The sequence below is a fragment of the Piscinibacter gummiphilus genome (assembly GCF_002116905.1).
Classification (GTDB): domain Bacteria; phylum Pseudomonadota; class Gammaproteobacteria; order Burkholderiales; family Burkholderiaceae_C; genus Rhizobacter; species Rhizobacter gummiphilus.
In genome coordinates, this window is record NZ_CP015118.1 from 1,683,902 (window position 1) to 1,795,034 (window position 111,133).

The 111,133-nt window shown below is 70.3% G+C and carries 109 protein-coding genes (2 of these 109 cut by a window edge); 65 read left to right on the top strand and 44 right to left on the bottom strand.

Going from position 1 to position 111,133, the window contains the following annotated elements; translation table 11 throughout:
- Window positions 1-164, bottom strand: partial view of a LysR family transcriptional regulator gene (locus A4W93_RS07585; protein WP_085750041.1) — the 5' end (the start) only. 697 nt of this gene lie to the left of the window's left edge; only the first 164 of its 861 coding nucleotides appear in the window; its start codon is at window positions 162-164; its stop codon lies beyond the left edge, outside the window.
- A 124-nt stretch (window positions 165-288) separates the two neighbouring features.
- On the opposite strand from A4W93_RS07585, the gene bla reads away from it, so the two are divergent.
- The 4 genes from bla (at window position 289) to A4W93_RS07605 (ending at window position 4,471) form a co-directional block, all read left to right on the top strand.
- Window positions 289-1,140: a class A beta-lactamase gene (gene bla, locus A4W93_RS07590; protein ID WP_085750042.1), complete on the top strand. Its 852-nt coding sequence runs from the start codon at window positions 289-291 to the stop codon at window positions 1,138-1,140.
- A 103-nt stretch (window positions 1,141-1,243) separates the two neighbouring features.
- Window positions 1,244-3,367 carry an ATP-binding protein gene (locus A4W93_RS07595; RefSeq protein ID WP_237357722.1) on the top strand — a complete coding sequence of 708 codons (2,124 nt, stop codon included), beginning with the start codon at window positions 1,244-1,246 and terminating at the stop codon, window positions 3,365-3,367.
- A 44-nt stretch (window positions 3,368-3,411) separates the two neighbouring features.
- Complete coding sequence (locus A4W93_RS07600; protein WP_085750043.1) at window positions 3,412-4,191, top strand: hypothetical protein; 780 nt, start codon at window positions 3,412-3,414, stop codon at window positions 4,189-4,191.
- Between the two features lie 70 nt (window positions 4,192-4,261).
- Entirely contained in the window at window positions 4,262-4,471 is a 210-nt protein-coding gene (locus tag A4W93_RS07605; protein WP_085750044.1) for a hypothetical protein, read from the top strand.
- Window positions 4,472-4,477: 6 nt separating this feature from the next.
- On the opposite strand, the gene A4W93_RS07610 is transcribed toward A4W93_RS07605, so the two are convergent.
- Both A4W93_RS07610 and A4W93_RS07615 read right to left on the bottom strand, forming a co-directional pair.
- Complete coding sequence (locus tag A4W93_RS07610; RefSeq protein ID WP_085750045.1) at window positions 4,478-4,933, bottom strand: YbaY family lipoprotein; 456 nt, start codon at window positions 4,931-4,933, stop codon at window positions 4,478-4,480.
- A 47-nt stretch (window positions 4,934-4,980) separates the two neighbouring features.
- Window positions 4,981-6,963, bottom strand: a complete 1,983-nt coding sequence (locus A4W93_RS07615; protein ID WP_085750046.1) for an amidohydrolase — start codon at window positions 6,961-6,963, stop codon at window positions 4,981-4,983.
- Window positions 6,964-7,132: 169 nt separating this feature from the next.
- Here A4W93_RS07615 and A4W93_RS07620 point away from each other — a divergent pair, with 169 nt between their 5' ends.
- The 12 genes from A4W93_RS07620 (at window position 7,133) to A4W93_RS07675 (ending at window position 12,974) form a co-directional block, all read left to right on the top strand.
- Window positions 7,133-8,014 (top strand): amino acid ABC transporter substrate-binding protein, encoded by an 882-nt coding sequence (locus A4W93_RS07620; protein WP_085750047.1) that lies wholly within the window; start codon window positions 7,133-7,135, stop codon window positions 8,012-8,014.
- Between the two features lie 2 nt (window positions 8,015-8,016).
- Window positions 8,017-8,391, top strand: coding sequence for an ASCH domain-containing protein (locus A4W93_RS07625; RefSeq protein WP_085750048.1), 375 nt, complete (start codon window positions 8,017-8,019; stop codon window positions 8,389-8,391).
- A 28-nt stretch (window positions 8,392-8,419) separates the two neighbouring features.
- The gene (locus tag A4W93_RS07630) at window positions 8,420-8,809 is read left to right on the top strand and encodes a zinc-ribbon domain containing protein (RefSeq protein WP_157782132.1); all 390 of its coding nucleotides are present in this window, start codon (window positions 8,420-8,422) and stop codon (window positions 8,807-8,809) included.
- Window positions 8,810-8,814: 5 nt separating this feature from the next.
- The gene (locus tag A4W93_RS07635; protein ID WP_085750050.1) at window positions 8,815-9,285 is read left to right on the top strand and encodes a DUF2127 domain-containing protein; all 471 of its coding nucleotides are present in this window, start codon (window positions 8,815-8,817) and stop codon (window positions 9,283-9,285) included.
- Complete coding sequence (locus A4W93_RS07640) at window positions 9,285-9,848, top strand: alpha/beta fold hydrolase (protein ID WP_085750051.1); 564 nt, start codon at window positions 9,285-9,287, stop codon at window positions 9,846-9,848. The genes A4W93_RS07635 and A4W93_RS07640 overlap by 1 nt, the downstream gene beginning before the upstream one ends.
- A complete protein-coding gene (locus tag A4W93_RS07645) occupies window positions 9,845-10,360 on the top strand; it encodes a hypothetical protein (protein WP_085750052.1) in 516 nt (171 codons plus the stop codon). The genes A4W93_RS07640 and A4W93_RS07645 overlap by 4 nt, the downstream gene beginning before the upstream one ends.
- Window positions 10,357-10,749, top strand: coding sequence for a DUF1801 domain-containing protein (locus A4W93_RS07650; RefSeq protein ID WP_085750053.1), 393 nt, complete (start codon window positions 10,357-10,359; stop codon window positions 10,747-10,749). The genes A4W93_RS07645 and A4W93_RS07650 overlap by 4 nt, the downstream gene beginning before the upstream one ends.
- A gap of 78 nt (window positions 10,750-10,827) precedes the next feature.
- On the top strand, window positions 10,828-11,391 hold the full coding sequence (locus A4W93_RS07655) for a dihydrofolate reductase family protein (RefSeq protein ID WP_085750054.1): 564 nt from the start codon (window positions 10,828-10,830) through the stop codon (window positions 11,389-11,391).
- Window positions 11,388-11,744 carry a hypothetical protein gene (locus A4W93_RS07660; protein ID WP_218919189.1) on the top strand — a complete coding sequence of 119 codons (357 nt, stop codon included), beginning with the start codon at window positions 11,388-11,390 and terminating at the stop codon, window positions 11,742-11,744. Before A4W93_RS07655 ends, A4W93_RS07660 begins: the two co-directional genes overlap by 4 nt.
- 20 nt (window positions 11,745-11,764) lie before the next feature.
- Window positions 11,765-12,106 (top strand): hypothetical protein, encoded by a 342-nt coding sequence (locus tag A4W93_RS07665; RefSeq protein WP_099959870.1) that lies wholly within the window; start codon window positions 11,765-11,767, stop codon window positions 12,104-12,106.
- Between the two features lie 102 nt (window positions 12,107-12,208).
- Window positions 12,209-12,553, top strand: coding sequence for a hypothetical protein (locus tag A4W93_RS07670; protein ID WP_157131613.1), 345 nt, complete (start codon window positions 12,209-12,211; stop codon window positions 12,551-12,553).
- Between the two features lies 1 nt (window position 12,554).
- Complete coding sequence (locus A4W93_RS07675; RefSeq protein WP_085750057.1) at window positions 12,555-12,974, top strand: carboxypeptidase-like regulatory domain-containing protein; 420 nt, start codon at window positions 12,555-12,557, stop codon at window positions 12,972-12,974.
- 141 nt (window positions 12,975-13,115) lie between these two features.
- On the opposite strand, the gene A4W93_RS07680 is transcribed toward A4W93_RS07675, so the two are convergent.
- From A4W93_RS07680 to A4W93_RS07690, 3 genes are read right to left on the bottom strand one after another with little or no spacing between them, the layout of a single operon-like run.
- Window positions 13,116-17,354 carry a translocation/assembly module TamB domain-containing protein gene (locus tag A4W93_RS07680; RefSeq protein ID WP_085750058.1) on the bottom strand — a complete coding sequence of 1,413 codons (4,239 nt, stop codon included), beginning with the start codon at window positions 17,352-17,354 and terminating at the stop codon, window positions 13,116-13,118.
- A gap of 22 nt (window positions 17,355-17,376) precedes the next feature.
- The gene (locus A4W93_RS07685) at window positions 17,377-19,245 is read right to left on the bottom strand and encodes an autotransporter assembly complex protein TamA (RefSeq protein ID WP_085750059.1); all 1,869 of its coding nucleotides are present in this window, start codon (window positions 19,243-19,245) and stop codon (window positions 17,377-17,379) included.
- Window positions 19,242-20,426: a vWA domain-containing protein gene (locus tag A4W93_RS07690; protein WP_085750060.1), complete on the bottom strand. Its 1,185-nt coding sequence runs from the start codon at window positions 20,424-20,426 to the stop codon at window positions 19,242-19,244. The genes A4W93_RS07685 and A4W93_RS07690 overlap by 4 nt, the downstream gene beginning before the upstream one ends.
- Window positions 20,427-20,691: 265 nt before the next feature.
- On the opposite strand from A4W93_RS07690, the gene A4W93_RS07695 reads away from it, so the two are divergent.
- Both A4W93_RS07695 and A4W93_RS07700 read left to right on the top strand, forming a co-directional pair.
- Complete coding sequence (locus A4W93_RS07695; RefSeq protein ID WP_169726517.1) at window positions 20,692-22,614, top strand: sensor domain-containing diguanylate cyclase; 1,923 nt, start codon at window positions 20,692-20,694, stop codon at window positions 22,612-22,614.
- Between the two features lie 39 nt (window positions 22,615-22,653).
- Complete coding sequence (locus A4W93_RS07700) at window positions 22,654-24,546, top strand: sensor domain-containing diguanylate cyclase (protein ID WP_085750062.1); 1,893 nt, start codon at window positions 22,654-22,656, stop codon at window positions 24,544-24,546.
- Between the two features lie 6 nt (window positions 24,547-24,552).
- On the opposite strand, the gene A4W93_RS07705 is transcribed toward A4W93_RS07700, so the two are convergent.
- Both A4W93_RS07705 and A4W93_RS07710 read right to left on the bottom strand, forming a co-directional pair.
- Window positions 24,553-25,143, bottom strand: a complete 591-nt coding sequence (locus A4W93_RS07705; RefSeq protein WP_085750063.1) for a GNAT family N-acetyltransferase — start codon at window positions 25,141-25,143, stop codon at window positions 24,553-24,555.
- 14 nt (window positions 25,144-25,157) lie between these two features.
- Complete coding sequence (locus A4W93_RS07710; protein WP_085750064.1) at window positions 25,158-26,000, bottom strand: AAA family ATPase; 843 nt, start codon at window positions 25,998-26,000, stop codon at window positions 25,158-25,160.
- A gap of 83 nt (window positions 26,001-26,083) precedes the next feature.
- Here A4W93_RS07710 and A4W93_RS07715 point away from each other — a divergent pair, with 83 nt between their 5' ends.
- The 8 genes from A4W93_RS07715 to A4W93_RS07750 all read left to right on the top strand — a co-directional run bounded on the left by A4W93_RS07715 (window position 26,084) and on the right by A4W93_RS07750 (window position 34,583).
- Entirely contained in the window at window positions 26,084-26,749 is a 666-nt protein-coding gene (locus tag A4W93_RS07715) for a c-type cytochrome (protein ID WP_085750065.1), read from the top strand.
- A 164-nt stretch (window positions 26,750-26,913) separates the two neighbouring features.
- A complete protein-coding gene (locus tag A4W93_RS07720; RefSeq protein ID WP_085750066.1) occupies window positions 26,914-28,152 on the top strand; it encodes a cyclic di-GMP phosphodiesterase in 1,239 nt (412 codons plus the stop codon).
- Between the two features lie 118 nt (window positions 28,153-28,270).
- Entirely contained in the window at window positions 28,271-29,845 is a 1,575-nt protein-coding gene (locus A4W93_RS07725; RefSeq protein ID WP_085754075.1) for an ABC transporter substrate-binding protein, read from the top strand.
- Window positions 29,846-30,113: 268 nt separating this feature from the next.
- A complete protein-coding gene (locus A4W93_RS07730; RefSeq protein ID WP_085750067.1) occupies window positions 30,114-31,229 on the top strand; it encodes an ABC transporter substrate-binding protein in 1,116 nt (371 codons plus the stop codon).
- Window positions 31,230-31,293: 64 nt separating this feature from the next.
- Entirely contained in the window at window positions 31,294-32,187 is an 894-nt protein-coding gene (locus tag A4W93_RS07735) for a branched-chain amino acid ABC transporter permease (protein ID WP_085750068.1), read from the top strand.
- Window positions 32,180-33,070, top strand: coding sequence for a branched-chain amino acid ABC transporter permease (locus A4W93_RS07740; protein WP_085750069.1), 891 nt, complete (start codon window positions 32,180-32,182; stop codon window positions 33,068-33,070). The genes A4W93_RS07735 and A4W93_RS07740 overlap by 8 nt, the downstream gene beginning before the upstream one ends.
- A complete protein-coding gene (locus A4W93_RS07745; RefSeq protein ID WP_085750070.1) occupies window positions 33,067-33,867 on the top strand; it encodes an ABC transporter ATP-binding protein in 801 nt (266 codons plus the stop codon). Before A4W93_RS07740 ends, A4W93_RS07745 begins: the two co-directional genes overlap by 4 nt.
- The gene (locus tag A4W93_RS07750) at window positions 33,864-34,583 is read left to right on the top strand and encodes an ABC transporter ATP-binding protein (RefSeq protein WP_085750071.1); all 720 of its coding nucleotides are present in this window, start codon (window positions 33,864-33,866) and stop codon (window positions 34,581-34,583) included. The genes A4W93_RS07745 and A4W93_RS07750 overlap by 4 nt, the downstream gene beginning before the upstream one ends.
- Before the next feature lie 490 nt (window positions 34,584-35,073).
- Here the strand turns inward: A4W93_RS07750 and proC are convergent, their stop codons facing one another.
- Window positions 35,074-35,877, bottom strand: a complete 804-nt coding sequence (gene proC, locus A4W93_RS07755) for a pyrroline-5-carboxylate reductase (RefSeq protein WP_085750072.1) — start codon at window positions 35,875-35,877, stop codon at window positions 35,074-35,076.
- Window positions 35,877-38,897 carry an L-glutamate gamma-semialdehyde dehydrogenase gene (locus A4W93_RS07760; protein ID WP_085750073.1) on the bottom strand — a complete coding sequence of 1,007 codons (3,021 nt, stop codon included), beginning with the start codon at window positions 38,895-38,897 and terminating at the stop codon, window positions 35,877-35,879. The genes proC and A4W93_RS07760 overlap by 1 nt, the downstream gene beginning before the upstream one ends.
- 96 nt (window positions 38,898-38,993) lie before the next feature.
- Here A4W93_RS07760 and A4W93_RS07765 point away from each other — a divergent pair, with 96 nt between their 5' ends.
- The 3 genes from A4W93_RS07765 to A4W93_RS07775 are packed head-to-tail and all read left to right on the top strand — an operon-like array spanning window position 38,994 to window position 41,538.
- Window positions 38,994-39,503, top strand: coding sequence for an Lrp/AsnC ligand binding domain-containing protein (locus A4W93_RS07765; protein ID WP_085750074.1), 510 nt, complete (start codon window positions 38,994-38,996; stop codon window positions 39,501-39,503).
- A gap of 56 nt (window positions 39,504-39,559) precedes the next feature.
- Complete coding sequence (locus A4W93_RS07770) at window positions 39,560-40,888, top strand: DUF6585 family protein (RefSeq protein WP_085750075.1); 1,329 nt, start codon at window positions 39,560-39,562, stop codon at window positions 40,886-40,888.
- A gap of 17 nt (window positions 40,889-40,905) precedes the next feature.
- Window positions 40,906-41,538, top strand: coding sequence for a 3'-5' exonuclease (locus A4W93_RS07775; protein WP_085750076.1), 633 nt, complete (start codon window positions 40,906-40,908; stop codon window positions 41,536-41,538).
- A 72-nt stretch (window positions 41,539-41,610) separates the two neighbouring features.
- Here the strand turns inward: A4W93_RS07775 and A4W93_RS07780 are convergent, their stop codons facing one another.
- Window positions 41,611-42,870, bottom strand: coding sequence for a DEAD/DEAH box helicase (locus A4W93_RS07780; protein WP_085754076.1), 1,260 nt, complete (start codon window positions 42,868-42,870; stop codon window positions 41,611-41,613).
- Between the two features lie 18 nt (window positions 42,871-42,888).
- Entirely contained in the window at window positions 42,889-43,323 is a 435-nt protein-coding gene (locus A4W93_RS07785; RefSeq protein ID WP_085750077.1) for a DUF1841 family protein, read from the bottom strand.
- A gap of 166 nt (window positions 43,324-43,489) precedes the next feature.
- Between A4W93_RS07785 and A4W93_RS07790 the strand changes: the two genes are divergently transcribed.
- Window positions 43,490-44,623, top strand: a complete 1,134-nt coding sequence (locus tag A4W93_RS07790; protein WP_431311680.1) for an iron-containing alcohol dehydrogenase — start codon at window positions 43,490-43,492, stop codon at window positions 44,621-44,623.
- Between the two features lie 15 nt (window positions 44,624-44,638).
- Here A4W93_RS07790 and kefC read toward each other — a convergent pair whose 3' ends face one another.
- Together kefC and kefF are read right to left on the bottom strand one after the other, a co-directional pair.
- Complete coding sequence (kefC, locus tag A4W93_RS07795; RefSeq protein ID WP_085750079.1) at window positions 44,639-46,555, bottom strand: glutathione-regulated potassium-efflux system protein KefC; 1,917 nt, start codon at window positions 46,553-46,555, stop codon at window positions 44,639-44,641.
- A gap of 2 nt (window positions 46,556-46,557) precedes the next feature.
- Entirely contained in the window at window positions 46,558-47,175 is a 618-nt protein-coding gene (gene kefF / locus A4W93_RS07800) for a glutathione-regulated potassium-efflux system oxidoreductase KefF (protein ID WP_085750080.1), read from the bottom strand.
- Window positions 47,176-47,251: 76 nt separating this feature from the next.
- Between kefF and A4W93_RS07805 the strand changes: the two genes are divergently transcribed.
- From A4W93_RS07805 to A4W93_RS07830, 6 genes are all read left to right on the top strand, one after another.
- Window positions 47,252-47,872: a ParA family protein gene (locus A4W93_RS07805; protein WP_085750081.1), complete on the top strand. Its 621-nt coding sequence runs from the start codon at window positions 47,252-47,254 to the stop codon at window positions 47,870-47,872.
- A 72-nt stretch (window positions 47,873-47,944) separates the two neighbouring features.
- On the top strand, window positions 47,945-48,397 hold the full coding sequence (locus tag A4W93_RS07810; protein WP_085750082.1) for a MaoC family dehydratase: 453 nt from the start codon (window positions 47,945-47,947) through the stop codon (window positions 48,395-48,397).
- A 118-nt stretch (window positions 48,398-48,515) separates the two neighbouring features.
- Complete coding sequence (locus A4W93_RS07815; protein ID WP_085750083.1) at window positions 48,516-49,253, top strand: response regulator; 738 nt, start codon at window positions 48,516-48,518, stop codon at window positions 49,251-49,253.
- Window positions 49,254-49,257: 4 nt separating this feature from the next.
- Window positions 49,258-51,129 carry an ATP-binding protein gene (locus A4W93_RS07820; protein WP_237357723.1) on the top strand — a complete coding sequence of 624 codons (1,872 nt, stop codon included), beginning with the start codon at window positions 49,258-49,260 and terminating at the stop codon, window positions 51,127-51,129.
- A gap of 109 nt (window positions 51,130-51,238) precedes the next feature.
- Complete coding sequence (locus tag A4W93_RS07825) at window positions 51,239-52,957, top strand: hypothetical protein (RefSeq protein ID WP_085750084.1); 1,719 nt, start codon at window positions 51,239-51,241, stop codon at window positions 52,955-52,957.
- 34 nt (window positions 52,958-52,991) lie between these two features.
- Entirely contained in the window at window positions 52,992-53,666 is a 675-nt protein-coding gene (locus A4W93_RS07830) for a hypothetical protein (protein ID WP_085750085.1), read from the top strand.
- Window positions 53,667-53,672: 6 nt separating this feature from the next.
- Here the strand turns inward: A4W93_RS07830 and panC are convergent, their stop codons facing one another.
- The 6 genes from panC to A4W93_RS07860 form a co-directional block, all read right to left on the bottom strand.
- On the bottom strand, window positions 53,673-54,506 hold the full coding sequence (gene panC / locus A4W93_RS07835) for a pantoate--beta-alanine ligase (protein ID WP_085750086.1): 834 nt from the start codon (window positions 54,504-54,506) through the stop codon (window positions 53,673-53,675).
- Window positions 54,507-54,517: 11 nt separating this feature from the next.
- Window positions 54,518-55,342, bottom strand: coding sequence for a 3-methyl-2-oxobutanoate hydroxymethyltransferase (panB, locus tag A4W93_RS07840; protein ID WP_085750087.1), 825 nt, complete (start codon window positions 55,340-55,342; stop codon window positions 54,518-54,520).
- Window positions 55,339-56,334, bottom strand: coding sequence for a biotin synthase BioB (gene bioB, locus A4W93_RS07845; protein WP_085750088.1), 996 nt, complete (start codon window positions 56,332-56,334; stop codon window positions 55,339-55,341). The genes panB and bioB overlap by 4 nt, the downstream gene beginning before the upstream one ends.
- A 67-nt stretch (window positions 56,335-56,401) precedes the next feature.
- Window positions 56,402-57,238: a segregation and condensation protein A gene (locus A4W93_RS07850; RefSeq protein ID WP_085750089.1), complete on the bottom strand. Its 837-nt coding sequence runs from the start codon at window positions 57,236-57,238 to the stop codon at window positions 56,402-56,404.
- A gap of 31 nt (window positions 57,239-57,269) precedes the next feature.
- Window positions 57,270-57,470 carry a DUF3460 family protein gene (locus tag A4W93_RS07855; RefSeq protein ID WP_085750090.1) on the bottom strand — a complete coding sequence of 67 codons (201 nt, stop codon included), beginning with the start codon at window positions 57,468-57,470 and terminating at the stop codon, window positions 57,270-57,272.
- A gap of 60 nt (window positions 57,471-57,530) precedes the next feature.
- A complete protein-coding gene (locus tag A4W93_RS07860; RefSeq protein ID WP_085750091.1) occupies window positions 57,531-58,202 on the bottom strand; it encodes a hypothetical protein in 672 nt (223 codons plus the stop codon).
- 152 nt (window positions 58,203-58,354) lie between these two features.
- On the opposite strand from A4W93_RS07860, the gene aqpZ reads away from it, so the two are divergent.
- Complete coding sequence (gene aqpZ / locus A4W93_RS07865; protein ID WP_085750092.1) at window positions 58,355-59,038, top strand: aquaporin Z; 684 nt, start codon at window positions 58,355-58,357, stop codon at window positions 59,036-59,038.
- 1 nt (window position 59,039) lies between these two features.
- Here aqpZ and A4W93_RS07870 read toward each other — a convergent pair whose 3' ends face one another.
- From A4W93_RS07870 to metG, 4 genes are all read right to left on the bottom strand, one after another.
- Window positions 59,040-59,945: an amino acid ABC transporter substrate-binding protein gene (locus A4W93_RS07870; protein ID WP_085750093.1), complete on the bottom strand. Its 906-nt coding sequence runs from the start codon at window positions 59,943-59,945 to the stop codon at window positions 59,040-59,042.
- A gap of 135 nt (window positions 59,946-60,080) precedes the next feature.
- Window positions 60,081-61,268, bottom strand: coding sequence for a TolB family protein (locus A4W93_RS07875; protein WP_085750094.1), 1,188 nt, complete (start codon window positions 61,266-61,268; stop codon window positions 60,081-60,083).
- Window positions 61,269-61,367: 99 nt separating this feature from the next.
- Complete coding sequence (locus A4W93_RS07880) at window positions 61,368-63,053, bottom strand: SulP family inorganic anion transporter (RefSeq protein ID WP_085750095.1); 1,686 nt, start codon at window positions 63,051-63,053, stop codon at window positions 61,368-61,370.
- A 9-nt stretch (window positions 63,054-63,062) separates the two neighbouring features.
- A complete protein-coding gene (gene metG, locus A4W93_RS07885; protein ID WP_085750096.1) occupies window positions 63,063-65,108 on the bottom strand; it encodes a methionine--tRNA ligase in 2,046 nt (681 codons plus the stop codon).
- Window positions 65,109-65,209: 101 nt separating this feature from the next.
- Between metG and apbC the strand changes: the two genes are divergently transcribed.
- Complete coding sequence (gene apbC / locus A4W93_RS07890; protein WP_085750097.1) at window positions 65,210-66,301, top strand: iron-sulfur cluster carrier protein ApbC; 1,092 nt, start codon at window positions 65,210-65,212, stop codon at window positions 66,299-66,301.
- Window positions 66,302-66,400: 99 nt separating this feature from the next.
- Here the strand turns inward: apbC and A4W93_RS07895 are convergent, their stop codons facing one another.
- Window positions 66,401-67,933 carry a M28 family metallopeptidase gene (locus A4W93_RS07895; RefSeq protein WP_085750098.1) on the bottom strand — a complete coding sequence of 511 codons (1,533 nt, stop codon included), beginning with the start codon at window positions 67,931-67,933 and terminating at the stop codon, window positions 66,401-66,403.
- A 191-nt stretch (window positions 67,934-68,124) separates the two neighbouring features.
- Window positions 68,125-68,661 carry an Mpo1 family 2-hydroxy fatty acid dioxygenase gene (locus tag A4W93_RS07900; protein WP_085750099.1) on the bottom strand — a complete coding sequence of 179 codons (537 nt, stop codon included), beginning with the start codon at window positions 68,659-68,661 and terminating at the stop codon, window positions 68,125-68,127.
- A 167-nt stretch (window positions 68,662-68,828) separates the two neighbouring features.
- On the opposite strand from A4W93_RS07900, the gene A4W93_RS07905 reads away from it, so the two are divergent.
- A complete protein-coding gene (locus A4W93_RS07905; protein WP_157782133.1) occupies window positions 68,829-70,148 on the top strand; it encodes a C13 family peptidase in 1,320 nt (439 codons plus the stop codon).
- A 98-nt stretch (window positions 70,149-70,246) separates the two neighbouring features.
- Here the strand turns inward: A4W93_RS07905 and A4W93_RS07910 are convergent, their stop codons facing one another.
- On the bottom strand, window positions 70,247-71,539 hold the full coding sequence (locus A4W93_RS07910; RefSeq protein WP_085750101.1) for a polyamine export protein PaeA: 1,293 nt from the start codon (window positions 71,537-71,539) through the stop codon (window positions 70,247-70,249).
- A gap of 123 nt (window positions 71,540-71,662) precedes the next feature.
- Here A4W93_RS07910 and A4W93_RS07915 point away from each other — a divergent pair, with 123 nt between their 5' ends.
- Together A4W93_RS07915 and ypfJ are read left to right on the top strand one after the other, a co-directional pair.
- Complete coding sequence (locus A4W93_RS07915) at window positions 71,663-72,208, top strand: deoxycytidylate deaminase (RefSeq protein ID WP_085750102.1); 546 nt, start codon at window positions 71,663-71,665, stop codon at window positions 72,206-72,208.
- Window positions 72,209-72,268: 60 nt separating this feature from the next.
- Window positions 72,269-73,153, top strand: coding sequence for a KPN_02809 family neutral zinc metallopeptidase (gene ypfJ, locus A4W93_RS07920; protein WP_085750103.1), 885 nt, complete (start codon window positions 72,269-72,271; stop codon window positions 73,151-73,153).
- Window positions 73,154-73,226: 73 nt separating this feature from the next.
- On the opposite strand, the gene A4W93_RS07925 is transcribed toward ypfJ, so the two are convergent.
- Complete coding sequence (locus A4W93_RS07925; protein ID WP_085750104.1) at window positions 73,227-73,868, bottom strand: NAD(P)-dependent oxidoreductase; 642 nt, start codon at window positions 73,866-73,868, stop codon at window positions 73,227-73,229.
- A gap of 104 nt (window positions 73,869-73,972) precedes the next feature.
- On the opposite strand from A4W93_RS07925, the gene A4W93_RS07930 reads away from it, so the two are divergent.
- On the top strand, window positions 73,973-74,881 hold the full coding sequence (locus tag A4W93_RS07930) for a LysR family transcriptional regulator (protein ID WP_085750105.1): 909 nt from the start codon (window positions 73,973-73,975) through the stop codon (window positions 74,879-74,881).
- 4 nt (window positions 74,882-74,885) lie between these two features.
- On the opposite strand, the gene A4W93_RS07935 is transcribed toward A4W93_RS07930, so the two are convergent.
- The 4 genes from A4W93_RS07935 to dinB form a co-directional block, all read right to left on the bottom strand.
- Window positions 74,886-75,557 (bottom strand): cupredoxin domain-containing protein, encoded by a 672-nt coding sequence (locus tag A4W93_RS07935; RefSeq protein WP_085750106.1) that lies wholly within the window; start codon window positions 75,555-75,557, stop codon window positions 74,886-74,888.
- A complete protein-coding gene (locus tag A4W93_RS07940) occupies window positions 75,554-75,988 on the bottom strand; it encodes a group I truncated hemoglobin (RefSeq protein WP_085750107.1) in 435 nt (144 codons plus the stop codon). The genes A4W93_RS07935 and A4W93_RS07940 overlap by 4 nt, the downstream gene beginning before the upstream one ends.
- A 14-nt stretch (window positions 75,989-76,002) precedes the next feature.
- A complete protein-coding gene (locus A4W93_RS07945; protein WP_085750108.1) occupies window positions 76,003-76,938 on the bottom strand; it encodes a DUF3034 family protein in 936 nt (311 codons plus the stop codon).
- Window positions 76,939-77,050: 112 nt separating this feature from the next.
- Window positions 77,051-78,232, bottom strand: coding sequence for a DNA polymerase IV (gene dinB / locus A4W93_RS07950; protein WP_085754078.1), 1,182 nt, complete (start codon window positions 78,230-78,232; stop codon window positions 77,051-77,053).
- A gap of 142 nt (window positions 78,233-78,374) precedes the next feature.
- Here dinB and A4W93_RS07955 point away from each other — a divergent pair, with 142 nt between their 5' ends.
- The 3 genes from A4W93_RS07955 to fdxA are packed head-to-tail and all read left to right on the top strand — an operon-like array spanning window position 78,375 to window position 79,505.
- Window positions 78,375-78,770: a DUF488 domain-containing protein gene (locus A4W93_RS07955; RefSeq protein ID WP_085750109.1), complete on the top strand. Its 396-nt coding sequence runs from the start codon at window positions 78,375-78,377 to the stop codon at window positions 78,768-78,770.
- Entirely contained in the window at window positions 78,767-79,159 is a 393-nt protein-coding gene (locus tag A4W93_RS07960; RefSeq protein WP_085750110.1) for a hypothetical protein, read from the top strand. The genes A4W93_RS07955 and A4W93_RS07960 overlap by 4 nt, the downstream gene beginning before the upstream one ends.
- A 13-nt stretch (window positions 79,160-79,172) precedes the next feature.
- Window positions 79,173-79,505 (top strand): ferredoxin FdxA, encoded by a 333-nt coding sequence (gene fdxA / locus A4W93_RS07965; protein ID WP_085750111.1) that lies wholly within the window; start codon window positions 79,173-79,175, stop codon window positions 79,503-79,505.
- Between the two features lie 6 nt (window positions 79,506-79,511).
- On the opposite strand, the gene A4W93_RS07970 is transcribed toward fdxA, so the two are convergent.
- The 3 genes from A4W93_RS07970 to A4W93_RS07980 are packed head-to-tail and all read right to left on the bottom strand — an operon-like array spanning window position 79,512 to window position 81,723.
- On the bottom strand, window positions 79,512-80,195 hold the full coding sequence (locus tag A4W93_RS07970; RefSeq protein WP_085750112.1) for an HAD family hydrolase: 684 nt from the start codon (window positions 80,193-80,195) through the stop codon (window positions 79,512-79,514).
- Window positions 80,196-80,224: 29 nt separating this feature from the next.
- A complete protein-coding gene (locus A4W93_RS07975) occupies window positions 80,225-80,896 on the bottom strand; it encodes a formylglycine-generating enzyme family protein (RefSeq protein ID WP_157131614.1) in 672 nt (223 codons plus the stop codon).
- Window positions 80,893-81,723 carry a sulfotransferase gene (locus A4W93_RS07980; protein ID WP_085750114.1) on the bottom strand — a complete coding sequence of 277 codons (831 nt, stop codon included), beginning with the start codon at window positions 81,721-81,723 and terminating at the stop codon, window positions 80,893-80,895. The genes A4W93_RS07975 and A4W93_RS07980 overlap by 4 nt, the downstream gene beginning before the upstream one ends.
- 276 nt (window positions 81,724-81,999) lie before the next feature.
- On the opposite strand from A4W93_RS07980, the gene A4W93_RS07985 reads away from it, so the two are divergent.
- From A4W93_RS07985 to A4W93_RS08040, 12 genes are all read left to right on the top strand, one after another.
- Window positions 82,000-82,989 (top strand): ABC transporter substrate-binding protein, encoded by a 990-nt coding sequence (locus A4W93_RS07985; RefSeq protein ID WP_157782134.1) that lies wholly within the window; start codon window positions 82,000-82,002, stop codon window positions 82,987-82,989.
- 13 nt (window positions 82,990-83,002) lie between these two features.
- Window positions 83,003-84,451: a sensor histidine kinase gene (locus A4W93_RS07990; RefSeq protein WP_169726518.1), complete on the top strand. Its 1,449-nt coding sequence runs from the start codon at window positions 83,003-83,005 to the stop codon at window positions 84,449-84,451.
- On the top strand, window positions 84,444-84,899 hold the full coding sequence (locus tag A4W93_RS07995) for a response regulator (protein ID WP_085750117.1): 456 nt from the start codon (window positions 84,444-84,446) through the stop codon (window positions 84,897-84,899). The genes A4W93_RS07990 and A4W93_RS07995 overlap by 8 nt, the downstream gene beginning before the upstream one ends.
- Window positions 84,896-86,869 (top strand): hybrid sensor histidine kinase/response regulator, encoded by a 1,974-nt coding sequence (locus A4W93_RS08000; protein ID WP_085750118.1) that lies wholly within the window; start codon window positions 84,896-84,898, stop codon window positions 86,867-86,869. Before A4W93_RS07995 ends, A4W93_RS08000 begins: the two co-directional genes overlap by 4 nt.
- 3 nt (window positions 86,870-86,872) lie before the next feature.
- Window positions 86,873-87,472: an adenylyl-sulfate kinase gene (cysC, locus tag A4W93_RS08005; RefSeq protein ID WP_085750119.1), complete on the top strand. Its 600-nt coding sequence runs from the start codon at window positions 86,873-86,875 to the stop codon at window positions 87,470-87,472.
- 60 nt (window positions 87,473-87,532) lie between these two features.
- The gene (locus tag A4W93_RS08010) at window positions 87,533-88,168 is read left to right on the top strand and encodes a glutathione S-transferase (protein WP_085750120.1); all 636 of its coding nucleotides are present in this window, start codon (window positions 87,533-87,535) and stop codon (window positions 88,166-88,168) included.
- A gap of 12 nt (window positions 88,169-88,180) precedes the next feature.
- On the top strand, window positions 88,181-88,633 hold the full coding sequence (locus tag A4W93_RS08015) for a DUF2214 family protein (protein WP_085750121.1): 453 nt from the start codon (window positions 88,181-88,183) through the stop codon (window positions 88,631-88,633).
- A 16-nt stretch (window positions 88,634-88,649) separates the two neighbouring features.
- Window positions 88,650-89,285, top strand: coding sequence for a LysE family translocator (locus A4W93_RS08020; RefSeq protein ID WP_085750122.1), 636 nt, complete (start codon window positions 88,650-88,652; stop codon window positions 89,283-89,285).
- Window positions 89,286-89,360: 75 nt separating this feature from the next.
- Window positions 89,361-89,849 (top strand): hypothetical protein, encoded by a 489-nt coding sequence (locus A4W93_RS08025; RefSeq protein ID WP_085750123.1) that lies wholly within the window; start codon window positions 89,361-89,363, stop codon window positions 89,847-89,849.
- Window positions 89,850-90,000: 151 nt separating this feature from the next.
- Window positions 90,001-91,920, top strand: a complete 1,920-nt coding sequence (locus tag A4W93_RS08030) for a diguanylate cyclase domain-containing protein (RefSeq protein ID WP_169726519.1) — start codon at window positions 90,001-90,003, stop codon at window positions 91,918-91,920.
- A 199-nt stretch (window positions 91,921-92,119) separates the two neighbouring features.
- Window positions 92,120-93,337 carry an ABC transporter substrate-binding protein gene (locus tag A4W93_RS08035; RefSeq protein WP_085750125.1) on the top strand — a complete coding sequence of 406 codons (1,218 nt, stop codon included), beginning with the start codon at window positions 92,120-92,122 and terminating at the stop codon, window positions 93,335-93,337.
- Between the two features lie 244 nt (window positions 93,338-93,581).
- On the top strand, window positions 93,582-96,755 hold the full coding sequence (locus A4W93_RS08040; protein ID WP_085750126.1) for a carbohydrate binding domain-containing protein: 3,174 nt from the start codon (window positions 93,582-93,584) through the stop codon (window positions 96,753-96,755).
- A 70-nt stretch (window positions 96,756-96,825) separates the two neighbouring features.
- Here A4W93_RS08040 and A4W93_RS08045 read toward each other — a convergent pair whose 3' ends face one another.
- Window positions 96,826-97,878 carry a LacI family DNA-binding transcriptional regulator gene (locus tag A4W93_RS08045; protein WP_169726520.1) on the bottom strand — a complete coding sequence of 351 codons (1,053 nt, stop codon included), beginning with the start codon at window positions 97,876-97,878 and terminating at the stop codon, window positions 96,826-96,828.
- Window positions 97,879-98,068: 190 nt separating this feature from the next.
- Between A4W93_RS08045 and A4W93_RS08050 the strand changes: the two genes are divergently transcribed.
- Complete coding sequence (locus A4W93_RS08050) at window positions 98,069-98,455, top strand: RidA family protein (protein WP_085754079.1); 387 nt, start codon at window positions 98,069-98,071, stop codon at window positions 98,453-98,455.
- 222 nt (window positions 98,456-98,677) lie between these two features.
- Complete coding sequence (locus tag A4W93_RS08055) at window positions 98,678-99,508, top strand: transglutaminase-like cysteine peptidase (protein ID WP_085750128.1); 831 nt, start codon at window positions 98,678-98,680, stop codon at window positions 99,506-99,508.
- Window positions 99,509-99,617: 109 nt separating this feature from the next.
- Here A4W93_RS08055 and A4W93_RS08060 read toward each other — a convergent pair whose 3' ends face one another.
- The gene (locus A4W93_RS08060; RefSeq protein WP_157782135.1) at window positions 99,618-100,148 is read right to left on the bottom strand and encodes an outer membrane beta-barrel protein; all 531 of its coding nucleotides are present in this window, start codon (window positions 100,146-100,148) and stop codon (window positions 99,618-99,620) included.
- A 238-nt stretch (window positions 100,149-100,386) separates the two neighbouring features.
- Here A4W93_RS08060 and A4W93_RS08065 point away from each other — a divergent pair, with 238 nt between their 5' ends.
- Window positions 100,387-100,695 (top strand): hypothetical protein, encoded by a 309-nt coding sequence (locus tag A4W93_RS08065; RefSeq protein WP_085750130.1) that lies wholly within the window; start codon window positions 100,387-100,389, stop codon window positions 100,693-100,695.
- 13 nt (window positions 100,696-100,708) lie between these two features.
- Here the strand turns inward: A4W93_RS08065 and A4W93_RS08070 are convergent, their stop codons facing one another.
- Complete coding sequence (locus tag A4W93_RS08070) at window positions 100,709-102,679, bottom strand: ATP-binding protein (protein ID WP_085750131.1); 1,971 nt, start codon at window positions 102,677-102,679, stop codon at window positions 100,709-100,711.
- 33 nt (window positions 102,680-102,712) lie between these two features.
- Here A4W93_RS08070 and A4W93_RS08075 point away from each other — a divergent pair, with 33 nt between their 5' ends.
- A complete protein-coding gene (locus A4W93_RS08075) occupies window positions 102,713-103,444 on the top strand; it encodes a response regulator transcription factor (protein WP_085750132.1) in 732 nt (243 codons plus the stop codon).
- A 1-nt stretch (window position 103,445) separates the two neighbouring features.
- On the opposite strand, the gene A4W93_RS08080 is transcribed toward A4W93_RS08075, so the two are convergent.
- The gene (locus A4W93_RS08080; RefSeq protein WP_169726521.1) at window positions 103,446-104,081 is read right to left on the bottom strand and encodes a DUF1345 domain-containing protein; all 636 of its coding nucleotides are present in this window, start codon (window positions 104,079-104,081) and stop codon (window positions 103,446-103,448) included.
- 82 nt (window positions 104,082-104,163) lie between these two features.
- Between A4W93_RS08080 and A4W93_RS08085 the strand changes: the two genes are divergently transcribed.
- On the top strand, window positions 104,164-104,910 hold the full coding sequence (locus A4W93_RS08085) for a glycine-rich domain-containing protein (protein ID WP_099959872.1): 747 nt from the start codon (window positions 104,164-104,166) through the stop codon (window positions 104,908-104,910).
- Here A4W93_RS08085 and gluQRS read toward each other — a convergent pair.
- Together gluQRS and A4W93_RS08095 are read right to left on the bottom strand one after the other, a co-directional pair.
- Window positions 104,907-105,767 carry a tRNA glutamyl-Q(34) synthetase GluQRS gene (gene gluQRS, locus A4W93_RS08090; protein WP_099959873.1) on the bottom strand — a complete coding sequence of 287 codons (861 nt, stop codon included), beginning with the start codon at window positions 105,765-105,767 and terminating at the stop codon, window positions 104,907-104,909. The two genes, A4W93_RS08085 and gluQRS, sit on opposite strands and share 4 nt — an antisense overlap.
- On the bottom strand, window positions 105,764-106,759 hold the full coding sequence (locus A4W93_RS08095; RefSeq protein ID WP_085750134.1) for a LysR family transcriptional regulator: 996 nt from the start codon (window positions 106,757-106,759) through the stop codon (window positions 105,764-105,766). Before A4W93_RS08095 ends, gluQRS begins: the two co-directional genes overlap by 4 nt.
- A 135-nt stretch (window positions 106,760-106,894) precedes the next feature.
- Between A4W93_RS08095 and A4W93_RS08100 the strand changes: the two genes are divergently transcribed.
- Window positions 106,895-107,596, top strand: a complete 702-nt coding sequence (locus A4W93_RS08100) for a pirin family protein (RefSeq protein ID WP_085750135.1) — start codon at window positions 106,895-106,897, stop codon at window positions 107,594-107,596.
- A 19-nt stretch (window positions 107,597-107,615) separates the two neighbouring features.
- Here the strand turns inward: A4W93_RS08100 and A4W93_RS08105 are convergent, their stop codons facing one another.
- Entirely contained in the window at window positions 107,616-108,083 is a 468-nt protein-coding gene (locus A4W93_RS08105) for a DUF3592 domain-containing protein (RefSeq protein WP_085750136.1), read from the bottom strand.
- A 201-nt stretch (window positions 108,084-108,284) separates the two neighbouring features.
- Window positions 108,285-108,992, bottom strand: coding sequence for a Bax inhibitor-1/YccA family protein (locus tag A4W93_RS08110; RefSeq protein ID WP_085750137.1), 708 nt, complete (start codon window positions 108,990-108,992; stop codon window positions 108,285-108,287).
- A gap of 203 nt (window positions 108,993-109,195) precedes the next feature.
- Between A4W93_RS08110 and A4W93_RS08115 the strand changes: the two genes are divergently transcribed.
- A complete protein-coding gene (locus A4W93_RS08115) occupies window positions 109,196-109,909 on the top strand; it encodes a DUF599 domain-containing protein (RefSeq protein WP_085750138.1) in 714 nt (237 codons plus the stop codon).
- Here the strand turns inward: A4W93_RS08115 and A4W93_RS08120 are convergent, their stop codons facing one another.
- The gene (locus A4W93_RS08120) at window positions 109,910-110,647 is read right to left on the bottom strand and encodes a sulfurtransferase (RefSeq protein WP_099960038.1); all 738 of its coding nucleotides are present in this window, start codon (window positions 110,645-110,647) and stop codon (window positions 109,910-109,912) included. It abuts the gene before it with no gap.
- 51 nt (window positions 110,648-110,698) lie between these two features.
- Between A4W93_RS08120 and dnaE the strand changes: the two genes are divergently transcribed.
- On the top strand, window positions 110,699-111,133 hold the start of the coding sequence (dnaE, locus tag A4W93_RS08125) for a DNA polymerase III subunit alpha (protein ID WP_085750140.1). The gene runs 3,069 nt beyond the window's last position; 435 of the gene's 3,504 nt are visible here — the first part of the coding sequence; its start codon is at window positions 110,699-110,701; the stop codon falls past the right edge of the window.

The following is a 111,133-nucleotide window of genomic DNA, read 5'->3' on the forward strand; positions in this document are numbered from 1 at the left end:
CGCGGCAGCCGCCGGAACAGCACCACGCCCAGGCGCGACTCGAGGTTCTTCACCTGCTGGCTCACCGCCGTCTGCGTCACGTTCAGCTCGATGGCCGCCTTCGTGAAGCTCAGGTGGCGGGCGGACGTCTCGAAGGCGCGCAGGGCGTTGAGGGGCAGGTGCATGCCGCCATTCTGGCGACCGAGACCCAAGTTTTTCAATGGGCTCGCCTGAAAAATGCCCGTTTGTCCCCGCCGGGGTCGATCGCTATCGTGCGTCCCCATCGACAACGACACAGGAGAGAACGAGATGGATCGACGGATCTTCAACGCGGCCGCCGGACTGGCGCTGGCCGGGTGGAGCCTGGGTGCCAGCGCCCAGAAAACCTCGGGGCTGGCCGATCTGGAGCGCACGGTGGGCGGGCGGCTCGGCGTGGCCGTGCTCGACTCCGCGACGGGTGGGCTCACGGGCCGCCGCCTCGACGAGCGCTTCCCGATGTGCAGCACGTTCAAGTGGCTGGCCGCGGCGAAAGTGCTGCAGCGCGTGGATGCCGGCGAGGAATCGCTGGAGCGCCAGCTGCCCGTGTCGGCGGCCGACATCCTCGACCACTCGCCCACCACCGGGAAACACGTGGGCGGCTCGCTGTCCCTCGGCGAGCTGTGCGACGCCACGATCGCGTTGAGCGACAACGCCGCGGCCAACCTGATCCTCGCCACCTATGGCGGCCCGGCCGCCGTCACCGCGTTCGCCCGCTCGGCGGGGGACCCGGCGACCCGCCTGGACCGCACCGAACCCGCGCTGAACGAGTCCCGCGAGGGCGACCCGCGCGACACCACCACGCCGGCCGCGATGGCCCGCACGCTGCGCGCGGTGCTGCTGGGCGACGTGCTGAAGCCGGCCTCCCGCCAGCAGCTGACCGCGTGGATGCTGGGCACGCAGACGAGCGGCGAACGCCTGCGCAAGGACCTGCCGGCGGGCTGGCGCCTGGCCGACAAGACCGGCACGGGTTCCAACGGCAGCGCCAACGACGTGGGCGTGTTCTGGCCGCCGGGCCGTCCGCCGGTGGTGGTGGCGGTGTACCTGACCGGCGGGAAGGCGCCGCTCGAGCGGCGCAATGCGGTGATCGCCACCGTGGCCGCCAGGTTCCGGGCCGGCGCGTGAAGTTCCCACGGTCGGCGGCCTTCTCGGTGATTTACATCACTCCGGCCGGCGGCGGGGTGCCGCAGAATCGACCGACCCTCACGGCCGATCCGCTCCACCCCAGATGCCCGCCGCTCCCGCCGACACCGATCCGGCCTTTCCCGATCGCCTCGACCTCGAGGTGCATCGGCGGATGCTGTGGCTCCAGTGCGCGCTGTTCTTCGCGGTGGGCACGTTCTACCTCGGCTACCTGCACCTCGCGGGCTACCCGAACTTCCCGTGGATCAGCCTGACCGTCACCCTCTCGTCCGTGGCGGCGCTGGGGCTGGGCCTGTGGACGCGGCGTTACCGCACGGCGCTCGACGGGCTCAACGTCGTGCTGTTCGCGGCGTACGGCGTGGCCACGCTGTTCCAGCTGGGCCTCTATTCGTCGGCGCTGTGGTGGATGGTGCTGCCGCCGGTGCTGGCCGTGCTGGCGGGGTCCATGCGGCTCGGGGCGGTGCTGTTCCTGGCCCTGTTCGCGCACACGCTGTGGCTCGCCGACCAGGACGTGCAGACGTCGCGCTCGTTGCTGATGATCGCCGGCACCGGACACGGCCAGATGACCATCGCGGTGATCGGCTCGTCGCTCGTGCTGTGCCTGTGCGTGTGCCTCGGCGTCCACTGGAACCACCGTCTGCGCCAGGCGCTGGCCGAGGCCACGCAGCGTGCGAACGAGGCCGCCGCGGTGAAAGTGCGCTTCCTCGCGAACATGAGCCACGAGATCCGCACCCCGCTCAACGGCGTGATCGGCGCGGCCGAGCTGATGCAGTCCGCTCGCACGTCCGAGGCGCAGCGCGCGCAGCTGCTGGGCCTGCAGCACCAGAGCGCGAAAACGCTGCTGGCGCTGGTCAACGACATCCTCGACTGGGCCAAGATCGAGGCCGGCAAGGTGCAGCTCGAGCCGCGCGCGTTCAACCTGCGCAGCCTGGTCTTCGACGCGAACGAGCTGTTCTCGACCCAGGCCTTCGCGAAGGGCATCGAGCTCACCTCGAGCTGCAGCCCCGACGTGCCACGCTCGGTGGTGGGCGACCCCACGCGCCTGCGCCAGATCGTCAACAACCTCGTGGGCAACGCCGTGAAGTTCACCGGGGTGGGCGGGGTGCACGTGCACCTCTCGCTCGAGGGCGTGGACGAGCGTGATCCCGCGGAAGGCGCCAACCGGTGCCGCGTCCGCATCGAGGTCGCCGACACCGGCATCGGCATGACCCCCGCGCAGATCGCCGGCCTGTTCCGTGCGTTCACGCAGGCCGACGATTCCGTGACCCGCCGCTACGGCGGCACGGGCCTCGGCCTGGCCATCTGTGGCGAGCTGGCCGACATGATGGGGGGGCGCGTCGACGTGTGCAGCACGCCCGGCAAGGGCAGCACCTTCGCGCTGACCGTGCCGTTCGCCATCGAGCAGGGGCCGGCCGAGTGGACGATGCCGAAACGCCGCGAGGACGTGCTGCTCGCCACCGCCAGCGAGGGCCTGCAGCGCCACCTGCGCGCACTGCTCAACGAGATCGGCCTCGAACCCGCCGTCACCGACGGCCTGCCGGACGGGGCGCCCGTGGCGGGTCAGCTGCTGCTCGTCGATGCCCCGTTGCTGCAGGGGCTGGCCGACGTGCCGGGATGGATGTCCGCGCAGCAGGCCGCGGGCCGGCGGGTGGTGGTGCTCGCGCCGCTCGGTGCCGACACGCTCGTGGGCGCGCTGAACGCGGGCGAGCCGCTCTACAAGCCCGTGCGGCGCAAGGCCCTCGAACTGGTGCTCGACCCGGTGTCGAACCAGCCATCCGAGCCGGCGCCGGTTGCCGAGTTGTGCGCCGCCCGCGGCGCGCGGGTGCTGGTGGCCGACGACAACCCCGTCAACCAGGTGATCGTGCAGGCGATGCTGCACGACGCGGGCGTGGCCTGCGTGCTCGCCGGGGACGGCCAGCGTGCGCTCGACGCGCTGGCCCTCGAACGCTTCGACCTCGTGCTGATGGACCTGCAGATGCCGCTGCTCGACGGCCTGGCCGCCACACGCGCGCTGCGCGAGCGCGAGCGTTCCGAAGGCGCCCGGCGGCTGCCCGTGATCGCCATGACGGCCAGCACCGAGGCCGAGGACCTGGAAGCGTCCCGCCGCGCCGGCACCGACGGCGTGCTGACCAAGCCGTTCGGCATGGCCCAGCTGCGGCGGTGCCTCGACCAGTGGGCGGTGCGCACGCCAGGGGTCGAGACGGCCTGACGTCAGGCACGCGAACCCGGGGCAGGGCACAATGCGCCCTGCTCATGTTGCTGCTCAAGCTGTTCCTCGTCCCGCTGCTGCTCCTCGCCACCTCGCTCGCCGGCCGGCGCTGGGGTCCGCGCGTGGCGGGCCGCCTGGCCGGCCTGCCGGTGGTGGTGGGTCCCATCCTGCTCGTGCTCACCCTCGAACACGGCGACAGCTTCGGCGTGCAGGCGGCCGTCTCCGCGCTGGCGGGCCTCGCCGCGGTGCTCGCGTTCAACCTCGCGTACGCCCATGCCTGCCGGCGCGTGTCCTGGCCGCTCGCGTGGCTGGCCGCGGGCCTCGGCTGGCTGGCCGTGGTGGGTTCCCTCTCGGTGGGGGCGCCGGGCTGGGTCGCGTCGGCCGTGCTGGCCCTGGGCGGTCTCGCGCTCGTGCCCCGGCTGTTTCCCCCGGTCGAGGCCTCGGCCCCGCCCCGTCCCGTGACCAACCGCGACCTGGCGGTGCGCATGGTGATGGGGGCCCTGCTGACCCTCGCGATCACCACGGCCGCGGCCGACCTGGGGCCGTCCTGGAGCGGCCTCGTGACCACCTTCCCGGTCCTCACCACGGTGCTGGCCGTCTCCTCGCATCGCGGGCAGGGGCCGGCGTTCACCGTGAACCTGCTGCGCGGCATGGTCACCGGCATGGCCGGGTTCGCGGCCTTCTGCATCGTGCTGTCGCTGACCTTGCCCGCATGGGGCCGCCTGCCGGCCTTCGTGCTGTCGGTGCTGGCCGCGTTGTCTACGCAGGTGCTCGTCAAGGGCACGGTGGGCTCGCTGCTGCGCAGCGTGCGCGCGTCGGCCTGACCCGCCGCCGTCCTACAGACGGCGTGCTCCGCGGTGCCTACGATGTCCGGGTTCGAACCGGAGGTGTGTCATGGCGAATCCCTGGCTCAAGAAGAACCCGTGGCTCAGCCTGTGGCTGAGCGGGGCCAACACGATGGCGAGCCACGCCCGCGCGCAGGCCGCGGCCGAGACGCGGCGCACGATCGACCAGGGCATGAAGGACTCGATCGACTTCTGGACGAAGGTGTGGTTCCCGAACGTGGCCCCACCCGCGGCGCCGAAGCGCCGGCGCCGCCGCTGAGGGCGGTCAGGTGCCCGGCAGGGGGCGGTAGCCGCCGCCGTCGCCGGTCATCTCGAGCTTCACGTGCTTGTTGCCGTCCGGCCCCAGCACCGGGTAGGCGGTGTCGGTGGTGAAGCGCAGCACCTCGTTGAGGGTGATGCGCGCGCGCACCACGTAGCGGTGGCCCGGCACGATCTTCGCCGGGTCGTACGGGATGCGGAAGCGGAACGGCGGCGGGTCGAGACGTTCCATCCGCACCGAGGCGACCACCACGGCCGGGGCATCGGCCCGCGACACGTCCTCCAGCGTGGCCTCGAAGATCGCCGCCGCCGGCATCGTCACGCGGGCCTTGTACGAGGCCGTGCCGGTGATGACGGGGGCGTTGGGGTCCTGGGCAGGCACCAGGTTCCCGCAACCCAGCAGCGAGAGGGCCGCGGCCACGATCACGCCGCGGCGTGGCAGGGATTTCGACGACGGCCTCATGCAGCGATTCCTTCGAGATGGGATCGCTGCATTTTAGGCACGTGTGCCTACACCGCGCAGGCGCAGCCCAGCGCGCCCCAGAACGACTGCGGATCCGACGTCGGCACCTGCGACAGCGCCGCGGTGGTGTGGCCATGGCCGTGCACGAGGCACGCGCTGGCGCAGGCGCACATCGCCGCGTAGTGGTAGCGGGCATCGCCCGTGCTCGCCCCGAGCTTCACGCGGCCCCGCGCCTGGTAGCCCCCGTACGTGCGCACCGGCGACCAGTCGGGCGAGGCGGGCGGCAGCGGCGGGGCGAGCGGCGCGAAGCCGTCGCTGCCGTGCACCACGTTGCCGGCCACGATGGTCAGCACGGACGTGGTGTCCTGGATCTCGTCCTCCGGCACCGTCATCACGTCGCGGTCCAGCACGGCCACGTCGCCGAACGCACCTGGCTTGAGCACGCCTTTCTTTCCCGTGTCGCGCGAGAACCAGGCGCCGTTCGCGGTCATCAGCGACAGGGCCGTGTGGCGGTCGAGGCGGCGCTCCTCGGGGTACAGCACCGTGCCGCCGATCGAGCGGCCCGACACGAGCCAGTAGATCGCCTGCCACGGGTTGTAGCTGTTGACGCGGGTGGCGTCGGTGCCGAGCGTGACGGGCACGCCCATCTCGATCATGCGCTTGACCGGCGGCGTCTCGGCCGCGGCCTTCAGTCCGTAGCGGCGGATGAAGTACTCGCCCTGCATCGACATGCGGTTCTGCACCGCGATGCCGCCGCCGAGCTTGCGGATGCGCTCGATGTTCGCGGGCGTGACCGTCTCGCCGTGGTCGAAGAACCAGCCGAGCTGGTCGATGGGGATGTCGCGGTGCACCTTCTCGAACACGTCGAGCGCGCGCGAGATGGTCTCGTTGTAGGTGGCGTGCATGCGCCACGGCCAGCCGTTGCCGGCGAGGAAACGCACCACGGCCTCGAGGTCACCTTCCATCGACGCGGGCATCTCCGGGCGGGGCTGCAGGAAGTCCTCGAAGTCGGCCGCCGAGAACGCGAGCATCTCGCCGGCGCCGTTGAGCTTGTAGAGGTCGGTGCCCTGGCCCGGCTTGCTGCTGCGCACCCAGCGCTGGAAGTCCGCGAGCTCGGACTTCGCCTTCTGCGGGAACAGGTTGTAGGCGATGCGCACCGTCAGCTTGTTCTCGCGGGCGAGCGTGTCGATGACGTTGTAGTCGTCGGGATAGTTCTGGAAGCCGCCGCCCGCGTCGCCGATGGACGTGACGCCGAGGCGGTTCTCCTCGCGCATGAACTGCAGCGTCGAGTTGACCTGGTTCTCCGGGCTCAGCTTCGGCCCCATGTTCAGCGTGTTGTAGAGCACGAAGGCATTCGGCTCGGCGAGCAGCAGGCCCGTGGGTTCGCCTCGCGCGTCGCGTTCGATGATGGCGCCCGGCGGCTGGGCCGAGTCCTTCGTGTAGCCCACCGCGCGCAGCGCGGCGCGGTTGAGCATCGCCATGTTGTAGAGGTTGAGCACGAACACGGGCGTGTCGGGCGCGGCCTCGTTGATCTCCTGCAGCGTGGGCAGGCGCTTCTCCTCGAACTGGAACTCGCTCCAGCCGCCCACCACGCGCACCCACTGTGGCGCGGGCGTGCGGCGTGCCTGTTCGCGCAGCATCTCGAGCGCCGCGCCGAGGCGGCGCACGCCGTCCCACCGAAGCTCGAGGTTGTGGTTCAGCCCGCCGCGGATGATGTGGTTGTGCGAATCGGTGAGGCCCGGGATCACGCGGCGGCGGCCCACGTCGAGGGTGCGGGTGCGGTCGTCGGCGAGCTTGGCCATCTGCGCGTCGGTGCCGACGGCCATCACGAGGCCGTCCTTCAGCGCGACCGCCGTGGCCTCGGGGTGTTTCGGGTCGAAGGTCGTGACACGGCCGTTGCGCAGGATCAGGTCGGCGGCGGGCCGGTCGGACTTGATGGCGGACACGGCGGGGCCTGCGAGCGTGGTGATGCCGAATGCGGCGGCGGCCTGGAGGAAGTCGCGGCGGTCGGAGGAGGCGGGTGTGGTCATGGGAAAGCGATGTCGAACCGGGATGGCTCGACTCTCCCGCGTGTCCGTGTGTCTGTCGACGTTCCTCCGGACGCCTGCGTCCTCTCCCATTCGGACAGGTCGCGGTACGATGTGTGGCGACGGCCCGGCGACACGACCGTGCCGCGAAGGTCCTCGGGGGAGGTGACGGATGCGCGGGAGCTGGATGTTCTGGGGGCTGTTCCTGGTGGTCGGCCTCGCACGTGCCGAGCCGGTCGGCACGCTCGACAAGGTGCGGCAGACCGGCGAGATCGCGGTGGGTTTCCGCGAGACGTCGATGCCGTTCTCGTACCTCGACGGGCAGGGCGCTCCGGTGGGGTTCGGCGTCGACCTCTGCCAGCACATCGTCGACGACGTGCGCCGCGCCGTGGGTCGCGATGTCACCGTGCGCATGCAACCCACCACGTCCACCAACCGCATCCCGCTCGTGCAGAACGGCACCGTCGACGTCGAGTGCGCGTCCACCACGAACAACCGCGAGCGCCAGCAGCAGGTGGCGTTCTCGATCAACTACTTCTACGCGGGCACGCGCCTGCTGGTGCGCACGGGGTCGCCGGTGCGTTCGTTCGCCGACCTGCGCGGCCGCCCGGTGGTCTCCACCACGGGCACCAGCAACCACCGGCTGATGCGCCGGCTCGACAAGGAGCAGTCCCTCGGCATCGACCTGCTGAGCGCGAAGGACCCCGCCGAGTCCGCGCTGATGGTGGCCACGGGCCGCGCCGACGCGTACGCGATGGACGACGTGATCCTGTACTTCCTGCGCGCGAGCTCGCTGCGCCCCGCGGACTGGGAGGTGGTGGGCGAAACCGTGCAGGTCGAGCCCTACGCCGCGATGCTGCGCAAGCACGACCCTGCGTTCAAGACGCTGGTGGACGGCACGATCGCGCGGCTGATGCGCACCGGCGAGTTCCAGCAGCTCTACCGCAAGTGGTTCGAGCAGCCGATCCCGCCGAAGGGCCTGAACCTGAACTATCCGATGGGGGCGGAGCTGAAGGCGAACCTCACGGTGCAAAGCGATCAGCCGGCGGATTGACCATGCGAATCCTTGCTGCGCTTTCCATCGTGGCCCCGCACGGCGAAAACATCGCGGCTGGGCGGAAGACTGTGGAGGTGCGGTCGTGGCAGCCACCGACGCTGCCGATCGAGGACCTTCTCATCGTCGAGAACTCGCGACTCCTCACGGAGGATGGGCAAGTGGATCCTGACGGCGTTGCTGTGGCCCTGGTCGATGTGGTGTCGGTTGCTCCCTGGCTTCCGGATGAGGTCGCCGCGGCCTGTTCTGCAGGCTGGCAAGCGGGATACTTCTCCTGGCGACTCGGCAACGTCCGGCCGTTTTCACAGCGGGTGCGGGTGCCCGCGGCCCGGAAGCTCTACGAGGTTCATCTTGAACTGGCATCGCTGCCGCGTTGAATCGATGACACGCAGGAAGAAGAACCTCATGCCCCAACCTTCGGCCCGAACGCTGCCGGTGGACTGGCCTCAGTACACGACCCCTCAGTACTACGCCTGGACGATGGCCCGCATGCCGCCCGGCGCCATCGTGGCCGACTGGTCGAAGCACCATCCCCACAACTCGTACAGCCCGCTCTTCTGGTACGAGGACCGGCCCGGCGTGTGCAAGACCTGTTCGGCCCCATTCGTGTTCACGAAGGAAGCGCAGCGGCATTGCTACGAGGTGCTGAAGTTCCCGATCTACGCGGAGGCGGTGCGGTGCGCGCCGTGCCGCGCGAAGGTCCGTGAAACGAAGCGGGCCCAGCGCGAGCACATGGCGGAGATGGCCGCGCGCAAGCCGCATCCGCACGAGGCGTTTTTCAGGAAGCGGTCCTGACCGGCATGCCATCCAACCCCGCACTGAAGGCCGTCGCCGTCTTCGAGGCCTCGAAGGGCCTCGTCGCCCTCGCCGCTGCCTCCGGCCTGCTGCTGCTCGTCCACCGCGATCTGCACGAACTCGCACTGCGCCTCGTCGAACACACGCACCTGAACCCGGCAGCGCACTACCCGGGCATCTTCATCGAGGCGGCCACGCACCTGCAGAACGCCCGCCTCGCGCTGCTCGCGGCGGGGGCGGCGCTGTACGCCACGGTGCGTTTCGTGGAGGCGTACGGCCTGTACCGCGGGGCGGCCTGGGCCGAGGTGCTGGCCGCGGTGGGCGGGGCCATCTACGTGCCGTTCGAGGTGGCCGAGGTGATCCACCGGCAGGACGGGATCGGCGTCGCGGTCCTGGCGATCAACCTGGCCATCGTCGGGGTCGCGGTGCGTGCCTTGTTGCGCCGGCGCGGGGCCGGGTCGCAGAATGCCGCGTGATGCCCACCGACGTCCTCTTCATCCACAGCGCGGGCCCGCAATCCGCCGGGCAGGGCAGTTCGCCGCTCGTGAAACACCTGCGCCAGGGACTGGGCCCCGGCTTTCGCGTCCACGGCCCCACGATGCCGCTGCCGCATGACCCGTCGTACGAGCGATGGCGCGCGGAACTGGTGCAGCGCATCCCGGCGGACCATCCGCCCCGGATCCTCGTGGGCCATTCCCTCGGCGGGTCGGTGCTGCTCAAGTACCTGACCGAGTGCGAGCGCGCCGTGTGGCCGGCGGCACTGTTCCTCGTCGCGACCCCGTGGTGGGGCGTCCAGGACTGGGACACGCGCGAGTTCGAACTGCGCGACGGCTTCGCACGCTCCCTGCCGGACACCTTGTCGGTCCGCCTGTACCAGAGCCGCGACGACGAGGTGGTGTCGTTCGAACACCTGGCCCGCTACGCGGCGGCGATGCCGCAGGCCGTGACGTGTCCGCTGGAGCGGGGTGGACACACCTTCCCGGACGGGCTGCCGGAACTGGTGCGCGACATCCGGGCCTCGGTCGAGGTTCGCCGATGACCACCCTCCGACTCGTCGCGACGACCGCCCTCGCGTTCGCCGCCGCCGTCCTGTCGGCCTGCGCCACGCCCGGCGAGGCGCCGCCCCAGGCGCGCGTGCGCATCGTGTTCCATCCCTACGCCGAGACCCTGCGCATGCGCATCGCCGAGTTGCCGCAGGCGTGCCTCCCGCCCCGGCAGGCCGTGGCCGCCGGCCGGTTCGACCTCGTGCCGCGGGCCCGGGGCGAACTCGGCCTGCCGCACCCGCCGACCGGCAAGTCGGGCTTTTCGGAAGGGTTCGTGACGGCCGGGACGCCGTTCGTCTTCGCGAGCGACTTCGATCCGAACGGCACACCCGGCCGGTTCCGCAGTTGCTACGTCGGCACGGCCTTCGTGCCGGAAGCCGGGGCCGACTACGAACTGCGGATCGAACTCGTGCCCGGCGGGTGCGAACACACGGTGCGGCAGTTCGGGGCGGATGGCGTGCCCGACATCGCGTCACCGATGAGTCCCATCCTCCGGTCGTGCCCATGATGAAGACGTCGACACCAGCGGAAAGCCCGGACGCGTACGTCGCCTCGCTGTCCGGCTGGCAGCGGCGTCAGGTGGAGGCCCTGCGTGCGGCCGTGCACGAGGCCGCGCCGTTCCGGGAAGAGGTGAAGTGGGGTCACCTCGTCTTCTTCTCGAACGGCCCGGTGCTGCTGGTCCGCGCCGAGGAGACGCGCGTGCTGTTCGGCTTCTGGCGGGGCCGGCGGCTGCGGGGCATCGAGCCGCGGTTGAAGGGCGGTGGGAAGTACGAGATGGCGACCCTGCACCTCGGGCCGGAGACGCCGCTGTCGCGCGACACCGTCATCGCGCTCGTGAAGGAGGCCGCGGCGCTCGCCGCCACGTTGGGCGATGCGACCCGCGTGGGTGCGTCCTGACAGGTTCCGACAGTGGCGTTCCACAAACGCCTGGGCTACGCTGTCGCTGCTCCGACGAACGAGATCCCGACCCAGGCCATGAAGACGCAGTATTACACCGCCACCAGCCTCGACGGCTTCATCGCCACCGAGGACCATTCGCTCGAGTGGCTGTTCCCGCTCGGTGACATCGCCGACACCAGCTACTCGGCGTTCATCCGCGACGTGGGCGCGCTGGCGATGGGCTCGTCCACCTACGAGTGGATGCTGCGCCACGTGGTCAAGCCCGGCACCGAGGTGCCCGGCGCGTGGCCCTACGAGCAGCCCGTGTGGGTGTTCAGCAGCCGCGTGCTGCCGCCCATCCCCGGGGCGGACATCCGCTTCGTCCGCGGCGACGTGCGGCCCGTGCACGAGGCCATGGTGCGCGCGGCGAACGGGCAGAACGTGTGGGTCGTGGGCGGGGGTGACCTCGCCGGGCAGTTCGTCGACGCCGGGCTGCTCGACGAACTTCTCGTGCAGGTCGGTTCGGTGACGCTGGGCGCCGGCCAGCCGCTGCTGCCGCGCCGCATCGTGTCGCCGCCGCTGACACTCACCGGCGTGAGGCAGGTGGGCACGGGGTTCGCGGAGCTGACCTACACGGTGCCGAAGGCGCCCCGGACGTGAGCGTCCCGCGCCTCGTGGCGTTCATCGCGCTGTGTGCGGCCTTGCCCGCCATGGCGGACTCCTGGGTCGTGTGCGACTACGACGTCGAAAGTGTGCGCATCGGCGCCAACCCGCCGGAGTTGACGGTGCGTGTGCGCCGCGGTCATGCGCGCAACGGCGCGGAGTGTCCGGCCGGGTCGGGCGAACGTTCCTTCGTGCCCGAGACCGCGGACTACCAGAGCAACTTGCCGCGCAAGCAGTGGCCGAAGCCGGGGCAACCCGCGCTGCTGCGCTACCGGCACCTCGACGGCATCTGCAAGCCCGACCGGCCGTGCCGCATCATCCACCAGTCGATCCTGCCCGCTGCACGATGAGGCGCGGGCTTCTTTTCGTGATGGGACTCGTGTGTGCGTCCGCGGCCTGGAGCGCCGGCGGCACGGGATCGACCGCGCTCGCGTGGAAACACCCCGGCGAGACGCTCGTGTACCGCTCCTGCGGCTGCGCCGACGCCTGCTGGGTCGCCGAGGTCCGGGACCGTCGCACGTCGGCGGTCAAGGCGCGCCTGCGGTGCGACTGCGAGGTGCTGCACTTCGAACGGCTCGCCGTGGCCGCCCCGCCCGTGACCCTCGGCAGCTGCGAAGCCCTCAACGGCAGCGAGCACAAGGCCGACGCCATCGGCGAGGCGCTGGACGCGTTGCTGCAGGCGAAGCCGCGCGCGGGCGATGCCGTAGAGTAGCGGCCTGAACAAGCACGCAGCCGCATCGGAGGAGGTCGTTTGGCCGCAGGTCGTTCCGCCATCCTGTCCCTCGTCCTCCTCGCCGCTTCCGGGAGCCATGCCGTGTCGCCCCTGACCCCGAGACTCGACGATCCCACGCGCACCACGCTGCTCGACGGCCTCGCCGCCACCGGCTTTCCCGAGGTGGGCCGCAACAGCGTGCTGATCGCCATCACCTCGGCGCTCGGCTTCGAGCCGGCCGCCTCCGAGTCCACGTACGACCTGCCGTACGGCCACCTGCCGAAGGTGTCGGTGACGGCCTCGGTCGTCTCGGACCGCTGCACGAAGGTCCGGGCGTTCGCCACCGGCGTGCCCGGGTCGGCCTACCGGCCCACCACCGTCACCGGCACGTACTGCCTCGTGGGGCCGGCGACGTGGGCGTCGTCCGACCAGCGGGTCGCCGCCTGAGATGCGGCGGCTGCTCCTCGCCGCCTGCCTCGCCGTGTCGGGCTGCGTGCCGTACCCCGTCTACAAGGAACTCCAGCCGGTCACGCGCGTGCGCGTGGTGGACCCGGCGGGCCGGGCGGTGGCGGGGGCGAGCGTGGTGTTGCTGTCGAACGCGTACCCGTACGGTCGCGAGCAGCACCGCGAGACGCGCTGGACCGATGCGTCCGGCGTGGTGTCGTTCGACGGGCGGCACGAGTGGCGCGTCGAATCGCTCATGATCCACGGCGCCCAGGTCTTCTTCTGGAACCTGTGTGTCGAGAAACCGGGCTACGCGACCCACCTCACCGAGTACCGGTCGGCGAAGAAGTTCGAGACCGAGCCGACGGTGGTGCTGGCTCCGGGGACGTCGTCGGCGTGTCCCACGCGCGAAGAGAACGCCTGAGGGGCTGCCCCGGAAAAACACACGTCATCCCGGCGCATGCCGGGACCCTCGGCCAGACCGACGTGCTGAACGGCGCCCAGGGCCCCGGCCTGCGCCGGGGTGACAGCTTGTTTTTGCGAGGGAACCGAGAGACGAGCGCCCTCAGTCCCAGCGCCAGGTCCAGATCACCTCGAGCGAGTTGTCCACCCCCGACTCGGCCCGCAGCGTGAACCGCCGCGCCACGCGGTAGATCAGCTGCCACGTGCCCTGCGTGGCGTTCAGCCCGCGTTCGTAGCCGAGGTACCAGCGCCGCGAGATCTGCTTGCCGACCGAGACCACCGTGTCCTTCGAGTCGCCGTCGGTCTGGCGCACCGACAGGTCGTCGAGGCCGATGGAGTGCAGCACCTGGTCGGTGACTCCCGGGTTGTCGCCGGCGATCAGTGCGAGCGCGGCGCGCTGCAGCAGCGCAGTGTCCTGCGTGCCGAGGCCGTCGCTCGCGCGGCCCAGCATCAGCCACGACAGCTTGTCGGTGTCGGACATCTCGGGGTCGGAGAACAGCCGCACGCGCGGGTTGAGCGCGCTGCCGCTGACGGCCACGCCCACGCGCACGTCGAGGTTGGGCCGGGTGGCTTCGATGTCGAGGCGCGGGTCGTTCACGGGTCCGTTGAACGTGATGACGCCGCGGTCGATGATGAGCTTCTGGTTGTACGCCGCGTAGGTGCCGTTTTCGGCGCGGATGCTGCCGTTGAAGGTCGGCAGGCCGTTCGGGGTGCTGATCTTGAGTTCGCCGGCGAGCCCGGTGTCGATGCCACGGCCCTTGAGTTTCAGGTTGCGGCCGAGGTCGATGGCGAGGTCGATCGAGACGTTGCGGTGCCGCTGCGGCGTGGGCACCACCACCGGTTCGTTGTCGGTGCGGTTGGTCACCACGACGTCGCCGGCGAGCGCGGGTGCGTCCGAGCGGGTGAAGTCGATCAGCCCCTCGTCGACGCCGAAGCGGCCATCGACCTTGACGTTGTCGCGGTCGAGCAGCAGGTCGCCCTTGCCCGAGACCACGATGCGGCGGTCGATGCGGCCGAGCAGCTGGAACTTCTCGGCCGTCAGCTGCAGCGCGGCGCGCGGCTGTTCGCCGAACTCGGCGTCGCCCGCGAGGTTCACGTTGCCGGCGCCGGCGCGGGCCGAGAACTTCTCGATGCGGGCCGTGTCGCCCTTGAGCGAGATGTCGACCTCGCCGTCCGTGACGCTCACGCCTTCCAGCAGGTTGCGCACCGAGATGCCGTTGCCCACCATGCGGCCCGTGTACTCGGGGGCGCCGAAGCGCCCGCCGAGGCTCGCGGTGGTGCGCAGGCGGCCGCCGAGGCGCCAGCCGGCGGGCACCCAGGCGCCCCAGGTGCCGAGGTTCTCCACCTGGGCCTCGAACACGCCCGTGAGCGGCGCGTCCGCATCGGGCCATGCCCGCTGCGGCGACGTGCGCGCGACGAACGCGCCGGCGGCCACGCCCAGCTGCTTGCCGGCCAGGCCCTGCGTGAAGGTCCAGGTGCCGTCCTGCACGTTGAGGGACAGCACGAGGTCGGTGAGGCCGAGGGCCTGCGTGCCGCCGTCGTCGGTCACCGTGAGGTCGCCGCTGAGCCGCTCGAGCACGATGTCGGCGCTGAACTCGGTGGTCTGGCGCACGTTCACCTTGCCGCCGATGCGCAGGTCGCCGCCCCAGCCGAAGTCGGGCTGTGCGCGGGCGAGCAGCGGCGCCACCGACAGCGGTTCCAGTTCGGCCTGCATGTCGAGCTGCTGCGTGCGCACGCCCTGGTCGGCCTGCCACTCGATGCGGTCCCACTTCAGGCCGGCCGAGACGATGTCGGCGCGGCCCGGCGACAGCACGAAGCGCGGCACCGGACCGGCCTGCACCTCGATGCCCACGTTGCGCGTGGACACCCACGGGGCCGCACCGGGCTGGCCGCTGCGCAGGTCGAACTGCTGCAGCGTGCCCTTCCAGGCGAGGGGCACGCCGGTGTCGCCGGCGAGCGGGCCGCCGCTCAGGCTGCCGCGGGCCGTGCCGGCCACGAGGGTGCGCGGCGGGGCGGTGGGCGAGGGCGGGCGCTGCTGCAGGCCCTCGGCCCAGGCCGGTGGCGCGGCCTTCAGTTCGGTGTGCACGGTCAGGTCGTGGTTGCCCGGCGTGCCCTTCAGCACGAGGCTGGTGGCGCCCGTGCGCTGCGTGCCCCAGCCGGCCTGGTCGACGGTGACCTGGACATCGAGCGGCGCGTCGGTGCGGGTGGCGAAGGCCCAGCGCGCGTCGGCCTTGTCGAGGGCCAGCGGACCGGCGCGCAGCGTGCCCACGCGGGCCTGGCCGCCCACGTCGACGGCGGGCCAGCGGCCGCGCACGTCGAGCGAGGCGCCCGCGTTGCCCGCCAGGGCGTCCAGCAGGCCCGATTCGACGGCCCCCGGCACGAGGCGCAGCACCGGGCCCAGGCGGGCGACGGTCGGGATCTCCGCGGTGGCGCTCCAGCGGTCGCGCGCACCGTCGGTGTCGGGGGCGATCTGGCCCGAGGCCTTCAGCGTGTTGCCGTCGACGTCGACGGCCGCGTCGGCCTGCACCACGTCCGCGGCGCCGGGGTGTTTCAGCGACAGCGAGCCGGTCAACGGCACCCCGGCGAGCACGCTCGGCAGCACCTCGACACCCGCCGTGCCTCGCAGCGCGGCCACGCGGGACAGCAGCGGGCCCAGGCGTTTGTCGACGGGCACGGTGTGGGGCATGGCGAGCGACACGTCGGCCTTCAGGTTCAGGCTCTGGTTGCCCGCCTGCCAGGCGGCGCTGTTCAGCGCGGGGAACCACAGTCGGGGATCGAAGTCGGTCAGCGCGGCCTTCGCATCGACCTGCCATGCCGAGGCCGAGCGCACCGCGTTGCCGGACAGGGACGCCTTCGCGCCGCCCGCGTTCGCCTCGAAGGACTTGACGTCGATGCGCTGTCCGTCGCCCAGCGCCTCCAGCTTCACCTGCACGGCGCGGTTCAGGTCGACGAGGCGGCCGTTGAGCTGGGCCGTGGCCTGGAACGCGGGGATCGCCGCGCGTGTGCCGTCCGCCGACGTGGGCCACGTGCCCGACGCCACGATGGGGCCGGTGAGGGTCATCGCCGGCAGCGACGGGTCGACGGCGGACGGGCGCACCTGGTCGAGGTCGGCCTTCACGTCGAAGCGGTCGGCGTCCCAGTGGCCCGAGGCCCGCAGCACGCCGGCGTCGCGCCGGCCGTCGGACAGCAGGGCCTCGAAGGTGGCGAGGTCGAGCGGGCCGGCGGCACGCGGGCGGCCGCGCAGGTCGACCTTCAGGCTGCGCACCGGCACGTGTCGGTCGACCCACGACCCCGGCTTGGCGTTCACGAGGCTGCCGTCGAACTTCAGGCCGCCTTCGGCGCCACGGGCCGGGTCGAGCGGCTCGATGCGCACGTTGCCGGTCAGCGAGGTCATCGGCGCGCGGGCGCTCATCGCGGAGGCGTCGAAGGCGAGGGTCTTCAGGTCCAGCTCGGACAGCACCCAGGGTTTGTCGGCCTCGATCTTCGCGGCGGCGTCGAGCGTCTGGCCCTTGCCCTTGACGGACAACGTGGTGTCGAAGCCGGCGAGCGGCCCCTTCGCGCGCAGGCGGCCTTGCCAATCCTTGCGCAGCGCCGCGGCCCAGGCCGGCAGCGCCTGGCCCGGCGTGGCGCCGGCGGGGTCGGCCTGCACCGCGTCGAGTGCGACGTCGAGTGCCAGGTCGCCCACCGCGTCGATGTGGCCGTAGCCAGTGACGACCAGCGGTTCGGCGCGCACGCTGACCTGGTCGAACCGGTGCTTGCGGCCTTCGTCCATGCCCATGTGGACGATGCCGCGCACGTCGCGCAGCGGGTAGTCCTCGAGGCCGGGCACGAGCAGTTCGCCGGCCTGCAGCTCGCCGATGTCGATCTCGACCGGCAGCTGCAGGTTCTTCGGCAGCGTGAACGGCTCGTGGGTGTCGCTGGGCGCCACCGTGATGGTCACGCGGGTCGCGTGCAGCGAGGTGGCCTTCAGGCGCGCCCACGTGGCGGGGTACGGGGTGTAGGCGACCGACAGGCCCTTCCAGACGGGGTCGTCGACCACGATCTTCGTGTGGCCCGACGTGACGATGACCTGCTTCGCGCCGAAGTCGCCGATGAGCGCACCGGTGGGTTCGATGACCTGCACACCCACGCCGGTGCGCGCGAGGTTCGCGAGCAGCCACGCGGTGCCGCGCGGGCTGGCCGCGGCCCAGAACACGCCGAACAGCGCGCCGCCGACGAGCAGCAGCGTCAGGGTCATTGCGGCGAGGCCGATCCACAGCCCGATGCGGCGGCGGCGCCGGCGCACCGCCCGTGGCGTGGGCGCCTCGGCCGGGGTGGGGGTGTCGGGGGTGTCGTCGCTCATCGGGTCGCCAGGATCGCCGTCGTCAGAACGCGATGCCCACGCTCAGGTGGATGCGGAACTTCTGCACTTCCTCGCCATAGGCGAGGTCCACGCGCAGCGGCCCCACGGGGCTGCGGTAGCGGATGCCGAGGCCGTAGCCCAGCACCGGTTCGTAAGAATGCCAGGTGTCGGCCGCGTTGCCGGCGTCGAGGAACACGGCCCACCACAGGTTCTCCAGCTTCTGCGAGATGGGATGGGCCAGCTCGGCGCTGGTGGTCAGCAGCACGCGTCCGCTCGAGACCGCGCCGTCGCGCTGGGGGCCGAGCGTGCGGTAGGCATAGCCGCGCACGGATTCATCACCACCCGCGCGGAACAGCAGCGGGTCCGGGATGCCCACGCTGTTGCCGGTGAACACCTGCCCGGCCTCGACGCGCAGCTGCGTGTACCACGAGCCGCCGAGCGGCCAGTAAAGGACGTCGCGGGTGTAGAGGCGCACGAAGCCGCCCGAGTCCGCGTAGTTGGACCGAGCGTAGCCGGCGCCGGTCTCGATGGACACGGTGAGCCCGCGCGTGGGCAGGATGATGTTGTCGACCTGGCGCCAGACCCAGTTGTAGTTGGCCGACAGGGCCCGGGCGGATTCCTCCACGCCGTTGGCGCGGGTGAGTTCGCTCGTCAGCCATTCACCGTACATCAGGCGTTCGATGTGCTGGGTGTCGTACGAGCGGCCGGCACGCACCCGGTTGTTGCGCGAGATCTCGCTCGCGGCGTCTTCCCAGGAGAAGCTCGTCGCGAGCAGCTTGCGGTAGCCGTGTTCGTCGGGGTTCGAGATGAGTTCGCCTTCCCACAGGCGCTTCTTCGAGCCGTACTCGATCTTGTTGTAGACCTGCCCGTTCCAGCCGAACGGCCGGCGGTGCCGGTGCTCCAGCGTGACGCTGAAGCGCGTGGCGTCGCTGAAACCGAAGCCGGTGGTGGCCTGCTGCAGGTTCTGCTCGCGCACGCGCACGCGCACCGGTGCGGCGGCCGCGGTGGCCGGGTCGGGGTCGATGTCCACGGCCACGGTCTCGAAGAAGTTCAGCTTGAGCAGCCGCTCCTGGAACTCCGTGAGACGCTTCTCGCTGTAGGGGGAGCCGGGCGGCAGTTCGGCGACGTTGCGCACCAGCGCCTCGTCGTAGCGCGACATGCCTTCGATCACGATGGGACCGATCAGGTACCGCGGGCCGCTGTCGATCTCGCCGGACAGCACCGCGGTGTGCGCGCGGGCGTCCACGTGGGCGCTGGTGGCCTTCCACTTGGCCGCCGGATAGCCATCGGACCGCAGGTTCGCCAGCGCCCCGTTCTTCGCGGCGTTCCAGGCCGCCTGGCGGAAGGGTTCACCGGGCGGCAGGCTCCAGCGTTCCTTGATGCGCTCGAGGAGGGTCAGGGCGTCCTTGTCGCCGGCCTCGGCCAGCCGCTGCAGTTCGCCGTCGGCCTTCAGGTCGAGTTCGCTGACCGTGGCGCGCGGGCCGGGCGACACCTTCAGGCGGATGAGAGGCAGGCCGTCGGTGGCCGTCTCGCGCGACACCGTGACGTCGGCGGCGAAGTAGCCCTCGGTCTCGAGCAGCGTCTTCGCCTGGGCGGGCGATGCGTTCGCGAGGCGGTTGAGTTCGCCTTCGGTGATGCCTTCGGCCTGCGCTGCGCCCTCGAAGCGGGCGAGGTCGAGGTAGGTGACGAGCAGCGTGCGCAGGTCCCTCGGGGCGTCGACCTCGAGGTGGTAGGTGGCCGCGGCGGCCGAGGAGGCGGCCGGCGCTGGCGCGGCCGGCGCGTTGTCGGCGGCGGCCGGCTCGTCGCGCCACGGCAGCATGCTGCAGGCGCCGAGGCCGAGACAGATCGACGCGCCCGCGACGATGCGGGCCGCGCCACGGACCATGCTCATTTGCTCAACAGGCGCATGGCCCCTTCGAGGCCCTGGAGCGTGAGCGGAAACATGCGGTGGTTCATCAGCTGCTGGACGATGGCGATGCTCTGGCGGTAGCCCCACACGCCTTGCGGCTCGGGGTTGATCCAGGCGTACTTCGGAAAGGCGTTGGTGAGGCGCTGGAGCCACTCGGCCCCGGCTTCCTCGTTGTTGTATTCGACACTGCCGCCCGGCTGCAGGATCTCGTACGGGCTCATCGTGGCGTCACCCACGAAGATCAGCTTGTAGTCCTTGTTGTACTTGCGCAGGATGTCCCACGTGGAGAACTTCTCGCTGTAGCGGCGGCGGTTGTTCTTCCACATGTAGTCGTACACGCAGTTGTGGAAGTAGTAGAACTCGAGGTGCTTGAACTCGGCCTTCGCGGCGCTGAACACCTCCTCCACGCGGTGGATGTGTTCGTCCATCGTGCCGCCCACGTCCATCAGCAGCAGCACCTTCACCTTGTTGTGCCGCTCGGGCACCATCTTCAGGTCGAGCCAGCCGGCGTTCGCGGCGGTGGAGCGGATGGTGTCGTCGAGGTCCAGCTCGTCGGCCGCACCCTCGCGGGCGAAGCGGCGCAGGCGGCGCAGCGCCACCTTGATGTTGCGGGTGCCCAGCTCGAGGTTGTCGTCGTAGTCCTTGAACTGGCGCTGGTCCCACACCTTGACCGCGCTCTTGTTCCGGCTCTTGTCCTGCCCGATGCGGATGCCCTGCGGGTTGTAGCCGTAGGCGCCGAACGGCGAGGTGCCGCCGGTGCCGATCATCTTGTTGCCGCCCTCGTGGCGTTCCTTCTGTTCCTCGAAGCGCTTCTTGAGCGTCTCCATCAGCTCGTCCCAGCCCATCTTCTCGACGAGCGCGCGCTCCTCGGGGGTGAGTTCGAGCTCCAGCTTCTTCTTCAGCCATTCGAGCGGGATGTCCTTCGTGAAGTCGGCGAGCAGCTCGACGCCCTTGAAGTACGCCGCGAAGGCCTTGTCGAACTTGTCGAACTGGCTCTCGTCCTTCACGAGGGACGTGCGGGCGAGGTAGTAGAAGTCGTCCACCGTGGGGCCGGCCTCGCCGTCGATCACGCCGGCCTGGACCGCCTCGAGCAGCATCAGGTACTCCTTGACGGAGACCTTGAGCTTGGCGGCCCGCAGGGTGAAGAAGAAGTTGATCAGCATGGGGTGATTCTCCCGCATCGGGCGGTGCTGGCAGTCGCGAGGGTGTCTCCCGCGGCGAGGTGGCGCGTCGCCAATGCTATCCCGGGTGAAAACCCCCAGGCGCCGATTGCGACTTTTCGGACAAAACCGGGCGCCGGTTCCCATGATGCCCGGAAGGGGGGCTTCCGGTCCGGCGTCCGTGCCTGAAAATGAACGCACAGACAGCGCGGCCGTGCAGGCGCGCCGTCCCGAGCTGGGTCGGATCATCCAGTGTGATCGAGGTGCCGTGGCTGACTTGTCCTTCGTTCTGCGCGCGTTCGCGCTCGTCTGGCTGCTGGGGTGGTTCAGTGCCCCGGGGATGGCGGCTCCCCTGCCGCCGGCGGCGGTGCTCACCGCCGGGGACCGTTCGGTGCGGGTCGAGGGCACGGTCGAGCTGCTGTACCAGGCCGAATCGGAGGCGCTGTCGCCGCAGCAGGTGATGTCGCCGGCGCTGGCCGACCGCTGGGCGGTCTACGCCGGCAAGAAGATCAACCTCTCCCGGCAGCGGCAGCCGGTGTGGATCCGGTTCACCGTGCGCAACGAGGCGCCACCGGCCAAGGCCTGGGTGCTGGGCATCGAGTGGCCCCTGATCGACCGCGTGGAACTCCACCCGCGGGACCCCGTCACCGGCGAATGGGGCCCGGTGCAGCGTTCGGGCGCGGCCGTCGCGGCGAACTCGAAGCCGATGAAGGACCCCGCCTTCGTGTTCCCGCTGCGGATCCCCGAGGGCGGGTCGATGCAGTACGTCATGCGGGTGCAGAGCCATTCCGCCTTCTTCGTGCCGCTGCTGGTGTCCGACGCCACCGAGTTCCAGCAGCGCCGCTTCGACACCGCCGTGCTGATGGGCGTGCTGTTCGGCGTGCTCGGGGTGATGTTCCTCTACAACGCGGCGCTGGCCCTGTTCGTGAGGGAGCGCAGCTATGCGGTGTACGGCGTCTACCTGCTGACGGTGCTGCTGTACGAGTTGACCATCACCGGGTACGGGGCCATGTACCTGTGGTCGGACGTGCCGTGGCTGATGCTGCACAGCTACGAGCTGTTCGCCTGCGCGAGCTTCCTGAGCGCGTCGCTGTTCTTCCGCTACTTCCTGGGCCTGCGCACGGCGCGGCCGGCCCACCTGCGGCGCATCAACACGGCCATCGTCGCCTACTGGGCTTTCGCGCTTGTCGTCTCGGCGGTGTGGCCCAACCGGGCGCTGTCGGCGAGCATCGCGCTGGTCGGGCTGCTGTCGAGCTTCGTCTGCGTGTACTCGTCGGTCGTGCTGATCGCCCAGGGCAACCGGTACGCCCGCTACTTCGGCGCCGCCTGGTCGGTGCTGGTGGCCGCCACGGTGGCCTCGCTGCTGTCGCTGTTCGGGGTGCTCGAGGGCAACTGGCTCACGAACAACGCCCAGCACATCGGCTTCGTCGCGGAGGTGCTGCTGCTGTCGGTGGCGCTCGCCGACCGCATCAAGCACGAGCGCGAGGTGCGCGAGGCCGCGCAACGGGAGGCGCTCGAACTGACCAAGCGGGTCGAGGTCGAGCGCGACCAGAAGATCATCGCCCAGGCCCATGCGATCGAGGTGCAGCGCAAGGCCAACGAGGACCTGGAGGTGCGCGTGCTCGACCGCACGGCCGAACTCGAGCGTGCGATGAAGAACCTGGAGATCGCCAACGTCGAGCTGGCCAAGCTCAGCGTCACGGACGCGCTGACCAAGGTGCACAACCGCCGGTACTTCGACGAGGTGCTCGAGAAGGAGTACCACCGATCGGAGCGCACCCAGGTCCCGCTGGCGGTGGTGCTGGTCGACATCGACCACTTCAAGCGGGTCAACGACACCTGCGGCCACCTGGCCGGCGACGAATGCCTGCGTCTCGTGGCGACGGCGCTGCGGCAGATGGCCGCCCGGTCCACCGACCTCGTCGCGCGCTACGGCGGCGAGGAGTTCGCGCTGGTGCTGCCGGGGACGGACGCGGCCCATGCCGTCGAGATGGCCGATCGCGTGCGCCAGGCCGTCGAGGCCATCGACTTCATCTACCGCGGCCGCCGCGTGCCGATCAGCGTGAGCCTGGGTGTGGTGGCGAAAGTGACCTCGCTGGACCAGCCTCTGACCGATTTCGTGGCCGAGGCGGATGCCGCGCTGTACCGGGCGAAGGACACCGGACGCAACCGCGTGGTGCTGGCCGCCTGAGGCGACGTGACGGCGTCTCCCTTCGAACCGTTTCGCTGGATGTGGCCGCGCCTGGTGCTCGCGGCCCTGGTGGTGTTCCCGCTCCTGGCGGGGGCGGCCGGGCGGGTGAACGTGCTGGGCGCGGGCGCCGGCGATGTTCGCATCGAAGGCGTGGAGGTGCTGTTCGAGGCCGCGGGCGAACGCCTGACGGCCGAGGGGGCGATGTCGCACCCGCTGGCGGGCCGCTGGGCGGCCTCTTCGGAAAAGACGATCAACCTGACCCGCGAGGAACGTCCCGCGTGGCTGCGCTTCACCGTGCGCAACGAGGCGCCAGCGGACAAGCGCTGGGTGCTGGCCATCGAGTGGCCGATGATCGACCGCATCGAGTTCCACACGCGCGAGCCGGCGTCCGGTGCATGGAACCCGGTGCGCCGCGGCGGCATCGAGGCCGGCACCGCGGCCCGGTGGCTGAAGGATCCCGCGTTCGTGTTCCCGCTGGACATCCCCGAGGGCGGTGTCCGCCAGGTCGTGCTCCGGGTGGAGAGCCACACGGCCTACCTCGTGCCGCTGGTGGTGTCCGACGCCGCCCGCTTCCAGGCGCGGCGCTTCGACACGGCCGTGCTGATGGGCGCGCTCTTCGGCGTGATCGGGGTCATGTTCCTCTACAACATCGCGCTGTCGGTCTTCGTGCGCGAGAAGAGCTACGCGATATACAGCGTGTACCTGCTGTTCGTGCTGCTCTACGAACTCACGGTGACGGGCTACGGTGCGATGTACCTGTGGCCCGGGGCCGGCTGGCTCCTGCGGCACGACTACGAGGTCTTCTCCTGCGCGAGCTTCCTGGCCGCGACCCTGTTCTTCCGCTTCTTCCTCGACCTGGACCGCGTGCGGCCGCGCTACCTGCGACAGGTCAACACGGGGCTGGCGGTGTACTGGGCCGTCGCGCTCGCGGCCTCGGCGGTGTGGCCGAACCGTCCGCTGCTCACGTCGACGGGCCTGATGGGACTGGTGTCCGCCGGCATCGGTGTGTGGATGTCGGTGGTGCTGATCCGCCAGGGAAACCGTTACGCCCGCTACTTCGCCGTCGCCTGGGCCATGGTCACCATCGGCACGGTGGCGTCGCTGCTGTCGGTGCTCGGGGCGATCGAGGGCGGCTGGTTCGCCGACAACGCCCAGCACATCGGCTTCGCGCTCGAGAGCCTGCTGCTGTCGGTGGCGCTGGCCGATCGCATCAAGCGCGAGCGCGAGGCCCGCGAACGGGCCCAGCAGCAGGCGCTCGACCTCACCGAACGCGTGCGCCTGGAGCGCGAGGCGAAGATCGAGGCACAGGCGCAGGCCATCGAGGTCCAGGCCCTCGCCCAGGAGCGGCTCGAGCAGCGGGTGCGCGACCGCACCGCGGAACTCGAGCGCACGCTCGCGATCCTCGCCCGCGCCAACGAGGAACTGGCACGGAGCAGCGTCACCGACGGGCTGACCGGGGTCTTCAACCGCCGGCACTTCGACGAGGTGCTGCTGCGGGAAACACGGCGGTCCGGGCGGGCGGGGGTGCCCGTCGCGCTGCTGCTGGTGGACATCGACCACTTCAAGTCGGTCAACGACCGCTTCGGGCACCTCGCGGGCGACGAGTGCCTGCGCCTCGTCGCGGCGACGCTGCGCCAGGTGGCGGCGCGCGCGAGCGACCTGGTGGCGCGCTACGGCGGCGAGGAGTTCGCGCTGGTGTTGCCCGGCACCGCGGCCGACCAGGCGCTGGAAGTGGCCGAACGCGTGCGGAGCACGGTCGAGGCCCTCGCGTTCGTCCAGGGCGGGCAGCGGGTGCCGGTGACCGTGAGCATCGGGGTGATGGCCGCGGTGACACCGTCCGCGTCGGGTGTGGACTGCCTCGTGGCCGGGGCGGACGCCGCGCTGTACCGCGCGAAGGCGGCGGGCCGCAACCGGGTGGAACTGGCCGGCTGATCCGGGTCAGCGCGGCTTCGCGAGCTGCCAGTCGAGGTGCGTGCGCACCGTGGGCCATTCCGCCGCGGTGATGCTGTAGACGGCGGTGTCGCGCAGGTTGCCGTCGGCCGTGCGCTGGTGCGCTCGCAGGATGCCGTCGAGCTGGGCGCCCAGGCGCTCGATGGCGCGGCGGCTCTGCTGGTTCAGCCGGTGCGTGCGGAATTCCACCGCGATGCAGTCTAGGCGGTCGAACGCATGCGTGAGCAGCATCCGCTTGCATTCGGTGTTGAGCGCGCTGCGCTGGACCCGCGTGGCGTACCAGGTGCCGCCGATCTCCAGGCGCTTGTGCACCGGGTCGAGGTTCATCAAACGTGTCATGCCCACCGGCACGCCCTGGGCGTCGAGCACGGCGAACGGCAGCACGGTGCCGGCGTCACGGTGCTGCAGCAGCTGGGCGATGGTGGCGGCCATGGCGCCGGGGGAGGGCACGGCCGTGTACCAGAGCTTCCACAGCTCGCCTTCGCGCGAGGCCTCGACGAGGGCGTCGGCCAGGTCGGCCGAGAGCGGCACCAGCGAGGCGTGCTGTCCGGTGAGCGTGACGGGGGCGAGCCAGGTCATGACGGCGCCGGAACTCAGCGGTTGTGCTTCTGCATGAAGACGAGCTTCTCGAACAGCGAGACGTCCTGCTCGTTCTTCAGCAGCGCGCCCACGAGCGGCGGCACCGCGACCTTATCGTCCTTCGATTGCAGCACCTCGAGCGGGATGTCTTCCGCGACGAGCAGCTTGAGCCAGTCGATCAGCTCCGACGTGCTGGGCTTCTTCTTCAGGCCCGGCAGGTTGCGCACCTCGTAGAAGCGCTTGAGCGCGGCCGACAGCAGCTCCTGCTTCAGGCCGGGGAAGTGCACGTCGACGATGGACTTCATGGTGTCCGCGTCGGGGAACTTGATGTAGTGGAAGAAGCAGCGGCGCAGGAAGGCGTCGGGCAGTTCCTTCTCGTTGTTCGACGTGATGAACACGAGCGGGCGGTGCTTCGCGCGGATGAGCTCGCGCGTCTCGTAGCAGTAGAACTCCATGCGGTCGATTTCGCGCAGCAGGTCGTTCGGGAACTCGATGTCGGCCTTGTCGATCTCGTCGATCAGCAGCGCCACCGGCTGCTCGGACGCGAAGGCCTGCCACAGCACCCCCTTGACGATGTAGTTGTGGATGTCCTTCACGCGTTCGTCGCCGAGCTGGCTGTCGCGCAGGCGACTCACGGCGTCGTATTCATACAACCCCTGCTGGGCCTTCGTGGTCGACTTGATGTGCCACTGGAGCAGCGGCAGGCCGAGCGACTGCGCCACTTCCTCGGCCAGCATCGTCTTGCCGGTGCCGGGCTCGCCCTTGACGAGCAGGGGGCGCTTCAGCGTGGCGGCCGCGTTCACGGCCAGCATCAGATCATCCGTTGCGACGTAGTTGTCGGAGCCTTGGAACTTCATCGGGGTGGGTTTCTGTGAAGGTGTGCCCCAGTATAAGGGCCCATATAATCACGGGTTACCTGAAGACTCGCCCGAAGAACCCAATGAAACTGACGTTCTCCAAATTCCTTCCGGTGATGGCCACCGCCCTGATCGGCGCGGCTTCGGTTGCGCAGGCAGCCGACCCCATCACCCCGAGCGCGGCCGCGGGCGAGAAGAAGGCGGCCATGTGCATCGGCTGCCACGGCATTCCCGGCTACCAGGCCAGCTTCCCCGAGATCCACAAGGTCCCGATGATCGGCGGCCAGGGCGCGAAGTACATCGTCGCCGCGCTGAACGAGTACCAGAAGGGTGACCGCAAGCACCCGACCATGAAGGGCATCGCCGCCTCGCTGACCGAGCAGGACATGGCCGACCTCGCCGCCTTCTACGAGAAGCAGAACGTCGCCGGCGCCGAGAAGACGCTGCCCGCCGCCCCGGCCAACGTGGCCGCGCTGCTCGACAAGGGCAAGTGCGTCACCTGTCACGGCACCGACTTCAACACCGCCATCAGCGGCGAGTACCCGAAGCTCGCCGGCCAGCACGCCGACTACCTCTACGTCGCGCTGAAGTCGTACCAGATCGCCGGCAACCCGCACGTGGGCCGCGCGAACCCCACGATGCAGGCCCAGATCCAGGGCTTCACGCACGCTGAACTCAAGCTGATCGCCAACTACCTGGGCTCGCTCAAGAGCGACCTGACGGTGCACCCCCAGTCGCGCTTCCGCTGACCGGCCGTCCCGCCCGAACGAGCAAGGCCGCGACTCGTCGCGGCCTTCTTGTTTTCAACAAGGCCGCACGATGTGCGGCCTTTTTCATGGTTCGGCGCCCACAGTCGCCTTTCCCGAAGGCAAACTCTCGGGGTCGACCTGTCCCGCTGGCGCCCAGTACCACGATGTTGAAGAAGATCCCCGTTCGGCAGGTCCGTCTCGGCATGCACGTCCACTCCCTCACCGGGGCGTGGCTCGACCATCCGTTCTGGAAAACCAAGTTCGTCATCGAGGATCCGGCCGACCTGCAGAAACTGCAGGCGAGCGGTGTCGAGGAGGTCTGGATCGACCCGGGCAAGGGCCTCGACGTGGCGCCGGAGCCCGCACCCGCGCCGTCCCCGGCCGCCGCGGCCCCCGCGCCGGCCGCCCCGCCCGTGACCCCGGCCCCGCAGTCCACCGACTTCGAGGAGGAGGTGCGCCGCGCCACCGTGCTCATCGGCAAGTCGAAGCAGGCGGTGGTCGCGCTCTTTTCAGAGGCGCGCCTCGGCAAGGCCATCGACGCCGAGGAGTGCCTGCCGCTCGTCGACGAGATCGCCAGTTCGGTGTGGCGCAACCCCGGCGCGATGGTCAGCCTCGCCCGGCTCAAGACCCACGACGACTACACCTACATGCACTCGGTGGCCGTGTGCGCGCTGATGGTCTCGCTCGCGCGCCAGCTCGGTGCGGACGAGAACGAGACCCGCGTCGCCGGCCTCGGCGGCCTGCTGCACGACATGGGCAAGGCCGTGATGCCGCTCGACGTGCTGAACAAGCCGGGCCGCCTGACCGACGACGAGTTCCGCGTCATCAAGTCGCACCCCGAGCGCGGCTTCGAGATGCTGCGCGCCGGGGGCACCGCGCCGCTGGCGGCCCTCGACATCTGCCTGCACCACCACGAGAAGATGGACGGCAGCGGCTACCCCCGCGGCCTGCGCGGCGACCAGATCTCGAAGATGGCGCGCATGGGCGCCGTCTGCGACGTGTACGACGCCATCACGTCCGACCGCCCGTACAAGTCGGGCTGGGACCCGGCCGAGGCCATCCGCAACATGGCGGAATGGCGCGGCGGGCACTTCGACGACGCCGTGTTCCAGGGTTTCGTGAAGAGCCTGGGCATCTACCCGACGGGTTCGCTGCTGCGCCTCCATTCGGGGCGGCTCGCGGTGGTGGTCTCGCAGAACGAGAAATCCCTCGTCACCCCGGTCGTGAAGGTCTTCTTCTCGACCCGCTCCCAGCTGCACATCACGCCGGAACTGCTGGACCTGTCCAGCCCTTCCTGCAACGACCGCATCGTGGCGCGCGAGTCGAACGCGGAGTGGAAGTTCTCGCACCTCGACGAGCTGTGGGCGGGGCCGGACACGCTGAAGCGGCTCGGCAAGTCCTGACGTGTCGTCCCGCCGGCCTTCGCCGGGATGACATTTCGTGTTGGGGGACATGCGAGTCCCTCAGAAGCTTCCTCGCTCGCCGCCCCCTAAACTCGTCTCCTTTTGAAGGAGACGAATGATGCGCCGTGGGGTTGTCGTGGGAAGCCTGCTCGTGTCGCTGGCCGCCGCCGCGTCGGCGCAGACGCTGCGCTGGTCGTCGCAGGGGGATCCGCAGACGATGGACCCGCACTCGCAGAACGAGTCGCTGACGAACCAGATGAACGGGCAGGTCTACGAGACGCTCGTGAACCGGGGCAAGTCGCTCGAACTCGTGGGCGTGCTCGCCACCGAGTGGAAGCAGGTGGCGCCCACGCGCTGGCGCGTGAAGCTGCGCCCGAACGTGAAGTTCCACGACGGCTCGCCGTTCACGGCCGACGACGTGATCTTCTCGGTGCAGCGCGCGAAGGCCGGCACCTCCGACATCGGCGCCTACGCCGCCGCGCTCGGCACGCCGAAGAAGATCGACGCCCTCACGCTCGAGTTCGAGCAGGCGCAGGTCAACCCGATCTTCGAGCAGCACCTGACCGCGGTGCAGATCATGAGCAAGGCCTGGTCCGAGAAGAACAAGGCCACCGAGCCCGCGAACTTCAAGGGCAAGGCGGAGAATTTCGCGTCGTTCCACGCGAACGGCACGGGCCCCTTCATGCTGGTCTCGCGTCAGCCCGACGTGAAGACCACCTACAAGCGCAACCCCGCGTGGTGGGGCAAGTTCGAGGGCAACGTGCAGGAGGTCGTCTACACGCCCATCGGCAGCGACGCCACGCGCACCGCCGCGCTCATCTCGGGCGAGGTCGACTTCGTGCTCGACCCGGTGCCGCAGGACGTGCAGCGCCTCAAGTCGTCGAAGGACGTGAAGGTCATCGAGGGCCCCGAGAACCGCATCCTCTTCATCGGCATGGACCAGCAGCGCGACCAGCTGCTGTACGGCAGCGTCAAGGGCAAGAACCCCTTCAAGGACGTGCGCGTGCGCCGTGCGCTGTACCAGGCCATCGACATCGAGGCGATCAAGTCGCGCCTGATGCGCGGCCAGTCGCTGCCCACCGGCGGCATCACGCCGTCGCCGCTCGGCGCCTACAACGACCCCGAGCTGGAGCGCCGCCTGCCGTACGACCTGGAGGCCGCGAAGAAGCTGCTGGCCGAGGCCGGCTATGCCGGCGGCTTCGAGGTCACGCTCGACTGCCCGAACAACCGCTACATCAACGACGAGGAACTGTGCCAGACGCTCGCGGCGATGTGGGCGAAGCTCGGCGTGAAGGTGCGCGTGAACGCGATGCCGCGCAGCCTGTACTTCCCGAAGCTGCAGAAGCAGGACACGTCGATGTACCTGCTCGGCTGGGGCGGCTCCATCACCGATGCCGAGACGATGTTCACGCCCGTGCTGCGCAGCCGCACCGACCAGGGCACCGGCACCTGGAACTTCGGCGGCGTGAAGGACGAGAAGTTCGACGAACTCGCCGCCGCGTCCAGCCGCGAGCCCGACCCGAAGAAGCGCGAGGCCCTCATCAAGGAGGCGCTCAAGCGCCACAACGAGCAGGTGCTGAACATCCCGCTGCACCGCCAGGTGATCCCGTGGGCCGCACGCTCGAACGTGACCGTGGTCCACCGCGCGGACAACTGGCTCGAATGGAGCTGGGTGACCGTCGCGGGGAAATAGCGAACGCGTACCGCACGAACGCGCCACGGTGGTGCGTTCGGTGCACCGCCGTCGCCGTGTGAGTCACCACGGAAGACGCGAAGGCCGAAGCGACATCGGGACCGGGGTCGCTCATGGCTGTTCAACACTCCGAAATCCGCACGATCTTTAGTGAAAAGTTCTGCGGTTGCGCCGGGACAATGGCCCCGCTTCACGACTCTGTCATGCACGCCCGTGCCGGACCGAGGAAGCGCCCCGCCGGCCCCGGCTTTCACTTCAGGAGTGTTTGATGCGTTTCTCGATTCGTTCCGTTCTGCCGGGCACCAGCCTGGCCTTGGCTCTCGCGGGTGCCGGGTTCGCCGCCCAGGCGCAGGAGACGGTGCAGATGGGGGCCGTGCTGTCGCTGACCGGGGCCAACGCCACGGTGGGTGAGGACGTGCGCCGCGCCGTGGGTCTCGCCGTCGACAAGGTCAACGAGCAGGGTGGTGTGCTGGGCAAGAAGTTCGCCGTGGTCATCGAGGACTCGGGCGGCAACCCCACCACGGCGCTGAACGCCGCGCGCAAGCTCGTGAGTGTCGACAAGGTGCCGGTGGTGATCGGCGAGTACTCGTCGGGCATCACGCTGCCGATGGCGCAGTACCTCGTGAAGGAAGGTGTCACCCACATCAACATCGCCAGCACGAGCGTGAAGATCAAGGACCTGGGCGCGACCGCGTTCAACCTGATCGGCCTCGAGAACCTCGGCAACAAGTTCTCCGCCGCCGACACGTGGGCCCTCGGCTACCGCAAGGTCGCGATGATCGCCCCGAACAACGCGTACGGCCAGGGTGTCGCCCACGGCTTCAAGGAAGAGTTCGAGAAGCTCGGCGGCCAGGTGGTCACCGAGGTGCTCTACACCGCCGGCCAGTCGACGTACCGCCGCGAGCTGCAGCAGATGTCGCGCAGCAACCCCGATGCGTACGTCTACACCGCGTACGGGCAGGAGTCGGCCGTGCTGAACCGCGAGGCCTTCGAGCTGGGCCTGCGCAAGACGCCGTGGTACGCGATCCTGCTGAGCATGAGCCTGTCGGACACGCCGGCCGAGATCGCCAAGGGCCAGCTGGGCATGGAAGTGGGCTCGGTCTACGGCGACGCGGGCAAGGCCTACGCCGCCGCGTTCGCCGCGAAGTACAAGGAAGGCATGAAGACCTCGTACACGGGCTACGCGTACGACGCCGTGATGATGACGGCCGCCGCCATCAACAAGGCCAAGTCGACCCAGCCCGCCGCCGTGCAGGCCGCGCTGAAGGACATCGGCAAGGGCTACGTGGGCGTGACCGGCCCGATCACGTTCGACGCGGACCGCCAGCGCATCGACCCGCCGTACGCGAAGCTGAAGTACGACGGCAAGGTCGTCCCCCGCTGACCCGAGACCGACGCCGCCGGGTGACCGCCCGGCGGCCCCTGTCCCTCCCGATCTTCCCCCTCCAATGCTGCAGTTTCTCGTCGACACGGCCCTGCGTGCCTCCGACCTCGCGCTCATCGCGCTGGGCCTGAGCATGGTCTACGGCCTGGTCAAGTTCCCGAACATCGCGCACGTGCAGTACGCGATGCTGGGGGCTTACCTCACCTTCTTCCTCCGTGCCGCCGGCGTGCCGCTGGTCGGGGCCATCGTGCTGTCCTGTGCCGTCACCGGGCTGTTCACGCTGGCGATGCACCTGCTCGTGTTCCGCCGCCTGCTGCGGTCGGGGCCGGCCATCGCGATGATCGGGTCGCTCGCGGTCGCGATGCTCATCGTCGCGGTGCTGCAGGGCGTCGCGGGTTCGTTCCCGCGCATGTTCGACCTGCCGTTGTCGGCGCCGCACGAATTCGGCGACGCCCGCATCACCAACACCCAGCTGCTCACCGTGGGCACCACGCTGCTGCTGCTGGTGCTGTTCTCGCTGCTGCTCTTCTTCACCCGCGCCGGCCGCGCCATGCGCGCGCTGGCCTCGAACCGCGCGCTCGCCGACGCCTCGGGCCTCAACGCCGAACGCATCACGCGCGTCGTCAACTTCGGCAGCGGCGCCATCGCCGGCCTCGGCGGCAGCATGCTGGCGCTGTCCACCGGCGCCCACCTGAACCTCGGCCACGACCTCCTGCTACCGGTGTTCGCCGCCGCGATCCTCGGCGGCCTCGGCAACCCGCTCGGCGCGGTGGCCGGCGGCGTGCTGATCGCCTTCACCGAAACCGCGGTCACGAACCTGAACTTCGGCTTCCTGTTCGGCAAGCCGGTGGCCTTCCTGCCGGTGGCCTACATCGGCGCCGCCTCCTTCCTGATCCTCCTGCTGGCCCTGCTGTTCAAGCCGTACGGCCTCTTCGACCGCCAGGTGCGCCGTGTCTGATTTCCTCATCTCCTCCTTCACCATCGCGGGCATCTACGCGCTGATGGCGCTCGGCCTGAACCTGCAGGCCGGCTGGTCCGGGCTGCTCAACTTCGGGCACATCGCGTTCGCCGGCCTCGGCGCCTATGCCACCGGCATCGTGATCCAGGCCGGGGGCTCCGGCTGGACCGGTGCGCTCGTGGGCGTGGGCCTCGCGATGGCGCTCGGCTGGGCCGTGGCCCGCCTCGGCCGCCAGCTCGGCTCCGACTACTGGGGCATCGCGACGCTCGCGATCGCCGAGATCCTTCGCACCATCGCCACCAACGAGGGCTGGCTCACCGGCGGTGCGCAGGGCATCAGCGCCATCCCGTCGCTGTTCGACGGCCTGCCGCGCCCCTGGAACGCGGTCACCTTCCTCGGGCTGGTGCTGGCTGTCGTCGCGGTGGCCGCGCTGTCGCTGCGCCGCGTGGCCAACGGCCGCTTCGGCCGCGCGCTGCGCCTGATGCGCGAGGAGCCGCAGCTCGCCGCGTGCATGGGCTATGACCTGAAGTCGCTCAAGACCCGCGCCCTGATGGCCGGCGCCGCCGTCACCGCCTTGGCCGGCTCGCTCTACGCGCACTACATGAGCTTCGCGGGCCCCGACTACATGGTGGCCTCCGAGACCTTCCTGCTCTGGACCATGGTGATGATCGGCGGCATGGGCAACACCGCCGGCGTGCTGGTGGGCGTGCTGCTCGTGCAGGCCGCGTACAGCGCCGTGCCGTTCGCGAAGGACTGGTTCGGCTTCGGCTCCGACCTCGCCGGCGCGCTGCGCCTGGGCCTCATCGGCCTGATCCTCCTCGCGTGCCTGCTGTGGCGCAGCGAGGGCCTCGTTCCCGAAAAACTCCGCAAGATTCCCGCATGACCGCCGTCACCGCTCCGCTCCTCCAGGTCCGTTCGGTGGCCAAGGCCTTCGGTGGCAACCGGGTCCTCGAGGACGTCTCCTTCCAGGTCGAACCCGGTGAGATCGTGGGCCTGCTCGGCCCCAACGGCTCCGGCAAGAGCACGCTGCTCAACCTCGTCACCGGCTTCGAGCGCATCGACCAGGGCGAGGTGCTGTTCGAGGGCGGTCGCATCGACCGCCTGCCCGCACACCGGATCGTCGACCGCGCGCTCGGCCGCACCTTCCAGCTACCGTCGATGCCCACGAAGATGTCGGTGATCGAGGTCGCCATGGCCGCGGCCACCGCGCGCCACGGCTTCTTCGACACGCTGCTGGGCACCCGTGCCGCACGCGAGGCCGAGGAACGGGCACGCGTCGAGGCCGATGCGCTGCTGAAGGAATTCCTGCTGACCCCCGTGCGCGACCTGCCGTCGTCGGCGCTGTCGGGCGGCCAGAAGAAGCTGCTCGGCATCGTCTGCGCGCTGATGGGCAAGCCGCGGCTGCTGATGCTCGACGAACCCACCGCGGGCGTGCACCCCAACCTGCGCAACGACATCGTCCAGGCGCTCCAGCGCCTGAACCGGCAGGGCATGACGATCGTCATCGTCGAACACGACATGCACTTCATCCGCGAGGTGTGCACGCGCTGCATCGTGCTCGACCGCGGCCACATCGTCGCCAGCTGCCGGCCGGACGAACTGTCGTCCAACGAACGCGTGCTGCAGGCCTACCTCGGCGGCGGCCGGGCGGCCACCGAATCCGAGAAAGTCAACGCATGATCCAGATCGACAACGTGACGGCCGGCTACACGCCGGACGTCGACATCCTCCGCGGCATGACGCTGCACGCGAACGCCGCCGAGATCGTCACGCTGCTGGGCCCGAACGGCTGCGGCAAGTCCACGCTGCTCAAGACCATCGCGGGCTTCCTGAAGCCGCGCATCGGCCGCATCGTGCTCGACGGCGCGGACGTGGGCCAGGTGCCCGTGCACACGAAGATCCAGAAACTCGGTTTGGGCTTCGTGCCGCAGACCGAGAACGTGTTCAGCGCGCTGAGCGTGCGCGAGAACCTGCAGGTGGGCGGGCATTTCCAGTCGGATGCCGACGTGGCACAGCGCCTCGACGAGCTCTGCACGCTGTACCCGGTGCTGATGCGAAAGTTGAGCGCGCCGGCCGCGTCGCTGTCGGGCGGTGAACGCCAGATCCTCGCGCTGGCCCGCGCGCTGATGGCCCGCCCGAAGCTGCTGCTGCTCGACGAACCGTCGGCCGGCCTGTCGCCCAAGATGCTGCTCGAGGTCTTCCAGGCGGTGATGGACATCCGCGCCAAGGAACACGTCACCGTGCTGATGGTGGAGCAGAACGCGCTGGAGGCGCTGCGCATCTCCGACCGGGCCTACGTGCTGTCGATGGGGGCCGTGGCGCTGACGGGCGAGGCGAAGACGCTGATGGACGATCCGCAGGTGCGCGAGCTGTACCTGGGAGGGCGCGCGGCCTGAGGGCGCTGGAAGGATGTCGTCCCGGCGCAGGCCGGGACCCTGGGCCTGGCGCGCGAACGGCGCGTCATCGCAGAGCCCGATGCCATCGCGCGCAGGCGTCAACGCCTGCGCTCAGCAGGATGTTCCGCCCTGTGCGGAACGACGCGAGTGGCTCGATTGAACCGAGCGTTCGCGAAGGCAGACCCCGCGAGTCAGAGCCTGGCGAGAAGTCCTGGCGTCATCGAGTTCTCGGCGTTCGACGCGCGAGTCCCGCGGAGCAGGAGCAGCAGAGCCGAATAAGCCGAAGCTGGTGTTCAGGTGCTTTGTTGGTTACTTATTTGCACCAGCAAATAAGTGACTCGCCCGCCGGGGCGAACTCCCGGCGCGGTCTCACTCATGAGGGGAACGGTGGCGCGCGCAGCCGGCACGGCCCGATCGAGCATGGCCATCCGCGCTTCGGGTCAGGCCCGGGGTCCCGGCCTGCGCCGGGACGACTTCGTGGGAGAGCGGATCAATCCGCCCCGAGTTCGACCGCCCGCCGCTGCGCGTTGCGCATCGCTTCCACGAAGCACTCCTTGACCGCACCCCGGTCGAGCGTCCCGATGGCCGCGGCCGTGGTGCCGCCCTTGGACGTCACCTGGGCGCGCAGCACCTCCGGCGGCTCGGCCGAACGCCGCGCCATCTCGGCGGTGCCCGCCACCGTGGCGAGTGCCAGCGCCCGGGCCTGGTCGGCCGGGAGGCCCATCGAGGCGCCGGCGGCCATCATCGCTTCCAGCAGGTAGAGCACGTACGCGGGGCCCGAGCCGGACAGCGCGGTGACCGCGTCGAGGTCCGCCTCGGTCTCGACCCACAGCGTGGTGCCGGTGGGGCGCAGCACCGCCTCCACGAGGGCGCGGTCCGTGGCCGAGACCGCCTCGCGGGCGAACAGGCCCGCGATGCCCTGGCCGATCAGGGCTGGGGTGTTGGGCATCGCGCGCACCACGCGCTCGCTGCCGGTGGCACGGGCGAGGGTGTCGCTGCGCACGCCGGCCATCACGCTCAGGTGCAGCGCGTTCGTGAGGCCCGGCCCGCACGCGGCGGCGGCCTCGGCGAACACCTGCGGCTTGACGGCCCAGACCACGAGCCCCGCGCGCGCGACGGCGCTGTCGGCCACCGGCGTGGCGAACACGCCGTGTTCGGCCCACAGGCGTTCGCGCTGCGGTTCGAAGGGTTCGACGACCTGGATGGAACGCGGGTCGGTGCCACTCGCGACGAGCCCGCCGATGAGCGCGGTGGCCATGTTGCCGCCACCGATGAAGGCGATCGAGGAATCCATCAGTGCGACGTCCCCGCGAGCAGCGCCGCGTTGCCGCCGGCCGCCGCGGTGTTGATGGTCACGGTCTGCTCGGCGCAGAAGCGGAACAGGTAGTGCGGGCCGCCGGCCTTCGGGCCGGTGCCGGACAGGCCCTCGCCCCCGAACGGCTGCACACCGACCACCGCGCCGATCATGTTGCGGTTGACGTAGACATTGCCGATGCGGGCCTCGGCCGCGAGGCGCAGCGCGCGCGAGTCGATGCGGGTCTGCAGGCCGAGCGTGAGGCCGTAGCCGAGCTGGTTCACCTCGCGGATCACGGCGTCGGCATCACCCGACCAGCGCACCACGTGCAGCACCGGGCCGAAGATCTCGGCCGACAGGTCGGACACCTTCGCGACTTCGAACGCCACCGGAGCGATGACGTGCCCGGTGACGTCCAGGCCCACGGGGGCACGGCCGATCACGCGGGCCGACCCTTCGAGGCGGGTCACCTCGCGGGCGATGTTCGCGTGGGCCTCGGCGTCGATCACCGGGCCGACGTCGGTCGACAGCTGCGACGGGTCGCCGACGGACAGCTCCTGCAGCGCCCCGGCGATCATCTCGATCACGCCGTCGGCGATGCCCTCGTGCACGCACAGCAGGCGCAGCGCGGAGCAGCGCTGGCCGGCGCTGCGGAAGGCGCTCTGCACCACGGCGTCCACCACCTGCTCGGGCAGCGCGGTGCTGTCGACCACCATCGCGTTGATGCCGCCGGTCTCGGCGATCAGCGGCACGATGGGGCCGTCCTTCGCGGCGAGCGCCCGGTTGATGGCCTTCGCGACCGCCGTGGAGCCGGTGAAACACACGCCCGCGACGAGCGGGTGCGCGACGAGCGCGGCGCCCACGGTGTGGCCCTCGCCGTGCTGCAGCACGAGCGCGTCGGCGGGCACGCCGGCTTCGTGCAGCAGCGCGACGAAGCGTGCGGCGACGGCCGGGGTCTGCTCGGCGGGCTTGGCCGCCACGGTGTTGCCGGCCACCAGCGCGGCGACGACCTGGCCCGCGAAGATCGCGAGCGGGAAGTTCCACGGGCTGATGCAGACGAACACGCCGCGGCCGTGCAGGTGCAGCGTGTTGCTCTCGCCTGTCGGTCCCGGGAGGGCGCGCGACGCGAGCGTGGCCTCCGCCTGGTCGGCGTAGTAGCGGCAGAAGTCGATGGCCTCGCGCACCTCGGAGATGCAGTCGCCGAGGGTCTTGTGGGCCTCGCGCACGAGCAGGCCGCAGAACTCGGGCTGGCGCTGTTCCAGCGCGTCGGCGGCGCGGCGCAGCACGGCGGCGCGGTCGGCGAGCGGCGTGGCGTTCCAGGCGGTGAAGCCGCCGTGCAGGCGGGTCATCGTGGCGGCGATGCCGCCGACCGGGGCCTCGGGCACGGATTCGACCACCGCCGCGTCCACCGCCTGTTCGTAGACGGCGCGTTCGGCGGTCACCGCGAGGTCGGCGCCTTGCGGGTTGCGGCGGCCCGAGGTGCCGTCGAAGCCGTACAGCGCGACCGGCAGCGGCAGGCCCGGCACGGCGGCCGGGTGCAGCGGCGAGGCGAGCAGCGTGTCGACGGGCACGGACTCGTCGGTGAGCTGGTGCACGAACGACGAGTTGGCGCCGTTCTCGAGCAGGCGGCGCACGAGGTAGGCCAGCAGGTCGCGGTGCTCGCCGACGGGGGCGTAGACGCGCACCGGCACGCCCGCGTCCTTCAGCACTTCGCGGTACACGCCTTCGCCCATGCCGTGCAGGCGCTGCATCTCGTACGTCGCGCCACGGGCCTTCGCCATCGACTGGATGGCCGCGATGGTGCCGGCGTTGTGTGTGGCGAACTGCGGGTAGATCACATCGGCGTGGTCGATCAGGGCGCCGGCGCACGCGAGGTACGAGATGTCGGTGTGGTGCTTGTGCGTGTAGACCGGGTACGCCGGAAGGCCCAGCTCCTGGGCGCGCTTGATCTCGCCGTCCCAGTACGCGCCCTTGACGAGGCGCACCATGAAGCGCTGGCCGTTCGTGCGGGCGATGCGGGCCACCTCGTCGATCACGTGACGGGCGCGGGTCTGGTAGGCCTGCACGGCGAGACCGAAGCCGCGCCACTGCGGGAAGCGGGGCGCGGCGCGGGTGGCCAGCGCCTCGAACACGTCGAGCGACAGTTCGAGGCGGTCGCACTCCTCGGCGTCGATGGTCAGGTTGATGTCGGCTGCAGCGGCGCGCTCCATCAACGACCACACGCGCGGCAGCAGCGTGTCGCCGACGCGCTCGCGCTGCGCGTCCTCGTAGCGGGAGAAGAGGGCGCTCAGCTTGATCGAGATGCCGTCGGAACCCTCCGGCCCCGCACCGCGCACGCCGGCCTTCGCGATGTGCTCGATGGCGTCGTGGTACGACGCGAGGTAGCGGCGCGCGTCGGCCTCGGTGCGCGCGCCTTCGCCGAGCATGTCGTAGCTGTAGCGCAGCTGCGGCTGGACCTTGCGGGCGCCGTCGGCCTCGGACAATGCCTCGCGGATCTGGCGGCCCAGCACGAACTGCCGGCCCATCAGCTGGATCGCGCGCACCGTGGCCGCCACGACGGTCTGCGCGCCCAGGCGCTTGAAGAGACCGCCTTCATGGTCGTGGTCGGGCAGGAAGCGCTTGGACAGCGCGATGACACTCGACGACAGCCCCGAGATCACCTTGTGGTGGCTTGCGGCCGGCGTGCCGAAGTCGGCCTTGCCGAGCTGGTCGGCCGTGAGGGCGATCGCGGTGGCGGCGTCGGGCACGCGCAGCAGCGCCTCGGCCAGCCGCATCAGCGCGAGGCCCTCGGCGCTCGAGATCGGGTAGTCGCGCAGCAGCGACTCCATCGCCCAGAACGGCGCGGGCGACTCGCGCACCGCGGCGACCCAGGGCCGGGCCGTGTCCATCGCCGCCGGCCACGACAGGCTGGCGGGCAGGCGGGACAACAGGTCCTGCAGCACGGTGGCCTCGTCGCGGTACGGGCTCGGGAGCCGGTCGGCCGCACGGCGGGGCGACAGGCTGAAGGGGACTTGGTTCATGGGATGTGCGAAAAACGTGGTGGTTTTCTCTATGGTAGTTTTTGATCTGTTGGATTAATCTCCAAACATCGATGTGATCTTGGAGATTTATCAAGCATGCGTCCCCGCCCCAGCGAGACCGAAGCCGAAGCGCCGTCCTTCGTGCCCCACGGGTTCGACAAGATCGACGCCCGCATCCTCCGGGCGCTGCAGGCCGACGGCCGCATCTCCAACATCAAGCTCGCCGAGGAGGTGCACCTGTCGCCCACGGCCGTGCTCGAGCGAGTCAAGCGCCTCACGCGCGACGGCTTCATCCTCGGCTACACCGCGCGGCTGAACCCCGACAAGCTCGGCGCCGGCATGCTCGTGTTCATCGAGGTCGTGCTCGACCGCACCACGCACGACGTGATGAACGCCTTCAGCGCCGCGGTCCAGACACGTCCCGAGATCCTCGAATGCCACCTCGTGGCCGGCGGCTTCGACTACCTGATCAAGACGCGGGTGTCCGACATGCGGGCGTACCGCGAGTGGATCGGCACGGTGGTGTGGACCTTGCCCGGCGTGCGCGAGACGCACACGTACGCCGTCATGGAGGAAGTGAAAAACACCACGGCCCTGGCCATCTGAGGGTCGGTAGACTCGGCGGCAAACCAACACACACCCGCTGCGGGGGAGGAGCCTCTTTGAAACGCAATCTTCTGGCCAAGGCCATCGTCGCGGTGATCGCGCTCGCCCTGCTGACCTACGGGCTCATGCAACTGCAGTCCGACCCCACGCTGCGCGACCTGCAGCGCATCGGCATCGCGGCGCTGGAGGGCGGCGGCCCGAAACCCCGCGAAGACCAGTACATCCAGGTGACCGACGGGTACCTGATGCCGTACTACATGATCAACTACAGCCACAGCCGCAAGCGGGGCGACTCGGCCCACGTGTTCGTGCCCGTCGGCTCGCTGGCGATGCAGGAGAAGGCCTTCCGCGACGAGAAGATCCACCCCGTGCTGTGGGTGCGCCTGTCGCAGGACTTCGGCACGAAGGAAGCCGCCGACAAGGCGATGCAGTCCCCGAGCCGGTACCAGCGCCCCTACCCGGTGAGCGGCGTGGCCCGCGAACTGGAAGGCAGCGTGCGCGAGGAGATGCAGAAGATCGCCGGCCTCCAGATCACCGACCCGGTGGCGCTGCATGAAGGTGACGAGCCGCTGAGCCTCGGGCGCGGCGCCGAGTTGGCGTTCGCCGGCGGCACGCTGCTGCTGGTGGTGGCCCTGTGGGCGTGGGGTGACATCGCCGGCGAAACCTGGGCGAAGCGGCTCGAGGTCTCCGGGGCGACGGTGTTCGTCGGCGCGTCCGCGCAACTGATCACGGCGCTGGTCGGCGGCATCGTGCTGGTCCTGGCCGTGGGCGAGGCGGTCAACCACTGGGTGGAGGCGCGGGCGGTCAGCCCGGTTGGCGCGGGCGTGGCGCTCGTGGGCCTCGCGATGCTCGGCTTCGGCCTGTGGCGCAACCGTGCCGCGGTGGTGGTGGGGGCCGACCGGCTCTACCTCGTGCGCAACCGCAGCCGCGAGAAGCTGATGTTCGCCGACGTGCAGGGGCTGCTGGTCGACGAGCGCAAGGTGAAGGGCGTGCTGGTCGCCAAGTACACGCTGCTGACGGCCGGTAAGCCGTTCAAGGTGGGCAGCAGCTGGTTCCGCGGCGGGGTCGACGACGCACGGGGCCTGGGCGCGTTGCTGCGCGAACGCGTGACGCAGAAGATGGCGCCCGCGCTGCAGGCCCGCATCGCCGGGGGGGAGCGGGTGTCCTTCGGCCCGCTGTTCGTCGGCCACGACGGCATCGGCAAGGGCAAGGCCACCGACCGCGCCGACGTGCTGACGTGGCAGGACATCGGCTCGGCCACGCTGAAGAACGGCCAGCTCAAGATCAAGCAGAAGGGCAAGATGTTCGGCTGGGGCTCGTTCGCCGTCAGCAAGATCGTCAACTTCGACCTGCTGATGCACATGCTGCAGGGCAAGGTCGCGTGAGGCACGGGCAGCGCACCATGGCGGCACGCAAGCTCCCGCCGTCGAAGGACGAAGTGGCCGCGCTGCCGCCGTTCGAGGGCGTGCCCCTGGCGCGCATCCACGTGCCGCACACGCCGCAGCAGATCGACGCGGCGTGGGCCGAGCTGGGCCGGCACCGCTACGTGGGGTTCGACACGGAATCGAAGCCCACCTTCACCGCCGGCGAGGTCTCGGGCGGGCCCGACGTGGTGCAGTTCGCCACGGCCACCGAGGCCTGGGTGTTCCAGTTGCGCGTGGGCGCGTGCCTCGACGTCGTGCGGCAGGTGCTCGAGTCGCCCGACGTGGTCAAGGTGGGTTTCGGCCTGCAGTCCGACCACACGCAGCTGAAGGCCCGCCTGGGCGTGCACGTGCGGCCGGTGCTCGACCTCGACATCGTCTTCAGCCGTCGCGGCTACCCGCGCACGATCGGCGTGCGGGGCGCGCTGGCGGTGGCGGCGGGCAAGTCCTTCTCGAAGTCCAAGCGGGTCACCACGTCGAACTGGTCGGTGGCCGAGCTGAACGACCGGCAGCTGCTGTATGCGGCGAACGATGCGTTCGCGGCGTTGAAGGTGCTGGAGGCTCTGGCGTTGCCCGAGGACGAACTGGCCGGCTGGATCGCCCGGCGCCCGTGAAACGCCCGGTCATCCCGGCGAACGCCGGGATCCACTGCCACGAGTGGGCCCCGGCGTTCGCCGGGGTGACACCTACGGTTTGTTGCGAGCGGCCACGGCGGCCTCGGCCTCCGCCGCCAGCTCCCGCAGCTTGTCCTTCTTGCTCTTGCGCTTGCCCTTGATGCCGCCGGTGGCCTGGGCCTCCGTGGCGACCGCGGTGGGCTCGAACCCGGCGATGCGCTCGCGCGGCACCCGCGCGCCCTGGCGCTTCTCGATGAGGCGGAAGTGCGCCTCGGTGTCGGCCATCACGAAACTCACGGCCAGGCCGTCGGCGCCGGCGCGGCCCGTGCGGCCGATGCGGTGCACGTGGTCGGTGGCAGAGCGGGGCAGGTCGTAGTTCACCACCACCGGCAGGTCGGCGATGTGGATGCCGCGCGACGCGAGGTCGGTGGCCACCACCACCTGGCCGTAGCCGTCCTTGAAGTCCTCGAGCAGCTGGGTGCGGGCGCCCTGGCTCAGGTCGCCGTGGAAGGCGGCGGCCTTGATGTCGCGGCGGCGGAGCTTCTCGGCCACGTGTTCGGCGGCGTACTGCGATGCAACGAACACGAGCGCGCGGGACCAGCCCTCCTCGCGGATCAGGTGGGCGAGCAGCGCGGTGCGCTTGGGTTCGTCGACCTCGATCGCGCGTTGCCGGATGGCCGGCACCACGAGGGGCTCGTCGGCCACGTCGACGACGGCCGGGTCGCGCAGGTGGCTTTCGGCGAGCGCGCGCACGGCCGGCGGGAAGGTGGCGGAGAACAGCAGGTTCTGGCGCTTGGCCGGCAGCAACTGCAGGATCAGGCCCAGTTCGTCGGCGAAGCCCTTGTCGAGCATGCGGTCGGCCTCGTCGAGCACGAGCGTGGCCACGCGCGACAGCGACACGGCGTTGTGGTGCACGAGGTCGAGCAGCCGGCCGGGCGTGGCGATCACCACGTCGGCGCCGCCGCGCAGCGCCATCATCTGCGGGTTGATGGAGACCCCGCCGAACACGCACTCGATCTTCGGCGGGCGCGCGAGCGCCGGCGCGAGGCCGCGCAGCGTGGCGGCCACCTGGGCGGCGAGCTCCCGGGTGGGCACGAGGATCAGCGTGGTGACGCGGCGCGGCGTGGTGATCTCGGCCGTGGCGAAGCGCTGCAGCAGCGGCAGCACGTAGGCGGCCGTCTTGCCGGAGCCGGTGCGCGCGGAGGCCCGCAGGTCGCGGCCCTGCAGCACGAGGGGGATGGCGGCGGCCTGGACCGGCGTGGGCGTGGCGAAGCCCTCGTCGAGGGCACGGTCGAGCAGCCGCGGGGCGAGGCCCAGCGCGTCGAAGGTCACGGGGGTGTCTGCGGTCATTCAGTCTCGCGTGGCGCGGCGGCGCACGCAGTCGATGTACTTGTCGCCGTCGGGTGGTTGGCCGCTGCGCTGGGATTCCCACATCATCTGGCCGAGGCATTCCATCACCTCGTGCTGGGCGTCGTGGCGCGAGCCGCGGCGCGCGGCCAGCAGCTCGTAGGCCTGCTTGATGCCGCGGGGCTGGTCGATGCTGACCTGCTCGCTGATGGACAGGTGCATGGACAGGTGCAGGAACGGGTTCTCGCGGCCGGCGTCCGGGTCGTAGACGGCGGCCAGCGCGGCGTCGACGTCGGCGAAGTCGGCGTGGTACTCGGGGTGCTCGGCGATCCAGTCGGCGGCCAGGGCTTCGAGCGGGGTGACGGGGCTGCCGTCGCGGTGCTTGCGGTAGGCGTCGCAGAAGAAGCGGCGCACGTCGTGCTGGGAGGGGGCGAACATGATGCCCCGATTGTCGCCTGCCTGGAGGCGGCGTGCCGGACCTCGCGCCTGTCTCACCGGAGACAGCACGCGAAAATCCTGAGTGGACGGGCGTGCAATTTGAGCCAGAATCCTGGCTGTTGCTTCAGATTCCAGGAAAGTCGATATGCCCACCCGTAGTTTTGTCATGACCGCCGAGAACATCATGGGCGCAGGCTGCCTGCCCGACGCCATGACCGTGCTGCAGACCCGCGGCTTCAAGCGTGCCCTGATCGTCACCGACGCCCCGCTGACCCAGCTGGGCGTGAGCGAGAAGGTCGCCGCCCTGCTGCGCGAGCGCGGCCTCGAGGTGGCGGTGTTCGACGGCGTGCAGCCGAACCCCACGGTGTCGAACGTGGACGCCGGCCTCGCCGTGCTGAAGTCGTTCGGGGCCGACTGCCTCGTGTCGCTGGGTGGCGGTTCGCCGCACGATTGTGCAAAGGTCATGGCCATCCTGGCCACCAACGGCGGCACCGTGATGGACTACCGCGGCCTGAACAAGGTCAAGGTGGCCCCGCTGCCCCTCGTGGCCATCAACACCACGGCCGGCACGGCCAGCGAGCTGACGAAGTTCGCGGTCATCACCGAGGAGACGAAGCACATCAAGATGTCCATCGTCGACCGCCAGGTGGCGCCGCTGCTGTCCGTCAACGACCCCGAGCTGATGCGCGGCATGCCCGCCTCGCTGACGGCCGCCACCGGCATGGACGCGCTGACCCACGCCGTCGAGGCCTACGTGTCGACCATGGCCACGCCGGTGACCGACGCCTGTGCGCTGCACGCCATGCGCCTGATCGGCCAGTTCCTCCCGCGCGCCGTGAGCAACGGCAAGGAAGACATCGAGGCCCGCGAGCAGATGGCCTACGCCCAGTTCCTCGCCGGCATGGCCTTCAACAACGCGCTGCTCGGCTACGTGCACGCGATGGCCCACCAGCTGGGCGGCCAGTACAACCTGCCGCACGGCGTGTGCAACGCGATGCTGCTGCCGCACGTGGAGGCCGTGAACGCCGACGCCTGCGCGCCGCGCCTGGGCGACGTTGCCCGCGCGCTGGGCGTGGACACCACGGGCCAGAGCGTGGCCGACGCGGCGCAGGCCGGCGTGCAGGCCCTGCGCGACCTGGCCCGCACCGTGGGCATCCCGGCGAAGCTGTCGGAGATGGGTGTCAAGCGGGAAGACTTCGCGCTGCTGGCGGCCAATGCGATGAAGGACGGCGCGGGCTACACGAACCCGAAGAAGCTGTCCGCCGACGACCTGATCGCGATCTTCGAAGCCGCGTACTGACGTCACCCCCTCAGGTCATCCCGGCGGAGGCCGGGATCCTGTGCGCCCGCCGAAGGTCCCGGCCTCCGCCGGGATGACGGACGGGTTGTCCTTCTCCGGCTGCTGCCCCAGGTCCCCGTGCCATCCCGTGCGCCGGTGGCGGCCCTTCGCCTCCTCGCGCTCCTTCGCCCACTGCTGCTCGAGCTGCTGGCGCCCCTGCTTCGCCATCGCGATCAGCTTGTTCTGGTCGCCGAGGTGCGGGCTCATCTCCTCCAGCAGGTCGATGGTGTGGCGGCGGAAGCGCAGGGCGAGGTTGCGGGCCTGGTGGCGTTCCATGCCCAGCATCTCGAGCACCGAGCGGCCGCTCATCAGGGCGGAGTCGAGCGTTTCGCGTTCGATCAGCGTGACACCCCGCTGGCGAAGGCCGTAGTAGTGCGTCACGTTGCGGGCGCGTGCCACGATGGTGAGGTGGGGGAAGTGCTCGCGCACCACGTCCACGGTCTTCAGGCTCTGCGCGACGTCGTCGATGGCCACCACGATGATGCGCGCCTTGTCCGCGCCCGCGGTGCGCAGCAGGTCGAGGCGGGTCGCGTCGCCGTAGAACGCGGGCATGCCGACGCGGCGGACCGTCTCCACCTGGTCGGCATCGTGCTCCAGCACGGTCACGGCGATGCCGTTGGCGTTGAGCAGGCGGCCCACCACCTGGCCGTAGCGGCCGAAGCCCGCGATGATGACCGGGGCCTGCTGCAGTTCGGAGATCTCCGGCAGGTCGGTGCGGCGGCCACGGGCCAGGCCCGGGATCCACCAGCGGTCGGCCGCCACCAGCATCAGCGGCGTCAGCAGCATCGACACGGCCACCGCCGCCACGAGCAGCGACGACGTGGGGGCGTTGATCACGCCGGCCTGCTGTGCCGCCTGGAACACCACGAAGCCGAACTCGCCGCCCTGCGCGAGCAGGATGATGAACACCGGCCGCTCGGGCGCGGGCAGCGGCATGGCCCGGGCCATGGCCCACAGCACGAGCGCCTTCAGCGCGAGGAAGCCGATCACGATGGCCGCGATCAGCACCGGCTGCGCCAGCACCACGGCGAAGTCGACGCTCATGCCCACCGCGATGAAGAAGAGGCCGAGCAGCAGGCCCTTGAAGGGTTCGATGTCGGTCTCGAGCTCGCGGCGGTACTCGCTTTCGGCGAGCAGCACGCCGGCGAGGAAGGCGCCCAGCGCCATCGACAGGCCCACCGCCTGCATCAGCGACGCGGTGGCCACCACCAGCAGCAGCGCGGCGGCGGTGAAGATCTCGGGCGAGGCGCTGCGGGCGATCCAGCGCAGCGCGGGACGCAGCAGCAACCGGCCGCCGAGCACGATGGCCACGATCATGCCGAGCCCCTTGCCGGCGGCGAGCCAGCCGTGGCCCGGCTCCGCGTCGTGCGCGCCCGACAGCGCGAGCGCCGGCACCAGCGCGAGGATGGGGATGGCCGCGATGTCCTGCAGCAGCGCGACGCTCAGCAGGCTCTGGCCACCGGTGGTGCTCATCAGGTTGCGTTCGGCGAGCACGCCGAGGCCGATGGCGGTGGACGACAGCGCGAGGCCCAGCGAGGCCACCAGGGCCAGCTGCCACCGCACGCCGCAGCCCACGGCGACCGCCGCCAGCAGCAGCGCCGAGCCCGCCAGCTGCACCGAGCCCCAGCCGAAGATGGGCTTGCGCAGCGCCCACAGGCGGCGGGGTTCGAGTTCGAGGCCCACGAGGAACAGCATCAGCACGACGCCGAACTCGGCGAAGTGCAGCATGTCCTGCGGGTCGGTGATGAGGCGCAGGCCCCACGGGCCGATGGCGATGCCGGCCACCAGGTAGCCGATGATGGAGCCGAGACCGAGTTTTTTCGCGAGGGGCACCGCGAGCACCGCGGCGCTGAGGTAGACCAGGGCGCCGGACAGCCAGTTGCCGTGTTCCATCGTCAGGCGCCTTCCTCGACCAGGGCGGGGCGGGCCGTCTCGGGCACCTCGCACGCCGTGCATTCGGGCAGGTCGGCCAGCTCCGGCCAGTCGGGGTAGCTGTGCAGGCGCTCGGCGAACAGCGCGGCCTGGCGTTCCACCTCGTCGTCCGTCAGGCGGTGCGCGCCGTGCATCACCATGGGCGGCAGGAAACGCATGCCGCACAGCGCGGCGGTCTGCTCGTACGGAGGCAGGAAGGCATCGAAGTGGTAGCGGTTGTAGTCGGTGGGGCGGTACGAGGTCTCGGGGCCGCCCGTGGACACCGCGAGCCAGAGGTCCTTGCCGTAGAGGGCCTGGCGGCCGTGGCCGTAGGCCCAGCCGTAGGTCAGCACCTCGTCCAGCCACAGCTTCATCAGCGGCGGCATGTGGTACCAGTGCAGGGGGTGCTGCCAGACCACCAGTCGGGCGTCGGCCATGGCGCGTTGCTCGGCCGCGACGTCGATCAGGTAGTCGGGGTAGAGGGCGTACAGGTCGCGCACCTCGGCCCGGGCCACGGTGGACGCCGCGTTCATCAGGGCCCGGTTGACCCTCGAATGTTCGAGGTGGGGATGGGCGGTCAGGACGAGGATGTCGGCGGGCATGGGGAGAACTCGGGATGGGCGGACGGCGCAGCCCGTTAACATAACCGCAAACTGACTGACACTGCAGGAGCATCGCATGCCCGTGATCGTGGTGGCCAATCCGAAGGGCGGGGTGGGGAAGAGCACCCTGTCGACCAACATCGCGGGTTACTTCGCCTCGGCGGGGCACGCGGTGATGCTCGGCGACGTGGACCGGCAGCAGTCCACCCGCACCTGGCTGTCCATGCGCCCGCCGCACCTCGCGCCCATCACGGGCTGGGACGTGAACCAGGACGAGGTCGTGCGCCCCCCGAAGGGCACCACGCACGTGGTGCTCGACACCCCCGCCGGCCTGCACGGCAAGCGGCTCGACGCGGTCATGAAGATCGCCGACCAGGTGATCGTGCCGCTGCAGCCGAGCATCTTCGACATCCACGCCACCCACGCCTTCGTGCGCGAGCTCAAGGCGCACAAGCGCAACGACAAGGTCCAGGTGGGCCTCGTGGGCATGCGCACCCGCGAGGGCACGATCTCGGCCGACCAGCTGCACAAGTTCCTCGAGACGCTCGACGTGCCGCTCGTGGCCTTCCTGCGCGACACCCAGAACTACGTGCACCTCGCCGCCCGCGGCCTCACGCTGTGGGACGTGGCCCCGAGCCGGGTGCAGCGCGACCTGGAGCAGTGGCAGCCGCTCACGCACTGGCTCGGCCGCGCCTAGGCGACAGCGCGCCGGGGCCGGATGCCGAACAATGGGTGTCCGCCCTCCGTCTCCACCCACCGGACCCGACGCATGAAATCCTTCGACAAGATCACCGACCTGCAGGCCCTCGTGGGCCAGGAACTGGGCGTGAGCGACTGGATCACCATCGACCAGAAACGCATCGACCTGTTCGCCGACGCCACGGGCGACCACCAGTGGATCCACCTCGACGCCGAGCGCGCGGCCAAGGGCCCGTTCGGCACCACCATCGCCCACGGCTTCCTGACCCTGAGCCTGCTGCCCGAGATGACCGCCAACGCGTTCAAGGTGCTCGACACGAAGATGGGCGTGAACTACGGCCTGAACAAGGTGCGGTTCCCCTCGCCCGTGCCCGTGAACAGCAAGGTGCGGGGCCGCTTCAAGCTGGTCTCGTACGAGCCGCTGGAAGGCGGGGCGCAGATCACGGTCGAGGCCACGATGGAACGCGAGGGCGGCACCAAGCCCGTCTGCGTGGCCGAGTCGCTGTCGCGACGCTACTGGTAACGTCACCCGACGCTTCTCTCCACCCCGCGGACGGTCCGGCCTTCCCCCTTTGGAGGGTGCGGCCGGCCATGCCATTCCGGCGTACGATCCCGGGTCGTGGCATCTGCTCGGAGAGAACATGAAAGTACTGCTGGTTGATGACCACCCCCTGATCCTGTCCGCGCTGCAGACCGTGATCCAGGGCCTGGGCGACCACGTCAACGTGGTGGGTGTGGGCAGTGCCCGCGCCGCCCGCGAGACCCTGCAGGCCGACAGCGACTTCGACCTCGTGCTGCTCGACCTGCAGCTCGGCGACGCCGACGGGTTCGACCTCCTCGTGGAATTCCGCGCCGCCTACCCGGCGCTGCCGGTGGTCGTGGTGTCCGCCTCCGACCGGGCGAGCGACGTGATCCGTTCCATCGACCAGGGCGCCATGGGCTTCGTGCCGAAGCGCGCCACGAACGACACGCTCTTCGAGGCGCTGCACATGGTGATGTCCGGCGGCATCTACGTGCCGCCCATGAACATCGGCGCCGACAACACGGGCCTGTCGCCCATGAACACCGGCCGCGAGGACCTGAACACGGTCCAGCGCGAGGCCGTCGACAGCGAATTCCAGAAACAGCCGAGCCTCGCCTCGCTCGGCCTGACCCCGCGGCAGACCGACGTGCTCGCGCTGCTGCTGCAGGGCAACCCCAACAAGCTGATCGCCCGTGAACTGGGCCTGTCCGTCGAGACGGTCAAGGACCACGTGGCGGCCGTGCTGCGCGCGCTGGGTGTCAGCTCGCGCACGCAGGCCGTGCTCGCGGTCAGCCAGATGAGCCAGAAGCACGGCGGGTTCTCGACGTGGCGTGGCAGTTCCAACAGCCCCCGATGATGTGATGTCCGCGCCGTCCCCTTCCGAACTCTCCCCGCTGCCGCCGCCCACCCCAGCCGACGCAGCCTCCGCCGCGGCGGAGAACGCCACGGCCCTGAAGGCCATGATCGAGGACCAGGCGTCCGCCGAGCGGGTCGCCAACATCTTCTCGTACCTGCCCACCACCCAGGCCGCCAACGTGGCCGGCGCCGGCGTGGTGGCGGTGCTGTACTGGGAGCACGTGCCGCACATCGGCATGCTCGTGTGGCTCGGCCTGCTGGTGCTGCTGGGCCTCGCCCGCACGGTGATGTACCGGCACTTCAAGCGCGAACAGCCCACCGCCCACGAGCGGCTGCTGAAGTACTACCAGGGCTGGCGCTACAGCACGCTCGCCGCGGGCGTGCTGTGGGGCGCGGCCGCGTGGTTCTTCTACAGCCACGGCGGGGTCACCGAGAAGATCGGCCTGATCCTCACGATCTACAGCTTCTGCATGGCCGCCATGCAGATCCTCTCGCCGCAGCACCACACGTTCTACGAGTTCTGCGTGCTCGCGCTGGTGCCGCTTGTCGTCAAGGTGGCCTGGCCCGGCACGTTCGAGGACCTGTTCCTCTCCGGCGTGCTCGTGTTCATCTTCGGCATCACGGTGTCGCTGAGCCGCCTGTACCGCAAGAACTTCGAAGGCCTGCTGCAGATCAAGGAGCGGGCCGACCAGCTGCTCGTGCAGCTGCGCGCCGAGAAGGCCGCGGCCGACCAGGCCCGCCAGGAGGCCGAGGTCGCCAACCGCGCGAAGACGCAGTTCTTCGCCGCCGCCAGCCACGACCTGCGCCAGCCGCTGCATGCCATGGGCCTCTTCGCCGAGGCGCTGCGCCAGCGCAGCCACGACGAGGAGGTCACGAGCCTCGTGACGAGCATCAACGGCTCGGTCGACGCGCTCGAGGGCCTGTTCTCCGAGTTGCTCGACATCACGAAGATCGACACCGGCGGTGTCGACGTGACCCCCGAGCACTTCAACATCGGCGACATCTTCCGCAAGCTGCGCCTGCACTTCGAACCCACGGCCTTCGAGAAGGGCCTCGCGCTGCGCTTCCGCGGCGAGAGCCACAACGTCTACGCCGACCCGGTGCTCGTCGAGCGCGTGCTGCGCAACCTGGTGTCGAACGCCATCCGCTACACCAACGACGGCAGCGTGCTCGTCAGCTGCCGCCGCCGCGACGGCCGCATGGTGCTGCAGGTGTGGGACACCGGCGTGGGCATCCGCGAACGCGAGCAGACGCGCATCTTCGAGGAGTTCTACCAGGTGCCGCACAGCGAGGTGCTGTCGCCGCAGCAGCGCAAGGGCCTCGGCCTCGGCCTCGCCATCGTCAAGCGCCTGGCCGACCTGATCGGCGCGCCGCTCGCACTGCGCTCGCGGCCGGGCCACGGCACGGTCTTCTCGCTGACGCTGCCCATCGGCAAGGCGCCGCGGTCGCAGTCGCTGTCCGGCGTGGCCGGCAAGGCACCGCTGGGCCTCACGCTCGACCACAAGTTCATCGTGGTGGTGGAAGACGAACCCGCGGTGCGCGGCGGCCTCGAGGTGCTGCTCAAGGGCTGGGGTGCCACGGTCGCCACCTTCGAGACCGTGGAAGCCAGCCGCGCCTGGGCCGCCACCGCGCCGGCCGACGCGAAGGCGCCGGACCTGCTGGTGGTGGACTACCGCCTCGAACACGGCAACACGGGCCTGGACGCGATCCAGGCGCTGCGCGCCCGGTTCGGCCCCGTGGCGGCCATCATGGTCACCGGCAGCACGATGAGCGGGCTGGAGGCGGACGCGCAGGCGCACAACTTCCACCTGCTGGTCAAGCCGGTGGTGCCGAACAAGCTGCGCGCGATGATCGGGTTCAAGCTGGGCGTGCGCTGACGCTTCGTCGCGAGGCATCTGGGGTCGGCCCTAGCTGGGAGCGGCCCGAGCTTACGGGCGGGGGCTGAACTCCCTACGCTCGGCGGTCATCGAAGCTTCATCGACCGCCATGCTGCCCACCCTCGACCGCGCCACCCGCCGTCCCGATGCCGACAACGACGCGGCCCAGTCCGCCACCGCGGCGGCCGCGGCCCAGGCGGCCCGCGAGTCGGCCCAGCGCATCCACGACCCGGCGCACCGCGCGGCCGCCGGCTGGGGCCTCGCCGAGAAGACAGTGCCCGCGAACGCGAGCCCCGCCACCCGCGCGGAGGCCGACGCCAGCGCCAACGCGCGCACGGCGCTCGACCGCAAGGATCTCCCCGCCGCGCAGCGCCAGCAGGTGCACGACGCCGTGCTGCGCCTCGGCAACGGCCTGGTCGACGGCAAGGTCGATCCGCACATCAACGACACCTTCCGCCAGCACCTCTACCGCCTCGCCACCGAACCCCACGACTCGCCGGACTTCCGCGGCGCGCTCGCGCAGATGTCCGCGGCCGCGGACACGCTCGGCCGGGTCGAGCTGGCACCCGGCAGCAAACTCCTGTACGACCCGCGGGCGAACCAGCCCGAGGTGTCGCGCGCCGGGCTGCCGGAGCTGAAGGTGCCGCAGATCGACGCGGACGTCTACTACAAAACCGCCGACGGCGTGGTTCACCTCGATGGCGCGAAGGCCTCGCCCGAAGCGCTGTCGAACGAAGTGCAGAAGGCGAGGGACAAGGGGGCCGACAGCCAGCTGGGCCGCCAGTCCGAATGGGAGCGGGCCAACTCCGTGCAGGATCCTCGCCGCCTCGGCATGTTCGTGCTCGACAGCGGTCCGGGCTTCAGCCACCTGATGGACGGCAAGAACGTCGCGAAGCTCGCCGAGCTGGCCAACAACGACCTCGACGCGCGCCGCTTCGTCGTGGGCGACCGTGCCTACTCGGTCAACGACTTCAAGCAGATCATCGGCGACGCGAAGGTCAAGGCCGACGCCCACGTGGCGACGTTGCGCCAGCAGCACCTCGACGCGGGCGGCGATCCGAAAGCGTTCAAGCCGGGCCCGGCCTACGCCGAGTTCTACCGCAGCACCGCCTCCAGCACCGAGCAGGTGGCGCGCAGCTACGGCGCCACCTACGGCGAAGCCCGCCCGCCGCTCAAACCCCTCGACCCGGCCTCGCTGCCGAGCCTGAAGCAGGGCGGCGCGTTCGGTGCCGTGGCGGCCGGTGGCCTGACGTTCGTGCGGGTCGCGTCCGACGGGAAGCTGACGCTGGGCGACGCGGGCGAGGTCGCGAAACACACGGCGCTTGGCGGCGCCACGGGCGTGGTGGCGGCGGCGGGCGAAAAGGCCGTGACCCCGGTGATCGACCGTGCCATCGGCGCCACGGTGCAGCGCACCGCCACGTCGGTGGCGGGCCGCGTCGCGAGCCAGTCGTCGGCCGAGGCGACGGCCGCCTTCGGCGCGGGCGCCCGCACGCTGGTGTCGCGGGCGGGTGGCGCCACCGTCGTGGGCGCGGTGATCGCCACCGGCATCTCCGCGTACGAGAACCGCGATGGCCTTGCCAAGGGCGACTCGAAGGCCATCGGCAACGTGACGGCGGACGCCACCGTCGCCGTGGGATCGATCGCCGCCGCCACGGCCGCGGGTGCCGCCATCGGCAGTGTCGTGCCGGTCGCCGGCACGGCCGTCGGCGCGGTGGTGGGCCTCGCGGTGGGTGTGGGCGTGGCCTACGGCGCGCAGATCTCGGGCGCGCGGGACGCCGTCGCCAACACGGTGTCCGGCTGGGTCGACGGGGTCAAGGGCTGGTTCTGACGCGGCGGGTGTGCGCCTGCGCGATGATCGGGGCATGAGCCTCTTCTCCTTCAGCCGCAAGGCGCCTGCCCGCATCGAACCCGACGGCCTCTCGGGTCCCGATGCCCGCGAGGCCTGGCATCTGCACGGCCTGGGCCCGGGCCCGGCGGACCGCCACGCTCGTTTCGCCCGGCTCGCCGAGGTGCTGGCGCGGCTGACCGTCGACGACTTCGTGGTGCTCGGGCTGCTGAAACGCCCCAGGGACCGGTTCCACACCGGCAGCTACGGCGCCGAGGATGACGGCTCCGGTGCGGGCACGCTGTGTTTCACCGTCAGCCCCGAGGGGCGGCGCCAGGCCCTGGAATGGAGGCCCGACGGCGGGGACGGCAGCGACCTGTGGGTGGACGGCCGGCCGGTCGACGGCCCTCGCGATGCCACGGGGCTGCTGCCCCTGGATGGTCCGGGCGCCTGGTGCGGCGAGCGCATCCACCTCACCCCCTTCGTGCCGGACGAGCATCCGCTGCAGGACTGGACCGAGCCCTTCTCGCGCGGCGTGCAGCGCGGCGCGCTGCTGGTGGATGCCGTCACCGGCCGCCAGTGGACCGAACTGCCCGGCGCGGACGAGCTGTGGTCCTTCCCGATCGGCCGCGAGGTCGGCAGTGAACTGCTGTTGTTCGCCGACCCCGAGGCCCGCGACGCGGGCCGCGTCAGCCGTCGAGTGCCGCTCTGACTTGCCTCAGAACTCGAGGTTGTCGATCAGCCGGGTGGTGCCCAGGCGTGCTGCGCCCAGCACCACCAGCGGCCCGGCGAGGTCGCCGGCGTCCGGCGGCAGCAGGTCGTCGCGGCGGCGCACCGTGAGGTAGTCGGGCGCCCAGCCCTGGGCCATGAGCGTTGCGGCGCCTTCGGCTTCCGCCACGTGCAGCGACGACGGGTCGAGGCGCACGCGATTCGCGATCTGGCGCAGGGCCTGCGACAGGGCCACGGCCTGCTGGCGCTGCTCGGGGCTCAGGTAGCCGTTGCGGGACGACAGCGCGAGGCCGTCGTCGGCGCGCGACGTGTCGATGCCTTCCACCGTGATGGGCAGCGCGAACTGCCGCGCCATCTGCCGGATCACGGCGAGCTGCTGGTAGTCCTTCTTGCCGAACACGGCCACGCGCGGCTGCACGCACTGGAACAGCTTCATCACGACCGTGCACACGCCGGTGAAGAACCCGGGGCGGAAGTGGCCCTCGAGGATGTCGGCGATCGCGGGGTCGGGGTGGACCTTGAAGGTCTGCGGCTGCGGGTACAGCTCGGATTCCTGCGGCGCGAACACGAAGCTCGCGCCGGCGCCGCGCAGCAGGTCGGCGTCGCGCTCCAGCGTGCGCGGGTAGGTGTCGAAGTCCTCGTGGGGCGCGAACTGCAGGCGGTTCACGAAGATGCTGACGACGACCGGCAGGCCGTGCGTGCGGGCCTGGCGCACGAGGGCGAGGTGGCCTTCGTGCAGGTTGCCCATCGTCGGCACGAACGCGCAGGCGCCGGGGCCCGGCAGGGCCGCGCGCAGCGCGTCGATGGTGTGGAGGATCTGCATGCGCGGGGAGGTCAGTACGCGTGGAGCGTGTTGTCGGGGAAGCGGCGGGCCTTCACGTCGGCCACGTAGGTGGACACGGCCTCGGAGATGGACGACGACCCTTCCATGAAGTTGCGCACGAAGCGCGGCAGCTTGCCCTGGGTCACGCCCAGCATGTCGTGCAGCACGAGCACCTGGCCCGAGCACTCGACGCCACCGCCGATGCCGATGGTGGCCATGGACACGTTTTTCGTGACTTCGCGCGCGGCGGCCGCGGTGACGAGCTCGAGCACGCACATGGCCGCGCCCGCGTCCGACAGTTCCTTCGCGTGGCGCACGAGCGTGGCCACGGCGTCGTCGCCCTTGCCCTGGATGCGGTAGCCGCCCAGCGCGTGCACGGTCTGCGGCGTGAGGCCCAGGTGGGCGCACACGGGCACGCCGCGGTCGACGAGGAAGCGCACGGTGTCGGCCGTCCAGCCGCCGCCTTCGAGCTTGACCATGTGCGCACCGGCCTGCATCAGCGCGGTGGCGCTGCGCATGGCCTGGCTGGGCGACTCCTGGTACGAGCCGAACGGCAGGTCGCCGATGACCCACGCCGTGCGGTTGGCGCCGGCGACGATGCGCGTGTGGTACGCCATCTCGTCCAGCGTGACGGGCAGCGTGGTGGTCTGGCCCTGCACCACCATGCCCAGCGAATCACCGATCAGGATGCAGTCGACGCCCGCGTGGTCGAGCACGCGCGCGAAGCTCGCGTCGTAGCAGGTGAGCATCGCGATGGGTTCGCCGGCCGCCTGCATCTCGCGCAGGCGGTGCAGTGTGACGGGCTTGCGCGACGGGGCCGTGGTGGTGCCGCTCATGACGTGGTCATCCCGAGTTTGTCGAGCAGGTTGCGGTCGGCGGTGAAGGCCGGGTTGCCGGTGGTCAGCAGCTTGTCGCCGTAGAAGATGGAGTTGGCGCCGGCCATGAAACACATGGCCTGGATGGCTTCGCCCAGTTCCTGGCGGCCGGCCGACAGGCGCACGCGCGACTTCGGCATCGTGATGCGGGCCACGGCGATGGTGCGCACGAATTCCAGCGGGTCGAGCTTGACCGTGCCGTGCAGCGGCGTGCCTTCGACCTGCACGAGGTTGTTGATGGGCACCGACTCGGGGTACGGGTCGAGGTTGGCCAGCGCGGCGATCAGGCCGGCGCGCTGCGTGCGCGTCTCGCCGAGGCCCACGATGCCGCCGCTGCAGACCTTCACGCCGGCGGTGCGCACCTTGTTGAGCGTGTCGAGGCGGTCCTCGAACTGGCGCGTGCCGATGATGTCGGTGTACTTGTCCGGCGCGGTGTCGATGTTGTGGTTGTAGTAGTCGAGGCCGGCGTCGCGCAGCTGCTCGGCATGGCCCTCGTCGAGCATGCCCAGCGTGGCGCAGGTCTCGAGGCCGAGGTTCTTCACGGCGGAGATCAGTTCGGCGACCTTCTCGACGTCGCGGTCCTTCGGGCTGCGCCAGGCGGCCCCCATGCAGAAGCGCGTGGCGCCGGCGGCCTGGGCGGCGCGGGCCGCGTCGAGCACGGCCTCGGCGCCCATCAGCTTGCTGGCCTCGACGCCGGTGTCGTAGCGGGCGGCCTGCGGGCAGTACGAGCAGTCTTCCGGGCAGCCGCCGGTCTTGATCGACAGCAGCGTGGACAGCTGCACGTTGGTGGGGTCGAAGTTCTCGCGGTGCACCGTCTGGGCGCGGAACATCAGTTCGGGGAACGGCAGGTCGAACAGGGCCTCGATGGCTTCGACCGACCAGCGTTCGGCGGCTTGCGTTGCTGCGGGTTGCGCGGCGGCGCGGGGGTGGATGCGAACGGCGGTTTCTTGCATGTCTCGAACCTCTGGACGGTGTGACCGCGCAGTCTAACGAAGCCCTGGCGGTGCGGGGATGATCGTCTTAGGCGGGCTGGTAGGCCAGCCGCACGTAGATGGGAGCGAATGCCTCGGCCTGTGTCACTTCGAGCAGGTGCTCGCGTGAAAGTTCGAGCATCGCGATGAAGGTGACCACGAGCACCTGCGGGCCGCGGGTGACGTCGAACAGGTCCTCGAAGGTGGCGAAGCGGCGGCCCTGAAGGCGCTTGAGCACGATGGTCATGTGCTCGCGCACGCTCAGCTCCTCGCGGCTGATGGTGTGGTGCTGGTTGAGCTTCGCGCGCTTGAGGATGTCGAGCCAGGCGGCGCGCAGCTCGTCGGCGTCGACGTCGGGGAAGCGGGTGACGAGCGACTGCTCGACGTGGATCTGCGCCCGCAGGAAGTCGCGCCCGACCACGGGCAGCGCGTCGATGCGCGCGGCCGCGAGCTTCATCTGCTCGTACTCGAGCAGGCGGCGCACGAGTTCGGCCCGGGGGTCTTCGGCTTCCTCGCCCTCGGCCGCCTTCTTCGGCGGCAGCAGCATGCGCGACTTGATCTCGATCAGCATCGCCGCCATCAGCAGGTACTCGCTCGCCAGTTCCAGGTTGGTCTTGCGGATCTGGTCGACGTACGCGAGGTACTGCGCCGTGACGTTGGCGAGGGGGATGTCGAGGATGTTGAAGTTCTGCTTGCGGATCAGGTACAGCAGCAGGTCGAGCGGGCCCTCGAACGCCTCCAGGAACACCTCCAGCGCATCCGGCGGGATGTACAGGTCGGTCGGCATCGCGAACAGCGGCTCGCCGTACAGGCGGGCCACGGCGACGTGGTCGACCACGCTGGGCGAGATCGTGTCGTCGGGCGACCGGGAGAGGTCGGTGTCCATCGTCACGGGACGGAAGAGCGGTGCAGGACGCTCAGCGCTTGGTCTGGTAGACGTACGGCTGCTGCGGGACGCGCGCGTCGCGGTACTCGGCCTGGGCGTCGGCGTCGATCGGGCGGTCCCACAGGAGGGCGCGGCCCTGGCGCTGCTCGGCCTCGAGCGTGGGCTTCTTGGCCTTCAGGGTTTCGATGAACGACGTGACGTCGGACTTGTAGGGCTTCCAGAACAACGGCATGGTGAGGGCGCCCGGAGGGCACAGAGGCAACGGCGGCGATTTTAACCCCCGGAGGCGATCTCAGGCTTCGATGCGCCGCGCGTTCTCGGCGAGCTTCAGGAACTGGCTGGGTTCTCCGGTGATCCAGCGGGCCAGCTCGTCGAGCAGCCCCGTGCCGACGGCGTGGGCCGGGAACTCGGCGGTCACGGTTTCCAGGGCGTCGAGGTTCGCGATGCGGAACGTGACGCGGGCCTGATCGTGGTCGGGGTGCAGTTTCACCGAGAGCACCACGTCGGCCACGAACCGGAACTGCACGTGGATCAGGCGACCGTTGTCGGGGTCGCGGCGGGTGTCGATGTCGGCGGTGATGCCGGCCTGGCGCAGCCGGGCTTCCAGGCGCTCGACCTCGGGCGGGAAGTCCTTGGTCATCGTGACCGTCTGGCCCGACGTCTGCACGCCGTGGAGCACGACGTGGTCGAAGACCTCCTGGTCGCGGTGGCGCTTGCGCCGGGAGTCGACCTTGAAGTCGCCCCGGGTGAGGCCGTCGAGCGGGGTGCGGTTGTCGAGCGAGAAGCGCACCCGGGGCCGCAACTGCAGCACGTTGAGCTGCGGGGCCAGTTCCATGAAGTAGGCGAGTGTGGTCTTGCAGGCCGCGTCGGTGAGTGCGGCGTTGCGTGCGAGCGAGGCGGCGTCGACGGTCTGCTGTGTCTTGAGCGCGTCGGCCTGTCGTTTGAGGTCGTCGAGGAATCCCACGGTGGTCCGTCCCTGGAAGAAGCATCTGCGGCTTGTTGTGGAAAAAGCATACCGCATGCGCGCGGCATTGCCCTTTGGTTCATCTTGTCGCGCCCGGCGCCGGACGGCATGCTCCCGGTCGGGACCAACGGATCAACACGAGGGGGTGACGGATGAAAGCGTACGGCGCGGAATTCCTGGGGACGTTCTGGCTCGTGCTCGGCGGGTGCGGCAGTGCCGTGCTGGCGGGCCGGTTTCCCGAGTGGGGCATCGGCCTCACCGGCATCTCGCTGGCCTTCGGGCTCACGGTGCTGACGATGGCCTATGCCATCGGGCACATCTCGGGCGGGCACATGAACCCGGCGGTGTCCATCGGCCTGTGGGCCGGCGGGCGGTTCCCGGCGTCGAAGCTGCTGCCCTACATCGTGGCGCAGGTGCTCGGCGCCATCGTGGCGGCCGGCGTGCTGTACGTGATCGCGAGCGGGGCGCCCGGCTACCAGGGCAACCTCGGCGCGAACGGCTACGAGGCGGGCTCGCCCGGGAAGTATTCGCTGGTGGCGGCGCTCGTCTGCGAGGTCGTGATGACGGCGTTTTTCCTGATCATCATCCTCGGGGCCACCGACGGGCGCGCCCCGGCGGGCTTCGCGCCCATCGCGATCGGCTTCGCGCTCGCGCTGATCCACCTGATCAGCATCCCGGTGACCGGCACGTCGGTGAACCCGGCGCGCAGCACGGGGCCGGCGCTGCTCGTCGGCGGGACCGCGCTCGCGCAGCTGTGGCTCTTCTGGGTGGCGCCCATCGTGGGCGCGCTGCTCGGGGCGGCCGCCTACCGCGGCATCGCCCCCGAGAAGGCCTGACTCAGATCGAGTAGCCCAGCAGCATCGCCACGCCCGCTTCCTTGTTCGGGCGGGTGAAGCTGTCGCGGGTCAGCCGGCTCATCTGGATGGTGAGCCGGTCGGTCGCGAACCACTTGCGGTACAGCGGCTCGATCTCGTTGTTGGCGTAGACGCGCGCCAGCGTGCGGTCGACCGAGGCGGCGAGGGCCGCGTCACCCTTGCGCATCATGATCGCGTACGGCTCGACCGACAGCGAGACGCTGCTCAGGCCCAGCGAGTCGAGCGCGTTGTCGAACGAGGCGAGGCCCAGCAGCAGCGAATCGTCCTGCGGGAAGGCGCGGGCCCTGCCGTCCTTCAGCGCCTTGTAGGCCTCGGTGTTGCTGGCGTAGGTCGTCAGCTGCATCTTCACGTCGTTGGCATTGAGCTGGTTGAACAGCTTCTCCGACGTCGTGCCCTTGCTCAGCGCGACCGGCAGGCCGGCGAGGTCCTTGACCGACTCGACCTTCACGCCCTTGGGCACCAGCACGCGGATGCCGGCCACGAAGATCGTGTAGCTGAAGGCCACCTTCTCCTGGCGGGCCTTCGTGTTCGTGGTCGAACCGCATTCGAGGTCGATCTCGCCCGATTCCAACTTCGGGATGCGCTCGGCACCCGACACCACCTTGTAGTTCACCTTCAGGTCGGGCAGCTTCAGCGACTTCTTCAGGTCGTCCACGGCCGCGAGGCACAGGTCCACCGAGTAGCCGACGGGTTGCTTCTGCTCGTTCAGGTACGAGAACGGGCGCGAGGCTTCGCGCACGCCGAGCGTGATGCTCTTCGTTTCCTTGATGCGGGCGAGGGTGTCGGCGGGGGCCTGGGCGAAGGCGGGGAGGGACAGTGCGGCGCACGCGGCGAGCGGCAGCACCCGGGAGGTGAGTCGGGACAGCATGGGATGGGTGGACCAGGGACGAACGAGGGCCCGGAGGCTCGTGGCCCGCGGGAAAACCCGAATTCTACGGGTTAACCCTTGAATCGGTCCAGTTGGTCCGCCACCCGATCGAGGGGTCGACCGTGACGAAGTCGATCACGGCACCCACAGCATGCCCCCGCAGGGGGTGAGCCAGACCGCCTTGCCCGTGGTGTCGTCCTTGACCCTGATCTCGTGGTCGGGATGATGTTCCGGCCACTTCAGGGCCACCTTCTCGGCGTCGGCCGGCAACACGAACAGGCGGTTCACGTCGCAGCCGGTCGCCCCGATGACCCCGGCCGGCACGCCGGGCACGCCTTCGGGCAGCGGCGCGGTGATGACGCCGGACATGTAGAGTCCGCCGATCACGAACTTCCCGTCCGGCGACCAGCTGGCGTTGCCGTAGCTGTACGTGGCGGCGCTCTGGGCGTCCGGCGGCGCGGTGAGCTGCTTCAGGCCCGTGCCGTCGACGTTCATCGTCATGAGCTGGAAGTCGTGCCCGTAGCCGCGCACCACCCGCCAGTCGAACACCACCCGCGTGCCGGCCGGGTCGATCCGGAAGTGGGTGAACTCCGAGATGATGTCGACGTTGTCCTGGTACGTGCTGTTGTCGGGCAGGCCGGCGACGGTGGCGCGGAGCGTGCTCGTCGCCGAGGTGGGCGACGACTCGTAGAGGTCGCGGCCCACGAGGTAGATGTAGCGACCGTCGGGCAGCCACGCGGCCGGGCTGCCGAGCATCATGCGGCCGTCCAGGCGCGACCCCTGCTTGACCTTCTGGCGGGTGGCCATGTCGAAGATGGCCAGCCGGCGTTCCTCGAGCTGCCCGTCCACCGGTCCCTGGAACGTGAGGAGGAAGCGGCCGTCGAAGGACAGCTTGAGTTCGTTGGTTTCGCCGTCCAGCACGAGGGGCTCGCCCACCACGGTCCAGTCGCTGATGCGGACGCGTTCGACCTGCCGTTTCCCTTTGGCGATCTCCCGCGACCGCAGCAGGATCGTGGGGTCCGGCGTGGCGTTCCAGCCCACCTTGCCGTCCGCGAGGGCGGGCGGGCGGCTTCGCACGCCCGTGGCGAGGTCGAAGGCCTCGAGGCCGTCCGTCGGCATCCCGACGAACAGCCGGCCGGGAAGCGTACCGTCGCGGTAGGTGGCGAAGGGGGCCGTGGACGGCGCGGGCGAGGTGGGCGAGGTGGTGGTCGTGGGTGTGGTGCCGGCGTCGACCTCGTCACCGCCGCCCCCGCCACCGCAGCCGGCGGTGAGGAGCAGGACGAGGGTGGCGAGCGCGGCGGCCCGGATCGAGGCGTGGGACATGGCAGGGAAGGGAAGAGCGGCCGAACCGCGGGCAGCGCGGATTCTTCCGGCCCGCGGTGACCGCCACCACCCCAGCGCGGGGGTGACCCCTAACTCGAACTAGGGGGGGGCGACGGCGGCGAGCGCCGAGGACAGGTCCGGGTGGACATGGTGCTCTCCGAGCAGGGCCGCGAAACCGCTGCGCCGCACCAGGTCCAGCGGCTGTTCGTTCAGGTCGCACAGCAGGAGGGGGATGCCCTGCCGGGCCAGGGCCCGGTGCAACTGCTGGAGCGCATCGAGCCCCGAGGTGTCCATCGAGACCAGCCGGTGCATCTCCAGCACCACCGCGCGGGTGCCGGCCGGCACGGTCTCGCCGACGCCTTCCACCTTGGCCACCGCGCCGAAGAAAAGTGCGCCGTACAGGCGGAACACCACGACACCCGGCGTGGACTCGAACATGCGCTCCACCCGGAACAGCTGGCTCATGCGCCAGATGAAGAACACGCAGGCGAGCACGAGGCCCACCTGCACGGCCACGGTCAGGTCGAAGATCACCGTCAGCAGGAAGGTGCCGACCATGATCGTGCGGTACTGGAGGTTGAACTGGCGCAGGCGGGCGAACTCGTGCCATTCGCCCATGTTCCAGGCGACGAACAGCAGGATGCCGGCCAGCACCGCGAGCGGGATGTGTTCGGCGAGCGGCGCGGCGACGAGCATCACGGCCAGCAGCGTCAGCGCATGCACGATGCCGGCGACCGGGCTCGTGGCGCCGGCGCGCAGGTTCGTCACGGTGCGGGCGATGGTGCCGGTGGCGGGAATGCCGCCGAAGAGCGGTGCCACCATGTTCGCCACACCCTGGGCCATCAGCTCCTGGTTGGGGTCGTGGCGCGGCTGGGTGCCGAGGTTGTCGGCGATGCGGGCGCACAGCAGCGACTCGACGGCGCCGAGCAGCGCGATGGTGAGCGTGGGCACGAACAGCTGCTGGGCGCTTTCCCAGCTGAAGGGCGGCAGCGCGAGGGTGGGCAGGCCCTGCGGGATGCCGCCGAAGCGTGAGCCGATGGTCTCCACCGGCAGGTGCAGCCACATCGCCCCCAACGTGAGCAGCACCAGCGCCACCACGGGCCCGGGCACCCGTGCCGCGGTGCGCAGCGTGCGGCCTTCGAGCAGGGCCGGCGGCAGCCGGGAGGCGGCGCCGAACAGCCGGGGCCAGATGAACAGGATGGCCACGCAGGCGGCACCGAGGCCCAGCGCGTACGGGTTGAAGCCGTCGAGGTGGCCGGCGATGGCGCCCAGCTGCGAGAAGAAGTCGGCCGGCATCTTCTCGATCGTCAGGCCCAGCAGGTCCTTGACCTGCGACAGCGCGATCAGCACCGCGATGCCGTTGGTGAAGCCGATGATGATGCCCACCGGCATGTAGCGCACGAGCGCCCCGAGCCGGAACGCCCCCATCGCGAGCAGCAGCAGGCCCGCGAGCGCGGTGGAGATGAGCAGGTTCGTGAGCCCGTAGCGCTGCACGATGCCGTAGACGATCACGATGAACGCCCCGGCCGGCCCCCCGATCTGCACCGACGAACCGCCGAGCGCGGAGATCAGGAACCCGGCCACCACGGCCGTGATCAGCCCCTGTTCGGGCTTGACCCCCGAGGCGATGGCGAAGGCCATCGCGAGGGGCAGGGCCACCACCCCGACCGTCAGGCCCGCGATGCTGTCGCTCGCGAAGCGCTGGCGGTCGTAGTCCTTCAGCGAGTCCAGCAGCCTCGGCCGGAACCGGGCGAGCGTGACGCCGAGGAACCGGGGGGCCGACATGTCAGGTGATCAGCGCACCCGCATGCCGGGCGTGGCGCCGGCGCCTGGCTCCAGCACGAAGATGCCGGGGTTCGCCTTTTCGTCGGCGTGCGACGCGGCGAGCACCATGCCTTCGCTGAGGCCGAACTTCATCTTGCGCGGCGCGAGGTTCGCGACCAGCACGGTCAGCTTGCCGATCAGGTCTTCCGGCTGGTAGGCCGACTTGATGCCGCTGAACACGTTGCGCGTGCGGCCCTCGCCCACGTCGAGCGTGAGGCGCAGCAGCTTGTCGGAACCCTCGACGTGTTCGCAGTTGACGATCTTCGCGATGCGCAGGTCGACCTTCGCGAAGTCGTCGATCTTGATCTCGTCGGCCAGCGCCTCGCCGCCCGGCGGGGGCAACTCGACCACCGGGGGCTCGAACAGCGCGTCGAGCAGCTTCGGGTCGACCCGCTGCATCACGTGCTTGTACTCGCCGATGGTGTGGGCGCCGAGCGCGCGGCCGGCATCCTCGAAGGTCAGCGGGGCGATCTTGAGGAACGACTCGACCTGCTCGGCCAGGCCCGGCAGCACCGGCTTCAGGTACAGCGTGAGCAGGCGGAAGGCCTCGATGCAGACGGTGCAGACGTCGTGCAGCACGGCGTCCTGGCCCTGCTGCTTCGCGAGTTCCCACGGCTTGTTCTGGTCGACGTACTCGTTGACCTTGTCGGCCAGCAGCATCACCTCGCGCAGCGCCTTGCCGAACTCGCGTTCCTCGTACAGGCGCTCGATCTCGGGGCGGTGCGCGCGCAGCGAGTCGAGCAGCACGCGGCCCTCGACGCCCACGTCGGCCGACAGCGTGCCGCCGAAGCGCTTCGTCAGGAAGCCGGCGGCGCGGCTGGCGATGTTGATGAACTTGCCGACCAGGTCGCTGTTGACGCGGGCGACGAAGTCGTCCGGGTTGAAGTCGATGTCCTCGTTGCGGGCGTTGAGCTTGGCGGCGATGTAGTAGCGCAGCCATTCGGGGTTCATGCCGAGCTCGAGGTACTTCAGCGGCGAGATGCCGGTGCCGCGGCTCTTGCTCATCTTCTCGCCGCTCACGGTGATGAAACCGTGCACGTTCACGCGGTCGGGCGTCTTGCGGCCGCTGAAGTGCAGCATGGCCGGCCAGAACAGCGTGTGGAAGTACGTGATGTCCTTGCCGATGAAGTGCACCTGCTCGACGGCAGGGTCCTTCATGAACGCGTCGAAGTCGCGGCCGATCTTGCCGAAGTGGTTCTTCAGCGAGGCGAGGTAGCCCACCGGGGCGTCCAGCCACACGTAGAAGTACTTGTCCTCGGTGTCGGGGATGCGGATGCCGAAGTACGGGGCGTCGCGGCTGATGTCCCAGTCGGAGAGGCCCGCCTTGCCGGTTTCCTCGTCGATCTCGAACCACTCGCGGATCTTGTTCAGCACCTCGGGCTGCAGGCGGCCCGGTGCGTGCGTCCACTCCTTCAGGAAGTCGATGCAGCGGTCGTTCGACAGCGCGAAGAAGTAGTGCTTGCTCTGGCGCAGTTCGGGCACGGCGCCGCTCAGCGCCGAGAACGGGTTCTTCAGGTCGGTGGGCTGGTAGACCGAACCGCAGACCTCGCAGTTGTCGCCGTACTGGTCCTTCGCGCCGCACTTGGGGCATTCGCCCTTGATGTAGCGGTCGGGCAGGAACATGCCCTTGACCGGGTCGAAGAACTGCTCGATGGTGCGTTCGGTGATCAGGCCGGCGTCGCGCAGCGCGCGGTAGATGTCCTGCGCCAGCTCGTGGTTCTCGGGGCCGTCGGTCGAGTGCCAGTTGTCGAACGAGATGCGGAAGCCGTCCAGGTATTGCTTGCGGCCCGCGGCGATCTCGGCCACGAAGGCCTGGGGCGTCTTGCCGGCCTTTTCGGCGGCGATCATGATCGGCGCGCCGTGCGCGTCGTCGGCACCCACGAAGTGCACCTCGTGCCCCTGCATCCGCAGGAACCGCACCCAGATGTCGGCCTGGATGTACTCCATCATGTGGCCCACGTGGAACGGGGCGTTGGCGTAGGGCAGGGCGGTGGTGACGAAGAGCTTGCGGGTCATGGGTGTTCTCAGGGCACGAAGGGCGATTCTAGTGTGGGCGTCATGTACCCGACCAAGGCGCTAGACTGCCCCTCTTACCCATCCGTGGCACCGTTTTTCCCATGTCCCTGAGCGAGCAGACCCTCACCGCGGCCCTCCAGGCCGTCGTCGACCCCCACACCGGCCGCGACTTCGTCACCGCGAAACAGGTGAAGAACCTGCGCATCAGCGGGGCGGACGTGTCGTTCCAGGTCGAGCTGGGCTACCCGGCGAAAAGCCTCGTGCCGTCGCTGACCGCGGCGCTGGAGGCAGCGGCGCGCACGGTGCCGGGCGTGGGCCAGGTGTCCGTCGAAGTGGTCTCGCGCATCGTGCCGCACGCGGTGCAGCGCGGCGTGCAGCTGCTGCCCAACGTGAAGAACATCGTCGCGGTGGCCTCCGGCAAGGGGGGCGTGGGCAAGAGCACCACGGCCGTGAACCTCGCGCTGGCGCTGGCCGCCGAGGGTGCCTCGGTGGGCCTGCTCGACGCCGACATCTACGGCCCGAGCCTGCCCACGATGATGGGCCTGTCCGGGCGCCCGGAGACCGCCGACGGCAAGACGATGGAGCCGCTGCGCAACCACGGCGTGCAGGTGATCTCGATCGGCTTCCTCGTCGAACCCGACAACGCGATGATCTGGCGCGGCCCCATGGCCACCCAGGCGCTCGACCAACTGCTGCGCCAGACGAACTGGCAGGACCTCGACTACCTGCTGATCGACATGCCGCCGGGCACCGGCGACATCCAGCTGACCCTGTCGCAGCGGGTGCCGCTCACGGGCGCGGTGATCGTCACGACCCCGCAGGACATCGCCCTGATCGACGCCAAGCGCGGCGTGAAGATGTTCGAGAAGGTGGGCGTGCCGCTGCTGGGTGTGGTCGAGAACATGGCGATGCACGTGTGCTCGAACTGCGGGCATGTGGAACACATCTTCGGCCAGGACGGCGGGCGCCGCATGGCGGCCGAGTACGGCATGGACCACCTGGGTTCGCTGCCGCTGGACCTGGGCATCCGCGAGCAGGCCGACTCGGGCAAGCCCACCGTGGTGGCCGCGCCGGACGGCGAGATTGCCGGGATCTACAAGCACATCGCGCGCGAGGTGGCGGTGAAGATCGCGCAACGCACCAAGGACTTCTCGTCGAAGTTTCCGACGATCACGGTGTCGAAGGACACTTGAAGCGTGCGCGGTCATCCCGGCGAAAGCCGGGATCCACCGCGGTCGAAGCGAGCTCCGGCCACGGTGGGCCCCGACGTCCGTCGGGGTGACCGCAGTGCTTTACTTCAGCTTCGGCAGGTGCTTCGGCCGCATGTCCGCCGGCGGCGTGTACGCCTTCGCCCGCACCGAGTTCGTCTGCACCCGGCTCAAGGTCGGCCCGATGCCGTCGAGGTTGAACGCGTAGTGCAGCGTGGCCGCGGCCACCGCATCCGAGTTCAGGTCGAGCGCGGCGGTGTCGAGGTTGGTCAGGTCGTCGCAGGCCGCGTGGTAGCACTTGTCGTACGCGACGTCGGCCGTGCCGCCCCACAGCGCCACCTCCTCGGCGGTCTTCAGGTCCTCGGCGCCGGTGAAGAGGCCGCCCGCGGGGATGCCGTTCTCGATGAAGGGGCCGTAGTCGGACCGTCCGTCGAAGTCGGTGCCCTTGAACTTCTTGTTGCGGGCCGTGTAGAACGCCTCGAAATGCTTCTCGATGAGGTCGGAGCCGGCCGGTCCGGGGCCTTCACCGGCGGCGTCGGAGTCGTCGCCGTCGTAGATGAAGTAGCCGGCGTTCGGCGAACCGATCATGTCGAAGTTGAGGTACAGCGAGACCTTCGCGAGCTCGGCGTCGGTCAGCGAGGCCACGTAGTCGGTGGACCCGAGCAGCCCGGACTCCTCGCCGCCCCACAGGGCGAAGCGCAGCTTGTTCTTCGGCGTCACCTTCGCGAGTTGGGTCGCGGTCTCGAGGATGGCCGCCGAGCCGGTGCCGTTGTCGTTGATGCCGGGGCCTTCGTGCACCGAGTCGAGGTGGGCCCCGACCATCACGACGTGGTCGGCGTCGCCGCCCTTGCTTTCGGCGATCACGTTGTAGGTGGTCTTCGTGATGCGCGTGGTGGCGGCCTTGAGGCGCAGCGACAGGCCGGCGGTGGCCGCGAGTTGCTGGCCGAGCGCCTGCGTCACCGAGATCACGGGCACGTCGGCCGTGAACTCCGGCCCGAGCGTGCCGTTCAGGTCGCCGTCGGTGTTGTTGTAGATCACGACCCCCGTGGCGCCCGCCGTGATGGCGTTGGTGGCCTTGATGGCGAACGTGCAGTCGCCGCGGCTGATCAGCGCGACGTTCCCGGCCGTGAAACCGGCGAAGTCGGCCGCGTCGCAACCGCGGTTCGCCACCACGGTGACCGGCGTGCCGGGCAGGTCGCCCGAGCCCGAATACGACATCACGAAGTGGGGCAGGTCGGCCGCCGGGGCCGGCGCGGTCTGCTGCAGCGCGCTGCCGCCGAGGTCGGTGAACGCGACGAAGTCGAAGGTCTTGCGGCTCACGGTATAGCCGGCGGCACCGAACACCTTCTCGGCATATTCGACCGATGCGAGGAACCCGGGCTCTCCGGACGCGCGGTTGCCGCCGTTGGCCTTCGCGATCTTGTCGAGTTCGGTGAGGTGCGCCTGCACGCCCTGTAGCGTGACGCAGGCGAGCAGCTTCTCCTCGGTGTCGTTGACCTGGGTGGCGCAGGTGGCCGCCGGCGGGGTGATGTCGTCGTCGTCACCTCCGCATCCGGCCACGACGATGGCGGCCGTGGCCACGAGGCCCGCGGCCCGGAGGGCGTGCAGTTTCTTCATGAAGTCGATCTCCCTGAGAGTCATCCGCTGTGGGACCGACCGGCTCCGCTGCCGTCCGGCGTCGAGGGGCGCCGGTGGAATGGGCAGAGACACGGGACCGGACGGCGTGCTTGCCCGGCCGCGGGTTCAGGGGAACATCGAACGTGGCGGCCGAACGCCGCCAGAGTGGCAATCGGCGTGCCTTGTCCCGATCAGATGTGAGCGAGGTCGCGCAGGTGCGTCGGGCCGGCCCGACGCTCGATCTCGGCCAGCAGCGCCTTGTTCCAGCCCATCGAGAACAGCGCCTCGGCCGTGACGAACATCGGGCCCACCAGCAGCCCGACCAGGTCGTCGACGAACGCGGGCTTGCGGCCCTCGTAGTAGTGGCCCACGAACTGGACCACCCAGCCGATGAAGAAGGTGCCGATGCCCCAGGCGAGCCACGCGGCGGTGCTGCCTTCGGAGACCCCGTGGGCCAGGGCGATCAGCACGCCGACGGCGACGGTCACCGCGATGCTCAGCAGGAACTGCCCTCGTCGCGTGAGGTACCAGAGCGCGGACAGCGCGAACGCGACCCAGGCCGCGCTCAGCGTGACCCCGGCGAGGCCGAAGCGGGCCCGGGCGAGCATCACGCCGATGCCGAAGACGATCAGGGGGACGCCGACGAAGTGGGTGGCGATGTTGCGCTGATCCCGGTGGTACACCGCGTACTGGGACAGCAGCTCGATGGAGGTGCGGGCTTGGCTCATGCAAGTTCTCCAGGCGCGGTCGAGGGCCGCGGTCATGGTCCCATTCTGCGCCCGGGGTGCCGGGGAAGGGCCCCGTGATTTCCTGAGGCGGTAGGATGGTTTCGGGAGGACGGGCCGCGATGACGGACGGAATGCGTGGGGTGTTGAAGGATGGTTTGAGGACGTTGGTGTTTCGCCGGCCGGGGCTCGATGCGCCGCCGGTGCCTGCGTGGGGCGTGCCGCTGCTGTTCGCGTTGCTGATCCTGCTGGTGCTGGGGGGCGGCTGGCTGATGTCCCCGGGGCCGGTGGAATTCCACCGGTGGGCGGTCGGGACGGGCTGGCTCGGTACGCTGTGGATGGCGATCGCGTGCCTGGTCGCCGTGCGCACCCGGCCGGACCGTGACGGCGCCACCGTGTTCGGATGGCTGCTGGTGCAGTGGATCGTCATCTGCGCCTTCTCCGTGACCGGCTTCGCGCTGTTGATCCATGGGTACCTCCGCGAAGGCGTTCGCCCGGACTGGTTCGCCTGGGGCGTGGCGGGCGTCGCCCAGGTCTGGATCGTGGCCGCAGCCGGCGTGCTGCTGGTGCCGATGGCTTCCGGGCGCGGGGCGCGCGCCATGGTGCTCGTCCTGGTCCTGGCCGCGGGGGGCAGCTACATGCTGTTCCCCACCGGGAATGCCTGGCGTCCGGTGATGGACGATGCGGCCGGTGCGGAAGCCTGGCCGGAACCGATGGCGCCCGACCAGGCCGCGCTCGAAGCCCAGTCCCGCAGCCTGATCGACGCGCTCGACGGCGTGGCGCCGCAACGGCCCGGCGTCACCGAGCTGTTCGCGATCACGTTCGCGCCGTACGCCTCCGAGGACGTCTTCAGCCGCGAGGTGAAGATGGTGGGCGGGATGCTCGACGACCGCTTCGACACCGCCGGACGGCGCATGAACCTGCAGAACCACGCCAGCACGCTCGGCACCGTGCCCTGGGCGACGCCGCTCAACCTGCAGCGGGCCATCGACCGCATGGCCGCGCGGATGGACCGCGACGAGGACATCCTCTTCCTGCACCTCACGTCCCACGGCGCCCGCGACGGCCGGCTGGCCGCCGGCTTCGAGCCGCTGTCCGTGGCCGAGGTCACCCCGGCCGACCTGCGCCGCTGGCTCGACGACGCCGGCGTCCGCTACGCCGTGATCTCGATCTCGGCCTGCTTCTCGGGGTCGTGGATCCCCGCGCTCGAGGCGCCCGGCACGCTGGTGCTGACGGCCGCCGACGCCACGCACACGTCGTACGGCTGCGGCCGCAAGTCGGAGCTGACCTTCTTCGGGCGGGCGATGTACGACGAGCAGCTGCGCAAGACCCGCTCGTTCGAGGCCGCTTTCGCCGCGGCACTGCCGGTCATCGACCGGCGGGAGAAGGAGGCGGGGAAGAGCGACGGGCCGTCGAATCCGCAGATGCGGATGGGGGTGGAGATCCGGCCGAGGCTCGAGGCACTGGTGACGCGGCTCGAAGCGAACTGAAACAGCTCCCTCGAGAAGATGTCATCCCGGCGGAGGCCGGGACCTTCGGCGTCCGCACAGGGTCCCGGCCTCCGCCGGGATGACAGCGTGTTTCTCGTTCAGGCGGGCGTCCGGGTGACCATCACCTGGTCGATCCGATGGCTGTCCACGTCCAGCACCTCGAAGCAGTACCCGCCCCAGCTGAACGTGTCCGTGCGCTTGGGCACGCGGCGCAGCATCACCATCAGGAAGCCGGCGAGGGTCTCGTATTCCTCGGCGTGGGGCAGGGTGTCGATGTCGAGCGCCCGCTGCACGTCCTGGATGGGCGTGAGGCCGTCGATCAGCCACGAGTGTTCGTCGCGGCGCACGATCTGCTGCTCCTCGTCGGAGGGGCCGACGAGGTCGCCCATCACCGTGCTCATCACGTCGTTGAGGGTGATGACGCCCACGACGAGGCTGTATTCGTTGACGACGATGGCGAAGTCTTCGTGGGCCTGGCGGAACTGCTCCAGCACCTCGGTGAGCGACAGGCGGTCGGGGATCACGAGCGCCTTGTGCAGCGTGAGCCCGGCGTCGAACGACAGCGGCTGGCCGCTCAGCACGCGCTGGAACATCTCCTTCGCGTCGACGTAGCCCAGCACGTGGTCGATGTCGTCCCGGCAGACGGGGTAGGCCGAGAAGGGCTCGGCGACGATGCGGGCGCGCAGCACCGATTCGGCGTCGTCGCGCAGGAACCAGGCGATACGGTCGCGCGAGGTCATCACGCTGCTCACGAGCCGGGTGTCGAGTTCGAACACGTTGGTGATGACCTGCTGCTCGCGCAGGGCCAGCACGCCCGCCTGGGCGCCGGCCTCGGCCATGGCGAGGATGTCGGCCGACGTGATGCGGTCGTCGCGCTGCGCGTGCAGGCCCAGCAGCTTGAAGAGCAGGTCGGTGCTGCGGGTGAACAGCCACACGACGGGCATCAGCGCGGTGATCAGCACCTGCATCGGCGCGGCCAGCACCATCGCCAGGCGCTCGGGCTGGCTCATGCCCAGGCGTTTGGGGAACAGGTCGGCGAAGATCAGGAACACCGCGATGATCGTGACGAACGACGCGCCGAACCCGAGGCCCTGGCTGGTCTCGGGCGTGAACCACAGCTCGAAGAACCGGGCGAAGTACGGGGTGAGCGATCCTTCGCCCACCACGCCGCCCAGGATGGCGACGCCGTTCAGCCCGATCTGCACCACCGTGATGTACGGCCCCGGCTGCTCCTGCAGGCGCAGCACCCGCTCGGCGCGGGGGTCGCCCTCGTCGGCCATCTGGCGAAGGCGGAGGCGGCGGGACGCGGCGAGCGAGATCTCGGCGAGCGCGAAGAACGCGCTCACCGCGATCAGCACGGCGATGACGAGGAGGCTTTGGAGGAGGGTCATGGGATTCCGGGTGACCGTGATGGTACCGAAGCCGCGCGCCGTTTCAGGCGCCGTCCGCCTTGTGGCGGATAAACTCCCAGGCCTCCGGGTCCGCCCGCCTGCCTCCCACCACGCGATTCCGTCATGGACAACAGCCCCCTGATTCACTGGCACTCGATGTTCATGGGCGTGGCCTTGCTGGCTTCGGCGCGGTCGAAGGACTCCCGCAAGCGCAACGGCGCCTGCGTGGTGAGCCCCGACAACAAGATCGTCGGCGTGGGCTACAACGGCCTGCCGCGCGGCTGCTCCGACCACGACGAGACGTACTGGATGGACGACGACAGCGACCCGTTCCTGTCCCGCCACAGCTACATCGTGCACGCCGAGGTCAACGCCATCCTGAACTGCGTCGTGCTGCCGCTCACCAACTGCACGATCTACGCGACCCAGTTCCCGTGCCCGAAGTGCGTGCAGTCGATCATCCAGGTGGGCATCCGCCGGGTGGTGTACCTCGAGAAGAAGTCGCACCAGGTGCGGGTCAACGAGGCGGCGAGCAAGATGCTGGCGGACGCCGGGGTGGTGGTGGAGGCGCTCTCCGACGTCGACGCCGGGTCGGCCGACTGGTCGATGGGCCTGTCGCGCTTCATCGCCGAATCGACCGGGGCCCCCGAACCACCGCCTCTCGCCTAGCGACAAACGGGCGGAAACGCGCTACAACCAGCGAGCACACGGGCGACGGGAGAGTCTGCGATGAAGTGGGAAGGCAACCGGCAAAGCGACAACGTGGAAGACGCCCGCGGCAGCGGTGGCGGCGGCGGGCGCGGGTTCCCCATCGGCGGCGGCCGGGGCATCGGCCTCGGCACCATCGCCATCGCGCTCGTGGCTGGTTGGGTGTTCGGCATCAACCCGCTCACCGTGCTCGGGCTGCTGAGCGGCGGGGGCGGCCCGGCCCCGGTGCAGCAGCAGGCCCCGGCCGGCAAGCCGCCGGCGGACGACCAGATGGCCCGCTTCGTGTCCACCGTGCTCGCCGACACCGAGGACGTGTGGCGCGAGCAGTTCAAGGCGCTGGGCGGCACGTACCGCGAGCCCAAGCTGCGCCTGTTCCGCGGCAGCGAACCCACGGCGTGCGGCACCGGCCAGGCGGCGATGGGGCCGTTCTACTGCCCGGGCGACCAGAAGGTCTACATCGACCTGAGCTTCTACGAGACCATGCGCACGCGGCTGGGCGCGCCGGGCGACTTCGCCCAGGCCTACGTGATCGCCCACGAGGTGGGCCACCACGTGCAGAACCTGATGGGCATCACCAGCAAGATCGACAGCATGCGCGGTCGGGTCAGCGAGGCGCAGCAGAACGCGATGAGCGTGCGCCTCGAGCTGCAGGCCGACTGTTTCGCCGGCGTGTGGGCCCACCATGCGCAGGCGGCGCGCCAGATCCTGGAAGAGGGCGACGTCGAGGAGGCGCTCAACGCCGCCTCGCAGATCGGCGACGACACGCTGCAGCGCAAGTCGCAGGGCACCGTGCAGCCCGAGACCTTCACCCACGGCACCAGCGCGCAGCGCGTGACGTGGTTCAAGAAGGGGCTGGCGACGGGCAGCGTGCAGCAGTGCAACACCTTCGAGGCTCGGCAGCTCTGAGGTGAGCGTGGCCACCCGGCGGCTGCAGCGCCGGGCGGCCGTCCATGCGGGCAGTTCGCCGGGACAAGGCGTTTCAGTACGCCGCCGTGAACCGCTTCTGCACGTGCTGCGGCTTCTCCATCTCGTCGACGATGGCCACCGCCAGGTCCGTCACCGAGATCTTCGCCGGGTGGTCGCCGTTCATCAGCATCTGGTCGCCGCCGAGGCGGAACTTGCCGGTGCGCGGGCCCGGTTCCAGGATCGCGGCGGGCGACAGGAAGGTCCAGTCGAGCGACGTTTCCAGGCGGATCAGGTTCAGCGCCTCACGGGCGGCCAGCGCGCCCTGTTTCCACTGCTCGGGGAACTCGGGCGTGTCCACGCCCTGAACCCCCGGCGCCACGAACAGGCTGCCGGCGCCGCCGACGACCAGCAGGCGCTTCACGCCGCCACGCTTGACGCCATCGAACACGGCGCGCGTGCCCTGCAGGAAGATGTCGTGGATCTTCGGTTCCTGCCAGCCGGGGTTGTAGGCGCTGACGACCGCGTCGGCACCGCGCACGGCGTCGGCCACCTGGGCGGCGTCGAGCACGTCGGCCTTCGCCACGGTCAGGCCGTCGCGGGCCGTGTACTTGGCCGGGTCGCGGGCCAGCGCCGTGACCTGGTGGCCACGCTGCAGCAGTTCTTCGAGCACGGCCGAGCCGACGAAGCCGGTGCCACCGATGAGGGCGATCTTCATGGGGAGTCCTTGGGGAGTGAAGTGACGATGGGTGAACGATACGGGCTTCACAATCGCCCCGGAAGTCGGTCAAATCGAACAAGTTTCTTTAGCTGAACTTCACAATGGACGATCTCAAGCGCATGGCCGTGTTCGCGGCGGTGGTCACCCACGGGTCGATGAGCGCGGCCGGGCGGGCCATGGGCCTCAGCACCTCGGCGGTGAGCCAGCAGGTGCGGGCGCTCGAGCAGCAGAGCGGCGTGACGCTGCTGACCCGCTCGACCCGCAAGCTGAGCACCACCGACGCCGGAGCCCGGTTCGCCGCACATTGCGTGGCGATGGTCGAGGCGGCGGATTCGGCCCGCCAGCAGCTGACGCTGGCGCACGACGCGCCATCGGGCGAACTGCGCCTGTCGGCGCCGGTCGGGTTCGCCCGCCACGTGGCCCCGGCGCTGGCGCCGCTGCTGGCCGCGAACCCCGCGCTCACGCTGCGGCTGCTGGTGGACGACGCGATGATCGACCTGATCGATGCCCGCATCGACCTCGCCCTGCGCGCCGGCCGCCTCGCCGACTCCACCTGGGCGGCCCGCCGCTTGTGCGAGTTCGAGTGGGGGCTGTGCGCTTCACCCGACTACCTGCGGCGCCACGGCATGCCGCGCAGCCCGGCCGACCTGCACGCCCATCAGTGGATGGTGGGCTCGCGCGATGGCGCGGTGTTGCAGTTCACGATGACCGGGCCGGACGGCGAGGAACAGACCCTGCGGCTGGACGCGCGCATCGCCAGCAACAACCAGCTCACCCTGCAGCAGATGTGCGTGGCGGGGCTGGGCGTGGCGGTGATGACCGTGCCCGACGTGGACGAGGACCTGCGGTCGAGCCGCCTCGTGCGCCTGCTGCCCGAGTGGCGGCTGCCGGGCATCCCGGTGTGGGCCGTGACGCCGCAGCGCGAGAACCAGCCGGCGAAGGTGCGCCACGCCATCGCGGCGCTGGAGGCCCACCTCCGGTCGATGGACGGGGTGAGCCTGGGCGGGTGAGGCGTCAACGCCGCCGGCGCGGCGAGAAGTTCAACTGCGCGGTGGCGGCCGTGCCCGTCTTTTCGACGGTGACCTGGCGCGCCGTCTGCCCGGAGAACTGTTCGGCGTGCCAGAGGCGGACCTCCACCGGCCCTTCCGGCAAGCCCGACAGCGTGGCGATGCCGCGGGTGTCGGTCTTCGCGAAGGCCGGCGCGTCGGTGACGAACAGCGTGCCGCGCATCGACGAATGCAGGTGGCAGCCGAGGCCCGTGATGCCGGCCTTGTCGGCGACGATGTCGGCGCTGCGGGCCTTCGGGTCGTCGGCCGCGAGGCGCAGCTCGATGGCCTTCGCGGGCGGCTCGGCGCCCAGCGGGCCGGACGGCACCGAGCGGATGTGGTGGTCGTACGGATCGCGGTTGGTGAACCGCACCACCGTGCCCGTGCGCACGACAGTCACCGCAGGCTGGAACTGCATGCCGAGCTGCTCGATCAGCACCGGCTCGGCGGGAGGCGCGCCGTTGGGGATGGGGGCGGCCGCGGGCTTGGGCGGGCCCACGACCCACACGACGACATCGCGTGCGGGCTGGCCGTCCTGGCCGGTGACACTGACCATCACGTCGGCGCTGCGGGCCGCGCCCGACACGAGCAGGCCGAGCATCAGCACGAGGGCGAGGCGGGGGGAGGGGGTGGTGGTCATGGGGTGTTGACGATCTCGCGGTGCATCGGCGCCAGCCGGGCGAGCAGGCGGTTCTGGGTGGAGAACGCGATGCCCCGCGCGTCCATGCTCTGCTGCAGCACCTCGACGAGCGCGTTGAAGTCGCGCTTCGTCACGTCGATGCCGGCGTGCGCCGTCTTCATGTCCGGGCCCACGAGCTTGCAGGGGCCGCCGGACACCTCGCAGAACTGGTCCACCAGCTGCTTCTTCAGGTGGGCCTGATCCACGTCCTTGAAGAACGGGGCCAAACGCGGGTCGGTGAGCAGGCGGGCGACGAAGTCGTCCATCAGCACGGCGAGGCCCGGCTTTTCGCCGAGCTGGTGATAGAGCGTGTCGTCGGGGGACTGCGCGTTCACGGTGCCGGCGAGGCACAGCGCAGCGGTGGCGAGCCAGCGGAAAAACGAGGCGGTCATGTCGAGGTCCCGTGTCAGTAGGCCACCTGGGCCGAGAAGTACACACCGGTCTGGCGGTCGGGCACCAGTGCCGGGGCGATGCGCCCGAGGTCCACCCAGGCGAGCGTGAGCGACAGGTGCTTGGACGGCGCCCACGCGACGAACACGTCCTTCCAGTCGTCTTCCTTCAACCCGGCACCGAACGGCGACGGGTTCAGGTTGTCGGGTTTCATGCGGTACTCGGCGCCGAGGGCCACGTCCTTGCGCGGCAGCCAGGCCACCGACACCTCGGGCATCAGCTTGTAGCCGTCGTGGGCCGTGCTGCCGAAGCCGAGCAGGCCGTTCTGGTTGGCCTTCGTGGCGCGGAGCGTGGCGTTGACGAGCACGGCCTGGGCGAGGAAGAGCTTGGTCGCGCTGAGGTAGACGTCGACCCCGTGGTCGTCCGCGCCCAGCGACGCGAGCACGGGCGCGAGCGGGCCGGCGTCGAGGTGCTTGTACTCGAGGCCGGCGGCCACCTGCGGCATCCAGCGGTCGCTGTCGAGCACGGCGTCGCCGGCGAGGCGCACCTTCAGGCCGGCGATGTCCTGCTTCAGGTGCAGTCCCGCCAAGGCGGGGCTCAGCGGCGCGAGGTTCGAATAGGTCTTGAAGTCCTGGCGGGCGAGCGAGAACTCCACGCGGTCGAGTGCGGACACGGCCACGCCGTAGCCGGTGAGGGCGTAGTCCTTCACGACCACGCGGGTCACGAAGGCGGTGGCACCGACCTCGCCGGCCGTGGCGTAGCCGCCCGTGACGGCCCAGGGGGTCAGGCCACCGCCGGCCGCGCCATCGATGCTGCTGACCCCGCCGGTGAGCAGCAGCTTGCCGTTGCCGGGCTGGAGGAGGGGGGGAGCCTGCTGGGCCTGTGCCGCGCCTGCCGAAAGGGCGAGGCAGGTGGCGCAGGTGGTGGCGAAGTGCTGGAGCGGTTGTCGCATGGGGCGTCCTCACGGGGGGTGGTTCTGCCCGGAACTAGTCGGCTCGCCGGGCGCCGGATGCGCGGAAGCGCATCATGGGCCCACAAAGCGTGAATTGTTGGCAGTGTCGCCGTCAATCCCCAGGTGGATCGAACAGGGGCATGGGCGACAGGAAGTCGGCGAGTGGCTCCTGCACCGACAGCGGCGCCGGGGGCGTGGCGGGTCGAAGCAGGTCGCTCAGCCGCGCGAGGTTGCCCGCGCGCACGCCCAGCAGCCGCATGCGCCGGCCGAGGTCCACGCGCTTGAGGCATTCGCCCGCGGCGCGGCGGATGGTGCGGGCGTCGAAGGTGTGGGCGGGCAGCGTGATGTCGCGCGTGACGATGCGGAAGTCGTCGAAGCGCAGCTTCAGGCCGATGGTCTTGGCCGCGTAGCCCTTGCGTTCGAGGTCGCCCGCGAGCTTCACGCACAGCGTGGTGAAGATCTCGGTGAGCACGGCGCGGTCGCGCACGGCGTGCAGGTCGCGCTCGAAGGTGGTCTCGCGGCTGATGGACTTCGGCTCCGAGAACAGCACCACCGGCCGGTCGTCGCGCCCGTGCGACGCGGCGTGCAGCCAGGCGCCGTAGCTGCGGCCGAAGTGTTCGACGAGGAAGGCGGGATCGGCCGCGGCCACGTCGCCGATGGTGACGATGCCGAGGGCGGCGAGCTTCTCGTTGGCCTTCGGGCCGATGCCGTTGACCTTTTTCGCGGCCAGGGGCCAGATGCGCGTGGGGATGTCGTCGGCCGTCAGCAGCGTGAGGCCGTCGGGTTTGTCGAGTTCGGAAGCGATCTTCGACAGCAGCTTGTTGGGCGTGATGCCCACCGAACAGGTGAGTCCGGTGGCGTCGAACACGGCTTGGCGCAGCTGCTCGCCCACGGCACGGCCGCCGTCTTCGAGCGCGCCGGGGATGTCGGTGAGGTCGATGTAGATCTCGTCGATGCCGCGGTCTTCCACCTGCGGGGCGATGGCGCGCACCGCGGCCTTGAAGAGCCGCGAGTAGCGGCGGTACTCGTCGAAGTCGACCGGGAGCAGGATGGCGTCGGGCGCGAGCTGTGCCGCCTTCATGGTGCCCATGGCCGAATGCACGCCCAGCGCGCGCGCCTCGTAGGTGGACGTGGTGATGACACCGCGGCCGGTGTAGTCGCGCAGGTGGAAGTAGCGGCGCGTGCCGTCGGGCTGCAGCACGGGCTGGCTGTCGCGCCCGCCGCCGATCACCACCGCCTGGCCGCGCAGGTCGGGGTAGCGCAGCAGTTCGACCGACGCGTAGAAGGCGTCCATGTCGAGGTGGGCGATGAGGCGGCGCGGGGCGGGATCGGTCACGGGAGCGGCCGGAAAGTCGGCTGTATGGGCGTACAGTATCGGCGACCTGCGGGGCGAAGACAATCGGGCATGTGCCGCGGCGGCACGGGGAGGGTGGATCGTGGGGGTGCGAGTGGTGCAACTGGGCAGCCCGCGGGCGGCCGGCGAGGGGACGCGGATCGGCACGGTGCGGCGCCCGCCGCGCGGGGTGCCGAAGGAACGGTTCGCCGCGGACGGCTGGTACGACGTCTGGTACCCGAACCTCGCGCCGTCGGCCGAGACGATGAAACAGGGTCAGGGCGCCGAAACCGAGGCCGCGTGGAACGCCTTCGTGCGCAAGTACCGCGGCGAGATGAAGGTGCCCGAGAACGACCGCACGCTCGACGTGCTGGCCGCGCTGTCGCACCACGCCGACTTCTCCGTCGGCTGCTACTGCGACAACGAAGCGCGCTGCCACCGCTCGGTGCTGCGGGCGCTGCTGGCCGAGAAGGGCGCGGTCATCGCGCCCGCACCATGACGCGGCGCTTCGGGTTCGCCGACTCCGAGGTGGCGGGGGTCGAGGTCCAGGGCGACACGCTGCGCGTGCGTTTCGCCGCGGCGAACGTGTCGGAGCCCGACACCACCACCTTCAGCGGCGAACGCCAGGGCCACGTGGCCGGGGTGGTCCTTGTGTGCCGGGGCGGGCCCTGGCCTGCGCCCGGCGAACAACTCATCGGCCGGCTCGTGGACGGCCGTGTGGTCGCGCACGGCGTGGGGCTGGCGCAGCTGCCGCTGCCGGCGGAACTCGCCGAGGCCTCGCGCGTCGAACTGCACTTCGCCAACCGGGCCCGGCTCGACATCGCCGTCACCAGCGTGTCGCTGACCGTGCCGCATGATGCGGGCCTGCGCGAATCGTTCGCCTGCTGACCCACCTTCCAGAATGCCCTTCGTCGTCACCGAATCCTGCGTCGCCTGCAAGCACACCGACTGTGTCGACGTGTGCCCCATGGACTGTTTCGTCGAGGGCCCGAACTTCGTGGCGATCGACCCCGAGGGTTGCATCGACTGCTCGGTGTGCGTGCCCGAGTGCCCGGTGGATGCCATCGTGAACGCCACCGACGTGACCGAGGCCCAGCGGCCGTACATCGCGCTCAATGCACAGTTCGCCCGCGACCCGGCATGGCGTCCCATCACGTCGCGCAAGCCGCCGTTGCCGGACCACGCGCGGTGGCAGGCGGTCTCGCCGAAACGGCACCTGATCGAGTTGCCCTGAGCGTCGTCAGCGGCAGGCCGACGGCACCGCGTCGAGCGACCCGATGGCCTCGCGCGGGCCACCCTGATGGCGTGCGTCGCGGTCGAGCAGCAGGGCCTGGAGGCCGGCCTGGCGCGCGCCGTCGTAGTCGAGTTCGGGGGAGTCGCCCACCATGCACGCCTGCGCCGGCGCCACGGCGAAGTGGTCGGCGACCGCGTGGTAGGCGCGGGCCAGTGGTTTGCTGAAGCCCGTCTCTTCGCCGATGGCGATGTGGTCCACCGCCTGCGCCAGCCCCGTGGCGGCGAGCTTGCGGCGCTGACCGTCGGACGGGCCGTTGGTCAGGATCGCGGTGGGGATGCCCGCCGCGCGCAGGCGCGCGAGCACCGGCAGTGCGTCGGGGTACAGCATCGGCCGGTCGTTCACGCAGGCCATGAACAGCTGGTTCAGGTGGGCGACCAGGTCCGGATCGGGCGGGGCGCCGAGGCTCGCGAGCGGTTCGCTGAAGCGCCGCAGGCGGTACTCGTCGCGTGTGAGTTCGCCCCGTTCGAACCGCGCGAAGATGGGCCGGTCGACCGGCCGGCACGCGGCCACGAAGGCCGCGCCGTCGAGGCCGGCTTCGGCGACGCGGGCCGACAGGCAGGCGTAGGCGGCCTCGCGGGTGGCGGCGAAATCGATCAGGGTGTCGTCGAGGTCGAAGATGGCGAGTCGCATCGCGGGTCCTCCTGGAATGGCCGGCGCGGTCAGTCGTCCCAGACGGGGCGCAAGCCGATGGTGGTGGTGCCCAGCCGGGCCCACTTGCTGCGGTGGCACGAGATCGCGAGGTGGTGGGCGTCCTTGCTCCAGGCCCCACCCTTGACCACCCGCTCGAACGGGTTGCGGGTGTCCGCGTCGCCGCACCATTCGTCGAGGTTGCCGGCCACGTCGAACAGGCCGAGGTCGGTGGCGGGGAAACGGCCCACCGGCGTGGTGCCGCCCTGGTGTTCGCCGAAGTTGGCGAGGGTGTCCGAGGGCGGGTCGTTGCCCCAGGGGTAGTGGCGCGACGGGTCGTTGTTCGACGCGAAACACACCCACTCGTCCACGCGGGGAAGGCGTGCGCCGAGGTGGGCGCAGATCAAGGCGGCTCCGGCCCAGTTGATGCCGGGTGCGGGATGGTGCTCTCGGCCGGGCTCGCAGGTCCAGCGGTGGAGATCGCCGGCACAGTGCAGGGCGCGCTGCGGGTTGTGCACGTTCACCAGCCGGTAGGTGGAGCCGGTCTCGGGCGGGGCGCCGATCGCGTTGAGCACCTCGGCCGCGAGGCCGCAGGTGAACAGCGTGCGGGCCACGCGCACCCGGCGTGGCCCGCCGGGCTCCGTTCGCGCGGGCCGGAACGGCACTGCCGCGTCGAGGTAGTCGCGGAGGGCCGGCGAGTTCATGCGCACGAGAGCACGTCGGAGACCACCCGCACCTGCTCGGGCGCGAGGTCGCGCCGCCAGGTGTTCTCGACATCGTCGGCGGCGCGGAAGGACGAGAACAGGCCCCCTCGCGTCTCGGCCTGGCGATGGCGGGCGAAGGCGAGCGGGCTGCCGTCGGGCTCGACCTCGAGGAACCCGGCGATGGCCGACAGCACGGGCTCCGGGTCGCGCATCAGGTCGGCGAGGCGCACTTCGAGGTGATCGAACTGGCCGAGGCTGCGGCGGGCGAGGTCGTGGCGCACCGCGACGCTCATCGCGACGACCTCGGCGGCCTGCACGCCCGGATCGGCCGACGCGCCCTGGCACCGGTATCCGGGATGCAGCGCCGCGAACGCGGGGGGCACGAAGCGCGCGTAGTTCCAGAAGGGCAGCAGCCGCGTGCGCAACACCGACGACACGACGGCATAGGGGTCCCTCACCAGCAGCAGCACCTTGAGCGGAGGCAGGAACGCCTTGATCCAGCCGAGCTTGCCGAAGAGCACCGTCTCCTTGAAACCGACCACACGCCGGTCGTTCGACTGCAGCAGGTAGTCGCGGAAATCGACGAGGAATTCGCGCAGCTGTGGATCCGCCGCCAGAGACGGGTGCAGGTGGCCGGGCTCGTAGTCGCCGCCGCGCCAGAGCTCGAGGTCGCGGCACCGGAAGAAGTCGGTGTGCATGGACAGTGGCTCGTTCAGGCATTCGAGCTGCGGGTGGGCCTGCAGCAGGTCGTTCAGGAAGTTCGAGCCCGACCGGTGATGGGCCATCACGAGGAACGGCGCTCGCGGCGCGGCGGCGGTGGGGGTCATCGCGGGCTCCCTGGGGGTGGGGCGGGTGCCGTGTGGCGAAAGCCGGCCGGGCACGGCGCCCCGAAACCGGTCGACATCGTGCGCGTGGCGGACAGGCGCGTGCAGCTGTCAACACTTACAGCTTGCAACACGGGGAGGGGCGGGCCATAGTCGTCCCCGGTTTCCGATGCGGCACTCTTGGACGCGGTGCAGTTCGCTGTCGTCACGCGGAAAGGGGGAGGTATGACCAACGGCACCGGTCGATCAGGGCCGTGGGCCCCAGCCGTCAGGTGGGGCGTGGCCGTGCTCGTGTCGCTGGCCGTGCTCGCCGCCATCCGGCTGGGCCTCTCGGGGGCCGCGGGCCCCGGGGTGCCGATGCCCCACGCGCGCCTCACCATCGCCGTGCCCTCCACGCCGCATGCCGCGCTGCTCCACATCGCGGCGGCCGAAGGTCATTTCGTGGCCGAGGGCCTCGACGTCACGTTCAAGCGGGTCACCCACGGCAAGGCCGCCCTCGACCTGGTGCTGGCGGGCGAGGCCGACCTGGCCACGGCCGCGGAGGTGCCCTTCGTCATCGCGGTGCTCAAGGGCGAACGGCTGGGCGTGGCGGCCAGCGTGGCCAGCGCCTCCGAAGAGATGGCCGTGGTGGCGCGCCACGACCGCGGGATCGCCGGCCCACGGGACCTGACGGGCAAGCGTGTGGGCGTCAGCCTCGGCACCAGTGGCGAGTACTTCCTGTGGGCCTTCCTGATCCGCAACCGCCTGCCGCCCGGGGCGATCACCTGGGTGGACGTGCCGCCGCGGCGCATCGTGGAGGAACTCACCGAGGGCGGGGTCGATGCCATCGCCACGTGGGAGCCGCTCCGGGCGGGGGCGATGGCCGCGCTCGGGAACAACGGCGCGCTGTTTCCGGAAGGCGATGCCTACACGGTGACGCACCTGGTCGTGGGCCGCATCGAGTGGATGCAGGCACAGCCCGAGACCATGGCGCGGCTGGTGCGGGCGCTGCTGCGGGCCGAGGGCATGGTCCATGCCGACCCCGGCCGCGCCCGTGCGGTGCTCGCCGCCGCGCTGGACCTTCCGCTGGAGCGGCTGGCGCCTGTGTGGGGCGGCCTGACCCTTCGCGTCGACCTCCGGCAGTCGCAGCTCGTCACGCTGGAGGACGAATCGCGCTGGGCGATGGCGAGGGGCCATGCGCCGGCCGGCCCGCTGCCCGACTTCCTGCGGCAGCTGCACCTCGACACGCTGCTGGCGGTGGCGCCCGATCGCGTCACCGTGGTCCGATAGCGCGGAGCGCGGCATGAAGATCAGCACCAAGGCCTGGGTGGCCGCCTCCACGGCGCTGGTGGCCATCGGCCTGATCAGCGGCATGATCTGGTGGGCCAACACCGAGGTGCTCGACGCCCATCACCAGCGGCGCCAGGCCATGGAGCTCGCGCACGGACTGGTCGGCGTTCGCCTCGTGACGTACGAGTACATCCTCCACCGCCAGGAACGGGCGCGGCAGCAGGAGCACCTCGCGTCGCAGCGGGTCGGTGCTCTGTTGTCGATGCATCCGTTCACCGATCCCGAACCGCAGGCGGTGCTGGTCGACCTGCGGGAGCGGAACGCGGCGTCGCACCGCCTGTTCGAGGAACTGGTGGCCTCGTCGGGCGGCGGGGGCGGCGTCGATGCCGACACCCAGCGCCGTTACGAGGACCAGCTCACCAACCGGCTGCTGATGCTGCAGCAGGAGAACGTGGCCGACACCTTCCGCCTCACCGACCACGCCACCGGCCGCATCAGCGTGGCGCAGGACCGCGTGGTGGTGGTCATCGCCGCGGGCCTCGCGATGATCGCCCTGACCACCGTGGCCGGCGCCTGGCTGATCAACCGCAACGTGCTCGCGCCGATCCGCCGCCTGGAGCGGGCCACGCGCGAGGTGGCCGCCGGCAACTGGGGGCAGCGCTTCGATGTCGGCAGCCGGGACGAGGTGGGCGAGATGTCCCGCAACTTCGATGCGATGACGCAGTCGCTGCGCGCCTCGTTCGCGCAGATCGAGCGGAGCAACCAGGAACTCGCGTCGCTGAACCAGGAGATCGAGGCCTTCAGCTATTCCGTGTCCCACGACCTGCGCGGCCCGCTTCGCAGCATGGACGGCTTCTCGCAGGCCTTGCTCGAGGACTACGGGGACCGGCTCGACGCGGAGGCCCAGGACTACCTGCAGCGCATCCGCGCGGCCAGCCAGCGCATGGGCCGCCTGATCGACGAACTGCTGGGGCTGTCGCGGGTGACGCGGGCGGACCTGCGGCTGCGTTCGGTCAACCTGAGCGAGATGGCCCGGGAGATCGCCGAATCGCTCGAGCAGCAGCAGCCGGAGCGCGGGGTGACCTGGGACATCGAGGAGAACCTCCACGTGCACGCGGACAAGGCGCTGATCCAGATCGCCATGCAGAACCTGCTCGAGAACGCCTGGAAGTTCACCGGCAAGACCGCGCATCCGCGCATCCGCGTGGGCGCCATCGACCACGAGGGGGAGCGCGCCTGTTTCGTCGGCGACAACGGCGTGGGCTTCGACATGGCCTACGCCGACCGGCTGTTCGGCGCCTTCCAGCGCCTGCACCACGAAACCGAGTTCCCGGGCACCGGCATCGGGCTCGCCATCGTCCACCGCATCGTCCGCCGTCACGAGGGCCGGACATGGGTGCAGGCCGAGCCCGACCGCGGCGCCACATTCTTCTTTTCCCTCAAGGAGACGGCCCATGAGTGAACCCAGCAAGGTCATCCTGCTCGTGGAGGACAACCCGGATGACTCCATGCTCACCTTGCGTGCGTTCAAGCGCAGCCACGTGATGAACCCCATCGTCGTGGCCCGCGACGGCATCGAGGCGCTCGACTTCCTGTTCGCCCGCGGGGCCTTCGCCGAGCGGGCCTCGGAGCCGCCGCCCGCGCTGGTGATCCTCGACCTGAAGCTGCCCAAGCTCGACGGTCTCGGCGTGCTCAAGGCCATCCGCGAGGACGACCGCACGCGGCTGCTGCCGGTGGTCATCCTGACCTCCTCGAAGCAGGAGCAGGACCTGATCTCGGGCTATTCGCTCGGTGCGAACAGCTACGTCCGCAAGCCGGTCGACTTCACCGAGTTCCTCGACGCCGTGAAGGTGCTCGGCATCTACTGGCTGATGATGAACCAGAGCCCGCCCGAAAGGACCGCGCCGTGAGCGGCAAGGCGATCCGGGTGCTCATCGTCGAGGACAACGACGACGACGCACGGCTCGAGATGCGGATGCTCCGCCAGGGCGGGTTCGAGCCGGACTGGCGCAGGGTGCAGGACGGAGAGTCGCTGCAGGCAGCCTTCGCGGAGGCGCGCTGGGATGCCGTGCTGTCGGACTTCCGGCTTCCCCGCTTCACCGGACTCGAGGCGCTGGCGATGTTCCGCATCGCGCGGCTCGACATCCCGTTCATCTTCGTCTCCGGCACCATCGGCGAGGAGACGGCGGTCGCGGCGATGAAGGCCGGCGCGAGCGACTACGTGATGAAGCAGAACCTCGCCCGCCTCGCCCCGGTGCTGGAGCGCGAGCTGAACCAGGCCCTGATCCGCGCGGACCACCGCAAGGGGCAGCAGGACCTGGAGCTCTCGCGCGACCTGTACGTCGACCTCTACGAATCCGCCCCCGTCGGGTTCCTGACGCTGTCGCCCGAAGGGCTGATCGAGCAGGTCAACCTGACCGGGGCGGAGATGCTCGGCACCGCGCGCGACCAGTTGCTGCGCGGGCGGTTCGTGCTGTTCGTGCAACCGGCCGACACCGACCGCTGGTACGAGCACTTCGTGCATTCGCTGCACCACGGCACGCGGCAGCGCCTGGAGCTGGCCCTGCGGGGCCGCGAGGGGCTGCCCCTGCATGTGCAGCTCGACTGCATGCGGGTGGGCGGACTCGCCGGGCCGCCGCTCGTGCGCGTGGCGATGACCGACATCACCGACCGCCGTGCCGCGGAGGCCGACCTGCGCCGCTTCCAGGTGCAGCTGCGCGACGTGCAGAAGATGGAATCCATCGGGACCCTCGCCGGCGGCATCGCGCACGATTTCAACAACATCCTGGGGGCCATCCTCGGCAACCTCGCGCTCGCCCAGGCCGAGGTGGGCGAGGGCCATGCGGCGGCCGCGTGCCTCGCCGAGATCCACAAGGCCAGCCTGCGCGCGCGCAACCTCGTGCAGCAGATCCTCACCTTCAGCCGGCGCGAGCCGCAGGAGCTGGTGGTCCAGCCGCTGCGGCCGATCGTGGAGGAGACGCGCCAGCTCCTGCGCGCGACCCTGCCCGCCGGCATCGACTTCGACGTGGCACTCGCCGACGAGGCGCTGCACGTGCTGGCCGACGCGACGCAGCTGCAGCAGGTGCTGATGAACCTCTGCACGAACGCCTGGCATGCGCTGAAGGATGGCACGGGCGGCATCACCGTGGGGCTCGACGCCGTCACGCTCGACCTGAGCCAGTCGCAGCGCCTCGGGGGCGCACCGCCCGGCCCGTACGCCCACCTCTGGGTGCGCGACACCGGTGTCGGGATGGACGACGCCACCCGCGCGCGCATCTTCGAACCGTTCTTCACGACGAAGCCGGTGGGGCAGGGCACCGGGCTCGGGCTGTCGGTGGTGCACGGCATCCTGAACGCCCACCACGGCGCGATGTCCGTCGACAGCGCGCCGGGCGAGGGCAGCACGTTCCACCTGTACTTCCCCGTCACCGACCCGCCGTCGTCGGGCCCGGGAGACGACGACGACGCCCTCGCGCAAGGCCTGATCGGCGGCCATGGCGAACACGTGCTCTACGTGGACGACGACGAGACCATGGTGGTCATGGTCGAGCGCCTGCTCGAGCGCTGCGGCTACCGCGTGTCGGGTTACCAGGACCCCCAGGCCGCCCTCGTGGCGGTGCGCGACCACCCGGGCGACTTCGACTTCGTCGTCACCGACTTCAACATGCCGGAATGTTCGGGCCTCGACGTGGCCCACGAGCTGGCGAAGCTGTCGCCGGGCCTGCCGGTGGTGATCAGCTCGGGCTACATCACCGACGAACTGCGCGACGAGGCGCGCCGCGCCGGGGTCCGCAGCCTGCTCGAGAAGCAGAACACCTTCCAGGACCTGGGGCGGCTCGTCGGGCGCATCCTGGCACAGCGGTCCGGCGAGGGGCGGTGATCCATGCGGTCGGTGCCGGGGCCCGGTTCCGCCGCGCGGGTGACCCGCGCGCAGCGCGAGCGGCTCAATGGGCACCGCGGCGGCGTGGTCTACATGACCGGCTTGTCGGGGGCCGGCAAGTCGACCCTGGCCGCGAGCGCGGAACGGCTCCTGCACGACCTGGGCCTGCACACCAGCGTGATCGACGGGGACGACCTGCGCGGCGGACTCTGCAGCGACCTGGGGTTCAGCGATGCCGACCGCATCGAGAACATGCGCCGGGCCACCGAGGTGGCCCGGCTGCTGGTGGACGCCGGGCTGGTCGTGCTGAGCGCGATGATCTCGCCGTTCCGCGGCGAACGCGAGGCGGCCCGCCGCCGCTTCCCCGCCGGGGATTTCCTCGAAGTGTTCGTCGATGCGCCGCTGGCCGTGTGCGAGGCCCGCGACCCGAAGGGCCTGTACGCACGGGCCCGGCGGGGTGACCTGCCCGGGTTCACCGGCATCGATTCGCGGTACGAACCGCCGTCCCGGCCGGAGCTCCGCATCGACACGGCACGGCAGACGGTGGACGAGGGACTCTCGGCGCTGCTCGCCGCGATGCACCGCGCCGGCTTCTTCGGCTGAGGACGCTGCCGGGTTTTCTCTTTCTTATAGACTGGCCGTTTCCCTGGAAGGAGGTGGCAGGTGCAACTGGTCGGCATGCTCGATTCACCCTATGTGCGGCGCGTGGCCGTGTCGCTGCAACTGCTGGGACTGCCGTTCGAGCACCGTTCGGTGTCGGTCTTCCGCACGTTCCCGCAGTTCCAGGCCATCAACCCGGTGGTGAAGGCGCCCACGCTCGTCTGCGACGACGGCGAGGTGCTGATGGACTCCACGCTGATCCTCGATTACGCCGAGGCACTCGCCGCCGGCCGCCGTTCGCTGATGCCCGCGGCACTGCCCGCGCGCCAGCACACGCTGCGCGCCATCGGCCTCGCGATGGCCGCGCTCGACAAGAGCATTCAGATCGTCTACGAGCACGAGCTGCGGCCCGAGGACAAGCGCCACGGCCCGTGGGTCGAGCGGGTCACCGGCCAGCTGCTGGCGGCGTGTGCCGCGATGGAGGCCGACCTCGGCCGGCGCCCGCTGGGGGCCACCACCGCCACGCTCGACCAGGCCGGCGTGACCACCGCGGTGGCCTGGACCTTCCTGCAGGCCATGGTGCCCGACCGGGTCCCTGCGGCCAGCCACCCGCGGCTCGTGGCCTTCACGGCCGAATGCGAGGCGCTGCCCGCGTTCACTGCGGCGCCGCACGGTCCCGACACGGTTCGTCCTTCCTGAGGAGTCGCCTCCATGCTGGCCAGCGCCACCATCGCCTTCCTGCATTTCGCCGCCGTGTTCGGCGTGTTCGGCACGCTGCTCGGCGAGTGGCTGCTGTTCAACCGCGCACCCACCGTCGCCGAGGCCTCGCGCCTGCAGCAGCTCGACCGCCTCTATGGCCTGAGCGCGCTGGTGCTGCTGGTGGCCGGCGCGCTGCGCGTGTGGCGCTTCGAGAAGGGCCTCGACTACTACCTGCACAACCCGTTCTTCCACCTCAAGCTCACGCTGTTCGTGGTGGTGGGGCTGCTGTCGATCTATCCCACGGTGGTGTTCATCCGCTGGAGCCGCGACCTGCGCGGCGGCCTCGCGCCGGTGGTCAGCGAGGCGCAGTACACCTGGATCTCCCGCATCCTGAAGGTCGAGCTGGTGCTGCTCGTCGGCATCCTGGCCGCGGCGTCGCTGATGGCCAAGGGCGTGGGCCTCTGAGAGAAAGGGAAATCGGGTGGAATCGCTGTCGTTCTGGCTGGTGTTCGTGAGCGCCGTCGTCGCGCTGAACGTGTCGCCCGGGCCGGACATGATGTACATCGTGTCCCGTTCGCTGAACCAGGGCACGCGTGCCGGCGTGGCCTCGGCCATCGGCGTGTGTTCGGGCGCGCTCGTGCACGCCGTCGCCGCGGCGCTGGGCCTGTCGGCGCTGTTCGCCGCGTCCGCGCTCGCGTTCACCGTGCTCAAGTGGGTGGGTGCGGCCTACCTCGTGTACCTGGGCGTGCGCGCCATCCTGTCGGCGGGCGAGGTCACGGCCGCGCCCGCGGCCCGGCCGCCCGCCACCGCGTGGCAGTGCTGGCGCGAGGGCGTGCTGATCGACGTGCTCAACCCGAAGGTGGCGCTGTTCTTCATCGCCTTCCTGCCGCAGTTCGTGCGGCCCGGCCATGGCGACCCCGCGTGGCAGATCTTCGGCCTGGGCCTCGCGCTCGTGGCCGTGAGCGTGGTCGTCGAGGTGACCATCGCGCTGCTGGCGGCGCGGGCCGCGGGCGCGCTCGCGGCGAACCGGCGCTTGTCGGCATGGGTGTCGCGCTCGCTGGGTGCCATGCTGATCGGCCTCGGCGCGCGGCTCGCCTTCTCGGGCTCGAAGGCCTGAACCTCGCGATCGGCGAGAATCCGCGTTCCCGAGGAGATCGTTTTGCCTGCTTTCCGTTGCCGCTGGATCCGCCGCGTGGCGTCCGTGTTCTTCGCCGCCATGACGTGGGTGTCGCACGCCTCCGCCGCCGAGCGCGACCCCGATGCCGACTGGAAGATGAACGTGCCCAACGGGTACCGCCAGTCGTACGAGGACGAGGGCCGCACGCTGGTGCTCACGCCCGCCAACCCCGACCAGTTCCTGATCCGTTTCACCTACCACTCGCTGAAGGCGTACGTGAAGGAGCGCCCGAAGGTGGGCCGCGAGTTCATCGAGCACCTGGCCGCGAAGAAAGGTCTGAAGACCTTTCCGGTCGACGGCAACGGCGGCGTCGCCTACCTCGAGCCGCCGGTGGTGACCGAACAGGACGGCGGGCGGGTGCAGGAGACCGCGGGCAGCCTCGGGCTCGACGATGCCTACGTCACGTTCACGGTCGTGATCGACGAGGCGGCGATGAGCGATCCCGCCGTCAAGGAACTGTTGCAGTCGGGCCTGCCCGTGCTCCTCGGCCGCATCCGCAGCTGAATCGATGCCGCCGTAGCGGCGGTCCGCGTGAGTTTTGACACGGGCCTTGCGCGAAAACCCCTTCACACACGGGGGGCGCGGCCGAAGACGATGAACGACCGGCTTTTTGTCGTCACCGTCCTTCATGTTCCGTTCCATCCCGTTCTGTTCCTTGACGAAGTGGGCGTTCCGCCCGCTTCAGGCCATCGCGCTGTGCTGGCTGCTGCTGCTCGGTGCGGCGGGGCCCGCGTTCGCGGACGCACCGCCCGCCAACGTCGTGCGGCTGCACTTCCACCGCGTGAGCCACGACTACACGGGCTGGGGGCTGCACCTGTGGGGCTCGAACCTCGTGCTCACGCGCGACGTGACGTGGGAGCGTCCGCTCGAACCCGCCGGGGTCGACGCCTACGGCGTGTACTTCGACGTGCCGATCGATCCGTCGGCCACCGGCTTCAACTTCATCCTGCACCGCGGCGAGACGAAGAACCATCCGAAGGACCAGCTGCTCGACCTCGCCCGCCATGGCCGCGAGGTGTGGCTGCTCGAGAACACGGAGACGGTCTTCACCGCGCCGCCGCCCGTCGGCAGCGATTTCCAGCTGGGCCTCGAGACCGAGCAGAAGCGCCAGCGCAACGTGGCGCTGCTGTGGGGCGCGGCCGGCGCCGTGGTGCTGGCGATGGCCGGCATCATCTGGTTCATCCAGCGCCGCGCGGCGGGTTCGCGGTCGGACCTCGCCGACCAGCTCGCGAAACTGATGGAAGCGCAGAACGAGATGCGCCTGCGCAACGGCCCGGCCTCCGCGCTCGACGACGAACTCACGGGCCTGCCCACGCGCAGCGGACTGCAGCACGCGCTGGAGCAGGCGATCGGCCGGGCCAAGCGCGGCGGGGGCCGCACCGCGGTGCTGTTCATCGACCTCGACGGCTTCAAGGCCGTCAACGACGGCGCGGGCCACGACGCCGGCGACCTCGTGCTGAAGGTGCTCGCGCAGCGGTTCAAGGCCTGCCTGCGCGAGTCCGACATGGTGGCGCGTGTGGGTGGCGACGAGTTCGTCGCCGTCATCGAGAGCCTGCAGTCGCCGCTGCACGCATTCAACGTGGGCCGCAAGCTGCTGGCCGCGGCACGCTTGCCCATCGAAGACGGGGGCCGTGTCCACCAGGTGGGCGCGAGCATCGGCGTCGCCGTCTACCCGCTCGACGGCCAGGACGCCGCCACGCTGATCAAGGGCGCCGACACCGCGATGTACGGCGCGAAGAAGGGCGGCAAGGACGCCTGCCGCTTCCTGCAGGCCGATCTGCAGGCGCAGATGGACGCCCACCTGCAGCGCGAGGACCGGCTGCGCGAGGCCCTCGACCGCGGCGAGCTGCGCCTCGACTACCTGCCCGACCTCGACCTCGCGAGCGGCCGGGTGCTCGGCGCCGACGCGGTGCCGCGCTGGGACGGCGACGGGGCGCCCGCCTCGCTGCACGAGATGTTCGACACCGCCCAGGACGAGGTGCTCGCCGAGCGGCTCAACGCCTGGATGCTGTCCGAGGCCAGCCGCCACGCGCAGACCTGGCGCAACCGGGGGCTGCCGCCGGTGCGCATCGCCGTCAACCTGCTCGGCGAGACGGCGTCGGCACTCGAGAAGGCGCATCGCCTGCTGTCGGGCGACCGCGCCGCGGCGCACGGGCTCGTGGTGCAGCTGCGCCCCGGCCTGCTCGACGATCACCATGGCCATGTCGCGCTCATCGACGCGCTGCATGCGCTCGGGGTGGGGGTCGCGGTGACGGGGCTGGGCGTGCAGGACCTGAGCCTGCTGCGACTGGTCGAGACCCCCATCGACCTGCTGAAACTGCAGGCGCCGCGGTACGTCGCCGCGGCCTCCGCCTCGGCCGACGGGTTGGCGCGCAGCCTCGTGGCGCTCGGCGTGGCGCGCATGTTCCGCGTGGTGGCCTCCGACGTCGACACCCCCGCCCAGCGCGAGTGGTGCCGGCGCATGGTCGTCGGCTCCACGATGCCGTCGATGGCGACCGGCACGCTCGGCGCGGAGGCGTTCGCGAAGATGCTGGGTCTGCGCACCTCGGACAGCCGCGAGCACGCCGCGGGCTGACGGTTCGTGCCAACGTTGGCACCGGCTCGGTGTTAACGAGCAGAAATATTCTGTAAGGTCGCTTTAATAATCGATTCCCTCAGGGGGTCGTCCTTGCGTGAAACCGGTTCCGCGGCTTTCCCGCGACGCGTGTCGGCCCTGTTTTCGGTCACTCGGAAAAGGAACGTGCGTGAAGGCTCGGACGGCAAGGACGTGGGTGATGGGCAGTGCGCTGGCGCTCTGCATGGGGGCGGTGGCGGCGGCGGAGGTCGAGGTGCTGCACTGGTGGACGGCCGGCGGAGAAGCCCGCTCGGTGGACGAACTCAAGGGACTGCTCGCCAGCCAGGGACACCGCTGGCGTGACTTCGCCGTCGAGGGCGGCGGCGGCGACAGCGCGATGGCCGCGCTGAAGGACCGCGTGCAGCAGGGCAATCCGCCCGCGGCCGCACAGATCAAGGGTCCGGCGATCCAGCAGTGGGGCCGCCTCGGCGTGCTCGCGAACCTCGACGACATCGCGCGCGAACAGGCGTGGGACGCCCAGGTGCCGAAGGTGGTGGCCGACGTGATGAAGTACAACGGCCACTACGTGGCGGTGCCCGTCAACGTGCACCGCGTGAACTGGCTGTGGATCAACCGCGACGCACTGCGCAAGGCCGGCGCCCGCCCGCCGCGCACGTGGGACGAGTTCTTCGCCGTCGCCGAGCGTTTGCAGAAGGTGGGCATCATCCCCGTGGCCCACGGCGGCCAGTCGTGGCAGGACTTCACGACGTTCGAGACCGTCGCGCTGGGCATCGGCGGCGCCGAGTTCTATCGTCGCGCCTTCGTGCAGCTCGACCCCAACGCGCTGCGCAGTCCCACGATGGAACGGGTGCTGACGACCTTCCGCCGCATCAAGACCTACACCGACAAGGGCGCGCCGGGCCGCGACTGGAACAAGGCGACCGCCATGGTCATCAGCGGCCAGGCCGGCATGCAGTTCATGGGCGACTGGGCCAAGGGCGAGTTCCTCGCCGCGAAGCAGGTGCCCGGCGAGCAGTTCCTGTGCGTGGCCGCGCCAGGCACCGAGCGGTCGTACATCTTCAACATCGACAGCTTCGCGATGTTCCAGCTGAAGGACCCGAAGGCGACCGAAGGCCAGCGCGCGCTGGTCAAGACCATCATGAGTCCGAAGTTCCAGGAGAACTTCAACCTCAACAAGGGTTCGATCCCCGTGGTGACCGGCATCAACCGCGACCGCTTCGACCGCTGCGGCCAGGAGTCCAGCGCGCACTTCGTCGCGAGCGCGATGCTCAACAACCTCGTGCCGTCGATCGCCCACCGCATGGTGCAGGACGACGCGACCGAGAAGGCCGTGCGCGAGACGGTGGCGGCGTTCTGGAACGACGACCGCATCACGGCGGAGGACACCATGGCGGCGCTCGCCGTCCTCCGCAGGTGACGTGACGCCGGAACCGTTTCCGCGGGATGCGGAAGCGGTTCCCCCGGATTCTCCCCAAGCCTAGGGAAAGCACCGCATCGGCAATCTCTTGACCGATACAGAATCGCCTCCACTCGAAATCTGAACCGATTCAGGTGTCGATTCTTCCTGCGGTGTGCCCCGACCGGTCGGTGCTTCCGCATCCCGAATCGTCGTTGGTCCCTGGCGCGCAGGAACCAGCGACGCTGCAGTTTGGAGCGAAGCTATGAAACCCTGGCGCCTCACCGCGCTCGCGGGTCTGCTCGCCGCCGGCATCGCGCCCGCGGCCGTGGCAGCCACCGCGACCGTCTACTACTCCACCACCTACAAGGGCTGGACCGGAGCGAACATCCACCACAACGCGAGCGGCACGTGGACCACGGTCCCCGGCACCGCCATGACGGCGGCCTGCACGGGCTGGACCGTCGCCACCGTGACCTCGTCGGCCAGCACCTTCCAGGCCGTGTTCAACAACGGCTCGAACGTGTGGGACAACCCCACGGGCGGCGGCAACTACACGATCCCGGACGGCATCCACCAGGTGAAGAACGGCGGGATCGTCGCGAACGCGGGCAACCCCTGCGCGACGAGCGGCACCAACAGCGCCACCGTGTTCTACAAGCCGAACTCCGCATGGACCACGGTCAACATTCACTACGCCCCGAACGGCGGCGCGTGGACCACCCCGCCGGGCGTGTCGATGGACACGGCCTGCACGGGCTGGCGCAAGAAGGTGGTCTCGCTCGGCTCGGCCACGGGCCTCGCGGTCACGTTCAACAACGGTTCGACCTGGGACAACAACGGCGGACGCAACTACGCGCTCGCAACCGGCAGCCAGAAGGTCGAGAACGGGGCCGTCTCGTCGGGTGACCCGTGCGAGGGCATCGACATCACCCCGCCGACGGTGCCCACGGGCCTGTCGAAGACGGGTGCCACCACCAGCACCATCGGGCTGGCCTGGACCGCCGCCGCCGACCTCGTGGGCGTGACCGGCTACGAGGTGTTCCGCAACGGGGTCTCCGCGGGCACCTCCAGCACCACGAACTTCACGGCCTCGGGCCTGAGCGCGAACACCGCGTACAGCTTCACCGTGCGGGCACGCGACGCGGCCGGCAACTGGTCCGCGCAGAGCACCGCGCTGTCGGCGTCCACCGCGGCCCCCGAGGTCGACACCATCGCCCCGACGGTGCCGACCGGCCTCACCGCCACCACGAGCGGCACGTCGATCACGGTGCGCTGGACCGCATCCACCGACGCCGTGGGCGTGGCCGGCTACACCGTCTCCCGCACGGGCGGCGCGGGCCCGGTGAGCACCAACGTCACCGGCACCACGTTCAACGACACGGGCGCGGCGCAGACGACGTACAGCTACACGATCACCGCGTACGACGCCGCCGGCAACCGCTCGGCGGCCAGCGCCTCGGTGGGGGCGACCACGGGCCAGCCAAGCGCCGCGGGCACGCCGATCGGCACCGACATGCGCGAGGACTCGATCTACTTCGTGATGACGGCCCGCTTCTACGACGGCGACTCGACGAACAACCGCGGAGGCCAGTTCCACGTGACCTCGGGCAACGCGGCCAACAACGACCCGATGTTCCGCGGCGACTTCAAGGGCCTGATGCAGAAGCTCGACTACATCAAGGCGCTGGGCTTCTCGGCGGTGTGGATCACGCCGGTGGTGCTCAACCGCTCGGACTACGACTTCCACGGCTACCACGGCTGGGACTTCATGCGCGTCGACCCGCGCCTGGAGAGCGCGGGCGCCTCCTACCAGGACCTGATCAACGCGGCCCACGCGAAGGGCATCAAGATCATCCAGGACGTGGTCTACAACCACTCGAGCCGCTGGGGCGAGAAGAACCTGCAGACCCCGAAGGTGTTCGGCGTTCGCGACGCGCAGTGGAGCTGGTACTACGACGAGCCGATCGCAGGCCGGGTGTACGACGGCATCACGGTCGCCGACCCGATGGGCAAGTCGTACACGGGTGACCTCTGGAGCACCACCGAGCCGGCCGGCAACACCTGCCGCAACTGGGGCGTGCCGACGTCGTTCACCAGCAAGGAGGGCTACCGCATCTACAACTGCCAGTGGCCGAACCCGACCACCGGCATGTTCAAGCCCGAGCTGTACCACCAGTGCTGGATCGGCAACTGGGAAGGCGAGGACGCCCGCAGCTGCTGGATCCACGAGGACCTGGCCGACTTCAACACCGAGTCGAAGCCCGTGCAGGACTACCTGAAGCAGGTCTACCGGAAGTACATCGCGATGGGCGTGGACGGCTTCCGCATCGACACCGCGGTGCACATCCCGCGCGTCACGTGGAACCGCCACTTCCTGCCCGACGCGCACGCGTACGCCGAGGCCACCTTCGGCGAGAAGGGCAAGAACTTCTTCATGTTCGGTGAAGTGGGTTCGTTCGTGAACGACAAGTGGAACCGCGGTTCGCCGAACCACTCGGCCCAGTTCTTCACGTGGAAGGAACGCGCGACGTACAGCGCCGACGACACGGCCGCCGCGCTCGAGCAGTTCAACTACGAGAACAACCAGGGCACCGGCAACCAGCCGACGTCGACCAACGCGTTCCTGTCGGGCAACAACTACCGCACGCCCGACCACAGCAAGTTCTCCGGCATGAGCGTGATCGACATGCGCATGCACATGAACTTCGGCGACGCCGGCAACGCGTACTGGAACGGCAAGGACTCGGACGACAGCTACAACGACGCGACCTACAACGTCGTGTACGTCGACAGCCACGACTACGGCCCGAACAAGTCGAACACCCGCTACACCGGCGGCACGGCGGCCTGGGCCGAGAACATGAGCCTGATGTGGACCTTCCGGGGCATCCCGACGCTGTACTACGGCTCGGAGATCGAGTTCCAGGCGGGCAAGCAGATCGACTGCGGCCCGACCTGCCCGCTCGCGACCACCGGCCGCGCGTACTTCGGCGACAACCTCGAAGGCACGGTGGTGGCGTCCGACTTCGGCGTGGTGTCGAGCGCCACGGGCGCGGTGGCCACCACGCTCGCCAAGCCGCTTGTCAAGCACGTGCAGCGCCTGAACCAGATCCGCCGCAAGGTGCCGGCGCTGCAGAAGGGGCAGTACTCGACCGAAGGCGTGTCGGGAGGCATCGCCTACAAGCGCCGCTTCACCGATGCGGCCAAGGGCGTCGACAGCTTCGTGCTGGTCGCGGTGACCAGCGGCGCGACGTTCAGCGGAATCCCGAACGGCACCTACAAGGATGCCGTCACGGGTGACACGAAGGTGGTCTCCTCGGGTGTGCTGACCGCCACGGTGTCGGGGCAGGGGAACGCGCGCATCTACGTGCTGGACCTGCCGGGGAATCCGGCGCCGGGCAAGGTTGGTGCAGACGGTCCGTTCCTGAAGCCCTGACCGGCAGACGGCGACCTTTTCGGCCGGCGCCCTCGGGGGGGCGTCGGCCGTTTTTTCTGGGTCGGACGAGTCAGGTGTTGCGCACCACCAGCTCGAACGGCAGCGGATCGCTGCGTTCGCCGTCGAGCACCTGGCGCACGGCCAGTCGGCCCTTCAGGGCGCCGTCCTGGCGCATGGTGGTGAGCCCCGCGGCGCCGGCCGCGGGGATGTCGTCGAAGCCGACGATGGAGGTGACGTCGAGGCGGCGGTTGCCGCGCAGCGCCTCGACGCCCACGAGGGCCATGGTGTCGGCCATGCCCAGCACCGCGAGCTTCGTGCGCGCGGGCAACTGCTTCAGGTAGTCGGTGATGCGGTCGATCTCGTCGGCCGGCTTGTTGTCGTCCATCTCCAGCCAGTCGATGCGGTCGAGGTCGAAGCCGGCCTTGTGGGCGGCGCCCACGTAGCCGTGGCTGCGTTCCATCGTGACCGAACCGCTGCGGGGCGACTTGAGGTCGAGGCGGTGCTTGCGCTGGCGCTCGTCGAGGGTGAACGAGAGCACCAGCACGCGGTCGGGTGCGCCCTTGAGCGCGTGGTCCATCGCCGCGGCGGCGCCGGCGCGGTCGTCCATGCGCACCGACGGCACGCCGGTGACGCCGGTGTCGACCAGCACGATGGGCTTGCTGAAGGCCTTGACCTCGGGAGCGAGGTCGGCGTCGACCTCGGCGTAGACCACGAGCGCGTCGGCCGTGGTCTGGAAGGCATAGGCGAGGGACACGGTGCGGCCCATCTTCGGGATCAGCTGCATCGTCATGCCGCGCGCGTCCAGTTCCTGGGCCACGCCGCGGAGGAACTCGATGCTCAAGGGGTCGGCCAGCGCGAAGCTCAGGTCGTGGTGGAACACCACGGCGACCTGGCGGATCTCGCGGCTGCGCAGCGCGCGGGCGGCGGGGTCCGGGCCGAAGTAGCCGAGTTCGCGGGCCTTCGCGAGGATGTCCGCCCGCAGGGCCTCGGACAGCTGCTCGGGCCGGTTGAACGCGTTCGACACGGTGGTACGGCTGACGTCCAGCGCGGCCGCGACGTCCTTGAGCGTGAGTCGGGGTTTGCGGGGAGCAAAGGCGGCGTTGGCGGTCGGTTTCGCGGACATGGGCGTCTTGGGTACAGAAATGGACGTACGTTCAACGGGGCGAAGATTACTCTGGTTGGCGCCCCGGTTTGTCGTTGTCAGGCGACAGGCACGCCAAAACCCCGCATCACGGTGTCCTGAAGCGGTATCGATACCGGGCCGCGGGAGGGGTGTGCCATCATCCTGGTTTTCCAGCAGATTCACCAGTTTCATGTCACGCCAACTGATCAGCTCCGGCTCGACCTTCGAACAGGACATGGCCTATTCCCGGGCCGTCGTCGACGGCGAATGGGTCTTCGTGTCCGGAACCACCGGCTTCGACTATTCCACGATGACGATCGCCGACGGCGTGGTCGACCAGGCCGAGCAGTGTTTCAAGAACATCCAGGCCGCGCTGGAACAGGCCGGCGCGAGCCTGCAGGACATCGTGCGGGTCAACTACGTGCTGCCCGTCGCGTCGGAGTTCCCGTCGTGCTGGCCGGTGATGCGCAAGTACCTCGGCGAGGTGCGTCCGGCCGCGACGATGATCTCCGCCGGCCTCGTGGACCCGCGCATGCGCATCGAGATCGAGGTGACCGCGCGCAAGCGTTCGGCCTGATCGGCCGTCCCGGTCCTTGACCCGGCCACCGGGTTGCCGTACACCTGGGCTTCGATTCCTCAGTGGGAGCCGGGGCACAACAACACCACCCCGACGAGTCGCTGTCGAGGTGGCCGGCCGGCGGGCAGGCGCCCCTTCAGCGCGGCAACACAGCGGCAGAAGTTCCGGGGCCGTCGGTTCGTTCCACCGAAACCGTCTCCTGGCCCGCCGTGCGAGGTTGCCATGCCACTCGCTCCGCTGCGCCACCGGGTGCCGTGCATCGCCGTCCTCTGTGCCGGGCTGGCGGTGGACCCCGTGTCCGCCGATGCTGCCGACAGCGGGTTCCCGCCGCTCGGAGACCTCAACGCGGGTGTCAACCGCCAGGCGGCCCACGTGCCCGATCCGGACCGCACCGACCTCTGGGCCACGCCGGCCGAGCTGGCCGCGCGGGGTGCGGGCGACTGCGAGGACTTCGCCATCGCCAAGTACTTCGCGCTCGTGGGTGCCGGGGTGCCGGCCGCGCGCCTGCGCATCGTCTACGGCGCCCTGCAGTTCGGGGCGGGCGAGGTGTGGCGGCCGCACGTGGCCCTCGTGGTCCTGCCCGAGGACGGGGCCCCCATCGGCACTGCCGCCGTGCTCGACAGCGTGCTCGACGAGGTGCGCCCGCTGTCACGGCGCCCCGACCTGCGCATCCGCCTGAGCTTCAACGAGGAGGGCCTGTGGGCCGGGCTCGACCGCGGCCCCGCGGCACGCGAGGCGCGAAGCCTGCGGCCGTGGGCGCGGGTGCTCCAGCAGTCGGGGCGCGGGCCGTCAGGCGTGGGGCTGGGCCAGTCGCAGGTGCAGGTCGAACGACTCGCCCTGGTCCAGCCGCATCGTGTAGCCGCGGTGCGCGTCCCCGAGGTGGGCGGTGACGTGGTAGGTGCCGGGAGGCAGCGAGACGTCGACCAGCGGGCCGGCGTCGTCGACGGTCAGCACCGTCTCGCCATCGAGGGTGTCGATCAGCAGGCGCAGCGGTTCGCGGCGGTTCGAACGGTTGCCGGACGGGTACAGGGCGAGCAGCCGCTGCAGCGGTGAGTCGGCATGGCGGCCCGGCGGGTGGTCGTCGTGGGCATGGATCAGCAGTCGGGCCGGGGCGGGATGGTGGGCAGCAAACATGGCGGGATCTCCTGGAGGGACGGGACGTTCAGAAGCCGTAGCGCACACCGACCGTGAATTGGTCGATGTTCGGCTTGTCGCCGAAGACGTCGGGGCGGTAGCGCTCCCACTCGCCGCGCAGCGACACGTCGCGGGTGATCGCGTACTGCGCGCCGGCGCCGAGCTTCAGGCCGTTGCCGCTCGTGTCGGCGTTCGGGGTGTCGACGTCGATGTGGGCCACGCCGAGGCGGCCGAGCAGAGTCCACTGATCGGTGATCGGGGCGAGGCCGACGGCGTCGAGGTACTCGCCGTGCGCCTTCACGTGGCCGGCGTCGCCGGCGACGCGGCCCAGGTCGGCGTAACCCGCTTCGAACGCGATGTTCGGGGTCACCTGGTAGCCACCGAACACCTTGCCCGAGACCCCGTCGCCGTGGCCGTTGCTGCCCTGGATGCCGTCCTCGTAGCGCGGCGCGCCGAGGTTGGCCCCGGCGTAGAACGGTTCGGCATGGGCGGCGGTGGAGCCGAGTCCGGCGGCGAGCAGGGCGGCGGCGAGGGCGGGCTTGAACGCGGTGAACTTCATGGTCTGTTTCCTTTCGGTGACGCACCGGGCTTGGTGCATGGCTGCATCGTCGGCGCCGCGCTGTCCGGTCGTGTGTCGGAAGCGACGTGCCCGTGTTGCATCTGCAATGGAGCGTCGATGACATCTGCAATGAAGCCGCGGCCGCGCCGCAATGTGCCGTCAATGCGGCGCGCCGACGATCGCGGTGCGGAGGGCGGCATCAGGCCCGCGCCTCCGTGACCACCACGAAAGGACTTCCATGAACACCACCTCCCGCAACCTTCTCGCGACCGCCGTGCTGGCGGTCGCCGCCGCGGCCGCGCAGGCCGCGCCCGGAATCAGCGTCTCGGCCGCGCAGGAGACCGCCGTGCACACGGGCATGACCCCGGCCGAGGTGCGCGCCGCCATCGGCCGGCCCGAGCGTGTCTTCCACTTCGCGGGCGAGAACGGCGCCACGTGGCGCTACACCGCACCGCAGGTGAACGACGGCGCCGCGAGCTTCCTCGTGGACTTCGGCGCCGACGGCCGCGTGGCCGCGGTGAGCGAACAGACCGACGAGATCGACTGATCCCGGAACGGGATCAGCCGAGCAGGTCGGAGAGTGCGTCCGCGAGTTCGGCGCGCCGCAACGGCTTGCCGAGCACGCGGGTCACGCCGGCCTGGGCGGCCCGTTGCGCCAGCAACGCACCGCCATGACCGCTCACCAGCAGCACGGGCAGGCCCGGGTCGGCTTCGTCCACGGCGGCCGCCAGTTCGGTGCCGCTGAGCCCGGGCATCACTTCGTCGGACACCACCGCGGCGAACGTGCCGGGAGCGGCCCGCACCGCCGCCAGCGCGGCGAGCGGATCGGTGAAGCCGGCCGGGGCGTACCCGAGCCCGGCCAGCAGCCCCATCATCATCTCGACGAGCGCCGGTTCGTCGTCGACGACCAGCACCGCCTCGCCCGTCCCGCGCCGCGGCGGCCGGCGGGCCTCGGGCGCCGGAGCGGCTTCGTCGGTGCTTTCGGGCAGGTACAGCGTGAACCTCGCGCCACGGCCCGGCGCGCTCCACACGTCCACCGCGCCTCCGAACTCGGACACCACGCCGTGCACCACCGCGAGCCCGAGGCCAGTGCCGCCCCCGTCGGCGCGGGTGGTGAAGAAGGGTTCGAACAGCCGCTCCATCACCTCGGCGGAGATGCCCGCCCCGCTGTCGCCCACCGACAGCACCAGGTGGTCGCCGGACGGCAGCGACGCATGCGACAGCACGGTGGGGGCCGCGGTGCTTTGCCGCACGAGCCGCACGGTGAGCGTGCCGCCGTCGGGCATGGCCTGCATCGCGTTCGTGCACAGGTTCATCACCGCCTCGAACACGCGCGTGGCGTCGCCGCGCACGCGGGCGTCGGCGGCGGCGAGGTCGGTCTCCAGCACCACGCCGGGTCGCAGCGAACCCGCCAGAAGGGCGAGCACTTCCTCCACCACGGGCTGCAGCACGAAGACGGCCGACGCCCGCGCACCCCCGCGGGAGAACGCGAGGATGCGGGCCACGAGCGACTGCCCCCGTGCCGCGGCCTGCAGCACCTTGTCGAGGTGGCGGGCCTGGTCGCTGCCCGGGGGGGCGGCGTCCTGCGCCATCTCGCCGAAGCCGACGATGGCCCCGAGCACGTTGTTGAAGTCGTGGGCCACGCCGCCGGCCATGGTGCCGAGCGATTCGAGCTTGCTCGCGCGGGCGCGCTGCAGCTGCAGGGCCTGCTGGGCCTCGGCCCGGCGGCGGTCGGCGCGTTGAACGACGCGCCACGACAGCGCGAGCACGACGCCCAGCAGCACCGCGGCGGCGGCCGACAGCTGCGCGGATTCGCGCCAGCCGGCCAGGGCCGCGGTGGTGTCGCGCGAGAGCACCAGGTCCACCCCGAAACGCTCGACGTGGCGCCGCTGCTCGATCCGTCCCGGCCCGGTCGCGGGCACCTCGCCGGCCAGCACGGCACCATCCTGCCGCAGCACCGCCATGCGGGCGTCGGTCGCCGACGACGTGGCCGTGAACGCGCCGAGCAAGGCGGCCGACGGCATCGACGCGACGACCCAGCCGTGCGACGGCACGCGCACGGCCAGCGCGACGAGCGGCGGGGCACCGAATCGGGTGCTCACCGCGGTGCCGTCGGCGGGCTGGTCGGCGAGGGCGGGCGAGAACGTGTCCAGCGCGGGCGGCGGCGACGCGTCGGAGGCGGCCAGCAGGCGGCCCTCGGTGTCGAGCATCCAGAGCGACTGCACGAGTGGCATCAGCTCCGCACGCACGCGCAGCGACCGTTCGGTCTCGGGACCCGATGGCGCGAGGCGCCCGGCGTTCCAGCCGGCGCGCACGGCCCGCAGGCCTTCCTCGGCGCCTTCGAGTCCGCGCGCGAGTTCGTCGGCCAGCGCGAGCGACAGCAGGTTCAGCTCGCGCACCTGCGCGTCGAGCGTGTCGCGGTGCAGCCGCCACAGCGCCCCGGCCGCCACCAGCGCGAAGATGCACACGCCCGCGAGTGCGGCGAGCCACCAGCGCGGTGCGAAGGAACGAACCGGCGGCGCGGGGGTCATGCGCTACGATCCATGCGACAGGCTCCGCTTTTCATGACCGACTCCACTGCACCGCACATCCTCGTGATCGACGACGATCCCAGTATCCGCGATCTGGTCGCGGAGTACCTGGGCAAGAACGAGTTGCGGGTCACCACGGCGGCTTCGGGGCGCGACCTGTTCGCGCTGGTCGACCGCGAGGCCATCGACCTCGTGCTGCTCGACCTGAAGCTGCCCGGCGAGGACGGCATGGCGCTCGCCCGCCAGCTGCGCGAGCGCGCCACCGTGCCCATCGTGCTGCTGACCGGGCGCGACGAGGAGGCCGACCGCGTGATGGGCCTCGAACTGGGCGCCGACGACTACGTCACCAAACCGTTCAGCCCGCGCGAGTTGCTGGCCCGCGTGCGCGCGGTGCTGCGACGCTACCGCGTGCAGGCCACGCTGCCCGAGCGCGACGCCAGCCGCCGCGCCTTCCGCTTCGCCGGGTGGGAGCTGAACCTGCGCACGCGGCGCCTCGTGGCGCCGGACGGCGAGGCCGTGGAGCTGTCGAACGGCGAGTTCAGCCTGCTCAACGCACTGTGCCGCGCGCCGCAGCGGGTGCTGACACGCGACCAGCTGCTGTCGATGTCGCGGCTGCACGAGGCCGAGGTGTACGACCGCACGGTGGACGTGCAGGTGCGGCGCCTGCGCATGAAGGTGGAGGCCGACCCGGCGCATCCGCTGCTCATCGTCACCGAGCGCGGCGCGGGCTACCGCCTGGCGTGCGACGTCGAGACCCTGTACTGAGTCACACCATCCCCGCCGCGAGGTTGATGGTGAACGCGAGCACCGCGGTGTTGAACCCGAACGACACCACGGACTGCAGCAGCACGAGGCGCCGCATCGCGGCGTTCGAGATGACCACGTCGGACGTCTGCGAGGCCACCGCGATGGTGAAGGCGACGTAGAGGAAGTCGGCGTAGTGCGGTCGGTGGCCCTTGCCTTCGGGGAACCCGAGGCCGCCTCCTTCGCTGTTCTCGTAGAACCGGCTGGCATAGGCGAGCGTGAAGAGCGTGGGCACCAGCAGCCAGGAGCCGATCACCGTGACCACGGCGAGCGCCACGCGCCCGAGCGCGCCGGCTTCGTCGCCCTTGGCCGCCGACAGCTGCAGCACCGTGCCGGCGAGGCTCGCGAGCGCGCCGACGAGCACGAGCATCAGCACCACGACGATGCTTTCCGCCTGGGCTTCGGCCACCCGCTTCACATGCGCGTGGTCGGCATGGAACATGGCCCAGGCCACCTGGGCGAGGTAGAGCCACGTCGCCACGTTCCAGCCGACGAGGGCCCGGCTCACCGGGTCGGCGACACCCGGCATCAGGAAGGCCGCGGCCAGGCCCACCGCGAACGCGGCGGCGAGGCGGATGTGGGCGACGAGGTGGGGCACGACGGGGAACATCGGACGGGAGCATACCGCCGTGTTGCATGATCCGGCCTGTCGCCACTGCCGGCCCCGGGGCCGTCCTCCGATGAATGCGCTGCTGACCGTCCTGCTGATCGCCACGAGCCTGACCTTGCTGTTGCTGTGGCGGCGCCAAAGGGCGTTGCGCCGGGAGGCCTGGATCCGGTCGTTCGAGTTTCCCCACGGCCTGTTCGCCCCGCTGCGCGAGCGCCACGCCGACCTGTCGCTCAAGGACTGCCAGCTCGTGGCCCACGCGCTGCGGCAGTTCTTCCTGGCCCACCTGCACAGCGGACGCAAGTACGTGTCGATGCCCTCGCAGATCGCCGACGAACTCTGGCACGAGTTCATCCTGCACACGCGCAACTACGAGGTGTTCTGCCACAAGGCCTTCGGCCGCTTCATGCACCACACGCCGGCGGTGACCCTCGCCGGCGGGGCGCGGCAGAGCAACGCCGGGCTGCGGCGCTGCTTCTGGTTCGCGTGCCGCGACGAGAACATCAACCCGCGCCAGCCCACGCGGCTGCCGCTGCTGTTCGCGATCGACGCGAAGCTGAAGGTGGCGGGCGGGCACGTCTACGTGGCCGACTGCCGCGGCGTGAGTCGCGACGGTGCCACGGTGATCCATTGCGGAGGCGAGTTCTCGAGCGCCAGCCACGACGGCGGCACCGACGGGTTCGGGGACACCCGCCCGGGCAGCGGCAGCGATGCGGGTGGGGACAGCAGCGGGTCGTCGAGCGACGACAGCGGCGGCAGCAGTGGCGACAGCAGTGGCTGTGGCGGGGGAGGGTGCGGGGGCGGCGGGGGGGGCGACTAGGTTCGCCACGCCGTGACGGCGGCGGCCAGCCACTCGCCCACGGTGGCGCCGTCCGCCCCGATGCCGAGCGGTGCGCCCGCAGCCTTCAGCACCGCGAGCGGATCGGCCACGTCGACCGCCGTGGCACCGGTCTGCTTCGACAGCTTCTCGCCCGCCGCGTCGCGCACGAGCGGCGTGTGCAGGTAGCGCGGTGTCGCGTACCCCAGTGCGTGCTGCAGCAGGATCTGCCTCGGTGTGTTGTCGGCCAGGTCCTCGCCGCGGACGACGTCGGTGATGCCCTGCAGGTGGTCGTCCACCACCACGGCCAGCTGGTAGGCCCACAGGCCGTCGGCCCGGTGCAGCACGAAGTCGCCCACGGCCTCGGCCACGTGCTGGTGCTGCTCGCCCAGGCGGCGGTCGGTCCAGCGGATCTCGGGGCCATCGGCGTGGAACCGCACCGCCCGCGGCGGCTTGCCGTGCAGGCCGTTGCGGCAGGTGCCGGGGTAGACGAGTTCGCCGTGGCGCGGCTTCGACGCGCCGGACGCCGCGAGCGCGCGGGCGATGTCGCTTCGGGTGCAGCCGCACGGGTACGCGAGGCCGGCGGCCACGAGGCCGTCGAGGGCCTGCCGGTACAGCGGGCCGCGCGCGGACTGCCACACCGGCGGTTCGTCGGGCACGAGGCCGCAGGCCGCCAGTTGGTCGAGGATGATGCGGTCGGCACCGGGCACGCAGCGGGGCGTGTCCACGTCCTCGATGCGCACGAGCCATGCGCCGCGGTGCGCACGGGCGTCGAGCCAGCTCGCCAGCGCGGCCACCATCGAGCCCGCGTGCAGCGGGCCCGTGGGCGACGGGGCGAAACGGCCGCGGTAGTCGCTCAATCGAGGCCCTGCTGCAGCAGGCCGCAGTGGCGTTCGATGAGGGCCTTGCGGGTCGCGGGGCTCTCGAGTTGCTTGAGCCACCACTTGAGCGCTTCGCCGAGGCCGGTGCGGCGCGGGCCGTTGGCCGGCGTCGCGCGCCACGCGTAGCCCATGCGGGCCTCGGGCGCGGGGCGCTGCACGGCTTTCGCGACGAGGCGGCCGGCTGCGATGTGTTCGCGCGCCAGCGGCTCGGGAATGAAGCCGCAGCCCATGCAGCGGATCTGCGCCTCGATCTTGGCCTGCATGCTGGCGACCGTCAGCACGTCCTGGCCCGGCAGCAGGTTCACCGTGATGGGCGCGAGGTGCTGGGCGGAGTCGGCCACGGCCACGGCGCGGTGGCGCAGCAGGTCGTTGTCGGTGATGACCCCCTCGATGGCCGCGAGCGGATGGTGCGGGGCGACGGCGAACACGAAGGGCAGGTCGCCGAGCGGGAGCATCTGGATGCCGGCGGGCAGCGTGCGGTCGGTGCCGACGCCGATGGCCAGGTCGGCGTGGCCTCGCACCAGCGCCTCCCACGTGCCGGCCAGCACCTCGGTGCGCAGGCGCAGGCGGGTGCCGGGGCCACCCGTCGTGCCCTCCGGCTGCAGTGCGTAGAAAGCCTCGCACAGCTCGAACATCGTCAGGCGCGACATCACGCCGTCGACCGAGATGGTGAGCTGCGTCTCCCAGCCGGTGGCGACCCGCTTGACGCGGCTGGCCACCGCCTCCATCTGCTCCAGCAGGCGCAGGCCTTCGTTGAGCAGCTCCTCGCCGGCGGCGGTGAACTTCGCCTGGCGCGACCCGCGGTCGAACAGCAGCACGTCGAGCGCGTCCTCCAGCTGGCGCACGCTGTAGGTGAGGGCGGAGGGCACCTTGCCGAGTTCGCGCGCGGCGGCGGCGAAGCTTCCGGTGCGGGCGATGACCTCCATCATCGACAGCGCTTCGGGGGTCAGGACGTTGCGGGCGGTGGGCATGGCGGAGCAGGGGCGGCCGGGGGGAGGGGAAGAGGCGTTCATCTTATTTGAACGGATGCTTCAACGCCTGCCCACGATGGGAGAGGCCCGCGCTCCTACAGTGAACCCATCGACACACACAGACAGGAGCCCACCATGATCACCCTTCGCAAATCCTCCGATCGCGGCCATGCCGACCACGGCTGGCTCAAGTCCTTCCACAGCTTCTCGTTCGCCGAGTACCACGACCCGCGCCACATGGGCGTGGGCAACCTGCGCGTCATCAACGAGGACCGCATCGCCCCGGGCACCGGCTTCGGCACCCACGGCCACCGCGACATGGAGATCGTGTCGTACGTGCTGTCGGGCGTGCTCGGCCACAAGGACAGCCTGGGCAACGGTGCGCAGATCGTGCCGGGGGACGTGCAGCGCATGAGCGCGGGCCGCGGCATCCGCCACAGCGAGTTCAACCAGGCGCCGCAGCAGGAGACGCACTTCCTGCAGATCTGGCTGCTGCCCGACGAACGCGACATCGAGCCGGGCTACGAGCAGAAGCACTTCGAAGACGCCGACAAGCGCGGCCGGCTGCGGCTCGTCGCGAGCCGTGACGGGCGGAACGACTCGGTGACCATCCACGCGAACGCGTCGATGTACGCCGGGCTGTTCGACGGCGGCGAGGCGGCGGAGCTGCCGCTCGACACCGGCCGCGTCACCTACGTGCACCTCGTGCGCGGCAAGCTCGAGGTGAACGGGCAGGCGCTCGACGGCGGCGACGCGGTGACGCTGCGCGGCGAGGAGCGCCTGGTGCTGGCCAACGGCCAGGACGCCGAGGTGATCGTGTTCGACCTGGCGGCCTGATCCCCCGGCCTGCGGTGGCTCAGGCCACCGCGGGTTCCGCGGCCTCGGCCGACGCCTTGCGGCGGCGGTACACGAAGATGCCCACGCCGATGACGGCGAGCGCACCGCCGGCGGCCATCATGATGCCGGAGTCGTCCTTCGCGTTCGCGAGGATCACGGTGTTCGGCGACTCGGGCAGGTACTTCACCATCACCTTGTTGTCGTTGCCGTCGCGGAAGCGCTGGCCCACGTCCTTCGACACGCTGAGCGCGGCCTTCACGGGCTGCTTCGTTTCGGTCTCGAAGTGCACCTCGAGCTTGAAGCCCTTCTCGCGGCCGGACACGGCCTTCTCCTTCCAGGTGACCTGGTCGAGCGTGGCCTCGACGGTCTTGCCGTGGTCGGCGATGGCCTTGAAGTCACGGCCTTCGGTGAAGCCGCCGTAGGCGAGGCCGAGGCCGATGAGGACGAGGGCGGGGGGGAGCAGGGCGCTCTTGAGTTTGGCGAACATGGTGTAGATGAATGAGCTTGGCCCCGCCTGGAGGCCGAAGCGAAAGGGGGCGAGCGAAGCGATGCCCTGAAACGTGGACGCGAACGCGGAAGGCGAGCGAAGCGAAGCCGCAGATCAAGCCACACGCGAGCCCGGGTTTCCCGGGCGACCCGTGGCGCCCCCTGGGGGCAGGAGGCGCCAGCCGACTGGGGGGCCGATGTTTCAGTCGTCCGAGGAGGCGAGCGAGATCAGGATCCGCAGCACGTACCAGAGCATCAGCGCGATGGACGCGAACAGGTGCAGCGCGGCACCGGCCGGGCGGTCCGTCGGGTACTCGTGGATGATCTTCGAGGTGTCGTACAGCACGCAGGCGCCGGCGAACAGGACCATCAGGGCCGAGAACCAGATGCCCAGCGAGAAGCCGAAGATCACGCTGACGATGATGGCGCCGAGTGCCACGAGGCCGCCCACGCGCAGGAAACCGCCGAGGAACGAGAAGTTGGTCTTGACCGTGAACGCCGTCCAGGTGAGGGCGGCCACGAGCAGCAGCGTGATGAACGCGGCGGCGCCGATGGCGCCCGGCGCGACCTTCGAGGCCAGCGCGAACAGGGGCGAGAACATCACGGCTTCGGCGACGACGTAGATGCCGAGGCCCATCAGCTGCTTCTGGTTGCTCTCGGCGTTGTCGGCGAGGTTCGTGGCGAGCCAGCCCACCAGCATGAAGCCACCCATGAACGCGAGCCACATGAACTTGGCACCGGCGATGACCTTGAGCATGCCGAAGCCGAAGCCGGCCATGTGCAGCACCATCGACAGCGCGACGAACGCGAGCATGGCGCCCGCGAGGTTCGTGTAGGTCTTGCGGATGAAGTCGATGCGGCTGGTGCCGGCGCCGGCACCGTTCGGGCCGCCCGCGTAGATCTCTTGCATGGTCTAGCTCCCTCTGAGGATGTCTGCAGGCGATTCTTGTGTGTCGCTGGTCCGCGCGCCTTCTTCGCGGACCCGGGGCAGTTTAGGGCGCCGTGCGCCGCAGGGGGAGGGCGGAGGGCACCCCCGGGCGGGGGGTCAATGTGTCAAATTGCACGCTCGGCTTGACCGCCGGCGGAACTTTTCGTCTTGCTACAGTCACGTCCATGAACGTCGCGCTGAAAGTGCTGGAACTGCTGCCCTGGATCGACTGGGCCGCCATCGTCGTCTTCTTCGGCGGCTGGTCCGGCTACGCGTGGTTCGCGCGCGACCGCTCCCTCACGCGGCCGTCCATCCTCGGCGCCACCAACCGCGTGCGCAGCCAGTGGATGCTGCAGACCACCTACCGCGCCGTGCGGGTGCTCGACGGCACCGTGATCCAGAACCTCTCCACGAGCCCGTCGTTCTTCGCATCCACCACCGTGCTGATCATCGGCGGCCTGCTGGCCGTGCTGGGCACGAGCGAGAAGGCGAACGAACTCGTGCGCGACCTGCCGTTCGCCGCGTCGAACAACAGCTCGGTGCTGCTGTTCGACCTGAAGGTGATCCTGCTGCTGGTGGTGTTCGTCTACGCGTTCTTCCGCTTCACGTGGTCGATGCGCCAGTACACCTTCGGCGCGCTGCTCGTGGCGGCCGCGCCCGAGGCCGAGCAGTTCGAGGCGCAGGGCCTGTCGCGCGAGGCGTTCGCGAACAAGGCGGGCCGCATGGTGGGTCTCGCCGCCGAGACCTTCAACGACGGGCTGCGCGCCTACTACTTCTCGTTCGCCGCGGTGGGCTGGTTCTTCTCGCCGGTGGTGTTCATGGTGGCCACGGCCGGCGTGATCTACATCCTGTTCACCCGGGAGTTCCGCTCCGAGGTGCTGGACGTGCTCAACTCCTGATCAGGGGTTGATCGCCGACAGGTCGGAGGCCACGGCCTCGCGTTCGTCGAACACGAAACAGCCCCCCTCGTAGTGGGCGCCGCCTGCTTCCTCGAAGTACTTCAGGATGCCGCCTTCCAGTTGCAGCACGTTCTGCACACCCGCCTCGGCCATGAACAGCGCCGCCTTCTCGCAGCGGATGCCGCCGGTGCAGTAGCTCACCACCGTCTTGCCTTCCAGGCTGGCGGCGTTCGCACGCACGGCGTCGGGGAACTCGGTGAACTTCGTGATGCGCCAGTCGATGGCGTTGGCGAAGCGGCCGTGGTCCACCTCGAAGGCGTTGCGCGTGTCGAGCATCACCACCGGGCGACCCGTGTCGTCCACCCCGGCGTCGAGCCAGCGCGACAGCGTGCGGGCGTCGACCGACGGCGCACGGCCCGCCGACGGCTTCACGTGCGGGTGGTTCATGCGGATGATCTCGCGCTTGACCTTCACGAGCAGCTTGCCGAATGGCACGGTGGCCGACCAGCTCTCCTTCGGTTCGAGCGGTGCGAAGCGCGGGTCGGTGCGCAGTTCGCCCACGAACGCGCGCACGTCGTCGGGCGCGCCGGCGAGGAAGAGGTTGATGCCTTCTTCCGCGAGCAGCACGGTGCCCTTGAGCGAACGAGCCGCGGCTTGTGAGCGGATGCTCTCGCGGAGCGCCTGTGTGTCCGTGAGCGGCACGAACAGGTAGGACGAGATGTTGAGGACGGGGGGCAGGTTCGGTTCCACCCGCGCATTTTACGGAACCCACCTCTCTAGAATGTCGGGATGGCGTTTGTTCACCTCCGTTCCCACACCGAATTCTCCGTCGTCGACGGCACCCTGCGCATCGACGAACTCGTCGACGCCGCCGCCGGCGACGGCCAGGCCGCCCTCGCGATCACCGACCTGTCGAACCTGTTCGGCGGGGTCAAGTTCTACAAGGAAGCCCGCAAGGCGGGCGTCAAGCCCGTGCTGGGCGCCGACGTCTGGCTCGAGCCCGACACCGCCGCCGGCGAGAAGCTGCCCAGCCGCCTGCTGCTGCTGGCGCAGAACCGCAACGGCTACCTGAACCTCTGCGAGATCCTGTCCCGCGCGTGGATCCAGGACGTGCAGCAGGGCCGCGCGTGGGTGCGCTGGGAGTCGCTCGCCGCACTCGGCAGCGACCTGATCGTGCTGTCCGGAGCCGACCTGGGCGCCGTGGGCCAGGCCCTGCTCGCGAAC

Excerpts from the sequence above, each read along its gene's own strand:
- kefC (WP_085750079.1), bottom strand. The coding sequence starts at position 46,555 with ATGGAACACGGCAACTGGCTGTCCGGCGCCCTGGTCTACCTCAGCGCC.
- A4W93_RS07700 (WP_085750062.1), top strand. The coding sequence starts at position 22,654 with ATGTGGCCGCGCCTGGTGCTCGCGGCCCTGGTGGTGTTCCCGCTCCTG.
- A4W93_RS07875 (WP_085750094.1), bottom strand. The coding sequence starts at position 61,268 with ATGTCCCACGCCTCGATCCGGGCCGCCGCGCTCGCCACCCTCGTCCTG.
- A4W93_RS08060 (WP_157782135.1), bottom strand. The coding sequence starts at position 100,148 with ATGAAGTTCACCGCGTTCAAGCCCGCCCTCGCCGCCGCCCTGCTCGCC.
- A4W93_RS07900 (WP_085750099.1), bottom strand. The coding sequence starts at position 68,661 with ATGAGCCAAGCCCGCACCTCCATCGAGCTGCTGTCCCAGTACGCGGTG.
- A4W93_RS07595 (WP_237357722.1), top strand. The coding sequence starts at position 1,244 with ATGCCCGCCGCTCCCGCCGACACCGATCCGGCCTTTCCCGATCGCCTC.
- A4W93_RS07970 (WP_085750112.1), bottom strand. The coding sequence starts at position 80,195 with ATGCGACTCGCCATCTTCGACCTCGACGACACCCTGATCGATTTCGCC.
- A4W93_RS07730 (WP_085750067.1), top strand. The coding sequence starts at position 30,114 with ATGCGTTTCTCGATTCGTTCCGTTCTGCCGGGCACCAGCCTGGCCTTG.
- A4W93_RS07720 (WP_085750066.1), top strand. The coding sequence starts at position 26,914 with ATGTTGAAGAAGATCCCCGTTCGGCAGGTCCGTCTCGGCATGCACGTC.
- A4W93_RS08035 (WP_085750125.1), top strand. The coding sequence starts at position 92,120 with ATGGGCAGTGCGCTGGCGCTCTGCATGGGGGCGGTGGCGGCGGCGGAG.
- A4W93_RS07675 (WP_085750057.1), top strand. The coding sequence starts at position 12,555 with ATGCGGCGGCTGCTCCTCGCCGCCTGCCTCGCCGTGTCGGGCTGCGTG.
- A4W93_RS07710 (WP_085750064.1), bottom strand. The coding sequence starts at position 26,000 with ATGAAGTTCCAAGGCTCCGACAACTACGTCGCAACGGATGATCTGATG.
- A4W93_RS07855 (WP_085750090.1), bottom strand. The coding sequence starts at position 57,470 with ATGCCGTTGTTCTGGAAGCCCTACAAGTCCGACGTCACGTCGTTCATC.
- A4W93_RS08115 (WP_085750138.1), top strand. The coding sequence starts at position 109,196 with ATGAACGTCGCGCTGAAAGTGCTGGAACTGCTGCCCTGGATCGACTGG.
- A4W93_RS08100 (WP_085750135.1), top strand. The coding sequence starts at position 106,895 with ATGATCACCCTTCGCAAATCCTCCGATCGCGGCCATGCCGACCACGGC.
- A4W93_RS08045 (WP_169726520.1), bottom strand. The coding sequence starts at position 97,878 with ATGTCCGCGAAACCGACCGCCAACGCCGCCTTTGCTCCCCGCAAACCC.
- A4W93_RS07785 (WP_085750077.1), bottom strand. The coding sequence starts at position 43,323 with ATGTTCGCCCCCTCCCAGCACGACGTGCGCCGCTTCTTCTGCGACGCC.
- A4W93_RS07930 (WP_085750105.1), top strand. The coding sequence starts at position 73,973 with ATGGACGATCTCAAGCGCATGGCCGTGTTCGCGGCGGTGGTCACCCAC.
- A4W93_RS07775 (WP_085750076.1), top strand. The coding sequence starts at position 40,906 with ATGGCGGCACGCAAGCTCCCGCCGTCGAAGGACGAAGTGGCCGCGCTG.
- A4W93_RS08065 (WP_085750130.1), top strand. The coding sequence starts at position 100,387 with ATGAACACCACCTCCCGCAACCTTCTCGCGACCGCCGTGCTGGCGGTC.
- panC (WP_085750086.1), bottom strand. The coding sequence starts at position 54,506 with ATGCAGATCCTCCACACCATCGACGCGCTGCGCGCGGCCCTGCCGGGC.
- A4W93_RS07960 (WP_085750110.1), top strand. The coding sequence starts at position 78,767 with ATGACGCGGCGCTTCGGGTTCGCCGACTCCGAGGTGGCGGGGGTCGAG.
- A4W93_RS07615 (WP_085750046.1), bottom strand. The coding sequence starts at position 6,963 with ATGACCACACCCGCCTCCTCCGACCGCCGCGACTTCCTCCAGGCCGCC.
- A4W93_RS07750 (WP_085750071.1), top strand. The coding sequence starts at position 33,864 with ATGATCCAGATCGACAACGTGACGGCCGGCTACACGCCGGACGTCGAC.
- A4W93_RS07665 (WP_099959870.1), top strand. The coding sequence starts at position 11,765 with ATGGGACTCGTGTGTGCGTCCGCGGCCTGGAGCGCCGGCGGCACGGGA.
- A4W93_RS07725 (WP_085754075.1), top strand. The coding sequence starts at position 28,271 with ATGCGCCGTGGGGTTGTCGTGGGAAGCCTGCTCGTGTCGCTGGCCGCC.
- A4W93_RS08075 (WP_085750132.1), top strand. The coding sequence starts at position 102,713 with ATGACCGACTCCACTGCACCGCACATCCTCGTGATCGACGACGATCCC.
- A4W93_RS07680 (WP_085750058.1), bottom strand. The coding sequence starts at position 17,354 with ATGAGCGACGACACCCCCGACACCCCCACCCCGGCCGAGGCGCCCACG.
- fdxA (WP_085750111.1), top strand. The coding sequence starts at position 79,173 with ATGCCCTTCGTCGTCACCGAATCCTGCGTCGCCTGCAAGCACACCGAC.
- A4W93_RS07915 (WP_085750102.1), top strand. The coding sequence starts at position 71,663 with ATGGACAACAGCCCCCTGATTCACTGGCACTCGATGTTCATGGGCGTG.
- A4W93_RS07810 (WP_085750082.1), top strand. The coding sequence starts at position 47,945 with ATGAAATCCTTCGACAAGATCACCGACCTGCAGGCCCTCGTGGGCCAG.
- A4W93_RS07825 (WP_085750084.1), top strand. The coding sequence starts at position 51,239 with ATGCTGCCCACCCTCGACCGCGCCACCCGCCGTCCCGATGCCGACAAC.
- A4W93_RS08050 (WP_085754079.1), top strand. The coding sequence starts at position 98,069 with ATGTCACGCCAACTGATCAGCTCCGGCTCGACCTTCGAACAGGACATG.
- A4W93_RS07945 (WP_085750108.1), bottom strand. The coding sequence starts at position 76,938 with ATGCGACAACCGCTCCAGCACTTCGCCACCACCTGCGCCACCTGCCTC.
- A4W93_RS08085 (WP_099959872.1), top strand. The coding sequence starts at position 104,164 with ATGAATGCGCTGCTGACCGTCCTGCTGATCGCCACGAGCCTGACCTTG.
- A4W93_RS07640 (WP_085750051.1), top strand. The coding sequence starts at position 9,285 with ATGCCCACCGACGTCCTCTTCATCCACAGCGCGGGCCCGCAATCCGCC.
- bla (WP_085750042.1), top strand. The coding sequence starts at position 289 with ATGGATCGACGGATCTTCAACGCGGCCGCCGGACTGGCGCTGGCCGGG.
- A4W93_RS07895 (WP_085750098.1), bottom strand. The coding sequence starts at position 67,933 with ATGAAGAAACTGCACGCCCTCCGGGCCGCGGGCCTCGTGGCCACGGCC.
- A4W93_RS07830 (WP_085750085.1), top strand. The coding sequence starts at position 52,992 with ATGAGCCTCTTCTCCTTCAGCCGCAAGGCGCCTGCCCGCATCGAACCC.
- apbC (WP_085750097.1), top strand. The coding sequence starts at position 65,210 with ATGTCCCTGAGCGAGCAGACCCTCACCGCGGCCCTCCAGGCCGTCGTC.
- A4W93_RS07635 (WP_085750050.1), top strand. The coding sequence starts at position 8,815 with ATGCCATCCAACCCCGCACTGAAGGCCGTCGCCGTCTTCGAGGCCTCG.
- A4W93_RS07820 (WP_237357723.1), top strand. The coding sequence starts at position 49,258 with ATGTCCGCGCCGTCCCCTTCCGAACTCTCCCCGCTGCCGCCGCCCACC.
- A4W93_RS07940 (WP_085750107.1), bottom strand. The coding sequence starts at position 75,988 with ATGACCGCCTCGTTTTTCCGCTGGCTCGCCACCGCTGCGCTGTGCCTC.
- A4W93_RS08105 (WP_085750136.1), bottom strand. The coding sequence starts at position 108,083 with ATGTTCGCCAAACTCAAGAGCGCCCTGCTCCCCCCCGCCCTCGTCCTC.
- A4W93_RS08110 (WP_085750137.1), bottom strand. The coding sequence starts at position 108,992 with ATGCAAGAGATCTACGCGGGCGGCCCGAACGGTGCCGGCGCCGGCACC.
- A4W93_RS07760 (WP_085750073.1), bottom strand. The coding sequence starts at position 38,897 with ATGAACCAAGTCCCCTTCAGCCTGTCGCCCCGCCGTGCGGCCGACCGG.
- A4W93_RS07870 (WP_085750093.1), bottom strand. The coding sequence starts at position 59,945 with ATGCTGTCCCGACTCACCTCCCGGGTGCTGCCGCTCGCCGCGTGCGCC.
- A4W93_RS07880 (WP_085750095.1), bottom strand. The coding sequence starts at position 63,053 with ATGTCGGCCCCCCGGTTCCTCGGCGTCACGCTCGCCCGGTTCCGGCCG.
- panB (WP_085750087.1), bottom strand. The coding sequence starts at position 55,342 with ATGAGCGGCACCACCACGGCCCCGTCGCGCAAGCCCGTCACACTGCAC.
- A4W93_RS07605 (WP_085750044.1), top strand. The coding sequence starts at position 4,262 with ATGGCGAATCCCTGGCTCAAGAAGAACCCGTGGCTCAGCCTGTGGCTG.
- A4W93_RS07620 (WP_085750047.1), top strand. The coding sequence starts at position 7,133 with ATGCGCGGGAGCTGGATGTTCTGGGGGCTGTTCCTGGTGGTCGGCCTC.
- dinB (WP_085754078.1), bottom strand. The coding sequence starts at position 78,232 with ATGGACGCCTTCTACGCGTCGGTCGAACTGCTGCGCTACCCCGACCTG.
- A4W93_RS07995 (WP_085750117.1), top strand. The coding sequence starts at position 84,444 with ATGAGTGAACCCAGCAAGGTCATCCTGCTCGTGGAGGACAACCCGGAT.
- A4W93_RS07765 (WP_085750074.1), top strand. The coding sequence starts at position 38,994 with ATGCGTCCCCGCCCCAGCGAGACCGAAGCCGAAGCGCCGTCCTTCGTG.
- A4W93_RS07745 (WP_085750070.1), top strand. The coding sequence starts at position 33,067 with ATGACCGCCGTCACCGCTCCGCTCCTCCAGGTCCGTTCGGTGGCCAAG.
- A4W93_RS08095 (WP_085750134.1), bottom strand. The coding sequence starts at position 106,759 with ATGCCCACCGCCCGCAACGTCCTGACCCCCGAAGCGCTGTCGATGATG.
- A4W93_RS07610 (WP_085750045.1), bottom strand. The coding sequence starts at position 4,933 with ATGAGGCCGTCGTCGAAATCCCTGCCACGCCGCGGCGTGATCGTGGCC.
- A4W93_RS07990 (WP_169726518.1), top strand. The coding sequence starts at position 83,003 with ATGAAGATCAGCACCAAGGCCTGGGTGGCCGCCTCCACGGCGCTGGTG.
- kefF (WP_085750080.1), bottom strand. The coding sequence starts at position 47,175 with ATGCCCGCCGACATCCTCGTCCTGACCGCCCATCCCCACCTCGAACAT.
- A4W93_RS07815 (WP_085750083.1), top strand. The coding sequence starts at position 48,516 with ATGAAAGTACTGCTGGTTGATGACCACCCCCTGATCCTGTCCGCGCTG.
- A4W93_RS07600 (WP_085750043.1), top strand. The coding sequence starts at position 3,412 with ATGTTGCTGCTCAAGCTGTTCCTCGTCCCGCTGCTGCTCCTCGCCACC.
- A4W93_RS07655 (WP_085750054.1), top strand. The coding sequence starts at position 10,828 with ATGAAGACGCAGTATTACACCGCCACCAGCCTCGACGGCTTCATCGCC.
- A4W93_RS07735 (WP_085750068.1), top strand. The coding sequence starts at position 31,294 with ATGCTGCAGTTTCTCGTCGACACGGCCCTGCGTGCCTCCGACCTCGCG.
- A4W93_RS07690 (WP_085750060.1), bottom strand. The coding sequence starts at position 20,426 with ATGCTGATCAACTTCTTCTTCACCCTGCGGGCCGCCAAGCTCAAGGTC.
- A4W93_RS07935 (WP_085750106.1), bottom strand. The coding sequence starts at position 75,557 with ATGACCACCACCCCCTCCCCCCGCCTCGCCCTCGTGCTGATGCTCGGC.
- bioB (WP_085750088.1), bottom strand. The coding sequence starts at position 56,334 with ATGCAAGAAACCGCCGTTCGCATCCACCCCCGCGCCGCCGCGCAACCC.
- A4W93_RS07980 (WP_085750114.1), bottom strand. The coding sequence starts at position 81,723 with ATGACCCCCACCGCCGCCGCGCCGCGAGCGCCGTTCCTCGTGATGGCC.
- ypfJ (WP_085750103.1), top strand. The coding sequence starts at position 72,269 with ATGAAGTGGGAAGGCAACCGGCAAAGCGACAACGTGGAAGACGCCCGC.
- A4W93_RS07805 (WP_085750081.1), top strand. The coding sequence starts at position 47,252 with ATGCCCGTGATCGTGGTGGCCAATCCGAAGGGCGGGGTGGGGAAGAGC.
- cysC (WP_085750119.1), top strand. The coding sequence starts at position 86,873 with ATGCGGTCGGTGCCGGGGCCCGGTTCCGCCGCGCGGGTGACCCGCGCG.
- A4W93_RS07715 (WP_085750065.1), top strand. The coding sequence starts at position 26,084 with ATGAAACTGACGTTCTCCAAATTCCTTCCGGTGATGGCCACCGCCCTG.
- A4W93_RS08070 (WP_085750131.1), bottom strand. The coding sequence starts at position 102,679 with ATGACCCCCGCGCCGCCGGTTCGTTCCTTCGCACCGCGCTGGTGGCTC.
- A4W93_RS08055 (WP_085750128.1), top strand. The coding sequence starts at position 98,678 with ATGCCACTCGCTCCGCTGCGCCACCGGGTGCCGTGCATCGCCGTCCTC.
- metG (WP_085750096.1), bottom strand. The coding sequence starts at position 65,108 with ATGACCCGCAAGCTCTTCGTCACCACCGCCCTGCCCTACGCCAACGCC.
- A4W93_RS07910 (WP_085750101.1), bottom strand. The coding sequence starts at position 71,539 with ATGACCCTCCTCCAAAGCCTCCTCGTCATCGCCGTGCTGATCGCGGTG.
- aqpZ (WP_085750092.1), top strand. The coding sequence starts at position 58,355 with ATGAAAGCGTACGGCGCGGAATTCCTGGGGACGTTCTGGCTCGTGCTC.
- A4W93_RS07975 (WP_157131614.1), bottom strand. The coding sequence starts at position 80,896 with ATGAACTCGCCGGCCCTCCGCGACTACCTCGACGCGGCAGTGCCGTTC.
- A4W93_RS07790 (WP_431311680.1), top strand. The coding sequence starts at position 43,490 with ATGACCGCCGAGAACATCATGGGCGCAGGCTGCCTGCCCGACGCCATG.
- A4W93_RS07650 (WP_085750053.1), top strand. The coding sequence starts at position 10,357 with ATGATGAAGACGTCGACACCAGCGGAAAGCCCGGACGCGTACGTCGCC.
- A4W93_RS07925 (WP_085750104.1), bottom strand. The coding sequence starts at position 73,868 with ATGAAGATCGCCCTCATCGGTGGCACCGGCTTCGTCGGCTCGGCCGTG.
- A4W93_RS07645 (WP_085750052.1), top strand. The coding sequence starts at position 9,845 with ATGACCACCCTCCGACTCGTCGCGACGACCGCCCTCGCGTTCGCCGCC.
- A4W93_RS07625 (WP_085750048.1), top strand. The coding sequence starts at position 8,017 with ATGCGAATCCTTGCTGCGCTTTCCATCGTGGCCCCGCACGGCGAAAAC.
- A4W93_RS08015 (WP_085750121.1), top strand. The coding sequence starts at position 88,181 with ATGCTGGCCAGCGCCACCATCGCCTTCCTGCATTTCGCCGCCGTGTTC.
- A4W93_RS07630 (WP_157782132.1), top strand. The coding sequence starts at position 8,420 with ATGCCCCAACCTTCGGCCCGAACGCTGCCGGTGGACTGGCCTCAGTAC.
- A4W93_RS07850 (WP_085750089.1), bottom strand. The coding sequence starts at position 57,238 with ATGGACACCGACCTCTCCCGGTCGCCCGACGACACGATCTCGCCCAGC.
- A4W93_RS08040 (WP_085750126.1), top strand. The coding sequence starts at position 93,582 with ATGAAACCCTGGCGCCTCACCGCGCTCGCGGGTCTGCTCGCCGCCGGC.
- proC (WP_085750072.1), bottom strand. The coding sequence starts at position 35,877 with ATGGATTCCTCGATCGCCTTCATCGGTGGCGGCAACATGGCCACCGCG.
- A4W93_RS07685 (WP_085750059.1), bottom strand. The coding sequence starts at position 19,245 with ATGAGCATGGTCCGTGGCGCGGCCCGCATCGTCGCGGGCGCGTCGATC.
- A4W93_RS07705 (WP_085750063.1), bottom strand. The coding sequence starts at position 25,143 with ATGACCTGGCTCGCCCCCGTCACGCTCACCGGACAGCACGCCTCGCTG.